89 protein-coding genes, 1 tRNA gene, 1 other RNA gene and 3 pseudogenes (2 of these 94 cut by a window edge) are annotated in these 115,343 nt (G+C 62.0%); 58 read left to right on the top strand and 36 right to left on the bottom strand.

Annotated features, from left to right (window positions below; genetic code table 11):
* A protein-coding gene (locus tag KY495_RS13570; RefSeq protein ID WP_219879948.1) for a tubulin-like doman-containing protein crosses the window boundary here: on the top strand, window positions 1-1,736 show its final stretch. The gene continues 1,912 nt to the left of window position 1, outside the view; 1,736 of the gene's 3,648 nt are visible here — the last part of the coding sequence; its start codon lies beyond the left edge, outside the window; the stop codon is at window positions 1,734-1,736.
* A gap of 3 nt (window positions 1,737-1,739) precedes the next feature.
* On the top strand, window positions 1,740-2,840 hold the full coding sequence (locus KY495_RS13575; protein WP_219879949.1) for a hypothetical protein: 1,101 nt from the start codon (window positions 1,740-1,742) through the stop codon (window positions 2,838-2,840).
* A 4-nt stretch (window positions 2,841-2,844) separates the two neighbouring features.
* On the opposite strand, the gene KY495_RS13580 is transcribed toward KY495_RS13575, so the two are convergent.
* Complete coding sequence (locus KY495_RS13580; protein ID WP_219879950.1) at window positions 2,845-5,052, bottom strand: molybdopterin-dependent oxidoreductase; 2,208 nt, start codon at window positions 5,050-5,052, stop codon at window positions 2,845-2,847.
* 164 nt (window positions 5,053-5,216) lie between these two features.
* Between KY495_RS13580 and KY495_RS13585 the strand changes: the two genes are divergently transcribed.
* Window positions 5,217-5,546, top strand: coding sequence for a hypothetical protein (locus KY495_RS13585; RefSeq protein ID WP_219879951.1), 330 nt, complete (start codon window positions 5,217-5,219; stop codon window positions 5,544-5,546).
* A 153-nt stretch (window positions 5,547-5,699) separates the two neighbouring features.
* Here the strand turns inward: KY495_RS13585 and KY495_RS13590 are convergent, their stop codons facing one another.
* A complete protein-coding gene (locus tag KY495_RS13590; RefSeq protein WP_219879952.1) occupies window positions 5,700-7,802 on the bottom strand; it encodes a tetratricopeptide repeat-containing diguanylate cyclase in 2,103 nt (700 codons plus the stop codon).
* Between the two features lie 295 nt (window positions 7,803-8,097).
* Here KY495_RS13590 and KY495_RS13595 point away from each other — a divergent pair, with 295 nt between their 5' ends.
* Both KY495_RS13595 and KY495_RS13600 read left to right on the top strand, forming a co-directional pair.
* Entirely contained in the window at window positions 8,098-8,967 is an 870-nt protein-coding gene (locus KY495_RS13595; RefSeq protein ID WP_219879953.1) for an ABC transporter ATP-binding protein, read from the top strand.
* Window positions 8,964-10,523, top strand: a complete 1,560-nt coding sequence (locus KY495_RS13600; protein ID WP_219879954.1) for a hypothetical protein — start codon at window positions 8,964-8,966, stop codon at window positions 10,521-10,523. The genes KY495_RS13595 and KY495_RS13600 overlap by 4 nt, the downstream gene beginning before the upstream one ends.
* Window positions 10,524-11,792: 1,269 nt before the next feature.
* Here KY495_RS13600 and KY495_RS13605 read toward each other — a convergent pair.
* The 3 genes and pseudogenes from KY495_RS13605 to KY495_RS13620 form a co-directional block, all read right to left on the bottom strand.
* A pseudogene (locus tag KY495_RS13605) lies at window positions 11,793-12,935 on the bottom strand (IS1182 family transposase); the annotation flags it as partial.
* A gap of 63 nt (window positions 12,936-12,998) precedes the next feature.
* Window positions 12,999-14,476, bottom strand: a protein-coding gene (locus tag KY495_RS13610; protein WP_374040956.1) for an IS3 family transposase whose coding sequence is annotated in 2 segments (ribosomal slippage) — window positions 12,999-14,048 and window positions 14,051-14,476 — 1,476 coding nt in all. Because the reading frame shifts where the segments join, the coding sequence is not laid out codon by codon here.
* Between the two features lie 67 nt (window positions 14,477-14,543).
* Window positions 14,544-14,828, bottom strand: a pseudogene (locus KY495_RS13620) (transposase); the annotation flags it as partial.
* Between the two features lie 198 nt (window positions 14,829-15,026).
* On the opposite strand from KY495_RS13620, the gene KY495_RS13625 reads away from it, so the two are divergent.
* Window positions 15,027-15,191, top strand: coding sequence for a hypothetical protein (locus KY495_RS13625; protein ID WP_219879956.1), 165 nt, complete (start codon window positions 15,027-15,029; stop codon window positions 15,189-15,191).
* A gap of 201 nt (window positions 15,192-15,392) precedes the next feature.
* Here the strand turns inward: KY495_RS13625 and KY495_RS13630 are convergent.
* A pseudogene (locus tag KY495_RS13630) lies at window positions 15,393-16,814 on the bottom strand (IS1182 family transposase); the annotation flags it as partial.
* A gap of 57 nt (window positions 16,815-16,871) precedes the next feature.
* Between KY495_RS13630 and istA the strand changes: the two are divergent.
* The 8 genes from istA (at window position 16,872) to KY495_RS13670 (ending at window position 24,963) form a co-directional block, all read left to right on the top strand.
* A complete protein-coding gene (istA, locus tag KY495_RS13635) occupies window positions 16,872-17,948 on the top strand; it encodes an IS21 family transposase (RefSeq protein ID WP_219879957.1) in 1,077 nt (358 codons plus the stop codon).
* The gene (gene istB / locus KY495_RS13640) at window positions 17,945-18,730 is read left to right on the top strand and encodes an IS21-like element helper ATPase IstB (protein WP_219879958.1); all 786 of its coding nucleotides are present in this window, start codon (window positions 17,945-17,947) and stop codon (window positions 18,728-18,730) included. The genes istA and istB overlap by 4 nt, the downstream gene beginning before the upstream one ends.
* 9 nt (window positions 18,731-18,739) lie before the next feature.
* Window positions 18,740-19,447, top strand: coding sequence for a hypothetical protein (locus tag KY495_RS13645; RefSeq protein ID WP_219879959.1), 708 nt, complete (start codon window positions 18,740-18,742; stop codon window positions 19,445-19,447).
* A 321-nt stretch (window positions 19,448-19,768) separates the two neighbouring features.
* On the top strand, window positions 19,769-20,134 hold the full coding sequence (locus KY495_RS13650) for a hypothetical protein (protein ID WP_219879960.1): 366 nt from the start codon (window positions 19,769-19,771) through the stop codon (window positions 20,132-20,134).
* Between the two features lie 276 nt (window positions 20,135-20,410).
* Window positions 20,411-21,951 (top strand): IS3 family transposase gene (locus tag KY495_RS13655; protein ID WP_374040953.1). Its coding sequence is split into 2 segments (ribosomal slippage): window positions 20,411-20,867 and window positions 20,867-21,951, totalling 1,542 coding nucleotides; the frame shifts between segments, so codons are not numbered across the junction.
* A 971-nt stretch (window positions 21,952-22,922) separates the two neighbouring features.
* Complete coding sequence (locus tag KY495_RS13660) at window positions 22,923-23,387, top strand: hypothetical protein (RefSeq protein WP_219879961.1); 465 nt, start codon at window positions 22,923-22,925, stop codon at window positions 23,385-23,387.
* A 224-nt stretch (window positions 23,388-23,611) separates the two neighbouring features.
* On the top strand, window positions 23,612-24,400 hold the full coding sequence (locus tag KY495_RS13665; RefSeq protein WP_219879962.1) for a hypothetical protein: 789 nt from the start codon (window positions 23,612-23,614) through the stop codon (window positions 24,398-24,400).
* Window positions 24,401-24,633: 233 nt separating this feature from the next.
* Window positions 24,634-24,963 carry a hypothetical protein gene (locus KY495_RS13670; RefSeq protein WP_219879963.1) on the top strand — a complete coding sequence of 110 codons (330 nt, stop codon included), beginning with the start codon at window positions 24,634-24,636 and terminating at the stop codon, window positions 24,961-24,963.
* A 507-nt stretch (window positions 24,964-25,470) separates the two neighbouring features.
* On the opposite strand, the gene KY495_RS13675 is transcribed toward KY495_RS13670, so the two are convergent.
* The 3 genes from KY495_RS13675 to KY495_RS13685 form a co-directional block, all read right to left on the bottom strand.
* The gene (locus KY495_RS13675) at window positions 25,471-27,255 is read right to left on the bottom strand and encodes an ABC transporter ATP-binding protein (protein WP_219879964.1); all 1,785 of its coding nucleotides are present in this window, start codon (window positions 27,253-27,255) and stop codon (window positions 25,471-25,473) included.
* Window positions 27,245-28,996, bottom strand: a complete 1,752-nt coding sequence (locus KY495_RS13680; RefSeq protein WP_219879965.1) for an ABC transporter ATP-binding protein — start codon at window positions 28,994-28,996, stop codon at window positions 27,245-27,247. Before KY495_RS13680 ends, KY495_RS13675 begins: the two co-directional genes overlap by 11 nt.
* A 97-nt stretch (window positions 28,997-29,093) precedes the next feature.
* Entirely contained in the window at window positions 29,094-29,834 is a 741-nt protein-coding gene (locus tag KY495_RS13685; RefSeq protein ID WP_219879966.1) for a phasin family protein, read from the bottom strand.
* Between the two features lie 201 nt (window positions 29,835-30,035).
* On the opposite strand from KY495_RS13685, the gene KY495_RS13690 reads away from it, so the two are divergent.
* The 8 genes from KY495_RS13690 to KY495_RS13725 all read left to right on the top strand — a co-directional run bounded on the left by KY495_RS13690 (window position 30,036) and on the right by KY495_RS13725 (window position 37,555).
* Window positions 30,036-31,310, top strand: a complete 1,275-nt coding sequence (locus tag KY495_RS13690) for an amidohydrolase family protein (RefSeq protein WP_219884244.1) — start codon at window positions 30,036-30,038, stop codon at window positions 31,308-31,310.
* A 2-nt stretch (window positions 31,311-31,312) separates the two neighbouring features.
* Window positions 31,313-31,822, top strand: coding sequence for a GNAT family N-acetyltransferase (locus KY495_RS13695; protein ID WP_219879967.1), 510 nt, complete (start codon window positions 31,313-31,315; stop codon window positions 31,820-31,822).
* Window positions 31,823-31,956: 134 nt separating this feature from the next.
* The gene (locus tag KY495_RS13700) at window positions 31,957-32,826 is read left to right on the top strand and encodes an STAS domain-containing protein (RefSeq protein ID WP_219879968.1); all 870 of its coding nucleotides are present in this window, start codon (window positions 31,957-31,959) and stop codon (window positions 32,824-32,826) included.
* Window positions 32,827-32,829: 3 nt separating this feature from the next.
* Window positions 32,830-33,186, top strand: coding sequence for an STAS domain-containing protein (locus tag KY495_RS13705; RefSeq protein WP_219879969.1), 357 nt, complete (start codon window positions 32,830-32,832; stop codon window positions 33,184-33,186).
* A 28-nt stretch (window positions 33,187-33,214) separates the two neighbouring features.
* Entirely contained in the window at window positions 33,215-33,628 is a 414-nt protein-coding gene (locus tag KY495_RS13710) for an anti-sigma regulatory factor (RefSeq protein ID WP_219879970.1), read from the top strand.
* Window positions 33,625-34,644, top strand: a complete 1,020-nt coding sequence (locus KY495_RS13715; protein ID WP_229518296.1) for an ATP-binding SpoIIE family protein phosphatase — start codon at window positions 33,625-33,627, stop codon at window positions 34,642-34,644. The genes KY495_RS13710 and KY495_RS13715 overlap by 4 nt, the downstream gene beginning before the upstream one ends.
* A complete protein-coding gene (locus tag KY495_RS13720; protein ID WP_219879972.1) occupies window positions 34,641-35,993 on the top strand; it encodes an ATP-binding protein in 1,353 nt (450 codons plus the stop codon). The genes KY495_RS13715 and KY495_RS13720 overlap by 4 nt, the downstream gene beginning before the upstream one ends.
* A gap of 38 nt (window positions 35,994-36,031) precedes the next feature.
* Complete coding sequence (locus tag KY495_RS13725) at window positions 36,032-37,555, top strand: response regulator (protein ID WP_219879973.1); 1,524 nt, start codon at window positions 36,032-36,034, stop codon at window positions 37,553-37,555.
* Between the two features lie 7 nt (window positions 37,556-37,562).
* Here KY495_RS13725 and KY495_RS13730 read toward each other — a convergent pair whose 3' ends face one another.
* Entirely contained in the window at window positions 37,563-38,624 is a 1,062-nt protein-coding gene (locus KY495_RS13730; protein WP_219879974.1) for an alpha/beta hydrolase, read from the bottom strand.
* Window positions 38,625-38,671: 47 nt separating this feature from the next.
* A complete protein-coding gene (locus tag KY495_RS13735; protein ID WP_219879975.1) occupies window positions 38,672-40,519 on the bottom strand; it encodes a glycoside hydrolase family 13 protein in 1,848 nt (615 codons plus the stop codon).
* Window positions 40,520-41,048: 529 nt separating this feature from the next.
* Between KY495_RS13735 and KY495_RS13740 the strand changes: the two genes are divergently transcribed.
* The 3 genes from KY495_RS13740 (at window position 41,049) to KY495_RS13750 (ending at window position 46,569) form a co-directional block, all read left to right on the top strand.
* The gene (locus KY495_RS13740) at window positions 41,049-43,811 is read left to right on the top strand and encodes a TonB-dependent receptor (protein WP_219879976.1); all 2,763 of its coding nucleotides are present in this window, start codon (window positions 41,049-41,051) and stop codon (window positions 43,809-43,811) included.
* A gap of 359 nt (window positions 43,812-44,170) precedes the next feature.
* On the top strand, window positions 44,171-44,590 hold the full coding sequence (locus KY495_RS13745; RefSeq protein WP_219879977.1) for a hypothetical protein: 420 nt from the start codon (window positions 44,171-44,173) through the stop codon (window positions 44,588-44,590).
* A gap of 128 nt (window positions 44,591-44,718) precedes the next feature.
* Window positions 44,719-46,569, top strand: coding sequence for a DEAD/DEAH box helicase (locus KY495_RS13750; protein WP_219879978.1), 1,851 nt, complete (start codon window positions 44,719-44,721; stop codon window positions 46,567-46,569).
* 63 nt (window positions 46,570-46,632) lie between these two features.
* Here the strand turns inward: KY495_RS13750 and KY495_RS13755 are convergent.
* A tRNA-OTHER gene (locus tag KY495_RS13755) sits at window positions 46,633-46,723 on the bottom strand.
* A 693-nt stretch (window positions 46,724-47,416) separates the two neighbouring features.
* Here KY495_RS13755 and KY495_RS13760 point away from each other — a divergent pair.
* Window positions 47,417-47,719, top strand: coding sequence for a helix-turn-helix transcriptional regulator (locus KY495_RS13760; protein ID WP_219879979.1), 303 nt, complete (start codon window positions 47,417-47,419; stop codon window positions 47,717-47,719).
* Between the two features lie 198 nt (window positions 47,720-47,917).
* On the opposite strand, the gene KY495_RS13765 is transcribed toward KY495_RS13760, so the two are convergent.
* Entirely contained in the window at window positions 47,918-50,305 is a 2,388-nt protein-coding gene (locus KY495_RS13765) for a TIM-barrel domain-containing protein (RefSeq protein ID WP_219879980.1), read from the bottom strand.
* 428 nt (window positions 50,306-50,733) lie between these two features.
* On the opposite strand from KY495_RS13765, the gene KY495_RS13770 reads away from it, so the two are divergent.
* The 3 genes from KY495_RS13770 to KY495_RS13780 all read left to right on the top strand — a co-directional run bounded on the left by KY495_RS13770 (window position 50,734) and on the right by KY495_RS13780 (window position 56,027).
* Entirely contained in the window at window positions 50,734-52,365 is a 1,632-nt protein-coding gene (locus KY495_RS13770) for an alpha-D-glucose phosphate-specific phosphoglucomutase (RefSeq protein WP_219879981.1), read from the top strand.
* A gap of 28 nt (window positions 52,366-52,393) precedes the next feature.
* A complete protein-coding gene (locus KY495_RS13775) occupies window positions 52,394-54,055 on the top strand; it encodes an alpha-amylase family glycosyl hydrolase (RefSeq protein ID WP_219879982.1) in 1,662 nt (553 codons plus the stop codon).
* Window positions 54,056-54,176: 121 nt separating this feature from the next.
* Window positions 54,177-56,027, top strand: coding sequence for a glucokinase (locus KY495_RS13780; protein ID WP_219879983.1), 1,851 nt, complete (start codon window positions 54,177-54,179; stop codon window positions 56,025-56,027).
* 6 nt (window positions 56,028-56,033) lie between these two features.
* On the opposite strand, the gene KY495_RS13785 is transcribed toward KY495_RS13780, so the two are convergent.
* Together KY495_RS13785 and KY495_RS13790 are read right to left on the bottom strand one after the other, a co-directional pair.
* Complete coding sequence (locus KY495_RS13785) at window positions 56,034-58,754, bottom strand: alpha-1,6-glucosidase domain-containing protein (protein ID WP_219879984.1); 2,721 nt, start codon at window positions 58,752-58,754, stop codon at window positions 56,034-56,036.
* A 109-nt stretch (window positions 58,755-58,863) separates the two neighbouring features.
* Window positions 58,864-60,417 (bottom strand): oligopeptide:H+ symporter, encoded by a 1,554-nt coding sequence (locus tag KY495_RS13790; protein ID WP_219879985.1) that lies wholly within the window; start codon window positions 60,415-60,417, stop codon window positions 58,864-58,866.
* Between the two features lie 269 nt (window positions 60,418-60,686).
* On the opposite strand from KY495_RS13790, the gene KY495_RS13795 reads away from it, so the two are divergent.
* Both KY495_RS13795 and KY495_RS13800 read left to right on the top strand, forming a co-directional pair.
* Window positions 60,687-62,306: an alpha-glucosidase gene (locus KY495_RS13795; protein WP_219879986.1), complete on the top strand. Its 1,620-nt coding sequence runs from the start codon at window positions 60,687-60,689 to the stop codon at window positions 62,304-62,306.
* Window positions 62,307-62,312: 6 nt separating this feature from the next.
* Window positions 62,313-64,175, top strand: coding sequence for a glucokinase (locus KY495_RS13800; RefSeq protein WP_219879987.1), 1,863 nt, complete (start codon window positions 62,313-62,315; stop codon window positions 64,173-64,175).
* A gap of 2 nt (window positions 64,176-64,177) precedes the next feature.
* Here KY495_RS13800 and KY495_RS13805 read toward each other — a convergent pair whose 3' ends face one another.
* The 6 genes from KY495_RS13805 to KY495_RS13830 all read right to left on the bottom strand — a co-directional run bounded on the left by KY495_RS13805 (window position 64,178) and on the right by KY495_RS13830 (window position 70,689).
* The gene (locus KY495_RS13805; RefSeq protein WP_229518298.1) at window positions 64,178-64,654 is read right to left on the bottom strand and encodes a hypothetical protein; all 477 of its coding nucleotides are present in this window, start codon (window positions 64,652-64,654) and stop codon (window positions 64,178-64,180) included.
* 109 nt (window positions 64,655-64,763) lie between these two features.
* Entirely contained in the window at window positions 64,764-66,809 is a 2,046-nt protein-coding gene (locus KY495_RS13810) for a prolyl oligopeptidase family serine peptidase (RefSeq protein WP_219879988.1), read from the bottom strand.
* Between the two features lie 28 nt (window positions 66,810-66,837).
* Window positions 66,838-68,685 carry a hypothetical protein gene (locus KY495_RS13815; RefSeq protein WP_219879989.1) on the bottom strand — a complete coding sequence of 616 codons (1,848 nt, stop codon included), beginning with the start codon at window positions 68,683-68,685 and terminating at the stop codon, window positions 66,838-66,840.
* An 8-nt stretch (window positions 68,686-68,693) separates the two neighbouring features.
* Window positions 68,694-69,614: an ABC transporter ATP-binding protein gene (locus tag KY495_RS13820; protein ID WP_219879990.1), complete on the bottom strand. Its 921-nt coding sequence runs from the start codon at window positions 69,612-69,614 to the stop codon at window positions 68,694-68,696.
* Window positions 69,615-69,622: 8 nt separating this feature from the next.
* Complete coding sequence (locus tag KY495_RS13825; protein WP_219879991.1) at window positions 69,623-70,033, bottom strand: GntR family transcriptional regulator; 411 nt, start codon at window positions 70,031-70,033, stop codon at window positions 69,623-69,625.
* 119 nt (window positions 70,034-70,152) lie between these two features.
* Entirely contained in the window at window positions 70,153-70,689 is a 537-nt protein-coding gene (locus KY495_RS13830) for an ankyrin repeat domain-containing protein (RefSeq protein WP_219879992.1), read from the bottom strand.
* A gap of 168 nt (window positions 70,690-70,857) precedes the next feature.
* Here KY495_RS13830 and KY495_RS13835 point away from each other — a divergent pair, with 168 nt between their 5' ends.
* The gene (locus tag KY495_RS13835; RefSeq protein WP_219879993.1) at window positions 70,858-71,262 is read left to right on the top strand and encodes a DUF2061 domain-containing protein; all 405 of its coding nucleotides are present in this window, start codon (window positions 70,858-70,860) and stop codon (window positions 71,260-71,262) included.
* 85 nt (window positions 71,263-71,347) lie between these two features.
* On the opposite strand, the gene groL is transcribed toward KY495_RS13835, so the two are convergent.
* Complete coding sequence (groL, locus tag KY495_RS13840) at window positions 71,348-72,997, bottom strand: chaperonin GroEL (protein ID WP_219879994.1); 1,650 nt, start codon at window positions 72,995-72,997, stop codon at window positions 71,348-71,350.
* A gap of 27 nt (window positions 72,998-73,024) precedes the next feature.
* Window positions 73,025-73,315: a co-chaperone GroES gene (gene groES, locus KY495_RS13845; protein WP_054264305.1), complete on the bottom strand. Its 291-nt coding sequence runs from the start codon at window positions 73,313-73,315 to the stop codon at window positions 73,025-73,027.
* Window positions 73,316-73,598: 283 nt separating this feature from the next.
* On the opposite strand from groES, the gene KY495_RS13850 reads away from it, so the two are divergent.
* From KY495_RS13850 to KY495_RS13870, 5 genes are all read left to right on the top strand, one after another.
* The gene (locus KY495_RS13850; protein WP_219879995.1) at window positions 73,599-73,853 is read left to right on the top strand and encodes a DUF904 domain-containing protein; all 255 of its coding nucleotides are present in this window, start codon (window positions 73,599-73,601) and stop codon (window positions 73,851-73,853) included.
* Window positions 73,850-74,161: a cell division protein ZapA gene (locus KY495_RS13855; RefSeq protein WP_219879996.1), complete on the top strand. Its 312-nt coding sequence runs from the start codon at window positions 73,850-73,852 to the stop codon at window positions 74,159-74,161. The genes KY495_RS13850 and KY495_RS13855 overlap by 4 nt, the downstream gene beginning before the upstream one ends.
* A gap of 46 nt (window positions 74,162-74,207) precedes the next feature.
* Window positions 74,208-74,388: non-coding RNA, 6S RNA (ssrS, locus tag KY495_RS13860), on the top strand.
* A gap of 59 nt (window positions 74,389-74,447) precedes the next feature.
* Window positions 74,448-74,912 (top strand): EVE domain-containing protein, encoded by a 465-nt coding sequence (locus KY495_RS13865; RefSeq protein ID WP_219879997.1) that lies wholly within the window; start codon window positions 74,448-74,450, stop codon window positions 74,910-74,912.
* A gap of 89 nt (window positions 74,913-75,001) precedes the next feature.
* Window positions 75,002-75,826 (top strand): sulfite exporter TauE/SafE family protein, encoded by an 825-nt coding sequence (locus tag KY495_RS13870; RefSeq protein WP_219879998.1) that lies wholly within the window; start codon window positions 75,002-75,004, stop codon window positions 75,824-75,826.
* Window positions 75,827-75,832: 6 nt separating this feature from the next.
* Here KY495_RS13870 and lgt read toward each other — a convergent pair whose 3' ends face one another.
* Entirely contained in the window at window positions 75,833-76,639 is an 807-nt protein-coding gene (gene lgt, locus KY495_RS13875; RefSeq protein WP_219879999.1) for a prolipoprotein diacylglyceryl transferase, read from the bottom strand.
* A complete protein-coding gene (locus KY495_RS13880; RefSeq protein WP_219880000.1) occupies window positions 76,617-77,525 on the bottom strand; it encodes a LysR family transcriptional regulator in 909 nt (302 codons plus the stop codon). The genes lgt and KY495_RS13880 overlap by 23 nt, the downstream gene beginning before the upstream one ends.
* Window positions 77,526-77,658: 133 nt before the next feature.
* Between KY495_RS13880 and ilvD the strand changes: the two genes are divergently transcribed.
* Together ilvD and KY495_RS13890 are read left to right on the top strand one after the other, a co-directional pair.
* The gene (gene ilvD, locus KY495_RS13885) at window positions 77,659-79,344 is read left to right on the top strand and encodes a dihydroxy-acid dehydratase (protein ID WP_219880001.1); all 1,686 of its coding nucleotides are present in this window, start codon (window positions 77,659-77,661) and stop codon (window positions 79,342-79,344) included.
* Between the two features lie 126 nt (window positions 79,345-79,470).
* The gene (locus tag KY495_RS13890) at window positions 79,471-80,238 is read left to right on the top strand and encodes a tetratricopeptide repeat protein (protein WP_219880002.1); all 768 of its coding nucleotides are present in this window, start codon (window positions 79,471-79,473) and stop codon (window positions 80,236-80,238) included.
* Between the two features lie 45 nt (window positions 80,239-80,283).
* On the opposite strand, the gene KY495_RS13895 is transcribed toward KY495_RS13890, so the two are convergent.
* Entirely contained in the window at window positions 80,284-80,517 is a 234-nt protein-coding gene (locus KY495_RS13895; RefSeq protein WP_219880003.1) for a TIGR04438 family Trp-rich protein, read from the bottom strand.
* A 177-nt stretch (window positions 80,518-80,694) separates the two neighbouring features.
* Here KY495_RS13895 and KY495_RS13900 point away from each other — a divergent pair, with 177 nt between their 5' ends.
* Entirely contained in the window at window positions 80,695-81,003 is a 309-nt protein-coding gene (locus KY495_RS13900; protein WP_219880004.1) for a c-type cytochrome, read from the top strand.
* Window positions 81,004-81,099: 96 nt separating this feature from the next.
* On the opposite strand, the gene KY495_RS13905 is transcribed toward KY495_RS13900, so the two are convergent.
* The 5 genes from KY495_RS13905 to KY495_RS13925 form a co-directional block, all read right to left on the bottom strand.
* Complete coding sequence (locus KY495_RS13905; protein WP_219880005.1) at window positions 81,100-82,236, bottom strand: branched-chain amino acid ABC transporter substrate-binding protein; 1,137 nt, start codon at window positions 82,234-82,236, stop codon at window positions 81,100-81,102.
* 231 nt (window positions 82,237-82,467) lie between these two features.
* A complete protein-coding gene (locus KY495_RS13910) occupies window positions 82,468-82,878 on the bottom strand; it encodes a hypothetical protein (protein ID WP_219880006.1) in 411 nt (136 codons plus the stop codon).
* A gap of 2 nt (window positions 82,879-82,880) precedes the next feature.
* On the bottom strand, window positions 82,881-83,300 hold the full coding sequence (locus tag KY495_RS13915) for a DNA polymerase III subunit chi (RefSeq protein WP_219880007.1): 420 nt from the start codon (window positions 83,298-83,300) through the stop codon (window positions 82,881-82,883).
* A gap of 4 nt (window positions 83,301-83,304) precedes the next feature.
* Window positions 83,305-83,958 (bottom strand): glutaredoxin family protein, encoded by a 654-nt coding sequence (locus tag KY495_RS13920; protein WP_219880008.1) that lies wholly within the window; start codon window positions 83,956-83,958, stop codon window positions 83,305-83,307.
* Window positions 83,959-83,986: 28 nt separating this feature from the next.
* A complete protein-coding gene (locus KY495_RS13925; RefSeq protein WP_219880009.1) occupies window positions 83,987-86,071 on the bottom strand; it encodes a M3 family metallopeptidase in 2,085 nt (694 codons plus the stop codon).
* A 367-nt stretch (window positions 86,072-86,438) separates the two neighbouring features.
* Here KY495_RS13925 and KY495_RS13930 point away from each other — a divergent pair, with 367 nt between their 5' ends.
* The gene (locus KY495_RS13930) at window positions 86,439-88,112 is read left to right on the top strand and encodes an ATP-dependent endonuclease (RefSeq protein ID WP_219880010.1); all 1,674 of its coding nucleotides are present in this window, start codon (window positions 86,439-86,441) and stop codon (window positions 88,110-88,112) included.
* Window positions 88,113-88,258: 146 nt separating this feature from the next.
* On the opposite strand, the gene folD is transcribed toward KY495_RS13930, so the two are convergent.
* Window positions 88,259-89,104, bottom strand: coding sequence for a bifunctional methylenetetrahydrofolate dehydrogenase/methenyltetrahydrofolate cyclohydrolase FolD (gene folD, locus KY495_RS13935; RefSeq protein ID WP_219880011.1), 846 nt, complete (start codon window positions 89,102-89,104; stop codon window positions 88,259-88,261).
* Window positions 89,105-89,333: 229 nt separating this feature from the next.
* On the opposite strand from folD, the gene aceE reads away from it, so the two are divergent.
* The 4 genes from aceE (at window position 89,334) to KY495_RS13955 (ending at window position 95,809) form a co-directional block, all read left to right on the top strand.
* A complete protein-coding gene (gene aceE / locus KY495_RS13940; protein ID WP_219880012.1) occupies window positions 89,334-92,030 on the top strand; it encodes a pyruvate dehydrogenase (acetyl-transferring), homodimeric type in 2,697 nt (898 codons plus the stop codon).
* 82 nt (window positions 92,031-92,112) lie between these two features.
* Window positions 92,113-93,459 carry a dihydrolipoyllysine-residue acetyltransferase gene (gene aceF, locus KY495_RS13945; protein WP_219880013.1) on the top strand — a complete coding sequence of 449 codons (1,347 nt, stop codon included), beginning with the start codon at window positions 92,113-92,115 and terminating at the stop codon, window positions 93,457-93,459.
* Window positions 93,460-93,471: 12 nt separating this feature from the next.
* Window positions 93,472-95,295 (top strand): dihydrolipoyl dehydrogenase, encoded by a 1,824-nt coding sequence (gene lpdA / locus KY495_RS13950; protein WP_219880014.1) that lies wholly within the window; start codon window positions 93,472-93,474, stop codon window positions 95,293-95,295.
* A gap of 121 nt (window positions 95,296-95,416) precedes the next feature.
* Window positions 95,417-95,809 (top strand): Ig-like domain-containing protein, encoded by a 393-nt coding sequence (locus KY495_RS13955; RefSeq protein WP_219880015.1) that lies wholly within the window; start codon window positions 95,417-95,419, stop codon window positions 95,807-95,809.
* Window positions 95,810-95,927: 118 nt separating this feature from the next.
* Here the strand turns inward: KY495_RS13955 and KY495_RS13960 are convergent, their stop codons facing one another.
* Window positions 95,928-96,113, bottom strand: coding sequence for a hypothetical protein (locus KY495_RS13960; protein WP_219880016.1), 186 nt, complete (start codon window positions 96,111-96,113; stop codon window positions 95,928-95,930).
* A 77-nt stretch (window positions 96,114-96,190) separates the two neighbouring features.
* Window positions 96,191-96,820: a TetR/AcrR family transcriptional regulator gene (locus KY495_RS13965; protein WP_219880017.1), complete on the bottom strand. Its 630-nt coding sequence runs from the start codon at window positions 96,818-96,820 to the stop codon at window positions 96,191-96,193.
* A gap of 111 nt (window positions 96,821-96,931) precedes the next feature.
* Here KY495_RS13965 and KY495_RS13970 point away from each other — a divergent pair, with 111 nt between their 5' ends.
* The 8 genes from KY495_RS13970 to KY495_RS14005 all read left to right on the top strand — a co-directional run bounded on the left by KY495_RS13970 (window position 96,932) and on the right by KY495_RS14005 (window position 108,041).
* The gene (locus tag KY495_RS13970) at window positions 96,932-98,074 is read left to right on the top strand and encodes an HlyD family secretion protein (protein WP_219880018.1); all 1,143 of its coding nucleotides are present in this window, start codon (window positions 96,932-96,934) and stop codon (window positions 98,072-98,074) included.
* 7 nt (window positions 98,075-98,081) lie between these two features.
* A complete protein-coding gene (locus KY495_RS13975) occupies window positions 98,082-99,686 on the top strand; it encodes a DHA2 family efflux MFS transporter permease subunit (RefSeq protein WP_219880019.1) in 1,605 nt (534 codons plus the stop codon).
* Between the two features lie 19 nt (window positions 99,687-99,705).
* Entirely contained in the window at window positions 99,706-101,136 is a 1,431-nt protein-coding gene (locus KY495_RS13980) for an efflux transporter outer membrane subunit (protein WP_219880020.1), read from the top strand.
* Between the two features lie 102 nt (window positions 101,137-101,238).
* Window positions 101,239-102,972: a hypothetical protein gene (locus tag KY495_RS13985; RefSeq protein WP_219880021.1), complete on the top strand. Its 1,734-nt coding sequence runs from the start codon at window positions 101,239-101,241 to the stop codon at window positions 102,970-102,972.
* 192 nt (window positions 102,973-103,164) lie between these two features.
* Window positions 103,165-104,868, top strand: coding sequence for a methyl-accepting chemotaxis protein (locus KY495_RS13990; protein ID WP_219880022.1), 1,704 nt, complete (start codon window positions 103,165-103,167; stop codon window positions 104,866-104,868).
* Between the two features lie 132 nt (window positions 104,869-105,000).
* Window positions 105,001-105,705, top strand: a complete 705-nt coding sequence (locus KY495_RS13995; protein WP_229518299.1) for a hypothetical protein — start codon at window positions 105,001-105,003, stop codon at window positions 105,703-105,705.
* 190 nt (window positions 105,706-105,895) lie between these two features.
* Window positions 105,896-107,074: a BON domain-containing protein gene (locus tag KY495_RS14000; RefSeq protein ID WP_219880023.1), complete on the top strand. Its 1,179-nt coding sequence runs from the start codon at window positions 105,896-105,898 to the stop codon at window positions 107,072-107,074.
* Between the two features lie 130 nt (window positions 107,075-107,204).
* Window positions 107,205-108,041, top strand: a complete 837-nt coding sequence (locus tag KY495_RS14005; protein ID WP_219880024.1) for an HDOD domain-containing protein — start codon at window positions 107,205-107,207, stop codon at window positions 108,039-108,041.
* A gap of 14 nt (window positions 108,042-108,055) precedes the next feature.
* Here the strand turns inward: KY495_RS14005 and KY495_RS14010 are convergent, their stop codons facing one another.
* On the bottom strand, window positions 108,056-108,853 hold the full coding sequence (locus KY495_RS14010) for a YdcF family protein (RefSeq protein ID WP_229518300.1): 798 nt from the start codon (window positions 108,851-108,853) through the stop codon (window positions 108,056-108,058).
* A gap of 92 nt (window positions 108,854-108,945) precedes the next feature.
* Here KY495_RS14010 and KY495_RS14015 point away from each other — a divergent pair, with 92 nt between their 5' ends.
* The 5 genes from KY495_RS14015 to KY495_RS14035 all read left to right on the top strand — a co-directional run bounded on the left by KY495_RS14015 (window position 108,946) and on the right by KY495_RS14035 (window position 114,703).
* Window positions 108,946-109,827 carry a neutral zinc metallopeptidase gene (locus tag KY495_RS14015; protein WP_219880025.1) on the top strand — a complete coding sequence of 294 codons (882 nt, stop codon included), beginning with the start codon at window positions 108,946-108,948 and terminating at the stop codon, window positions 109,825-109,827.
* An 87-nt stretch (window positions 109,828-109,914) separates the two neighbouring features.
* Window positions 109,915-110,361, top strand: coding sequence for an FKBP-type peptidyl-prolyl cis-trans isomerase (locus tag KY495_RS14020; RefSeq protein WP_219880026.1), 447 nt, complete (start codon window positions 109,915-109,917; stop codon window positions 110,359-110,361).
* Between the two features lie 412 nt (window positions 110,362-110,773).
* Entirely contained in the window at window positions 110,774-111,877 is a 1,104-nt protein-coding gene (locus KY495_RS14025; RefSeq protein ID WP_219884248.1) for a trypsin-like serine protease, read from the top strand.
* 279 nt (window positions 111,878-112,156) lie between these two features.
* Complete coding sequence (locus tag KY495_RS14030) at window positions 112,157-113,650, top strand: sodium:alanine symporter family protein (protein WP_219880027.1); 1,494 nt, start codon at window positions 112,157-112,159, stop codon at window positions 113,648-113,650.
* Window positions 113,651-113,725: 75 nt separating this feature from the next.
* The gene (locus tag KY495_RS14035; protein ID WP_219880028.1) at window positions 113,726-114,703 is read left to right on the top strand and encodes a calcium/sodium antiporter; all 978 of its coding nucleotides are present in this window, start codon (window positions 113,726-113,728) and stop codon (window positions 114,701-114,703) included.
* 35 nt (window positions 114,704-114,738) lie between these two features.
* On the opposite strand, the gene KY495_RS14040 is transcribed toward KY495_RS14035, so the two are convergent.
* Window positions 114,739-115,343 carry the 3' end of a hypothetical protein gene (locus tag KY495_RS14040; RefSeq protein WP_219880029.1) on the bottom strand. Its footprint extends 679 nt past the window's final position, so the window shows 605 of its 1,284 coding nt (coding positions 680-1,284); its start codon lies beyond the right edge, outside the window; the stop codon is at window positions 114,739-114,741.

A 115,343-nucleotide genomic window follows, 5' to 3' on the forward strand; every position in this document is an offset into this window, starting at 1 on the left:
GCCAGTCGATTGAAGTCATGCGCGGCATGTCGGCCTGGCTGGGCGATCCGCAGTCCCTGGACGACGCCGGCCAGGCCGAGTGGAGCGGCATCGCCGGTGAATTCCAGGAGGGCCGGCGCTGCGTGCAGGCCATGCTGGGCGCGGTGGACCAGCGCATTGCGCAGCTGCGCGCCGATGCGCGCCATGAACACGCCACCTACATCAAGCTGGCCGGCGACGAGCTGCCGGCGCCGGTGCGCCTGACCGGCGACATCAGCGCCTGGAGCGAAGAAGTGCTGCTCGAGTTTGGCGGCTCCTCGCGCCTGTTCCCGCAGCTGGGTGACGACCGCCTGCGCGCCACGCTGCTGCTCAAACTGTTCCGGCGCGCCCAGACCCAGCTCTCGGCACTGCAGCTGGACGAGGAGCCGGCCGACCCGCTGCTGGTACGACTGGGCGCCATGTCGCCGCAGGAGCGCCAGCGCATCTTCAATGAGTGGATCAAGAGCGCCATGCCGTGGGTGAACGCCCGTTTTTCGGCCGAGTTCACCCCCAAGGCCGACCAGTTCAAGTGCTTTATCGGCGTGGGCGACGTCAACGCCTGGCGCAAGCTGGAAGACGAGATCAAGGCGGCAGTGCCCACCGGCTCCTTCCATGGCGATCTGGTTTCCATCGTCAACACCGGCATCAGCGGCAAGGCCGTTTGCTACATCGAGCTGTCGGGCTTTCCCATGACGGTGCTGCGCGGCCTGCCGACCTGGCGTACCTCGTACCAGATCGAGAACCCCAAGATCCCGACCCACCTGCATTTTGATGCGACGCGCTTCCGTCATCCGATCTCACCGTCGATGGATGAACTGAACCGTCTGGCCGACGACTACGAATGGTTCCTGCAGGCGGTGGCACTGGGTGTCATCAAGCGCAAGGCCGATCTGGCCGACCGCGAAGCGTCGTTCCAGCCACGCGGCCAGTACCTGTTTGAAGTGGAGCCGGGATCGGGCGAGTGGCTGCAGATTGGTAACGAGTTTGCGATCCGCTCCAATGGCCTGCCGCCGTACTACCGCGAACAGGTGATCGGCGCGGTCCAGCAGCGCCTGGCGAACATGGGTCCGCACCAGCTCACGCTGCTGGCCGCGCTGATGCGTCACTACCAGCAGCGTGTGTACGAACCCAAACTGGAAATGGACGAAACCGGCGCCCAGCTGCCATCGCCATCGCTGCCCAACATCACGGCCAGGCGATTGTATGATGCCTGGCTGCGCCGCGCACAGTCGATGCAGCCCGAGCTCACCACGCGCGCCGTCGACCTGGCCACGGCAAGTCTGGCGCAGTGGTCCGACCTGGTCCCCAATTCGGCCAGCGATGCCTATGCATGGGAAGTCGAACGCGCCATCGACAAGCGCGTGATCCGCGCCGACTACCTGGCCAGCGACGAGGAGGCGGCCCAGGTGCTGCAGCAGCGTGTGCAGTCGCAGGCGGCCGCCGCGTCCTCCGTTGCCTACATGGCGCCGGTAGCGGGCGTAGCGCCATCAACGCGCTTCAAGGTATTCCTCCATGGAGCCCAGCAAGGACCCTACATGGTCGAGGAACTGGCCGTGCGCGTGGCGCGCGGCGAAGTGGGGCCGGAGACCAAGGTGTGGAACATGCAATGGAACCCGAAGGCAGATAAATGGAAGCTGGCTGGTGACCAGCCGGAACTGGCGGGGCTGTTCGACAATGCCATCCCCGACCCCGATGACGACATACCCGATCCGGACTAAGGCATGAACCTGCAAGACCAAGTTGTTTTCCGTTGTATCCACGCGGCCTGTGCGCGGCAAATGCCGCGCAGGGTCAATTTCTGCCCATGGTGCGGCACGGGCCAGCATGATGGCGTGGTCAATCCCGCCCATGTGGCGCGGCCGGCGCAGGCCGAGTACCAGGCGGCGATGCCATACGTCCCGCCGGCGCCACCTGCGCCACCTGCGCCACCTCCCGCACCATCTGCCGGCGAACCTGCTGCGCCCGTGACGCCGGCATGGGTTCCGCCCGCTCCGGCGCCGGCTGCGAAGGCCGCTCCGGAGCCCGTGGTGCGGGCTGCGCCCCCGCCACCGCCCCCGCCGCCGCCCGTGCCGCCGGGCGCGCGCGGGCCGGTGCCGGCGACGCCGCCGCGGCGCGAACCGGTGCGCCTGCGCTACTGGCTCATGGCCCTGGCTGCGCTGCTGCTGATCTGGCTGTACGCCAAGCCGGACGGCAAGAAGATCGAGAACCGCATTGAAAGCGCCATCGCGGCCAGCAAGGAATGCCGTTTCAATGACGCCCAGTCCGAACTGATCGCCCTGCGCATGACCAAGGCCACACCGGAACAGCTGGAGCGACTGCAGTCGGCCATCAACGCGGCAGTCCCCGGTTGCAACAAGAAAAAGGCGCGTGAAAAAGCGTGGGGCGAGGCGCGCGAGGCGGTTGAAAACCTGCTCGGCTCCGGGGAGTTTGCCAAGGCACAGGCGCGCCTGAGCAAATTCATCGAGAAATACCGCGAAGATGAAGACACCCGCAAGCTCAAGGCACGCATCAGCCAGCAGAGGGCAGATGCGGCGCCGATCGCGCTGCCGGTGCCGGTGGGGGAAGAGCTGCCGCCGCCGCGCCCGGCGCGCAATGCGGCGGCGATCGCGCAATCGGTGCGCAACCTGATCGATGAAGCCGACCGTGCCCTGCGCGCCGGCGACTACATCAGCGCTTCGGAAAAGCTGGAGATCTGCATCACCATGGTCGATGAAGGCAACCGCGAATGTGCAGCCTTCAAGGTCCATGCCGACCGCATGCAGCGCGACAAGGAGCGCTGCCTGTCAGCGGGCCGCCAGTGGCTGGAAGACCGCTGCCGCTGAGCGGCTAGAGCGCGCACATCGTCACGGGCACGCCGGACAGCACGGCGTTGCCCGACAGCGGGTCGCGCAGGTTTTCGTCGAGCAGGGCGTTGAGGTTGACGCCCGGCCGCTGCGCCGCCACGTGCATCTGCGTACCAGGCAGGTTGTGGCCCCAGCCGTGCGGCAGGCTGACCACGCCCTGCATCATGTCGCCGCTCACCTCTACCTGGACTTCGATGCTGCGCTCACCCTTGCTGATGCGGGCCGCGCCGCCATCGGCCAGCTGCAGGCGCGCAGCGTCAGCCGGGTGCACCAGGGCCGTGCAGCGGTAGGCGCCCTTGGCCAGCACCGGCAGGTTGTGCATCCAGCTGTTGTTGGAGCGCAGCTGGCGCCGCCCAATGATGACCAGATCGGGCGCCGGCGCCTGCAGGTCGGCGCGCACCCGCGCCAGGTCGTCGATGAGCATGGCCGGAGCCAGCTCGATTTTGCCCGACGTCGTGCGCAGCGCTTCAGGAATGCGCTGGCCCATGGGCCCAAGGTCAATGCCCGATGGCGCCGCCTTCAGTGCCGCCAGCGTGAGTCCGCCGGGGCGAGCGCCGAACTGGTCGCCATAGGGGCCGCTGCGCAAGCCCAGCTCCAGCAGGCGTTCAGCCCCGGACAGCCCAGCCAGCTGCTCGACGATGGCGGGTGCACTGTCGCCCGCGGCGCGCCGCAGTTCCTGTTCCAGCGCCTGGCCGTCCAGTGCCGCGACATCGGCTTGCGCCCCCAGTCCCTTGGCGATGGCGACGATGCGCATCATGCTTTCCCATTCCTCCGGATGGCCGGGAGGGCGCGGCAGCACCGGCGCGCTGTAACGGGCGTGATTGTGATGCGAAAACTGGGTGAAGCTGATGTCGTAATGCCCTTCCTGCAGCGGTGACAGGCCGGGCAGGATCACATCGGCGTGGCGTGACGTTTCGTTGAGGTAGATATCCATGCTGACCATGAAGTCCAGCTGGTCGAGCGCGGCGGCCAGGCGCTCTCCGTTGGGCGCGGACAGCACCGGGTTGCAGGCAATGGCAATCAGGGCGCGGATCTGGCCGGGGCCTGGCGTGTCGATTTCCTCGGCCAGGCAGGTGAGGGGAATTTCGCCCGATATCTCGGGCACGTTCGACACGCGTGAGCGGTAGCGGCCACTGGTCACGCCACGTCCGGCCCCGGGCGCGCCGCGCGTATTGGCCTGGAAGGCGGGCGCTTTCGGGAACATGGCGCCACCTTCCGCGTCCAGTTTCCCGGTCAGCACGTTGAGCATGTCGATCAGCCAGGAACACAGGGTTCCATACTCCTGGGTACAGGTGCCGATGCGGCCATACACGCATCCGCGCGCGCTTGCCGCCAGCTCGCGTGCCAGCTCCCGGATGACGCCAGCGTCGATGCCGCAGCGCTGTGCGACCAGTTCCGGCGCAAAGCCCGCCACAGCGGCGCGCGCCTGGTCCAGGCCAGCGAGGTGCTCTGCCAGCCGGCCGGGCCGCACCAGGCCTTCGTCGAACAGCGTGTGCGCCATGCCAAGCAAGAAGAACACGTCGGCTCCGGGCCGGATGAAATGGTGGGCGTCGGCCGCCTGCGCCGTTTCGGTATGGCGCGGATCGACAGTGACGATGCGCCCGCCGCGCGCGCGCATGGCCTTGGCCTTGCCCCGGTAGTCCGGAATGGTCCACAGGCTGCCGTTGGAGACCATGGGGTTGGCGCCGATGACGAGCAAGAAGTCGCTGCGCTCAATGTCCGGCACCGGCACCGACAGCCAGGCGCCAAACATCAGCCCCACCGACAGCATCTTCGGTATCTGGTCCACGCTGGACGCAGAAAACATGTTGCGGGTCCCGAGAGCGCGCGCCAGGCGCGGGAAATACAGCGACAGTCCCATTTTGTGGGCCACCGGATTACCGAGCACCGTGCCGACCGCGTTCGGGCCACCGGCGCCAATGATGGGCGGCAGGCGGCGCTCGATTTCTGCGTAAGCTTCTTCCCAGCTTGCTTCGACGAAGACGCCGTCGCGCTTGATGAGCGGGGTGCGCAGGCGGTCCGGATCCTCGTGCAGGTCTTTCAGTCCAATGGCCTTGGGGCACAGGAAGCCCTTGGAAAATACATCGTCATCGTCGCCGCGGATGCGCACGATCTGCTGGTCTTCAAGTTCCAGCGCGAGGCCGCAGCAGGCTTCGCAAAAAGGGCAGATCCGGTGCGCGGTAGCGGTCATGGCAGGCACTCTCCAAAAAATCGAACGGTCGTTCTATTGTCAGGATCGCAGCACGAACTGTCAACCTGAAAATGTAGGGGAGGTGTATGCTTAGGGGCAACACCCGGGCGCCGGCCGGGGTGTCCCATGCGTGACAGGAAATACTTCAACCGTCGGAGAACATCATGAAAATTCAATCCATCATCCCGCTGGCCGTGCTCGTAGCCGCCATGGCCGGCAGCACCGGCTGCACCCGCAGCGACGAACAGGTAGGCCCCGCGCAAAAAGCTGGCGCGGCCATCGATAATGCGGGAGAACAGGTTGCCGAAGAGCTGCACGAAAGCCTGGACAAGGCGCGCCAGGCCGGCCAGCAGGTGACCGATGGCGCCAGGCGCGCCGAGGAGCGCATGCAGGAAGCGACCGAAGACGCCAGCGAGGGGGCGCGCAAGACAACCGAAAAGGTTGGCGAAAAGGTGGAGCAAGCGGGCGAGCGGATTCAGGAAGCGGCGCGCTGAGATTTTCCGGCCTATCCAGCAGGTGCCTGCAGCCAGGGCCGGGCCATGAGCCTGGTCTGGATCAGGCGGCGCGCCGATGAGGGAAAAAAACGAGCAAAAATGAGTGCAGCGCGGCGCGGCTGCGTGTCACGACCCTGCCCGTGTGCGGGGGTGCTAGCGGCGCTGGTCGTTGACCGCGCGCGGTGTTGACTGTTCTGCCCAGGGGCCACCGAGCACGATCGACAGGTCCACGAAACCGGCGCGCCAGGCGCGTTCCAGGTCCTGCTCGATGGCTTCCATCGAGGTCTGCTCGAAATTGGAAAAGCCGCGCACGCCGTAAGCGCGGTTGCGGCCGTGGGCCTTGGCCAAATACAGCGCCATGTCGACCAGGTTGACTGCACGTTCCCATGACAGGGCGGTCGTGCCAGGCACCAGCGGGAAAGGCGCAAAGCCGATCGAGACATCGACCGAAATCTTGATGTTCTGGTATTCGATGACGGTCGAGGAAATCCCCGTCAGCAGGCGGCGCGCGATTTCGTCCACGCCACTGCGGGGGATGGCCGGCAGGAAGGCCAGGAATTCTTCGCCGCCCCAGCGCACGATCATGTCAGTCTCGCGCAGGATCTCGCGCAGGTTATCGGCAATCATGCGCAGCACGGCATCACCGGCGGCGTGGCCGTAGGTGTCGTTGACATGCTTGAAGTGGTCCACGTCCAGCAGGAACAGGGCGCCCACGATTTCTTCGCCCGAGGTACCGGCGCCGCGCTTTTCCACCTGGTTGTGGGTGCGCATGAACTCCTGGAAGTGGCGGCGGTTGTACAGCGCTGTGAGCGGGTCGCGCGAGCTTTGCTGCTTCAGTTCCAGGTTCTTGACCTTGAGCTGGGCATTTGCATGACGCACCTTGCGGTACAAAATGCCGACGATGGACGCGGTCAGCGCCATGACGATGGCGAGCAGCCACCATACGCGCTGCTGCAGCCGGCGGTTATCGATTTCGGTCGTCTTGAGCTGGTTCTCGCGCGAGAGAAGCTCGATCTGGCGCTGCTTCTTTTCTGCTTCGTACTTTTCCTGCAGTTCCAGCGTCGCCTTCTGGCGCCGCTTTTCAAACAGCTCGTTTGAAATCGCGCGCTCGCGGTGATAGGCCTTGACTGCGCCGGCCATGTCGCCGGCGCGTTCGAGCACGTCGCCGTATTCGATCAATACTTCCTGCAGTTCCGGCTTGTCACCGGATTTTTCATACCAGGCCAGGCCGGCCTCGAAATGACGCTTGCCTTCGGCGAGCTTGCCCATGCCGAGCATGGCCTGGCCGATATTGATGCGCGCCGTCGCCTCGGTGGCGTCGTCCTTCAGGCGCAGGGCAACGGCCAGCGCTTCGTTGGAATAGGCCAGGGCGCGCGGGTAGTCATGCTGTTTGAGGTAGCTGTCGGCGAGGTTGACATACGATGTCGCCATCATGCTGTCCGCGCCGATCTTTTTTTCGTATTCGAGGCCTTCCAGCAGGGCGCGCAAGCCGCGCTGCGGCTGGTTGGTCTGGATGGCCAGCGCGTACTCGGTGGACTTCAGGACCGACATGCGGCCCGGCGAATTGAGTGTCTGGGTGATTGCCACCGCCTCGTCGAGTGCCTCGAAACCCTTGTCGAATTCCTTCATCTGGGCATACAGATTGGCCAGCACGTCGAGCGTGGTGGCCAGCATGGCCGGCTTGCCCTCGGCGCGTGCCATGCGCACGGCGGTCTGGATCTTATTGAGCGCCGCCGGGAAGTTGCCTTCCTCCGCATACGATTCGCCCGACGTGATCGTGGCGAGGACGCGCAGTTGCATGTCGTCGGTCAGGTTGGCGATACGCTCCGCTTCCCAGGCCAGCTTGTGCGAGGCCGCCAGTTCATTGTTGATGAAAACGCAGTAGGCCTTGGTCAGCAAGCCTTGCGCGATCAGGACATTGTCCTGCAGCCGATGGCCCATGGCCAGCAACTCGTCTGCCAGGACCATGGCCTTTTGATTGTCGCCACTGACGCGATAGGCCCAGCTGAGCATCTCCAGAAAACTGGCAGCCGTCTTGCGGTCGGCGGCGCGCGCTTCCTTTTCAATGGCCAGCAGCGATACCAGCGCCTTGTCCGGCAGGAAGCGCTCGCTCTCCCGGATTTCCGTCAGGCGCGCGGCAACCGGACTGGCAGGAGCTGCAGCCTGGCCCCAGGCAAGCGACGACGCCAGGCACAGCGCCGCGACGATGACGCGGCCCTTGCGAGCGTGCAAAATGTCCAGAGGGCCTGCCGGCATCATCATCCTTGGCTGTTAAAAAAAAATGCTCCCGGGTAGGGATTCCAGCCGTAATTATATTCTTGTTGCGCAATGGAAATCTCAAACACGGCCCAACTTTTTCGGATATTTGCACATTTAACTGGCAGCAAAGCCACATTCCAATACCGAATTGATAAGGAAAAACCAAGAATGTTAATGCGAGGTTAATTTTTGTATTCTATGCCACGAATCTGTCACTCCATCGCTCAACCGTATTGCGTGATCCTCAGTTGTCTTATATTGCATGCATCGCAATCAACAACAGGACACAGCCATGCTTGAGCTCCACAAGGTAGTCAAACAGTTTGGCAAGAACGCCCCGGCGGTCGATGATATTTCGCTGTCGTTCGGGCGCGGGGTGATCGGGCTGATCGGGCATAACGGCGCCGGCAAGACCACGCTGATGCAAATGATCGCCACGCTCACCCGGCCAACGTCCGGCCGTATCCTGTTCAATGGCGTCGACATCGTCAAGAAGCCCGACGACATCCGCCGCCGCCTCGGATTTTTGCCACAGGATTTCGGCGTCTATCCCAACCTATCGGCGCTTGAATTCATGCAGTACTTCGCGGCCCTGAAAGGAGTGCGCGACCCTGCCCGCATTCGCCATTTGCTCGAGCTGGTCAACCTGCACGACAAGGCTGACAGGCCGGCGGCATCGTTCTCTGGCGGCATGCGGCGCCGTCTCGGCATCGCCCAGGCGCTCCTGAACGACCCGGATATCCTGATTGTCGACGAGCCGACGGCGGGCCTGGACCCGGAAGAGCGTCTGCGCTTTCGCAACCTGCTCGGTGAGCTGGGCGAGGACAAGCTGGTGATCATGTCCACCCATATCGTGTCCGATGTGGAGAGCATTGCCAGCGAACTTGCCATCATCAAGTCGGGCAGGCTCATTGCGTGCGACACGCCGGAACGCATTCTCGACCAGGCGCGCGGCAAAGTGTGGGCGGCCAATGTCGACAGTGCCACCTACGACCAGCTGCGCACCAGCGTCCACGTGCTGGGCGCCCAGCGCCAGGGACAGCAGGTTGCGCTGCGTATTGCCCATGCCCAGTCGCCATGGCCCGGTGCCCAGGCGGTCGAGCCGAGCCTGGAAGAAGCACTGATGGCGCAGCGTTACGCGGTGCAGGAGCTGGCAGCGTGAACCCGGTCCTGTTCAAGGCCCTGGCGGCTAACGAAGTGCGCCTGCGCCTGCGCCGCACCTCCACCCTGGTGGCGCTACTGGCCGTGGCCATCATCAGCTGGCTCATGATGGCCGATCCCTCCACCGGTTCGGCCGTGCTGGTGGTGGCCGAAGCGCGTGTCCACTACACCAGTTCCGTGATTGCCATCGGCGCGGCGTCGCTGGCCTGCATCATGTTTGGCCTTGGCGGCTTCTATCTGGTGCGCGGCCGTATCGCAGAAGACGTCCGCAGTGGCACCGGCAGCGTCATTGGCGCCACTCCCGTGGGCACGGTCACGTTCCTCCTGAGCCGCTGGGCCGGCGGCCTGGCCTACCTTGGCCTGTTGCTGATGGTGTTCATGCTCACCATGATGGCCCTGCACCTGGTGCGCGGCGTGGGGCCGATTGAAGTCATCATCTACCTGCAGACCTTCCTTCTGCTCCTGCTGCCCATGCTGATTTTTGCGGTCAGCTTCGCCGTGCTGTTCGACAGCTACGCGCCCCTGATGGGCAAGGCCGGCGACGTGCTGTATTTTTTCATCTGGTGCGCGCAGCTGGCAGTGGCCATCTCCCTGACCAATGTGATTGACGGTTCGGTGCCGCCAGCGGCCATGTTCGACTTTTCAGGCATCGGCACCTGCCTGCTGCTGGTACGGCAGTCCTTTACCACCACGAATGTCGCACTGGGAGGGGCGCCGTTTGACGCCGCGCTGGCACCGGTCTACATGAAAGCCGTCGTCTGGTCCGGCCAGCTGGTTGGCTACCGCGCGGTGGCGGCCACGCTGGCCCTGCTGCCGCTGCTGCCATCGTTCTTAGTGTTCCACCGCTTTTCGCCGGACCGGATCAAGGTGTCGGCAGCGAGCGTGCGGCGCTCGCCGCTGCAAGTGCTGGACCAGTGGGCGCGGCCCCTGGCACGTGCCGTGCAGCCGCTGTTCAGGCTGGCCGCCACTACCCCCGGCATGGCCGGGCAGGTGATGGCCGACGTGGCACTTACGCTGGCTGGGTCGCCAGCGGCCATTGCGGCCATGGGCGCGAGCATCATCGCGACAATGCTGCTGCCGCTGCCTAGTGTCGGTGGGGCGCTTACGGCGGCAGTGGCATTCTGGGGCATCTTGATCAGCGACCTCAGTACCCGCGACGGCGCGGCCGACATCGCAGGCATGACTGCCGCCACGCCGGGCGGGGCGGTGCGGCGCTACATGCGCCAGTTCCTCGCCACCCTCGTCCTGGGCCTGTTGTTTACTGGTGGGGCGGCGCTGCGCTTTGCCATGGAGTCGCCGGTGCGTGCGTTCGCGGTGATCGCGGGCGTCGTGTGCCTGTCGGCCCTGGCCAGCATGTTTGGCCGTCTGGCCGGGACTGCCAGGCTGTTCCTGTGCCTGTTCCTTTTCGGATTGTTCGTGGCCGTCAACAGCACTGGCGAAGCAGTCCTGGACATGGTGGGCTTTAACGGCGTGGCTACCGCGGCCAGCGCTTCCATGTATGCGCTGGTGGGGATGGCGGCCGTGGGCTGCGGTTACCTGTGGAACCGGCGCGGTTAGGCAGGTCCGCTGTGCATTGCGTCGAATACCGGACTACACTATCGAAGAATCCTTCGCGATGGGCCAAGGACGGCTGAATCGAATCACGCGTTTCAAAAGATAATCCGGAATAATGTCTAGATGAATCAAGAAATGTTCTCCCTTATGAAGTCTGATCTATGGAATTGTCCATGCGGGTGTGCCGGACGCTTCCATAGGGAAACCGGGCTGCTCCACTATTCGCCAACAGGAAAAGTAGTATTCCGGGTCCACCTTCTCAAAAAATCCGCGGGCGAGCCTCACCTATGGGTATTATTGGGGACGGGATCATGGATTCCCTCTGAGACACGGGGAAGCTGGATTACGTTCGCTCGTGGGTTTCCAATGATGAGCTCATCTCGCGCATTCAGGACCCGGAGGACTCGCCGTTTGTCAACGCGGACGTTTTTGACGAACGTCGGCTGCGCCGTGATGAGGTATTTGAGCAAGCAGGTGGTGCAGAATGGGTATTCAAGTGCCACGACCTAATCGTTGAACACCGCCCTGCGGTACGACACTTCCTCAAGTTGCAGTCCTAGTTCCGATCGCCCTGGAAAGATCGGCGTCGGGGCGCCAGCAGCTCTGCATTCGGCAACGCCGCACGAGTTGAACTTGCAAAGAGAAGCGATTGCTGAAATCTGCTTCGGGGCGGTAGCTGCCTGTCGTGACACTCACTGCTGTTCCACCTCCGCAAGCTGGTATCCTCTGCTGAACGGCCGAAATCGGCCAGAACCAGCCGTTCACGCGCAGCCAAGATTCGGCTAGAAGCCGGTGTCGCTGGAACGACTATATGGCAAAAGAGAGCAAGGCGAACGACAGATTATGAGCAACGCAAAGTGGCGTTTTAAGCTGAAGGTATGCGGGTTTAACTTCGCCCTGTTCAACATTCTGTTTGGAATGATGTACGGTCTGGCGTGGCTGTTTTACAGCTCAGTAATGCCGCTCCATGTTTGGTTCCTCATATGTAACGTCGTCTTCGTCTGCGTCATTTTTCCATACTTGCTGTGGAGCACGAAGACTTAGCTGCCGTCTTTAAACAACAGCGGCGGTTGTCTCTCGAACTAGGTCTGCTTTGGGGCCAGGCCGTGTAAAAACAGACGCACTAACTCCAGTACCCACATTTTACCTTTAAGGGTTCACCGGAAGGCCGCCGCAGGCCCTTAAGGCCAGCGGAGTTTTTCCCGGACCTAGCGGGATCATCAGCATCGCAAAGGCCCATACGACGCGTAGCAGAGTCATAAATAGGGCTTGCGCCCTTATTGCTTCGATGATCCTGGTCATGCCCAATAACGCGAGCAATCGTTTGAAGTTATAGGCGAGCACATGCAGGCTCATCTCGGTCCTCACGCGCTCTAACCCCTTGGTCAGGAAGTGTGTTGCCCCCATCCATGACTTAATGGTTCCGAACGGGTGCTCGACTGTGCAGCGACGAATGCGCATGGTCTCGGGCTGCTGCTCAAGACGAACCTGCATGTCATCGAGCACGCCCTGGTGTTCCCAGCGCGTCACGCGTCGCGCCTGGCTCGGCGTGCACTTGTCCTTGAGCGGGCAGCCCTTGCAATTCGAGCTCCAGTAACGGTTGAGCGTCATACCCTTTTCGACGCAGGCAAAGCGCCAGATCAGCGATTGACCCGCCGGGCACCGGTATTCATTCTTCTGCTGATCGTAGATGAAATCAGCTTTGTCGAAGCGGCCCTCCGCCTTGGCGTTGGAGGTCTTGGTCGCAGGGACCAACGGTTCAATACCGGCCTCGCGGCATGCCAGGATTTCTTCGCCTTTGAAGTAGCCGCGGTCGGCGATTGCCGTCAAATTGTCAGTGCCAATTGCAGCGCGTGCTTTCTCAGCCATGACGGAGAGTTGATCGCGGTCGTTGCCGACGTTGGTGACTTCATGCTCAACGATGAGGTGATGCTTGGCATCGACGGCAGTTTGCACGTTGTAGCCAACGATGCCAGCACCGCGCGTGATCATTGAACGAGCATCGGGATCGGTCAGCGAGATTTGCGTTTCGCCAGAGGCTTGCAGCTGTGCTTCGACTTTCTTAAGCTCGGCCATCTGTCCCTTCATCGCCGCGATTTTCTCACTCAAACGTACCGCTCGTGCTTGTGCCGTCGCCGGTGCCTGCCGATCGGCGGTGTCCAGTTCTGCCAAGTAGCGGCCAATGTTGGCTTCGATCTCTTCCATCCTACGCTTGAGTTTCCCGTGCGTGAAATTGCGGTCACTGGTGTTGACGCCCTTGAACTTGCTGCCGTCGATAGCCACTACCGCGTCTTGAAACAGATCGAGTCGCTGGCACAGCACGATAAACTGCCGGCAAACACTGCGGATGGCCTTGCCATTGTCTTTCCGGAAGTTCGCGATAGTTTTGAAGTCGGGAGCTAGGCGGCCGGTCAGCCCGGAGCGTGTCAATGATTTTGAAACACCTGGTTGAATTGGTGAGAGTCTAAATCTCGGATCTCAGGCAGCTTTCGTCTCCATCGCCGGTGGGTTAATCCATGCTGCCGTTGGTAGCTTCTGCGGCTGCGGCATGCGGTGTTTGAAACGGTTCGGCGTGCGCTGGAATGCATCTGCCAGAGTGGCTTGTCGTTGCTTGCGTACTTCGATCGCGCGACCGGTGTGGACGCTCTCGGGCGTCATCATTCCGATGCCGGAATGGCGATGCTGCTGGTTGTACCAAGTGAAGAACGTGGCGCAGTGAGCGCGCGCGTCAGCCAGCGAGCCAAAACGTGCTGGGAATCCGGGCTGGTACTTCATGGTCTTGAACTGCGCCTCCGAGTACGGGTTGTCGTCGGAGACGTAGGGCCTGCTGTGCGACTTGGCGATGCCTAGATCGGACAGCAGCGTGGCCACTGGCTTAGAGCGCATGCTGCTGCCTCGGTCGGCATGCAACGTCAGCGCGCCCGGCGAGATGCATTCCTTAGCGGCGGTGTTGGCGATGAGTTGCTCGGCCAATTCGGCGGTTTCCTGCTCGGCCACCATCCAGCCGACGACGTAGCGGCTGAAGATGTCGAGTATGACGTACAGATGGAAACAGGTTCCTCTGACCGGCCCCTTCAGTTTCGTGATGTCCCAGCTCCAGACTTGATTGGGCACCACGGCCAGCAGCTCGGGCTTGGCGTACTCTGGATGGCGTAGTTGGTTGCGCCGCTCGCGCACGGCGGCGCAGCCCTGCAGCAAGCGATACATGGTGCGTACCGAGGCCACATAGCGCCCTTCGTCGAGCAACTGGGCGTGGATGGCTGCAGGCGCGCAATTGGCGAAGCGCGGGCTGTTGAGCACGTCAAGTACGACGCGGCGCTCCAGTTCCGACAGCGCCAGCGGAGGCCGCCTCGCTGGTGCTGTCGCGACAGGGGGCGGCAACAGGCAGATGTGGCGCGCGGCGCGGTCGCGATACAGGGCGCTGCGTGGCAGACGCAAGGCGCGACACGCAGCGGCCAGGCCGACCTGCTCACCCAGGCTGTTGGCGGCATTAATCACTTCGGCTCGCTCGGTGTGTCGCTGGTGCTCAGACCCAGCAGAGTGGAAAGTTTTTTTTGGACGTCGATAATCAAGTCGGCCTTGACCAGCTTCGCGCGCAGGCGTTCTACTTCTTTTTCCAGCTCCAGCACGCGCCGCGTCTGGGCGGCAGCGGGATCAGCTTTTGGGCCGCGCTTGCGCTCCAGAGCGGCGACCTCGCCTGCAGCTTGACGCTGCTTGCGCCACGTCGCCAGGTGGGACGAGTAGATGCCTTCCCGACGCAGCAACGCGCCGATGTCGCCGGGCGCCACGCAGGCGTCAGCGGCGGCCAGAATGCGCAGTTTCTCGGCCTTGGAGAAAGCGCGCCGCTTGGCAGTTGGGACGACCTCGGGGTCTGGCCGTTGCGCTTCGGAAGGCGACACGTCGGTGGTGTCCGGGGGAGCTACTGGAGTGCTAATTTGATGCTTTCGGTTGTGCATTTGGGGACCTACCGCTGTACTCTAAATTAATCGGGTAGGTGTCTCAAGTTATATTGGCACAGGGGGGCCACATCAGTTCCACGTTGCGCTGCGCTTCGCGCTCGAGCCGGCGGCTCGACTGGATGCGGTTGAGGTAGCCATAGATGTAGAGCTTCAGGAGCACAGCGGGGTGATAGGCAGGCCGCCCTGTCTTTGCTGGGAGAACTCGTGCAAAGCCCAGCGCGGCCAGGTCAAGTTCTTCAACGAAGATATCGACTACGCGGACAGGGTTGTCCTCGGTTACGTAGTCGTCCAAAAGCTCGGGGAGTAGCGTGCCTTGTCCACGGTCCTCGCCTTCAATAAAACGTTTCATACAGCACCAGTATTGATGAGATACTGGCTCAACGTTTACCGTGGAAAATCCGTTTACATGGGATCACGTTTTTACACAGCCTGGGGCGGAAGCTGCCTGTCGAGACCGTCTGATACTTTACCTTTCGACAACTGCTATCATGTGACGAACGGCCGAGATCGGCCCAGAAGCGGACCCACACTCACGCAAGGAACTGCAATGCCTCAGCTCTTTGAGCAAGACCGTTTGGACGCTTGGTACGACGGCTCTGCCATTTGTGTTATCGCGGTAGGCTCGCATGGCGATCCATTAGATCTCTCCGAAAACGAAGTCGAAGCCCTCATTGCGAAGTTGCAGGAGTCGTTGAAGAAAGCGCGTTCGTAAGCATGCTAACTGGAGGTCCGCTTTGGGGCCAGGCCGTGTAAAAACAGACGCACTAACTCCAGTACCCACATTTTACCTTTAAGGGTTCACCTGGAGGCCGCCGCAGGCCCTTAAGGCCAGCGGAGTTTTTCCCGGACCTAGCGGGATCATCAGCATCGCAAAGGCCCATACGACGCGTAGCAGAGTCATAAATAGGGCTTGCGCCCTTATTGCTTCGATGATCCTGGTCATGCCCAATACCGCGAGCAATCGTTTGAAGTTATAGGCGAGCACATGCAGGCTCATCTCGGTCCTCACGCGCTCTAACCCCTTGGTCAGGAAGTGCGTTGCCCCCATCCATGACTTAATGGTTCCGAACGGGTGCTCGACTGTGCAGCGACGAATGCGCATGGTCTCGGGCTGCTGCTCAAGACGAACCTGCATGTCATCGAGCACGCCCTGGTGTTCCCAGCGCGTCACGCGTCGCGCCTGGCTCGGCGTGCACTTGTCCTTGAGCGGGCAGCCCTTGCAATTCGAGCTCCAGTAACGGTTGAGCGTCATACCCTTTTCGACGCAGGCAAAGCGCCAGATCAGCGATTGACCCGCCGGGCACCGGTATTCATTCTTCTGCTGATCGTAGATGAAATCAGCCTTGTCGAAGCGGCCCTCCGCCTTGGCGTTGGAGGTCTTGGTCGCAGGGACCAACGGTTCAATACCGGCCTCGCGGCATGCCAGGATTTCTTCGCCTTTGAAGTAGCCGCGGTCGGCGATTGCCGTCAACTTGGCGGTACCAATCGCAGCGCGAGCTTTCTTAGCCATGACAGAGAGTTGATCGCGGTCGTTGCCGATGTTCGTAACTTCGTGTTCAACGATGAGATGATGCTTGGCGTCGACGGCAGTTTGCACGTTGTACCCAACGATGCCGTCACCGCGCGTGATCATTGACCGTGCATCGGGATCGGTCAGCGAGATTTGCGTTTCGCCAGAGGCTTGCAGCTGTGCTTCGACTTTCTTAAGCTCGGCCATCTGTCCCTTCATCGCCGCGATTTTCTCGTTTAAACGCACCGATCGTGCTTGTGCCGTCGCCGGTGCCTGCCGATCGGCGGTGTCCAGTTCTGCTAAGTAGCGGCCAATGTTTGCTTCGATCTCTTCCATCCTACGCTTGAGTTTCCCGTGCGTGAAATTGCGGTCACTGGTGTTGACGCCCTTGAACTTGCTGCCGTCGATAGCCACTACCGCATCTTGAAACAGATCGAGTCGCTGGCACAGCACGATAAACTGCCGGCAAACACTGCGGATGGCCTTGCCATTGTCTTTCCGGAAGTTCGCGATAGTTTTGAAGTCGGGAGCTAGGCGGCCGGTCAGCCACATCAGTTCCACGTTGCGCTGCGCTTCGCGCTCGAGCCGGCGGCTCGACTGGATGCGGTTGAGGTAGCCATAGATGTAGAGCTTCAGGAGCACAGCGGGGTGATAGGCAGGCCGCCCTGTCTTTGCTGGGAGAACTCGTGCAAAGCCCAGCGCGGCCAGGTCAAGTTCTTCAACGAAGATATCGACTACGCGGACAGGGTTGTCCTCGGTTACGTAGTCGTCCAAAAGCTCGGGGAGTAGCGTGCCTTTGTCAGCAGCGATTGTAAACTGACACAGGCAGCGATTGAAAACTGATACACCAGTTTGAGAAGATGGTCGCTTTGCGGAGCGGCCTTGAAACCCAAAGAGGTGTACGTGGAAATCCAACTATTGAAGAAGCATGGGTTAAGCCTGCGGCAGATCGCCGCCGAAGTGGGCTGCGCGGTGAATACGGTGCGTCGGCACCTAGCCCTGGAAGCTGTGCCGAAGTACGAACGCAAAGTGGCGCGTCCGACGAAGCTGGGGCAATTTGAGCAGTACCTGCGGGATCGGCACCAGGCCGCCCAGCCAGACGTGATCCCCGCGACGGTGCTGTACCGCGAGATCGCGGCACGCGGCTACCAGGGCGGTATGAGCCAGCTGCGCGCCTTCATGCGCAGGCTGCGGCCAGAACCGCCGGCAGACCCAGTGGTGCGCTTCGAGACGGCGATGGGCGAGCAGCTGCAGGTCGACTGGGTCGAGTTCCGCAAGGGTAGCGCCCCACTGCACGCTTTCTGCGCGACCCTGGGATATAGCCGGGCCAGTTACGTGGAGTTCGTCAGCAACATGAAGGTGGAAACCCTGATCGGCTGCCACGAGCGCGCCTTCGCTGCATTTGGCGGTGTCACCAGGCGGGTCCTGTACGACAACATGAAGACCGTTGTGCTGGAGCGCGACGCGTACGGCGACGGCGAGCACCGATTCCATTCTGGCTTTCTGGACTACGCCAAGCATAGCGGCTTCGTCATCAAGCTGTGCCAGCCGTACCGGGCCAAGACCAAGGGCAAAGTCGAGCGCTTCAACGGCTACCTGCGCCGCTCGTTCTATGTTCCGCTGGCGAGCCGCCTGGCGCAAAGCGGGCAGAAGCTCGATGTCGTGACCGCCAACGTGGAGGTGGCGCACTGGTTGCGGGACGTGGCCAACGTGCGGGTCCACGGCACGACGAGGGAGGTGCCAGCCGAGGCGCTCAAGCGCGAGGTGGTGCACTTGCAAGCGCTGCCAGCGCCATGGCGCGCGGACATCGCTGCGGCTCGGCCGCAGCCCGCAGCGCCGCCTGTGGTGCCACGACCACCGGTGGTGGTTAACCGGATCGCGCAGCCATCGCCGCTGCAGCATCCGTTGCACGTGTACGACGCGCTGTTGGCCCGGGTGACTGATGGAGTGGCGGCATGAATCTGCAGCATGAGCGCATCGCGGCGTTATGCGAGAGCCTGAACTTGCCGTTCGTGGCGCAGGGCTACGGCGCCGCCACCCAGAAGGCGGCCAAGCAGGAGATGGGCTACAGCGACTTCCTTGAGGGGCTGCTGAAGGAAGAAGCTGCAGGGCGCAACGTACGGAAGCAAAGCACGATGACCCGGCTGGCGGGCTTCCCGGTGGTGAAAACGCTGGACGAGTTTAACTACGACTTTGCCAAGGGCGTAAAGCGCAGCCAGATCGAGGAGCTTGCCGGCTTGGGCTTCGTGGAGCGGCACGAGAACGTGGTGCTGGTCGGGCCCAGCGGCGTGGGCAAGACACACCTCGCCATGGCATTGGGCTACAAGGCAACGCAAGCAGGCATCAAGACGCGCTTCACCACGGCTGCCGATCTGCTGCTGGCCTTAACGACGGCGCATACGCAAAACAACCTTAAGGCGGTGATGCACAGGGCCATCAGGTCGTATCGGCTGCTGATCATCGACGAGATTGGGTACCTGCCGATGAACCGGGAACAAGCCAACCTGTTCTTCCAGGTGATCGCAGCGCTGTACGAACGCAGCAGTCTGATCGTGACCAGCAACCTGCCGTTCGGCCAGTGGGACACGACGTTTGCGCAGGATACGACACTGACTGCCGCACTACTGGACCGGCTGCTCCATCATGCGCACATCGTGCCGATCGCCGGTGAAAGCTACCGGCTGAAGCACCAGCGCCAGGCCGGGATGGTGAGAGGGAATGAGGTGGCGGAAATTGCCTGAGCACGGACTGTGTTCAGCGACGGCGGTGTATCAGTTTTAAATCGCTGGCACTACGAAAACTGTATCAATTTTAAATCGCCGTTGACAGCCTTGTCCACGGTCCTCGCCTTCAATAAAACGTTTCATACAGCACCAGTATTGATGAGATACTGGCTCAACGTTTACCGTGGAAAATCCGTTTACATGGGATCACGTTTTTACACAGCCTGGGGCGACAGCAGCCGTACTGCTGGCTCCCATTTGCAGTCGAGTTCAATCGGCAGTAGCCGGCCTGCAGCGGAGCATCGGAAATACTACCAACGAATCATAGAAAATGACGAACTCTTCAGCCGATCCAAGGCTTTACGAAGCGCACAGAAGGGCTGCGTCTCTTACGCGCTGTTGAAGGATGCCGCAATGCATTCTGCGCGAACCGCCTCTGATCTGCTCGATGAGCTCTCCTATGTCGTGGCGTCGCGATACTTTGCCAATGAAATAGAATTTGAGGAAGCGGACGCGGTGATAAATGCCCTCTGGACCGTCTGCGTTTCAAAAGAGTTTTGGGCAGAATACGACCGGACTATTCCGCCTGTAACGAATGCCGTCTACTTGGCGTTTGACGCTGGGGAATACCACCGAGAGAGCGATCCGCCAGGTACCGATCCAGAGGTCAAGTACACACGGCCGATGATTGACGCATTTCTTGCTGAGCACGTCCCAACAAGATCACGGCTGTAGCTACCTACACGCCGATTTCAGTCAACGATGGGCGATGACCGCAGTGGGGCGGAACCTGCCTGTCGAGACCGTCTGGTGATTTACGTTGCGGCAACTGCTATCATGTAACGAACGGCCGAGATCGGCCCAGGCTGTGTAAAAACGTAAAAACACGAAATTTTCATGGGTAGGGTGACCATTCCCAGCACCGAGAAAATCGCGTAGGGGCCGTTCTGAGAGGTCGCTTTTTTCTCGCGGCGAATTTTTCTGCGTTTTTACACAGCCTCGGCCAAAAGCGGTCGGTCGTGCTGTCGCACTTTTTCATTCTTTTCTCAGGCCGGCATGTTTTCTTGCGATTTGTATTTGAAGGTTTTTGAGCATCATGTGTACGGGCGCAACATCGCGAACGGCAGGTCTGTCGAACTTCGCCCGCGAAGTCCGTATGTCCATCCACGCGCACTGGTGGGAACCTTCAGCGAAGCTGATGCGGTCGTCACTGCAGTCGTGAAGCAAATTAAGGGTCCGACTTTTTTCAAGACGATTCGGATTCTGATTCAGCCAATGGCGATGTGCGAGGGTGGCTGCACCCAGGTTGAAAGCCGTGTTCTTAGAGAGCTGGCACTGGGTGCGGGAGCCGCTAAGGCTTTGGTTTGGACAGGTTCAGTTCTGGACGATCAAAGCGTTCGCGCTAAACTGGAAGAGCTATAACGGGTGTCGGCCGAGGCTGTGTAAAAACGCAGAAAAAATCGGCGTAACGAAAAATCGACCCATCAGAACGGCCGCTACGCGATTTTCTCGATGCGGGGAATGGGTAACCCTACCCATGAATATTTCGTGTTTTTGCGTTTTTACACAGCCTCGGACAAAAGCGGACTAAACGCACGAACAAGGAATCATGGACATAACGGAGCCCCCCTCTGTCAAAATAGTTGTCGCCTCCATTGATTTGGAGTTCTAATTCGCCAAGGGGCGACGGAATTGACGATGACACGATATACCCAAGAGAAAAAAGAGCATGCGCTGAGCCTGATGGCGGCGCCGCACAACAAACCTGTAGCAGACGTAGCGCAGCTGACTGGAATACCTGAGGGCACGCTGTATTTGTGGCGAAAACAGGCCCGTGAGCAAGGTCGTGCTGTGCCCGGCGACGGCCAGAATCCGGAACAGTGGAGTGCTGCTGACAAGTTCGCTGTCGTGTTGGAGGCGGCACCACTGAACGAAGCAGAATTAGGCGCGTACTGCCGTCGCAAGGGACTGCTGGTGGAGCAGCTGGAACGCTGGCGTGCCGAGGTGCACGCAGTGCTCGCGGGTGGCCAGGGCGGCGCGGCCACGACCGAGCGCGCTACAGACAAGAAGCGCATTCGCGAGCTGGAGAAGGACTTGCGGCGCAAGGAGAAGGCGTTGGCGGAGACGGCAGCGCTGCTCGTGCTGTCCCGAAAGTACGAAGCGCTGTGGACGGACGGCGAGGACGCATGATTGCGTTGCCACAGCGCGAAGAGATGGTCGCCGATATTGAGCAGGCCCGCCAGGCCGGGGCACGTTTGAAAACCGCCTGCGCCGAGCTTGGGCTGACTGCACGCACCTATGAACGGTGGCAGCGGGACGGTGCGGTACGTGCCGACGGCAGGCCCGGAGCGGTCCGGCCGGAGCCGGCGCACAAGCTGAGCGAGCAGGAACGCGAACAGGTACTGGCCATTTGCCACGAGCCGCGTTTCACAGACCTGCCGCCAGCGCAAATTGTGCCGCGCCTCGCAGACGAGGGCGTATACGTCGCCTCCGAGTCCTCGTTCTACCGGGTGCTGAGGGCGGCGCAAGAGCAGCATCACCGCGGCCGAGCCAAAGCAGCGTCGAAGACTGAACCGCAGCGCCACGTTGCCCATGGTCCCAATGAAGTGTGGAGCTGGGATGTGACGTATCTGCCCAGTCAGGTCCGCGGCATGTTCTTCTATCTGTACGCTGTCATCGACCTGTTTAGCCGAAAGCTGGTGGCCTGGGAGGTGCATGCATGTGAAGGTGGCGACGAGGCCGCTGCGTTGATTGAACGGGCCTGCTGGCGCGAACACCGGCGGGGTGATAAGCCGTTGGTGCTGCATGCCGACAACGGCTCGGCACAAAAGGCGCATACGCTTAAGTCCAAGCTGGAGACGCTGGGCATTACCCCATCGCATAGCCGCCCTGGCGTATCGGACGACAACGCCCATATCGAAGCCTGGTTTCGCACCTGCAAGTACAGCCCTGGCTATCCGCCGCATGGATTTGCTGACATTGAACTGGCGCGCCAGTGGGTGCTCAAATTCGTCACTTGGTACAACGGCGAGCATCTGCATAGCGGGCTGTCCTATGTCACGCCAGAGCAGCGGCACAGCGGTCTTGCGAATGCCATTCTGACGAAGCGGCAAGCTATCTACGCCGAAGCGTGCGCACGCCATCCTTTGCGTTGGAAACGACAGCCGAGGGCTTGGCTGGCGCCTGACAAAGTGTGGCTCAACCCGCCGTCTAAGCTTGACCAGCAGCGTGCTGCATAACCAAAGGAGGCACCAACTTTACGACTGCTTTATGCGACAACTACCTTGACACGCACCGGAGCTTGCGCAGGCCTTAAACAATCATGGTGTCTCGTCGCGCTACTATCGCTTCGGGCCATATGGACACGGATTTTCCGACGACTCGTTTTCGCTCGAGGAAGGCAATGGGGTATTCCGGGTGATGTACATCGAACGAGGGTTGCCTTTGTTGCTGGCATCGTTCTCAACTGAAAGCGAGGCGTGTGCGTACCTCTTGGAACAGTTGACGAACACTGATCAGTTTTTGATCCGCCCGACATGAGGCCCTAATCTCTCAGCAAAGGTACGTCCGGTATGGGGCGATAACAGGCGTTCAGGTGGTAAACTGGTTGCGGCCGAAAGCGGCTGCTCATCATTGAAGGCGACCGTGAATTTTAAGAAGCAATATGTGGTCCGGTTATCATGTATCTTGCAAAGTTGAGCCAATGCTGAATACACGCCTATTCATGTGGCCAATTCTCGCCGCTTCCTATGGGGCCTTGATCGCTGCCACTATTCATACTTTGTTGGGAAACTGGTCAGGTGCGGCGTCACTCGGTTTGCTGTTCGCCGTTTTCGTAGGCACACCGACTCTCGTGGGGTACGCTGGATACCTATGGCGGAAGAACATGCTTCGTGGTCTCGCTCGAATAGAAGCGGCGCTCTGCGTCATGCTGCCCCTTGCTATCTTTCTGTTGATCGTTCTCGCGATTAGGCTTGGCAGATAATTGACGGTTGAGGCAGGCGAATCAAAGAGTCGGGCCAACTAAATGTTGAACTCGACCGTTCAGAGGTCGCCAAGGTCCGCAAAGGGGCGGTTCCTGCCTTTCGCGTATGTTCGCCGGTGCCCACAAAAATTTCGGTTGCGGCAACTCATCCGGTAGACTGAGCGCTCGCGAACGGCCCAGAACGGCCAAGAGCAGCCCTTCCGCTAACCAGCTTCCCAATGACTTATGGATGACGCACAAATACATCATGCGCTGAAGATGTTTGATACAGCGAGCACGAGCGCGCACGAGGCTGCCTGGGCATCGCTCAAACTGCTAGGCCCCAGCGTTGTTCCTTTCCTGGCAGAGTATTTCCCTCATACGAAGAAGGCTCAAGGCCGAGTCGCCTTGATTTTCCACGCGATCCAATTCGCGCGCGAGTCGGAGGCCGCCTTTAAACTAGGACTTCTTGCCCTCAATGACAAGGCAACACTGGTTCGTTATCGAGCATGTGGTCTTTGTGCCTACTCTCTGAGAAAAGACGCGATTCCTCATCTGGAGCGCCTCTTAAAACACGCGGACGGGAAAACGGTGGACGATGCGCGAGCTGCGATTGATGCCATCGGCCGGAAAAATCACCATTACTTCATTGATCGCAGTCATTCGAACAGTACATTTTGGGAAGTCAATCCAGAGGATGTCCGTTACTGAGAGCGTCCGCTTCTGGGGCGGAAGCGGCCTGCCGTGACAGTCCGTGGCTTTTCCGATTCGGCAACACGCTAAGCTGAGGCGAACAACCGAGTTCGGCCAAACCGACACTGGAAGCCAATTCAAGAACGGAGGTTTCGTTAAGAATTAACCACTGGATGTGCATGATCCTTCTTACACGAGTGAGCGGCTTAGTTCACTCGACGCATCAGGAATCGGAAAAACTCATGACGATCTTTCGCTTTGACCTGCAACGCGCCATCACTCACCTGAGCCTCGCTGGAACGTTGATGTTCGCCGCCGCGCTGCTGATCTCTTATGTGCGTCCGCATCTCGTCGAAGCAGGGATGCGCGAAGTGATCCGCGTTGAAGTCGAGCACAGGACCGGCGAGCGTGTCGAGGCGCTGATAAATTCCCGGATCATCTCTCTGGCCGAGCGCGCCCTGGGCCACACCGACGATCAGCTTAGTGCAGCGCGCGAACGCATCCGCCGGGATGTTCCGGCACGCGTGGCGCACGTGGTGGCCGACATGACCCGCGCCGATTGCGAATGCCGGCGCCGTCTAGTGGCTGCGGCCGAGACATCGGAGGAGCGACAACTTCGGTCGCTTCTACAGGTGCGGGAGCGGCTGACAGGACTTATCGAATCGGCTTATGCTCATGTCTCGGCCAGCCTGCAGCGCGAATTCCGCGTGTTTGCCGCCTCCAACGCGGTGGCATTCGCCGTCATGGGGCTGGTTGCGGTGGCGAGGCGAGGCGCCACCTTGCAGCTGCTGCTGCCTGCCGTCGCGCTGACCGGGGCGATGGTCATCACCGCTAGTGTTTACCTCTTTCAGCAGAACTGGCTTCACACGATCGTGTTCAGCGATTACGTCGGGCTGGCTTATGGCGCGTGGCTGGCCGTGGTCGCCCTGCTACTTGCCGACGTGCTTCTGAATCGGGCGCGCCTTACCACACGCCTACTCAACGTGATGTTCAATGTTGCCGGAGCAGCGCTGAAAGCCGTTCCATGTTGAGGATCGATTATGGCTGCCTGCTGGGCCATCCGGATTTCCGCGCGTTCGAGTAAAGCAGCTTGTCCAAGCGTCCGGTATGGGGCGGTAGCTGCCCGTCGTGATCCCACCGACTGTTCAGTTCGGAAATTTGCTATCCTGTGCCGAACGGCCGAGATTGGCCACCGGCCGTTCAATTTGCATTCCCGGTCGAGATCCCTATGCAGGGCAAAAACCTTGCTGCCTGAACGACCTACATGATTTTATCGCGCTATCGAATTCCTTCCTTCGCATCGGCTGCATGTTGTCTGGCCTTTGCATTAATCGGCATTCGTCCAACTTCTGACCGTCAATTTTTCCTCATTGCCTCGTCTATCCTGGTGCTGTTCTGCCTCGTCTTTTACGCGGTGCGGTTGCTGTGGAAGTGGAGGTTCGAGTACAAGCAACGCATCGCCGCCATTGCGATTCTATTGCTCGGTCCAGCAGTTGGTGTGGCACTCGCGCCTCATCTTCGCTCTGCGCTGTTTGCATACGACTTGCCCCGCTACGACGCGGCGGTGCGCTGGCCGCAAGTCACGCTATCGTAGATCAGGAAGTGCGCCTGGTGCCGCTCGATCAATACCGGGATCTGGGATCGGTTATCTTTGTCCGCAAAAATACTCAGTGTGGACTGATCGTCGACTTTTTTTGGGGGGAGGGATTTCCGGTCAAACATTGGATACGCAGGTATGCGGCCCTACCTCAGCTGCAATTTAATGGAGAATGCCGCGAGACTTGGTACGGGGTGCGGCCTCGAACGCAAAACTGGTCAGAACTAAGGGGGTGAGCCCGCTTCTGGTCAACGACAACGGCCATCGCAGAGTCATGCAATGCCGGCGTCGGGGGATTACCCGGCCGCTTGGGGGGCCAAGCGGCCTGTCATAAGCAGACATGTGCTGCTGGCTGCGCATAGATATCTGCTCTTGGTTGACCGGTTTTTTTTGTAGGTCCCAAACCCGTTGCGCCATGACGGTTAGTCAGGCGCTGAACTTGGAGTGACTCGACCGTACGACTCTTGGTAGATCCCTCAATAGGATCGAATCGCCACCTGCCGCCTACACCGCCAGCTGCTGCAGCAGGTACAGGCGCTGGTACAGGCCCGAGTCGATCTGCATCAGCTCGTCGTGGGTGCCCGCTTCCTCGATGCGCCCATGGTTGAGTACCACGATGCGATCTGCTTCGCGTATGGTGGACAGACGGTGGGCGATGGCGATGATCGTCACGCGCTTGCGCAGTTCGTTGAGCGCGACCTGCACAATTTGTTCGGTCTGGCTGTCGATGTGCGAAGTCGCTTCGTCCAGCAGCAGGATGCGCGGGTTGCCCGCCAGCGCGCGCGCGATGGCAATGAGCTGCTTCTGGCCGGTGGACAGGCGCGAGCCGCCTTCTCCCAGCGAGGTCTGGTAGCCGGCTTCCAGCTGCATGATGAAGTCGTGCGCGTGGGCGGCGCGCGCCGCTGTTTCGATGGCCTGCTGCGACAGTCCCCGTCCCATGTCGATGTTTTCAAAGGCCGATGCGGCCAGCAGGAACGGGTCCTGCGGCACCAGTCCCACAGCATCGCGGAAGTGGGCGTTGTCGATGTCGTCCAGCGCCTCGCCGCCAATGCTGATGCTGCCGTGCGGCGCCGGGTAGTAGCGCAGCAGCAGCGAAAGCAAGGTCGATTTGCCGCTGCCGGTATGGCCGACGATGCCGATAAAGGCGCCGGCCGGCACCTCCAGCGACAGCTGGTGCAGCACATCCTGGCCCGGGTTGTAGGCAAACGTCAGGTTGCGGATCGAGACTGCAGCGGCGCCCTGTGGCCGCGCGTGGCTCGCAGCCAGCTTGCCGTTCGCATGCTCGGGCGCACCTGGCTCGTCAAGCAGGGCCGAGACACGGGCACTGGCCACCACGGCCTGCTGCAGGCCGCTGAACTGCATGGTGATCTGGATCAGCGGCTCCACCACACGCGCGATGTAGCTGATGAAGGCGTACAGCACGCCCACTTCCACTGCATTCATTTCGCGCTGGCCGAAACTGTAGATCACCACCGCCAGCAGCACCACGTTGAGGAAGTCGAGGGCGGGCCGCAGCAGCAAGGCATTGGCTCGCAGTTCCGCCAGGCGCGCCCTGTAGTGGCCGTGGTTGGTGTCGGCAAAGCGCTTGCCGAAGCGGGCCTGGGCGTTATTGGCCTGCAGTACGCTCATGCCGCCAATCGACTCGGCGATCTGGCCATTGATCTCGCTGCGCAGGGCGCGCGCTTTCGTCACCGCCGGTGCCGACAGGCGCTGGTACAGGAACACGATCGCGACCACGGCCGGCACCAGCGCCAGTACGATGAGCATCAGGCGCCATTCCAGCCAGGCCATGGCGATCATGGTGCCCACCAGGACGATCAGGCTGTCCAGGATGGCAAACAGCACCTGAATGTAAAGTGTCTTGACAGCCTCCGTGTCATTGGTCACGCGGCTGATCAGCTGCCCCGTAACGGCGCGGTCGAAAAATGCCATGGGCAGGCGCATGACATGGCCGAACACCCATTCGCGCAGGCGCTGCACCGAGCGCATGGCCAGCCCTGACAGGCGCACCAGCTGCAGATAGCGCAGCCACGATGTGATCCAGCCGCTGACCACCATGGCGCCCAGCAGCATCCCCATGCGCTGCCAGTCCAGCACGCGCGGCAGCAGGTGGTCGTCGATCAGCGCCTTGCCGAGAATGGGGCCGGCAACTTCGAGCGCGGCAGCGATGATCAGCCACAGCGTGGCCCAGCCCAGGTGGCGGCGGTCAGGCTGAGCGGCGCGCCGCAGTAGTTCCATGGCCTGCCTTGCCTGCACGCGCATGGCCTTCGGTGAGCTGTCAGTCTGCATCGAGACTTGCCTCCAGTTGCTGATAGCGCCACTGGCTTGCGTACCAGCGGCCCTGGGCGAGCAGCTCCTCGTGGGTGCCTGCTTCGGTGATGCGCCCGTCCTGCAGCACCACGATGTGGTCGGCGTCCACTACCGACGACAAACGATGGCTGGCGATGATGGCGCTGCGTTCCGGCTGCGCGCGCCGCAGTTCGGCCAAATGTTCGAGGATGCGTGTTTCGGTTCCTGTGTCCACTGCGGAGAGGGCGTCGTCAAGCAGCAGCAAGGTGCTCTCTGCCAGCAGCGAGCGGGCTATCGCCACGCGCTGGCGCTGGCCGCCCGACAGTGTGATGCCGCGCTCTCCCACCGGCGTGTCGTAGCCCTGCGGGAAGCGCAGGATGTCGTCGTGGATCGCTGCCATGTCGGCTGCGTGCTCGATCTCGGCGCGGGTGGCGCCGGGCCTGGCCAGCGCGATGTTCTCGGCGATGGTGGACGAGAACAGGAACGACTCCTGCGGCACCCATGCCAGCGCGCCGCGCAGGGTAGCGAGGGTATAGGCGTCCAGGCTCTTGCCGCCCCACGTCACGCTGCCCGTTTGGGGCAGGGCCTGGCGCATGATCACCTTGAGCAGCGTGGTCTTGCCTGACCCGGTGGGACCCACCAGCCCCAGCGTCTGGCCGGGCGCTAGCGACAGCGAAATGCCCGAGAGCGCCGGCGTATTGCCGCCCTGGTAGGTATAACTGACCTGGTCCAGCACCAGCGCGCCGGGTGCCAGTGCCGTTTCGGTGCCATGGTCATCCACCGACAGCGGCGCATCGAGCAAAGGCTGCACCCGCGCCAGCGCCGAGCGGCCGCGTTCGATCAGCGAGAGTACCCAGCCGGCTGCGAACATTGGCCAGATCAGCTGACCCAAATACATGGTAAAGCTGGTCAGGGCGCCGATGGTGAGCTGGTCCTGCAATACGAGGTAGCCCCCCAGGCCCAGGGTCAGGCCGCTGGCGGCGGTCAAAGTCCAGCCAACCGCGGGCTCATAGGCCGCTTCCCATTTTTGCGTGACCAGGCTGGCCTGTGCCGCTTCGCCGGCCAGCACGCTGAACTGGGCGGCGCTGCGCTGTTCCAGTCCCAGCGCGCGCAGGGTGCGCACCCCGGTCAGCGCTTCCTGCACATGGTCGTTCAGGTTGGAAAAGCGTTTCAGCGAATCGGTGGAGGCCACGTGCATGTGGCGCGAGATGTGCCAGAACGACAGCGCCATCAGCGGAAACGGGAGCAGGGCGATGCAGGCCAGGCGCCAGTCCACACCAAGCACCATGATCGCCAGTACCATCAGCAGGGTAAGCGAGCCGTCAAAGCCTGCCAGCATGGCTTCGCCGGCCGCCATTTCAATGGCATCGATGTCGTTGGTGGCCAGGGCCATCAGGTCGCCGGTGCGCTGCTTCTGGTAGAAGGAGGGCCCCTGGCTGGACAGGCGTGCATAAAAGCGCGTGCGCAGTTCCACGCCCAGCTGGTAGGCCGCCGCGTACAGGCGCAGGCGCCAGCCGACCCGCAGCACGTAAATCGCCAGGCCCATGCCAAGCAGCTGGGCGATGCCGAGCATGAGGGCGGTGTGATCGAGACTGTTCGCGGCCAGGGCGTCGATCATGGCGCCCACCTTGCGCGGAATCAGGACGGTGAGGGCGGCGACGCCGGCGAGCATGAAGGCCGACGACACATACGAACCCCAGTGGCGCCGCACAAACCCCCAGATCAGCCGCGATAAACTCATTCCTGTCCCTTTAGACACGGCCAGAAATCATTAACGGGCCGAAGCCCGTTAATTTACTATGTTTGGACGGACCGCGCAGGCGGCCGCGCAGTGCGCCTTACTTCTTTTTCTTTCCCCGTGCAGCCGCCGGATCGTGCTGGGCCACTTCGGGCGTTCCGGCTGCGGGCGCCGCAGGCGGCGTTGCTTCCACCGGCTTGACGCTGGTGACCTTGACCTTGGCATTGGCAGGAACCGTCACTGCCGCCGCCTTTGGCACGGCGCCACCCATGGCATCGCCAAGGGCTTTGGCAATTGGCTTGGCTCTGACCTTCGGTGCCGCCTCCGCCTCGAAGGCGCTGGCTTGGGGGATTGCCGGCTCGGCCAGCGGGGCCACGATGGCTTCTGCTGCCTGCTCTGCTGCCTGCTCGATGATTTGCTCGGCGCTCGGCGCTGCCGCCTTTTGCTCCGCCTTTTGCTCCGCCCTTTGCTTCGCTTCCGGCTTCGCCGCCGGCTTCACTTCCAGCGCTGGCGCAGCTGGTGCAGCGGACACAGTCGGTGCCGGAGCCGTTCCTGTCGCGCCGGTGGCAAGCGACATCAGTTCGCGGCCATATGCCATCAGGCTGCCGAACGTTTCCGGGGTGCGCGTCGTGAGCGCCATGAAGTCTGCCGGCTCGCGGGCCGTCAATGCCTGGCACATGGCGGCGGTCGATTTTTCCACCGTCTGGCGGGTCAGGTCAAGGTTCAGGGCAAGCAGTTTCTCGGCGTTGGCGACGGCTTTGCTGGTAAAGCTATTGAAAAAGTTCAGCTGCGCTTCGAGCTGGGTCTTGCGTGCTGCGGACAACTGTTCTGGAATATTCATGGGGCCTCCTGGGCTGATTGTGACGCGGTGCAATATTGCCTAGTCTAGCCGCCCGCGTCTGTGTTGCAAAGCACTTTCGCCATCAATTCCCGCGAGGAATTATTGCAATGCAATATGCATGGCTTGCGCGCATCGCTTGCCCCGAATGGGCCGGCAGCCACTACAATCAGTGGGACCCGGTACAGGAGCTTTATGGACATCATGGACATCGTCATTCGCAACGCAAGCTTGCCTGACGGCAGGCAAAACATCGACATTGCCATCCAGGCTGGACGAATCCACGCCGTCGGCGAGCGCCTGGCGCTTGGCGCGGCGCAGGAGATCGACGCTGGCGGCGACCTGGTGACCCCGCCTTTCGTCGATGCGCACTTTCACATGGATGCTACCCTCAGCTACGGCCTGCCGCGCGTCAACGCCAGCGGTACCCTGCTCGAAGGCATCAGCCTGTGGGGCGAACTCAAGCCAACGCTGGTGCAGGAAGCCATCATCGAGCGCGCCATGCAGTACTGCGACTGGGCGGTGGCGCGCGGCCTGCTGGCGATCCGCTCGCATGTGGACATCTGCGATGACCGCCTGCTGGCCACCGAGGCGCTGCTGGAAGTAAAACGCCGGGTGGCACCCTATATCGACCTGCAGCTGGTGGCCTTTCCCCAGGATGGCATCCTGCGCTGCCGCACTGCCTTTGCCAATCTCAAGCGCGCCGTAGGCATGGGAGTCGATGTGGTGGGCGGCATCCCCCATTTCGAACGCACCATGGCCGAAGGCGCGGCCTCGGTCAAGCTGTTGTGTGAATACGCGGCCGAACAAGGCCTGCGCGTGGACATGCACTGCGACGAGTCGGACGACCCCATGTCGCGCCACATTGAAACGCTGGCCTGCGAAACCCAGCGCCTCGGGCTGCAGGGCAGGGTGGCAGGCTCGCACCTGACTTCCATGCACTCGATGGACAACTACTATGTCAGCAAGCTGCTGCCCCTGATTGCGGAATCGGGGGTGGCAGCGATTGCCAACCCGCTCATCAACATCACATTGCAGGGCCGTCACGACACCTATCCCAAGCGGCGCGGCATGACGCGGGTGCCGGAACTGATGGCCGCCGGGGTTGACGTCGCCTTTGGCCACGATTGCGTGATGGATCCCTGGTACGGCCTCGGTTCGGGCGACATGCTGGAGGTGGCGCACATGGGCCTGCACGTGGCACAGATGACGGGGCAGGCCGCCATGCAGCAGTGTTTCATGGCCATCACCGAGACCCCGGCCCGGATCCTGGGGCTGGAAGGCTATGGCATTGCGCCCGGCTGCCATGCCGACCTGGTGCTGCTCGATGCCGGCAGCGCGGTGGAAGCGATCCGGCTGCGCGCGGTGCGCAAGGTCGTGATCCGGCGCGGCCAGGTGCTCAGCACCGCGCCGGCCGCGCGTGCGACATTGCACTTGCCGGGCCGCCCGGCGCAAACGGATTTTCGGCTGGGTCGATAGGCATGCGTATCCTGGACACTGCACGGCTGGCGCTGCGCACGGTGGAACCGGACGACGCGCCGTTTTACCTCGAACTGGTCAATACGCCGGACTTCATCACCCACATCGGCGACCGCGGCATCCGGTCACTGCAGGCGGCGCGCGAGGCCATTGTCAGCGGTCCCATGGCCATGCAGGCCGCGCGCGGGCACGCGATCTATCTGGTCACGCTGCGCGGCAGCGGCACGCCGATCGGCATGGCGGGCCTGATCAAGCGCGACACGCTCGACGATGTGGACCTCGGCTACGCCTTCCTGCCGCGCTATTTTGGACAGGGCTATGCGTACGAAGCAGCAGCGGCCCTGTTGCCCTATGCGCGCCGGCTTGGCATAGCGCGCCTGGTGGCCATTACTTCGGCCGCCAACGCCGGCTCCAACGCCTTGCTGCGCAAGCTGGGCATGCGCTTTGAAAAGGTGATCTACCTGGCGCCGGACGACCAGGGTACCCGGCTCTACAGCATAATGTTGCCGTAGGAAAATTTTAGCTGTTGTTATGACGCCCATTCCGCGCACGGACCAGTATCGTGCTCAGATAATTGTCATACGGCTATATAATGTCCGACTCACCGCGTGCTGATCATCGTCGCGTTAACCAATTAAGGACCTTCATGTCAACTCATAAAAGTGTGCAGCTCGCGAACGTCATCGTCAAACATGAAAGCGAACTGCTGGAAGTGTGGCTGGCCGGCTTCATGTCCCGCGTCATCCGCCGCGACAAGAACGCCGAGGGCGAACTGCGCCAGCAGGCGGTGCGCTTTTTGCGCATGCTGGTCCAGGCCATTGAAAAGGGCGGCGGCACCACCGACATTGAAACGGCGGCCTGGGATGACACGCGCAGCATGCTGACCGAAATCTCGCAGGCGCGCGTGCGCCAGGGCTCGTCCTCGATCGAGACGGCCAGCTTCATCTTCTCGCTCAAGGATCCCCTGTTTTCCTATCTGCGCACGGAGCTGGCGGGCCAGCCCGAACTCCTGATCGAGGAAACGGCAGACACCAGCGCCCTGTTCGACCGTCTTGGCCTGTTCACCATCGAGGTGTACCAGAAGGCGCGCGAGCAGATCATTTTGCGCCAGCAGCAGGAACTGCTGGAACTGTCCACGCCCGTGGTGCAGCTGTGGGAAGGCGTCCTGGCCCTGCCGCTGATCGGTACCCTCGACAGCGCCCGCACCCAGGTGGTCATGGAAAGCCTGCTGCAGAAGATCGTCGACACGGGCGCCGCCATTGCCATCATCGACATCACCGGCGTGCCCACCGTGGACACCCTGGTGGCCCAGCATCTGCTCAAGACCATCGCCGCCGCGCGCCTGATGGGCGCCGACTGCATCATCAGCGGCATCCGCCCCCAGATCGCCCAGACCATCGTGCATCTTGGCGTGAACCTGGAAGACGTGGTAACCAAGGCCACGCTGGCCGACGCCTTCGTGGTGGCGCTCAAGCGCACCGGTTCCACCATCAGCCACGCGCAGCACGCGCGCTAAGCCATGGAACGCATCCCCATTCTCAAGATGGGCCGGCTCCTGCTGGTCACCATCCAGGTCGACATGCACGACCGCCTCGCCATGGCGCTGCAGGACGACCTGACCGCGCGCATCGTCAAGGATCGCGCCACTGGCGTACTGATCGACATTTCAGCGCTCGACATCGTCGACTCGTTCATTGGCCGCATGATCAGCCATACCGCCGCCATGGCCAAGATTCTCGACGCCCGCACGGTGCTGGTCGGCATGCAGCCGGCCGTCGCCATCACCCTGGTGGAACTGGGCCTGAGCCTGGAAGGCGTGCGCACGGCGCTCAATATCGAACGTGGCCTGGCCCTGCTGCAGCAGGACCAGGAATGACCGCCGCCGGCAAATCAGGAGGCCGGACATGAGCAACAGTGACAGCATCGTTCGGGCACCGCTGCACACCGACGAAGACGTGGTCCGCCTGCGCAAGATGGTGCGCGAGGATATGGTGGCGCTCAAGTTTTCCCTGACCGACCAGACCAAGATGGTGACGGCGGCCAGTGAACTGGCGCGCAATGTGCTGCGCTACGGCGGGGGCGGCCATGCCGAGCTGCAGCAGCTGATGGAAAACGGCGTGCGCGGCGTGCGCGCCAGCTTCATTGACGAAGGCCCCGGCATTCCGGACATCGAGATCGCCATGCGCGACGGCTACACCAGCGGCGGCGGCATGGGCCTGGGTCTGTCCGGCGCCAAGCGCCTGGCCGATGAATTCGAGATCGACAGCGCGCCGGGCAAGGGCACCACCGTCACCATCACGAAATGGAAGCCCTTTTGAACAATCTTGGCAAGCAGGTGTCCTTTCACATCAGTGAATCGAGCGAGATTGCTTCCGCCCGCCGGACCGGCAACGAGCTGGCGCGCCGCCTTGGTTTCGACGAGGTGCGCACCGGCCAGGTGGCGATCGTCATCACCGAAGCCGGTACCAATATTGTCAAGCACGCCCAGCATGGCGAAATCCTGCTGCGCCCAGTCGAAGCCGACGGCGTCATGGGAATTGAGATCATGTCCCTGGACAAAGGGCCCGGCATGGCCAACCTGCCATTGCTGATGCAGGACGGTCACTCCACAGCCGGCAGCTATGGCGTGGGCATGGGTGCCATCGGCCGCCTGACCCAGGAGTTCGACATTTATTCGGTTCCCGGCCAGGGCACGGTGATGATGATGGTCTTGTGGGCCGACGGCATTGGCCCGCTGAACAGCGAATGGCAGGTGGGCGCCGTGTGCGTGCCGATCGCCGGCGAGGATGCATGCGGCGACGCGTTTCGGATTGGCGTGGGGCGCCAGTGCATCACGGTATGCGCGGCCGATGGCCTCGGTCACGGTCCCGATGCCGCACGCGCTTCCGATCCCGCAGTGGCACTGGCCGCCAGCCATCCTGACCTGCCGGCGGCGGAGCTGATGGCACATGCCCACCGCGCCCTGCACGGCACGCGCGGCGCGGCAATGGCCATCGCGATCATTGATCCTGGTGCCGGGCGGCTCGATTTTGCCGGCGTCGGCAACCTGGCCGGCTGCATTTTTTACCAGGACACGCGGCGCCACCTGATGTCGCACAATGGCATCGTGGGCAGCAATATGCGCAAGGTGCAGGCATTCGAGCATGAATGGGGCGCCGGCGCCACGCTCGTCATCCATTCCGACGGCATCGCCACGCGCTGGGATGTGAATGCCTACCAGGGGCTCATGTTCCGTCATCCCGCCCTCATCGCAGCCGTGTTGTACCGCGACTTCGCGCGCCAGCGCGACGACGCCATGGTGCTGGTGCTGCGCCAGCTGGACCGAGGGCCATGACACTGCGCATCCTCAAGCTGGCCATCGCCACCGAACTCGATGTGGTGGCGGCGCGCCAGCGCGCGCGCGAGATCGCGGTCAGCTGCCAGTTTGCGATGCAGGACCAGGTGCGCATCGCCACTTCGGTCTCTGAGCTGGCGCGCAATGTCTTCAACTATGCCGGCAGCGGCCAGGTCGAATTCCTCATGGGGCAGTTCGAAGGCAAACAGGCGCTTGAGATCAAGCTGGAAGACAATGGGCCGGGCATCGGCCACCTCGATGAAGTCCTGGGGGGCAATTACAAGTCCAGCACCGGCATGGGCGTGGGCCTGATCGGCGCGCGCCGCATGATGGATGGCTTCGACATCGACACGGGCCGCGGCGCCGGCACCCGCATCGTGATGCACAAGCTGCTGCCGTCGGAGGTCAACCGCATCACGGCGCCGATGGTGGGGGAAATGAGCGCCCGCCTGCGGGCGCAGATGCCCGACTCGGTGCTGGCCGAAGTGCAGCATCAGAACCAGGAGCTGCTGAGCACCCTGGCCGAACTGAAGGCGCGCCAGGAAGAGCTGCTGCAGCTCACGCGCCAGCTGGAAGAGACCAACCGCGGCATGGCCGTGCTGTACGAGGAGCTGGACGAAAAGGCGGGCAACCTGCGCCGCGCCGACGAAATGAAGTCGCGCTTCCTGTCGAACATGAGCCATGAATTCCGCACCCCGCTCAGCTCCATCCGCGCCCTGTCGCGCCTGTTGCTGTCCGGCGCCGATGGCGAATTGTCCGAAGAGCAGCATCGCCAGGTGAGCTTCATCCTGCAGGGGACCGTGGCGCTTAACGAAATGGTCGACGACCTGCTTGACCTGGCCAAGATCGAGGCGGGCAAGGTCGATGTACGGGCCGCCAATGTCGACGTGGGCGAAGTGTTCAGCGCCCTGCGCGGCATGCTGCGCCCCCTGTTGGTCGATTCGCCCCTGGCGCTGGTGTTTGACGCGCCCGATGGCATGGCGCTGCACACCGACCATGGCAAGCTGGCCCAGATCCTGCGCAATTTTGTCTCCAACGCGATCAAGTTCACCGAAGTGGGCGCGGTGGTGGTACGCGCGCGGGCGCGTGGCGAGCAGATTGATTTCACCGTCACCGACACGGGCCTGGGCATCGAGGCGCGCTATCTCGACATGATTTTCGAGGAATTCAACCAGGTGGAAAACCGCCTGCAGGCGCGGGTGAAAGGTACCGGCCTGGGACTGCCCCTGTGCCGCAAGCTGGCCACGCTGCTCGGTGGCAGCGTGCATGCGGCCAGCACCCCCGGCAGCGGCTCGGTATTCACCCTGACGCTGCCGCGGGTGTTCACCGAGCCCGCGCATCACGAATAATTACACGCAATCAGCAACCAGAAGATTCAAGGCCTATCATGACGCTCATGTCCTATACCGATTCTGTCATTTTGAATGTGGATGACAACGAAGCTGCCCGCTACGCCAAGTCGCGTGTTCTCAAGCATGCAGGCTTCAAGGTCATTGAGGCGAGCAGCGGCGCCGAGGCACTGACCATGGCGCTCGAACACAATCCCGACCTGGTCCTGCTCGACACCAAGCTGCCCGATATCCATGGCATGGAAGTGTGCCGCCGCCTCAAGGCCGAGCAGGAAACCCGCGCCGTGCTGGTACTGCAGACGTCAGCGTCCTATGTGGGCACGTCGGACAAGATCCGGGCCCTGGAAGGCGGCGCCGATAACTACCTGTTCGAGCCGATTGAGCCGGAAGAGCTGGTGGCCAACGTCAAGGCCCTGCTGCGGCTGGGGCGAGTGGAGCGCGAGCTGCGTGATGTCGACCGCCGCAAGGACGACTTCCTGGCCACCCTGGCGCATGAGCTGCGCAATCCGCTGGGGCCGATCCGTACCGCCGTGGAGCTGTTGTGCCGCCTTGATCCGGAAGTGCCGCCAGTGCAGGAGCAGGCGCGCATGACGATCCTGCGCCACACCGGACACCTGGTGCGCCTGGTGGAAGACCTGCTTGACGTAGCCCGTATTTCCAAGGGCAAGATCACGCTGCACAAGGAGCGGGTCGAGCTCAAGACGTTTATCGACAGTGCGCGGGAGTCGGTGGCGCACATTGCCGACGCGCGCCATCACACGCTCAATGTATCGCTGCCGCAGGCCGAAGTGTGGGTGGAGGGCGATCACGTGCGCCTGGCCCAGATTGTCGGCAACCTGCTGCATAACGCGGTCAAGTTCACGCCGGCCGACGGCACCATTGGCCTGGAAGCGAAGGTCGACGGCAAGGAGCTGGTCATCCGCGTGAGCGACAACGGCATCGGCATCGGTCCGGAAAAGCTGGACGTCATCTTCGACATGTTCGCCCAGGACGGCTTCACCACCGACCGGGTACAGGACGGCCTGGGTATCGGCCTGTCGCTGGTGCGCACGCTGGTTGAGATGCATAACGGCAGCGTCAAGGCGTCCAGCGACGGCCCCGGCAAGGGCAGCACGTTTGAAGTGCGCCTGCCGGTGGACGCGGTGGTCCACCCCGAGGTGGTGCAGCAGGCGCAGGCGGACCAGGGCACCGGCGTGTCGCGCATCCTGGTGGTGGACGACAACATGGATGCGGCCGACATGCTGGCCGCGCTGCTGTCGATCGACGGGCATGAAGTGGAAGTGGCATACAGCGGCCAGGATGCACTGGACCGCGCCGCCACCTACCAGCCTTATTGCGTCTTCCTTGATATCGGCCTGCCCGACATGACCGGCTACGAAGTGGCGCGCCGCATGCGTGAAGTGCCGGGCATGGAGCAGGCTTTCATGATCGCACTGACCGGGTATGGCCAGGAACGCGACCGTGAGCTGGCGGTGGACGCCGGTTTTAACGAGCACGTGGTCAAGCCGATCGATTTCGAGCGCATCCGCTCGCTCAACCTGAGCACCCGCCAGAAGCGTTGATCAGCGGTTAGCGCTTGCCCTGCTGCCTGGTACTTCCCCACGGGAAGAACCAGGCCAGGGGGCGATGCACGCGCGCTGCCCACGATGCTTCATTGTGGCGGCCCGCTGGGTCGGCGTGGTACAGCAGATCGTGCCCATCGCGGTAGCCCAGGCCGAGCATCGCATCGCGCATGGCGGCAGTCTGCTCAAGGCCATCACTGATGGCGCCCGAATCCAGGTAGACTTTCAGCGCCGCCCTGGGATAGGGCTGGCGCACCAGCGCCATCTCGTTCCACCACAATGATGACGACACGCCGCCAGCCATGGAAAACACATCCGGCCTGCCGTGCGCGATCACCAGCGAAGCAATCCCGCCCAGCGACGAACCCATGATGGCGGTGTGCTCCCTGCCGGGCAGGGTACGCAGGGTAGCGTCGACATGCGGCTTGACCGTATCGGTGATGAATGCCTGGTATTGCGCCACCTGGCCGCCGCCTGCCTTCGGGTCGCAGCAGGGCGTGTATTCGGCAATGCGCTCCGGCGTATTATCAATGCCGACCACGATGATCTCGTCCATGACGCCGGCGCCCACGAGGCGGTCCACTGTCTCGTCAATTCCCCACTCCACGCCGTAGGCCGCGCTGGCCGCATCGAACAGGTTCTGCCCGTCGTGCATGTACAGTACCGGGTAGCGCTTGGCCGTATTCTCCGCGTAGCTGGGCGGCAGGTAGATGCGTAGCCTGCGGCTGTTTCCGAGCTGTGGCGAAGCCAGTGGCGCCTGCAGCGTAACGCGCCCGGTGGCGGCGCCAAAGAAAGGGTAGATGTTGGATGTTGTTCCGGCGCTGATGCGATAGCGCCCGCCGGTGGACAGTCCCTTGCCGGCCAGTGCCGGCTGCAGGTCGATGTCACCGGCGCTGTCCGGCCAGGTGTACGACCAGACCTTGCCGGGACCCGGGCGGGCGGCCACCATCGCCCGGGCAGTGTGGATCAGCATGGGCTGCTGGCCGCTGTCGTAATGGATGCGCACGGTGGTGGCGCGGGCCGGCACGGTCACGGCCGCGATCAGTGCTGCCAGGAGCAGGAGCCGCATGGGTCAGCCCTCCAATTTAGAAGTTGCGGAAAATGGCGCGGCGCGGGTCACTGGATTTCCAGGATCACGCTGCTGCGTGGCGGCAGGGTCAGCGCGGTATCGAGTGCGTAGCGCTGGCCGGTGAGGACGTCCACACCGCTGCCCGCCTTGCCCAGGATTTCGGCGAAGCGCCCTGCAGGCAGCACGGCACTGGTACTGTTCTTGTTAAAGGCGACCATGACCTTTTGCCCGTCAAGGTAGCGGAAATAGACGTAGGTGCCATCCTGGGCGCCGAAATGCATGGTTCGCCCGTGGTGAATGACGGCGGCACCCTTGCGCCAGTTGGCCAGCTTGCGTACGAAATCCTGGGCCTGGCGCTGCGCGGCAGACAGTCCCTGGCCTGAAAAAGCGTTGACAGCGTCGCCGCGCCAGCCGCCGGGAAAGTCGTGCCGGTAGCTGGCATCGTCGCGCGGCCCGGTCGTGCTGGTCATCAGCAGCTCGGTGCCGTAATAGAACTGCGGGATGCGCGGCATCGTCATCAGGAATACCAGGTTCATCTTGTACAGGTCCAGGTCTTCGCCCACCACGCTGTACAGGCGTGACACATCGTGATTGCCCTCAAACAGGACCAGTGCCAAGGGATTGGGGTACAGGTAGTCCTGGGACAGCGTTTCATAGACCTCGGTGAATGCAGCGGGGTCCTTGCTTGCCAGCGCCCCGCGCATGGCTTCGGCCAGCGGGAAATCCATGAGGCTGGGCAGGTGGCTCACGTAGCCGTCCGGATTTTGCTTGCCGCGCTGCCAGCGCGAGACCACGGCCGGCGACTTGTGCCATTCCTCACCCACCATGTTCAAGCCCGGGTATTCCGCCATCAGGCGCCGCGTGTATTCGGTGAGGAAGGCGCCGTCCGAGTAGCTGTAGGTATCGATGCGCAGGCCTGACAGGCCGGCGTATTCGATCCACCAGATATTATTCTGGATAAGGTAAGTGGCCACCAGGGGATTGGACTGGTTCATGTCCGGCATGGTGGCGCTGAACCAGCCGCTGATGAAGTTTTCCTTGTCGGCTGTGGCCCCGTACGGGTCCTGGACCGATACGCGGTGGTGGCGCGTCGGTACAAACTTGCCGCCGTAGGCAATCCAGTCCGGCGTGGGCAGGTCGGCCATCCACCAATGGCTGCTGCCGATATGCGACAGCACCACATCCTGGATGATGCCGATACCCCGTTTCTTCGCTTCGCGCGCGAGGCGCACGTAGTCTTCATTGCTGCCGTAGCGTGGGTCGATCCGGTAGTGATCGGTCGCCGCGTAACCGTGATAAGACCATGCAGGCATATTGTTTTCCACCAGCGGGGTTGGCCACAGCTGGGTAAAGCCCATGGCGGCGATGTAGTCCAGGCCATGGATGATGCCCTCGATGTCACCCCCATGGCGCCCGCCGCCACTGCTGCGGTTTGCCAGTTCGCGCATGCCGGGCATGTTGTCGTTGGCCGGATTGGCGTTGGCGAAGCGGTCCGGCATGATCTGGTAGATCGCATCGCGGCCGGAAAAGCCGGCGCGCGCCGCCGAGCCCTGCTCGCGCTCGCGCAGCTCGTAGCGATAGGTGGTGCGCTTGCCGGCGCCGCTAAAGGCGATGTCAAACGCGCCGCTTCTTGCGTTTGCCGCGACGGTGAGATTGATGAACAGGTAGTTGGGGTTCGCGACCCGGGTCACGCTGTCGATCCGCACGCCGGGATAGGACAGCGCTGGCGTCAGCGCGCCGATGCCGGGCCCATGCACCATCAGCTGCAGATGCGGATGGGCCATGCCTGTCCACCAGAAGGGCGGTTCCAGATGCTCGATGAGCTTGTTTTTGCCTAGTGCCGCACCGGGAAGAATGAGGAGGATTGCGCAGAGTGCTGAAATCAAACGGGGCATGATGTGTCTCGGATTGGTGACAGTTATAGAGGGCAACGCAACTGTAGTTGTAATACACAAGTAGTGGGTGCCTAGCATACAGTAGAGGCAATGGTGCCTCAACGACTGCCTGCCAAAATCTGTGATTTATCTAGTTCGGCTACAGGCGCTGACGCCTTTATGGGGTACGCATAGTCTTTACTTTATGTAGTCAACGTTAGCTGTTAATGTGGAGAAACACCATTACGCACGCATCGAAATGGTGCAGCGCTGCAATAAAATAGTGAAATTGGGCGGTAATGTAGTCGTACTACAGGTGCTGACGAAGATAAATGTACCCGAAATACAACGAGAATATTGAGGCTTTCCCTTGAAATGTTGAATTTGTGCCCTTTTTCGTAGTCATACGCAACTCTCGTTGACAGTGCATCTAGTTTTAGTACAAAATCTTCTCCAGAACGTCTTAGAACGTTTCGCTAAAGGATCCCGCGTAGGAGCTGCCAAGCTGGTTTTCCGGGAATTATGTAGTACTGATGAGATGAGGGGACTTATGAACATTTTCTCGAGCAAGCGCTCCCAGAGCGCCGCTTTCCAACTGAACCCGGTGGCTGCAGGCTGCGCCGTGTTCCTCGCCCTGATGGCAGGTTCCTCGTTTGCGCAAGATGCGACGGCGACCGCGGCTGAACCTGTGAAGGTCGAAGACGGCATCCAGACAGTGACCGTTTCTGGTATCCGTCGCGGTATCGAGGGTGCCATTTCTGTAAAAAAGGATTCGAGTTCGATCGTTGAGGCCATCTCGGCCGAAGACATCGGCAAGCTGCCGGACGTCTCGATTGCCGAATCGATCTCGCGCCTTCCAGGTCTGGCGGCCCAGCGTGTAGGCGGCCGTGCCCAGGTCATCAGCGTGCGCGGCCTGTCCCCGGACTTCTCGACCACCCTGCTCAACGGACGCGAACAGGTCAGCACCGGCGACAACCGCAGTGTGGAGTTTGACCAGTACCCGTCCGAACTGCTGTCCGGCGTCACTATCTACAAGACCCCCGACGCCGGCCTGATCGGCCAGGGTCTGTCGGGCACCATCGACATGCAAAGCGTGCGTCCGCTGGCGTTCCAGAGCCGCACCATTGCCCTGAACGCGCGCGGCGAGCGCAATTCGCTCGGTTCCATCGCCAATGCCAAGGCGACGGGCAATCGTGTCAGCGCAAGCTACATTAATCAATTCGCCAACCGGACCATCGGTCTGGCCATCGGCTACGCGCATCTGGAATCGCCAGTGCTGTCGCATGAGACGGGCCTGTATGAGCCTTGGAAGCGCGACGGTCGACCAGGCGTACCGGCCGGCACCTTCATCACTGACGGTATCAAGTCGGTTGCCCGCAGCGGACGCAATGAGCGCGATGGCGTGATGGCCGTGCTCCAGTATCGCCCATCGAAGACCTGGAACAGCGTCCTTGATCTGTACGCATCGCGTTTCACCCGCGAAGATACGGCCAACCAGATGGAAGTCAACCTCAGTGGCTACAACGGTCGTCCTGGCGTGCCTGAAGGCTCTCCGGATGTCGACGCACCGTTCTACGACCCTGTCGTAGTCAGAAATGGTGTCCTGGTGGGCGGTACCATGAACAAGGTCTATCCCCTGGTGCGTGGCATGTACACCGACCGCAAGGACGATATCAAGGCAGCTGGATGGAGCAATAACTTCAAGTTCCAGAACTGGTCGCTGTTCGCCGACCTGAACTTTTCGAAGGCAAAGCGCGATGAGCTGAGCCTGGAGAACAATCTGCAAATGGCAGGCCCTGGCGACAGCCCTGTCTATGACTCGGTAGCACTGTCCCTGGGAAATGGCAGCTTTTCGCAGCTCAACCCCGGCCTTGATTACAGCAACCCGGCTAACTTGTACGTTCGCAATTCGATCTATGGCTCTGGCTACGGCAAGACCCCCAAGGTAGAAGATGAATTGCGCGGCTTCAAACTTGTCGCCTCGCTGCCGGTTCCCGGCGTGTTTGACAATTACCTCGGTGGCGTGGATATCGGCTTCAATATCACCGACCGTTCCAAGAAAAAGCGTCAGCCTGAAGGATCGATCAATCTGGTAGGTGCCCCCCAGGTGCTGCCAGGCGACGTGCAGTACTCCCCTGTCGACCTGGGCTTTGCAGGCAGCGGTGTCATTCCTTCCTGGAACGTACCTGCCGTGGTGTCGCGCTACATGAGCTTTAATCCGGTTGACGATCTGGGTTACCTGATCTCGAAGGCGTGGGACGTCAACGAGAAAATCACGACGACTTACATCAAAGCCAATATCGACCACGACATGGGCGATATCAGCATCAAGGGTAACTTCGGTATCCAGGCGCAGCACACTGACCAGTCTTCACAGGCCAATTACTTCGATGGCACCGCGCCGGCAGGCAGCCAGGTCAAGCCGGTCGACGAAGGCATGAAGTACACCGACTACCTGCCAAGCATGAACCTGGCATTTGGCTTGTCGAACCAGCAGACGATTCGTATCGCGGCGGCCAAGCAGATTGCCCGCCCACGTATCGATCAACTGCGCGCAGCGCTGGACTTCGGCGTCTCCGATACCGACTTCAAACCGGGTGGCAGCGGCGGTAATGCCAAGCTGGAACCATGGCGCGCCAAGGCCTTCGACATCTCTTATGAGAAGTACTTCGGCACGAAGGCATACGTAGCTGTTGCAGCATTCCACAAGAAGCTTGACACCTACATCTTCACTCAGACGCAGAGCTACGATTTTTCAAAGTTCACGCCAGGGACCAAGGCCACGACCAACATCGGTAACTACACGGCACCGTACAATGGCAAGGGCGGTACGCTCAAGGGTCTGGAACTGTCAGCATCGTTGCCATTGAATATGGTGGCAGACGCGCTTGATGGCTTCGGTGTCTCGGCCAGCGCCACGTTCAGCGACAGCAACATCAAGATCGATGACGGCAGCATTGGCACCAACATCACCTTGCCTGGCCTGTCCAAGCGTGTGAGCAATCTGACCGTGTACTACGAGAAGGATGGTTTCGAAACGCGCGTCAGCCAGCGCAAGCGTTCTGACTTTATCGGTGAAATCGGTAACTTCGCAAACGACCGCGCGCTGCGTTATGTAGTTGGTGAAAACGTCGTCGATTTCCAGATCGGCTACAACTTCAACCAGGGTCCGCTCAAGGGTGTTGGACTGGTCCTGCAGGTGAATAACGTGGGCGATGCCGCCTACGAAACCTACGGCGAGACCCGCGACAAGCAGCTCGAGTATCAGAAGTATGGTCGCACTGTTCTTGCAGGCATCAACTACAAGTTCTAAGGCTTAGCCCCAGAGGCAAGTTCCTGCACGAAAGTGCAGGGCGCTTCAAAAGGCCATGCACCCCGTCGGCGTCGAGCCGGCGGGGTGTTTTACATTGGAAGCCAGCATCCGGGCCTGCTCGCGATGGCAAGGATGCGGAAGTTGCTGTGCCTCAGGACTTTGGTCGCACCAGTTGTCCGCTTTGTTGGTCCGACCTCTGCCTTGTTTTTGCAAAGCAATGTAAAATGGTCAACTTTTAGTTGGTCATTTTTTGCGGAGTCGGCGTGATACCAGTCAGGTTCAGGGAATATGCGGTGGCGGGTACCGCCTTTGTAGTCAGCATCTGCAGTCTCTTCATTTATATCTACCAAAGCAAGATCATGTCGGAGCAGCAGCAGGTGGCGGCCTGGCCTTACGTGGAGTGGTACACCAATAACGTCAACGGCTACAAGCTGGCGGTGCAAAACAAGGGTATTGGTCCGGCCATCGTGCGCAACGTCAGCATGAAAGTCGATGGCAAGGCACTGGGCAGCAACCGCGAACTGATGGACGCCGTCATGGGCCGCGACAACCAGATAGCCTGGGTCAATGCCGAGGTGCGGGATCGCGTCATGTCGGCCGGCGAAACCACCGAGATCCTGGCCATTGCCGATCCGGCGCAAGCGCGCCAGTTTCAAGCCCGGCTGGCGCAGCGCAAGTTCGAGCTGCTCATTACCTACTGCTCCATTTACGGCCGCTGCTGGACCAGCAGCGGCTTCAAGATCACCCGCGCCAGCGACGACAGCTCCACCATGTACTAGGGGATTTCTACTAGCGGCGCACGTAAACGCGGGTTTTAGCCCGGGAAGTGCGCCAAGAGAGTAAACTAGAGGATGCCTGCCCCTTTGGGCCGGCGCCGATAATGTACCGTTCCCGTGTGAGTGTCTAAATGTCTTCTTCCCCAGTCCTGCTGTTTTCCGAACTTAACCTCTCCGCCGCTGTGCTCAAGGTGATGAAAGAGGTGGGTTACGAAACCCCGTCGCCGATCCAGGCAGCCACCATTCCGCTGCTGCTGTCCAATCGCGATGTGCTGGGCCAGGCCCAGACAGGTACCGGCAAGACGGCCGCCTTTGCGCTGCCCATCCTGTCGCGCATCGATATCAAGCAGCAGTCGCCGCAGGCACTGGTGCTGGCGCCCACGCGCGAACTGGCGATCCAGGTAGCAGAGGCATTCCAGAAGTACGCCACCCATATCAAGGACTTCCATGTCCTTCCCATTTACGGTGGCCAGAGCTATGGCCCGCAGCTGCAGGCGCTGCGCCGCGGTGTGCATGTCATTGTCGGCACGCCGGGCCGCGTGATCGACCATCTCGAAAAAGGCTCGCTCGACCTTTCGCGCCTCAAGACGCTGGTGCTGGACGAAGCCGACGAAATGCTGCGCATGGGCTTTATCGACGACGTCGAGCAGATCCTGCAAAAGACGCCTGAAACACGCCAGACCGCGCTGTTCTCGGCCACCATGCCACCGGCCATCAAGCGCATCGCCAAGACCTACCTGCGCGACCCGGCGGAAGTGACCGTGGCGGCCAAGACCGGCACTGCCGACAACATCACCCAGCGTTACTGGATGGTGAGCGGCATGCAAAAGCTGGAAGCGCTGACCCGCATCCTGGAGGCGGAGCCGTTCGACGGCATGATCATCTTTGCCCGTACCAAGCTCGGTACCGAGGAACTGGCCACCAAGCTGCAGGCGCGCGGCTTTGCCGCCACTGCCATCAATGGCGACATGCAGCAGGCGCAGCGCGAGCGCACCATCGAGCAGCTCAAGAACGGCAAGATCGACATTTTGGTCGCCACCGACGTAGCCGCCCGCGGCCTGGACGTGGAACGCATCAGCCATGTGATCAACTACGATGTACCGTCTGACCCGGAAAGCTACACCCACCGCATTGGCCGCACGGGCCGTGCGGGCCGCAGCGGCCAGGCCATCTTGTTCATCACCCCGCGCGAGCAGGGCCTGCTCAAGGCCATCGAACGTGCCACACGCCAGCCGGTCGCGCCGCTCACGCTGCCGACGGTCAAGGCAGTCAATGACGTGCGCATCTCCAAATTCAAGGACCAGATCACCGAGATGCTGGCAGCCAGTGGCCTGGACGTATTCCGCTCCCTGATCGAAGAGTACGAGCGCGAACAGAATGTGCCGGCGATCGAGATCGCGGCCGCGCTGGCACGCCTGGCACGGGGCGACGTGCCGCTGCTGCTGGAAAAACCCAACCGCGACGCCAAGGCCGCACCGTCATGGAAAGAAGAAGCACCCATGGCCCGCGCGCCGCGTAGCGAGCGTCCCGAGCGTGCCGACTTTGCCGGTGGCCGCGAAGCCTTTGCTCCTGCGCCGGAACGCAAGCGCACGCCGCGTCCGCAGGAAGACGGCATGGGTACCTTCCGCATCGAAGTGGGCCACGCGCATGGCGTCAAGCCGGGCAACATCGTCGGCGCCATCGCCAACGAGGCGGGCATCGAGTCCAAGTTCATCGGCCGGATCGAAATCTATGATGACTACAGCATGCTCGACCTGCCGGTGGACATGCCGGCAGATGTCGTCAGCCACCTCAAGACGGTGTGGGTAGCCGGCCAGCAGCTCAACATCACGCGCGATGGCGAGGCACCGGCTGTCAAGAAGCCGGGCGCGCCAAAGAAGTCGGGCGGCGATCGCCGCTTCGAGGAAAAAGCTGCAGGACCGAAAAAGAAGTCTTACGACTCAAAGAAGAAAGAGCACCGCAAGGGGCCGAAGGCTGAATAAGCAGAGGTTGTCCTGTTGCGAAAAGGCGCCATCTCCGCGGATGCGGGTGGCGCCTTTTTATATTGGGGTGACGTACGGGGTTCGAACCCGTGACCTTCGGACTCACAACCGCAGCGGCGGACCGCCGAAGCTCTACCAGCTGAGCTAACGCCACCATTGAAACGGTACAAAAAATCCTGGCAGTGGATGCAGGGCTCGAACCTGCGACACCTTGAGTCAAAGTCAAGTGCTCTACCAACTGAGCTAATCCACAATTGAAACTGTCTGTCGCCGGTGGCTGGAAGCCACAGGCGGGTCATGCAAAAGAACGTTGCGCCATGCCCCGGGTTGTCCGGACGGCGGCCTCCAAAGAGGGCTTCCTTGCTGCTCCCACGCCGTCCTTCTCTGCAGCTGGTGCGGGAGGTGCTGCTTGAAAATGTGATCCAAAACGAAAAAGCCCGGATGCTCTGATCAGAAGCATCCGGGCTTTCGCCAGCGGCCTGGTGGCCTGCTGCGACGGCTTATCTGTCGCAGCCAGGGGAGCGATCCCCTCGGATGAATTGGTTCAGTTGGTGTTGATGCAGGCGAGCATGGCTCTGCTGATGAGCAGGCTGCTGGGACACAGTAACCACCGAGACGAGCGTCGACACGGCAAGTGGCTTGCCTTCTGATGTCATGCGCTTGTTCGGCGAGGTGTTCACGATATGTCCTGGTAGATGAATTACGATGGATCGGATTCTGACATGCATTTTCACCAAATACAAGAAAAATCTTCCATTAAATGATAGATTATCTTGTTTGGTAGTGTTTTCTGACGTTGTAAGAATGCGCCGAGGTACAATGCGGTAATCGAATTTTGTCTCGTTAAATGAAGCCAAGCACCGATTTTCCAGCGACAACCGCGCGCCGAAGGGTTGTCCTGCATGTGCGCACCTTGATGGCCAGCCGCGGCGTGCGCTCGGTCGCCGCGCTGCAGCGCATGTTAATTAGCGCAGGCGTCGACATTTCGAATCAGCAGCTGATCCGTATCATCGACAATACTAGCACCCGCCTGAACATGGATGTGATTAACGGTCTGCTTAACATCTTCAAGTGTTCGGTTTACGATCTGATAGGTGAGGAAGCCATTCCCGATGCCAATGGCGCCGGGCATGAGCCCGACGGGCACTAGGCTGAACGCTTATCCACGAGCGCATGGAGATCGCTTGGACGAGAACATTCCGCCTTCCGCGCAAAGCATCATGTCGATGCGCCCGGACTGTCAAGCTTTTTGGAAATCGAAAGGCGACTTGCTATCCGCAGTGACGGTAAGGTGAAGCTTGTCGCGGGTTGAGGCCGCGCGAGGGCGGCCTTCCCGGGTGAAATGAAGTTACAAGCGAATGCGCAGTTCGCGCCGGCCAGCGGTTGAAGACGGCGCCTGAATCGTGAGCGACTTGCTTGCAGCGTCGTAGTTCGATGCGATGTCGTTGCCATCCAGTTTCACGGTACCAGGCTTAGCGTCCACGTTATGTACCACGACGCTGAAGCTGCGCGCCGTTGCCGGGTAATCCTTGCCCGTCTGCCGCGCCAGCGTCAGACGCAGCTCATTGCCGGACAAGGCGCTGGTAAAGTTGAGCAGCTCGTACTTGCTCTTCTCAAACGCGCCTGCCGTCTTGCCATCGTCGTCGTACAGCTTGCCGCTGCTGCGCTTGATGGAGCGGTCGTGGTAGTAGTGCAGGTCGATATGGCTGGTCGAGTAATCGCGCGTGGTCTGCACCAGCGGCGCCAGTGGGATGAAGGCGCCTGCCCGTACGAATACGGGAATATGTTCTGGCACCAGCTTTACCATGGTATTGCTGCCGCCTGGATGCCGGCTGCCATCGTAGAAATCAAACCAGGCGCTGCCCGCCGGGAAACGCACCAGCTTGCTCTCCTGGCCCTTGGTCACAATCGGCGTGACCAACAGATCATTACCCCACAGGTAACTCTCCGCATAGTGCTGCATGAGCTTGCTGGTAGGCTCCTGGAACAGCAGTGGCCGCATCAGCGGCAAGCCTTGCTGGTTGTTTTCGAACGCCAGCGTGTAGTTATACGGCAGCATGCGGTAGCGCAGTTCGATCGCGGTGCGCGCCAGTGCCTTGGCCGCTTCTGCGCGATGGATTGGTTCCGAGGCCACTTCTTCCTGGCCGTGCGGGCGGAAAATCGGCTGGAACACGCCGTACTGCAGCCAGCGCACATACAGTTCGTCGTCAAGGTAAGGGAAGGCGAAGCCGCCCAGGTCCGAATGCATGTAGGCCAGGCCCTGCATGCCCATCTGCAGCGCGATTTCCGGCTGCGACTGCAGGCCGCCCCAGCTGCGCTCGACGTCGCCCGACCACGGCATCATGCCAAAGCGCTGCGACCCGGACGAGCCGGCGCGCATGAGAATGAACGGACGCTCATTGGGGAAATCCTTCTGGTAGCCTTCGGCGATGATGCGTGCCCACTCGTGGCCGTAGATGTTGTGGACCTGGTCGGCCGAGCCGTTCACATGCTGCAGGTCGGACGGGTGGACTTCGGGCTCGCCCAGGTCGCCCCACCAGCCTTCCACGCCCATCTCGTGCAAGCCTTTGTAGATGTTCCAGAACCAGGTCTTCGCTTCCGGCTTGAAGACATCGATCAGGCCCGTATTGCCGAAGTAGATATCGTAGGTGTACGGCGCGCCCGCCTTGGTAGTGGCGAGAATCTTGCTGTCCACCGCCTCCTGCCACTTGGTTGACGTGGTGAGGATGAAGGGTTCGGTAATCAGCACGGTCTTGACGCCCCGGGCCTTGAAGTCCGAGATCATCTTGACGGGATTGGGGAAATTGTCCTTGTCAAAGGTGAGGTTGCCGAGCGTGCCCTTGATGTCCTTGCCGAACCAGTACAGGTCGAAAATGATGGCGTCGACCGGGATCTTGTCGGCCGCGTACTTGTCCAGCGTGGCACGCGCTTCCGCCTCGCTGTGATAGCCGAAGCGGCTGGCCAGGTTGCCCAGGGCCCAGCGCGGCGGCATGGGCTGGCGTCCGGTCAGTTCCGTGTAATTGCCCACCAGCTCATTCCAGTTGTTGCCGGCCACCACCTGGTAAGTCTTGCGTCCGCCGATGGTGTCATAGCGCAGGGCGTTGGGGTCCTTGCTGCCAAAGTCGAGCTCGCCAATCTGGGGATTGTCGAAGTGAATGGCATACAGCTTCGATGACAGCACCATGGGGATGGAATAGTTCAGCTGCATTGAACTTTCCTTGTACCCGTAGTGCGGCTTGTTATAGAGGGTGAAGGTCTTGCCGCGGCGGTTCATGCCGGCAGCGCGGGCGCCGGCGCCGTACAGCGCCTCGCCGGGGGCAAGCGTGAAGTCAAGCGACTCCATCTTGCCGTTGCGAGCGTACCCGTGTTTTTCCGCCGTCAGCGTTTTTCCCTGGTAGACGTAGGCGATCTGGAAGGGGGACTTGGTCACGACCACGCTCATGCCGGGGGTGGCGTACACAATACGCTGGGCGCTGGTGCTCAAGCTGGCCTTGACGCGCGGCGCCATGACCACCGCGTGCGAAACCGGGTCATACGTTTCGCCGCGCGGCACGAACGACGTTTCCATGATCTGCTGCGAGTAGGGGCGGATCAGATACGTGCCGTCGCTGGTGACAATCTCCAGATGGCCGGCGTGGGCCCGCGCGGTCTCGAACTTGCGCTCCGCATTCTGGGCAAAAGCGGCCTGGCTTGCCAGTAGTCCGAGAGACAGCAAACAGATAGTATGGTTTTTCATGATAGTGCCGTAGGCGTGTGTGATGGTTTCATGGTCGTGCCGCTGCAATTATGCGTGCTGTACTCGTCCGGTCGCTCCGCTATTTTGGCATGGAATGCTTGACGGATGCCGATCTCTGTTATTTGACTACAAAAGATAGAGTTTGGGAAATGATTTTTCCATTTTCCCATACTGGGAGGTTTAGTTTGATTTGGTTTGCGGAACATGTTATTTTCTTACAAACGGTGTATCTATTCCTGCTGTCGCACGCATGCGCAGCATGGGTGCTCCGTCAGACCAGGAAACGTCAAATGCTTTTGCCCGTTCACGCCACATCATTGCAGGCGCCCGCCCGGAAGGCAGGGTGCGTGCCGCCGATGGCATGCGGCGAACGTGGCGTCAATATTTCCGCACTTGTCGTATCTTTGTGATAACTGACAGGAGCATTAATGACAATCCACACCGTACCTACCACACCCTTTGCCGGCCAAAAGCCGGGCACCTCCGGCCTGCGCAAGAAAGTCACTGAATTCCAGCAGCCCGGCTACCTGCACAACTTCGTACAAGCCATCTTCGACACCATCGGCGACTGCAGCGGCCAGACCCTGGTGCTCGGTGGCGACGGCCGCTATTTCAACCGCCAGGCCATTGACGTCATCCTGCGCATGGCCGCCGCCCATGGCGTGGGCCGCATGCTGGTAGGGCGCAGCGGCATCCTCTCCACACCGGCCTTGTCCTGCGTCGTGCGCAAGCATGGCGCCATGGGGGGCATCGTTCTGTCGGCCAGCCATAATCCCGGCGGCCCGGACGGCGACTTCGGCATCAAATACAACACCAGCAACGGTGGGCCTGCGCCCGAGCGCATCACCGATGCCATCTACGCGCAAAGCCAGGTCTTGTCGCACTACCGTATCAGCGACATCAACTGCCTGAACCTTGACCAGGATGGCACCTTCGTCATCGAGGAAATGACCGTGCAGGTGATCGACCCGGTGGCCGACTATGCCGAGCTGATGGCTGGCCTCTTTGATTTTCGCGCCATCCGCGCGCTGTTTGCGGGCGGCTTTCGCATGTGCTTTGACGGCATGAGCGCCGTGGGCGGGCCGTACGCCACCACCATCATCGAAGGCATGCTGGGTGCACCGGCCGGCACGGTCATCAATGGCGTGCCGCTGGAAGACTTCGGCGGCCACCACCCCGATCCCAATCCGGTCAACGCGGCCGAACTCATCGCCCGCATGGCCGCGCCGGACGCTCCCGATTTTGGCGCGGCGTCCGACGGCGACGGCGACCGCAACATGATCGTGGGCCGCGCCTTTGCCGTGACGCCTTCCGACAGCCTGGCCGTCATTGCCACCAATGCCACCGTGGCGCCCGGCTACCGTGCCGGTATCAAGGGTATCGCCCGTTCCATGCCCACCTCCACCGCGCCTGACCGCGTGGCGCGCGAGCTCGGTGTGCCGTGTTACGAAACCCCCACCGGCTGGAAGTACTTCGGCAACCTCATGGACGCTGGCCTTGTCACGCTGTGCGGCGAAGAGAGCTACGGGACGGGTTCGGACCATATCCGCGAAAAGGATGGTCTGTGGGCGGTGCTGTTCTGGCTTAACCTGCTGGCCGTGCAAAAGAAGCCTGTGGAAACGATTGTGCGTGAACACTGGGCGCGCTTTGGCCGCAACTACTACTCGCGTCACGACTACGAGGCGGTGGACGCCATCGCCGCCCAGGAGCTGATGGCCCGGCTGCGCGCCATGGCGCCCTCGCTGGCCGGCCAGGTGCTCAACCAGTACACCGTGGCACTCGCGGACGACTATCACTACACCGACCCGGTAGACGGCTCGGTCTCGACGCAGCAGGGCATACGCATCATCATGACCGATGGCTCGCGCATTGTATTTCGCCTCTCCGGCACAGGTACCGAAGGCGCGACCATCCGCCTGTACCTGGAACGCTACGAGGCCGATCCCGCCATGCATGGCATGGATGCGGCAAGCGCTCTGGCGCCACTGGCCGACATTGCCGATGCGCTGGCCGAGCTCAAAATCCGTACCGGCCGTTCCGGCCCGACGGTGACCACATGACCAACCACCACCAACCAACAGGGACTACATGAAATTCGTCACACTCGCCGCTTCCATTGCACTGGCCTTCAGCGCCGCAGCCACTGCCAACGCGCATACACCGGCCAGGCCGTTCGCCTGGGACAGCGCGACTGTGTACTTCCTGTTGACGGACCGCTTCAACAACGCCAATCCGGCCAACGACCTGGCCTACGGCCGCAAGGCGGATGCTGCGATCATGCGCGGCTACATGGGCGGCGACCTGGCCGGCGTCACCGCCAAGATCAAGCAGGGTTATTTCACCAACCTGGGCGTGGACGCCATCTGGATCACGCCGCCGGTCGAGCAGATCCACGACAGCACCGACGAAGGCACCGGCAAGTCGTACGGCTACCATGGCTACTGGGCCAAGGACTTCACCAGTGTGGACGCCAACCTGGGTACCGAGGCCGACATGCGCGAACTGGTGGACACTGCACACGCCCACGGCATCCGCGTGCTGCTCGACGTGGTGATGAATCACACCGGGCCAGTGACGGCGCGCGACCCGGCGTGGCCGGCCGAGTGGGTGCGGCTCGATCCTGCCTGTACCTACAAGGACGCGGCCACCACGATCGATTGCGTGCTGGTCAAGAACCTGCCCGACATCCGCACCGACAACATGAAGAACGTGAAGCTGCCGCCGTCGCTGGTGGCCAAGTGGAAACGTGAAGGGCGCTACGAGCGCGAGGTCAAGGAGCTCGATGCCTTTTTCAAGCGCACCGGCTACCCGCGCGCGCCGCGCTACTACCTGATCAAGTGGCACGCCGACTGGGTACGCAAATACGGTTTTGATGGCTTTCGTGGCGACACCGTCAAACACACCGAGCCGGAAGTGTGGAAGGACCTGAAAAAAGTCGCCAGCGAAGCGTATGAAGACTGGAAGCGCGCTAATCCGTCCAAGAAGCTGGGCGACGACAAGTTCTACATGACGGCCGAAGTCTATAACTACTCGCTTAACCATGGCCGCAAGTTCGACATGGGTGGGCAAAAGTTCGTGGACTTTTACGACAACGGCTTTGACAGTCTGATTAACTTCAGCATGGCCAGCGACGCGAAGAAAAGCTACGAGCAGATCTTCAGCAATTACTCGGCCACGCTGGCCGGGCCGCTCAAGGGCTATTCGGTCATCAATTATCTCAGTTCGCATGACGACAGCAATCCCTTCGACCCGCTGCGCACCCGCGCCTTTGAAAGCGCGACCAAGCTGATGCTGGCGCCCGGGGCGGTCCAGATTTACTACGGCGACGAAACGGCGCGCCTGCTCAAGGTGGAAGGGGCCAAGGGCGACGCCACGCTGCGCTCCTTCATGAACTGGCAAGACCTGGCCGACAACGCCCAGCGCGACGGCTATCGTATCGCCGACCTGCACCTGCACTGGAGCCGGCTGGGCCAGTTCCGCCGCGCGCATCCGGCCGTGGGCGCCGGCGTGCACCAGCAAATGAGCACCAGCCCGTACACATTCTCGCGCGTGCTCGAACGCGGCGAACTGCGCGACCGCGTGGTGGTGGCGCTCGACCTGCCAACCGACAAGCCGGCGCCCGTTGCCGTGAACGGGGTCTTCATGGACGGCCAGACGGTGCGCGACTACTACTCGGGCAAGACCGCCGTTGTCGCCGACGGCAAGGTGCAATTTGACTCGGGCAAGTCGATGGTCCTGATCGGGTACTGAGTCTTGTAAAGGGAACCGCGCCGCCCCCGAGCCGGGGCGGCGATGGCCAGTTCCCTGTGCCACTTTTTGGTGCATTTCGTACAATAGGGTATGCTACGCGCGAACCAGCCTATTTAACGCGATGACCAAAGAATCCGACACCGAACAAAAATACAGCCGTACGGCCTACGCCGACGGCCCGCGCCTGCTCGCCGACATCGGCGCCACCCATGCCCGCCTGGCCCTTGAAACGGCGCCCGGCGTGCTGCGCTCCGTGCGCGTGCTGATGTGCGATGACTTCCCCGGCATCGTGCCGCTCCTGCAGTCCTACCTGGCCGACCACAAGTCCACCCGCATCAATCATGCCGCCTTTGCGCTGGCCAATCCGATCAGCGGCGACATGATCCGGATGACCAACCGCGACTGGACATTTTCAACCGACGAAGTGCGCCGCATCCTGGGCCTCAATACCCTGTTGATCGTGAATGACTTCACGGCGCTGGCCATGGCGCTGCCGGCACTGCCGCAGGAAGCGCTGCTGCAGGTCGGCGGCGGCACGGCAGCGTCGAATGCGGTAATCGGCGTGCTGGGGCCTGGCACGGGCCTGGGCGTGTCCGGCGTGATTCCTACCGCAGACGGCTTCGTCACGCTGGGCAGTGAAGGTGGCCACGTCAACTTCGCACCGGCCGACGACCGCGAGTTTGCCATCCTGCAGTCCGCCTGGAAGGAGTGGCCGCACGTGTCCAACGAGCGCCTCATCTCCGGTCCCGGCATGGAAATCATTTACCGCGCCCTGGCCGAGCGCAACGGCGTGCAGGCCGCGCCGCGCACGTCGCCCGAGATCATCAGCGGCGCGCTGGAAGAAAACGATCCACTGTGCCTGGAAGTGCTCGAGTGCTTCTGCCTGATGCTGGGCGGCGCTGCCGCCAACCTGGCCGTGACCCTGGGCGCCTTTGGCGGTATCTTCATTGGCGGCGGCATTGTGCCGCGCATGTCGGAGCTGTTTGCCAAATCGGGCTTTCGCACCCGCTTTGAAGCCAAGGGCCGCTTTACCGACTACCTGGCCCAGATTCCGACCTACGTCATCATGACTCCCAATCCGGCCTTCTACGGCGTGGCGACGATCCTGTCCGAGCACCTGCGCGGCCGCAGCGGCGCCAACACGCTGATGGAGCGCGTGCAGCATCTGCAGCACGAGCTGTCGCCGGCCGAGCAGCGCGTGGCCACCCTGGTCATCGAACATCCGCGCAAGGTGCTGGGCGAACCAATCGCCGAGATCGCGCGCCTGGCCGACGTGAGCCAGCCGACCGTGATCCGCTTCTGCCGCTCGCTGGGTTTTCTCGGCCTGGCCGACTTCAAGCTCAAATTCGCCAGCAGCCTGACCGGCACCATCCCGGTTCGCCACAGCCAGGTGCGCACCTCCGACAGCACCCACGACCTGTCGGCCAAGGTGATCGACAATACCGTCTCGGCGATCCTGAAGTTCCGCGACCAGCTCGATGTGGTGGCAATCGACCGCGCCATCGAACTGCTGCGCAATGCGCGCCGCGTCGAGTTTTACGCCATGGGCAATTCGCGCGTGGTGGCGCTCGATGGACAGCACAAGTTCTTCCGCTTCCGCATTCCGAGTTCGTCATACGGTGATTCGCACCTGTTCAAGATGGCGGCGGAACTGCTCAACCCCGGCGACGTGGTCATTGCCATCTCCACCTCGGGCCAGCTGCCGGAGCTGCTGGGCGCCGTCGATGCGGCATGCGCGGCAGGTGCCGACGTCATCGCCATCACCAGCAGCAAGTCGGCGCTGGCGAAAAAGGCCACGGTCTGCCTGGCGGTGGATCACACCGAAGACAGCACGCATTTCCTGTCGATGATCTCGCGCATCCTGCAGCTGCTCCTGATCGACATCATGTCGGTGGGGATCTCGCTGGGATCGCAGGACGACGAGGGCGATTCAGCCAAAAAACGTCTGCTGATCTCGCACCTCGATATCTGACCGGCTTTACTCCACAAACACGACGGCGGTGCGCGGCGGGATGATCATCTCGCCGCTGCCGCTGTCATAGGCAGCAGCCCTGGCGCGCTGGTCCCCGGCCTTGGGAGCCAGGTGGACCGGGTGCAGGCGCAATCGCGCTGCGTCCTCGCGCGGCATGGCCACGCCGTGCTTGACCTTGTCCACGTTAATGAAATAGTGCACGGCCTTGAAGTTGGCACCGCCGTAGCCGGCGCCATCAATGCGCGCACCAATCACGGTCGGCGTGGCGGTGGGGTAGAAGCGCAGACGCTCGTTGATGTCGGCCGCCGTGCGCAGGCGGAACAGCGTGGAACTGGCGCGGATGGCCAGCAGGTCGCGGAAGGCATCGCGCGTGAACGCGATGTCGGCCGGCGCCGGCTTGATGCCGCGCTTTTCCAGCAATGGCTTGATGAGCGCGTAATCCTTTTCGTTATCGGGCGCGGGCGGCAGGCCGGTAGCAAAATAATTGTCGCGGTAGGTCCAGTCCATGCGGTTGAACCAGTCGCCGGAATTGAAGCTGTTGCGGTCCAGTGACTTGGAACGCAGGGTATCCATCCCTGCGTGGAAGTAGGCCACGCCCTGGCTGAAGGCATTGATGGCAGCGCCCAGCACTTGCACGCGCGCGCGCTCGGCAGATGGTGTATCGAGCGGCAGCTTGAACACGTTAATGTCAAACAGCGTCTGGTTGTCGTGGTTTTCCACGTAGTTGACCACTTCCGACGGTTCGCTGGCGTAGCCGGCCGGCTGGCCGTTGTAGTCGATTGCATCAAGGCGCATCTCGCCGCCGCTGTGCACCGGCAGGCGGTAGCTGCGGATGGAGCCGGCCAGGCCGACCTTGACCATGTCCGCCGCCTTCTTCAGGTCGAGCAGGGTTTGCTTGCCGCCCAGCGCATTCGGATCGTAGTACAGGCCATTGATGTAACCCTGGCGCGCGATCAGGTTTTCGCCGCTGTCGGCCGCCGAGCCACCGCGCACGGCATCGCGCGCGCGGTCGCTGAAGGTGCCGATGCCCGAACCGTTGAGCGAGAGCTGCGAGGCCTGCACGAAGCGCTTGCCATTCTCCACTTCACCGAAATTCCAGCCTTCGCCAATGAGGTGCACATGGCGTCCGGCGGCCTTGTTCACGCGCTGCTGCAGCACTTCCATGACCGCGCGTGGCTGGTGGCCCATCAGGTCAAAGCGGAACGAATCGATCTTGTACTCGCGCGTCCACAGTTCGGCCGAATCGATCATCAGGCGCGCCATCATCGTGTTTTCGGTCGCGGTGTTGTCGCAGCAGGTGGACTGCTCCACGCCGCCTTCGGCGTTGAGGCGGTGGTAGTAGCCGGGAACCACGCGGTCGAGGACTGATTTTTCCTTCTGGCCCGAGGCAAAAGTATGGTTGTAGACCACGTCCATGCCGACGCGCAGGCCGGCCTTGTGCAGGTCCATCACCATCTGGCGCATCTCGATGATGCGCCGCGCGCCATCGGCCGGATCGCTGGCGTAGACGCCTTCGGGCGCGCTGTAGTGCAGGGGATCGTAGCCCCAGTTGAAGCAGTCGGTGTGGGCCGTCTTCATCACCAGCGCCTGCTGGCGCGGGCTGGCGGGCGCGCCGGTGGGCGCCGGCACTGCGCAGTTTTGCTCGGGAACGCTGCCAATATCATAGACCGGCAGCAGGTGGATATCGGTCAACCCGGCGCGGCTGAGCGCTGCCAGGTGGCGCATGCCCTTGGACTGGGTGACGCCGAAGGCGCTGTATTTGCCCCGCTTTTCGCGCGGCACGCTTGGATCGTTAATGGAGAAGTCGCGCACATGCAGCTCGTACACCACCATGTCGGTCTGGGCCTGCACCTTGGCTGGCGGCGCACTGGCATCCCAGCCACGCGGCTTGAATCGTGGCGACGCCAGGTCGGCAATGTAACTGCGCTTTGAATCGGGCCCCACGCTGACCGAGTACGGGTCCGTCACCAGGTTGCGCACCAGGCCCTTTTCACCGGCCATCACTGTCACGGCGTAAGCATAGTACGTACCGGTCAGGTCGGCCTTGTGGGCAGCGCTCCAAATGCCGGTGGCGGCGTCCATGGTCATCGGCGTTACCTGCCCCTGGTCGCCGCTTGAGCTGTCGTACAGGCATAGCTGGACTTGCTGCGCCGTCGGGGCCCACAGGGCAAAGGAGGTCTGCTGTTTGACCGGCGTGGCGCCAAGCGGGCCAGCCGTAGCGGCCGCGCTGTACAAATCGTCGAGCGCGCCCGCCGCCTGCAGGCGCGTGGCTGCGGCCACTGTGCCGTCGGCGTTTTCGCGCACCAATACCAGCTGCTGCTGATGCAGTTGGCGCAGGCGCGCGGGGTCGTTGGGTGCCAGCGAAAACACCGGGCCATCGGCCAGGTACTTGAAGCGAGTTGCGGTGGCGGCGGCCATGGTGCCGTCGAAGGCACGCAGCGCCACTTCACCGGCAGCGCCGGCCACCTTGGCGCCAACACGGGCGTTGATTGCCCCTGTCGGGGAGTGGTACAGCTTGAAAACGCCATCGGCCTTTGCGCCAGGCCACTTGAGGGTGGAGCGGTCGAGCCACACGGCGCGCGCATCGAACGGCGCGGCGGCGGGATGAAGGACGGTTTCAAAGCCCGCCGCGCAAACGGCATTGGCGCCGGCGGCATGAACCGCCAGCGGGGACAGGACACCTCCCGCAATCAGGAAGGTGGTGGCGACAGCAGGAAAATAGCGCATGAGAGGTCTGGTCCTTGTACTGAAAGTACATCAAGATATCCCCGCCAATTGGCAGGCAGGCCCCTCATGGTAAAGCATTTTATGTAGCTTTCCTACACAATTGACTTCCTTACTTGCTGTCGGTGGTCCGGTAGTTGTCCACCATCTTGTAGCGGGTGGCGTACCAGCCGAATATGACGGCCGCCACCAGCGCGAAGCCGGCATAGAAATACATCTGGAAGGCGATAGGGCCGAGGCCTGTCTGGGCAATCTCGCCAAGCACGGCTTCATTGCGTACCGTCTTGTTAAAGATGAGTACCCACAGGTTGCCGACCGTGATCGCCAGGAACCAGAGCGCCATGATCACGCCCTTCATGGTGCGCGGGGCCTGGCTGTAGGCAAACTCGAGTCCTGTGGCCGATACCAGTACTTCGGCAAAGGTCAGTAGCGCATACGGCAGGATCTGCCACGTCATCGACATGGGGGTGCCGCCATCCATGGCCACCTGGATGGCGCCGATCACGATCCACGACAGGCCGGAGAAGGCGATACCGGCCGTCATGCGGCGCAGCGGTGTGGGTTCAATGCCCATCTTGCGCAGAGCGGGGTAGAGCACCAGGTTATTAAATGGGATCAGGATCATCACCAGCAGCGGGTTAAGCGCTTGCATCTGGGCCGGGGCGAAAGTGAAGGGGCTGCCAAACAGCGAGATGGTCGGCGCCACCATGTCGTTGGCCTGCACGATCCAGGTTGACGCCTTCTGGTCGAACAGCGAGTGGAAAGGCGTCGACAGGGCGAACACGATCAGGATGCGCAACACGGCGCGCACGCCGTCCACCGCTTCATCCGGGTGGATGCCGCGGGCCCGTTCCAGCTGCATGGAGGTGCCGATGCCGCCAAACGCGATCAAGAGCACAATGGCCCAGCAGATCGCAATGACCACGCCCAGCTGCGACCAGAACGCCAGCGACACAACGGCGCCCAACACGCCAATGCAGGCCACATAAAAACCTGGGCGGCCCTGGCCGGGGCGCTGCGCCAGCAGTGCGGTGCGCGCCACGCGCATGAAGGAGTTGGGATCGGTTGGTGCAGGTGGCACGTGCACGTATTTCTTGCGGCCGGACCAGAAGATCAGGGTCGCGATGAACATCAGGATGCCCGGGATGCCGAACGCGATCGACGGGCCATAGCTGCGCAAGAACACCGGCATGAGCAGCGACGCGAAGAATGAGCCGAAGTTGATCATCCAGTAGAAGGCGTCATACACGACTTTCGCCTTGTTCTTGTTGGTCTGGTCAAACTGGTCGCCAACGAAGGAGGAAATCAAGGGCTTGATGCCGCCAGAGCCGAGCGCAATGAGGAACAGTCCGAAATAGAATCCCTTGATGTTGTCATCCCAGATGGCCAGGCACGCGTGTCCTGCGCAGTAAACAAGACTGAGCCAGAAGATCGTGTCGTATTTGCCGAAGAAGCGGTCTGCGAGCCAGCCGCCAAGCAGCGGGAAAAAGTACACGCCAATGACGAAGGTGTGAAAGATATCCTTGGCTTCGCCGGCCCGCTGCTCGGGCGCCATGAACAGCAGGAGGGTGCTGATCAGGAATGGCGTAAGGATGTTGCGCATGCCGTAAAAGCTGAATCGCTCGCATCCTTCAGTGCCGACGATGTACGGAATCTGCCTGGGCATTGGCCCGTTTCCGTCGTGTTTCTCTACCTGCGACATTGCTACTCCCAGTATTTTAATCAGACGCGATCCTAAGCTTATGCAACAGGACTGGCAACAGCTAAAATTTTCCGATGTAGTTTGACTACCGCTGTGTCAGCTCAGTCAGCCAGGGATGTGATATAAGCTGTTGATTATTAAAGGTATTGCGCAATTTCTTGTCGATGTTGATGTGGTTGTGAAAAGCTGTCATGTACTGTATATTATCTACAAAACATAACGAGACCCGCCTTATGACCACTCCAGACACTCCTTGGTGGCGCGAAGCCATCATCTATCAGGTATACCCGCGCAGCTTTCTCGACACCAATGGCGACGGCGTGGGCGACCTTCCGGGCATCACCGCCAAGCTTGACTACATCGCCTCCCTCGGTGTCGACATTGTTTGGATCTCGCCCTTCTTCAAGTCGCCGATGAAGGACTTCGGCTATGACGTCTCGGATTACTGCGACGTCGACCCGCTGTTTGGCACGCTCGCCGACTTCGACGCCCTGATCGCCAGGGCGCACAGCCTGGGCCTGAAAATCATGATCGACCAGGTCATGTCGCACACCGCCGAAGAGCATCCCTGGTTTGCCGAAAGCCGCAAGAGCCGCGACAATCCCAAGGCCGACTGGTATGTGTGGGCCGACCCGCGCCCGGACGGGAATCCGCCCAATAACTGGATGTCGGTCTTTGGTGGCTCGTCGTGGCAATGGGACAGCCGCCGCAAGCAGTACTTCATGCACAACTTCCTGGCCAGCCAGCCTGACATGAACTTCCACAATCCGGAAGTGCAGCAGGCGCACCTGGACAGCCTGCGCTTCTGGCTCGAGCGCGGCGTCGACGGCGTGCGCATGGATGCCTGCAATTTCCACTTTCATGATCTCGAACTGCGCAGCAATCCGCCGGCCACCAACCGCGACACCGCCACGGTGACCGACGTGAACCCGTACGGCATGCAGGCGCACATCTATGACAAGACGCGCCCGGAAAACCTCGCCTTCCTGCAGAAGATCCGCAGCCTGCTCAATGAATACGGTGCCATCGCAATTGGCGAAGTGGGCGCCGACGATTCGCTCGCCGTCATGGCAGACTACACGGCCGGTGGCGACAAGCTGCACATGGCTTACAGCTTCAACCTGCTGACCTCCACCTTTACCGCTGCCTACATCCGGTCGCAGGTGGAGCAGTTTGAAGCGCGCGTCAAGGGCGGCTGGGCATCCTGGTCGGTCGGTAACCACGACGTCATGCGCGTGGCCTCGCGCTGGGCCAAGGGCGCGCCGACGCCGGCGCTGTCCAGGCTCGTGCTGGCCATGCAGCTCTCGCTCAAGGGCACGCCATGCCTGTACCAGGGCGACGAACTGGCGCTGCTCGAGGCGGACGTGCCGTTTGAATTGCTGCAGGACCCCTATGGCATCACTTTTTGGCCTGAGTTCAAAGGCCGGGATGGCTGCCGCACGCCCATGCCATGGGAAGCAGGGAAGCCGCACGCCGGCTTCACCAGCGGCAAACCGTGGCTGCCCGTGGCCGAGCAGCATATCGGCGCGGCGGCGTCGGTGCAGGAGGGCGACCAGGCATCCACACTCAATTTTGCTCGCCGCCTGATTGCCTGGCGCCGCGAACAGCCGCAGCTCACACGCGGCGACATCGTCTTCTTTGACGCGCCGGAGCCGGTGCTGGCGCTGCGCCGCGACCTGGCCGGTTTTCCCGGCATGCTCGCCATCTTCAACCTGGGGCCGGAGCCGGTCAGCTTCACCCTGCCGCAGGCCGAAGGCGTGGCGGCGGTGGGAGGGCATGGCTTTGATGGCACCGTGAGCGGCACCACCGTTGCGCTGCCTGCCTATGGCGCCTGGTTCGGCACAGCTGCCTGAGGTCATATGAACGACCATACCGAAGCAGACAGGTTTGCCCGTACCGCGTTTGCGGACGGACCGCGGCTGCTCGCCGACATTGGCGCCACCCATGCGCGGCTGGCGCTGCAGACTGCACCGGGCGTATTCCGCTCGGTGCGGGTGCTGCAATGCGACGATTTTGAAGGCATTGTTCCCCTGCTTCGGTTTTACCTGTCCGACCACGAAGACACGCTGCACCATGCCGCGCTGGCGGTTGCAAACCCCATCAACGGCGACCAGGTCCGCATGACCAACCGCGCGTGGGAGTTCTCCACCGACGCGGTACGGCGCGAATTGGGCTTGCAGACGCTCCTGATCGTCAATGACTTTACCGCCCTGGCCATGGCCATTCCCGGCCTGACCCAGGAAGACCTGATGAAGGTCGGCGGCGGCACGCCGGCCTCCAACGCGGTTGTGGGCGTGCTGGGACCGGGCACCGGCCTGGGTGTGTCGGGCGTGATCCCCACCATGGATGGTTTCGTCACGCTGGGCAGCGAAGGGGGGCACGTCAACTTCGCGCCCGCCGACGAGCGTGAGTTTGCGATCCTGCAGTTTGCCTGGAAGGAGTGGCCGCACGTATCGAACGAGCGCCTCATCTCAGGCCCCGGCATGGAAATCATTTATCGGGCCCTGGCACAGCGTAACGGCGTCAAGGCGCCGCCGCGCACCTCGCCCGAAATCCTCGTGTGCGCGCTCGACGAGCAGGACCCGCTGTGCATCGAAGTGCTCGACTGCTTTTGCGGCATGCTGGGCGGCGCGGCGGCCAACCTGGCTGTCACCCTGGGCGCTTTTGGCGGTGTCTTCATTGGCGGCGGGATCGTCCCGCGCATGGGCGAATGGTTCGCGCGCTCGCAGTTTCGCGCCCGCTTTGAAGCCAAGGGGCGCTTTTCGAGCTACCTCGCAGAGATCCCCACTTACGTCATCACCACCCCCAACCCCGCCTTCCACGGCGTGGCTACCATCCTTTCCGAACACCTGCGCGGACGCAGTGGCGCCAACACGCTGATGGAGCGCATCGGCCACCTTCAGCACGAACTGACGCCCGCCGAGCAGCGCGTGGCCACGCTGGTGCTCGAGCATCCGCGCCTGGTGCTCAATGAGCCGATTGCCGGTATCGCCAGGCTGGCGGAAGTGAGCCAGCCGACCGTGATCCGCTTTTGCCGCTCGCTGGGGTTTCTGGGCCTGGCCGACTTCAAGCTCAAGTTTGCCAGCAGCCTGACCGGTGCCATCCCCGTGCGCCACAGCCAGGTGCGCACCGGCGACAGCACGCATGACGTCTCGGCCAAGGTGATCGACAATACCGTGTCGGCCATCCTCAAGTTCCGCGACCAGCTCGACGTGCGCTCGATCGACCGCGCCATCGAACTGCTCACGCATGCGCGCCGGGTCGAGTTCTACGCCATGGGCAATTCGCGCGTGGTGGCGCTGGACGCCCAGCACAAGTTTTTCCGCTTCCGCATCCCGAGCGCGTCCTATGGCGACTCGCACCTGTTCACGCTTGCCGCCGAACTGCTCAAGCCCGGTGACGTGGTGGTGGCGATTTCAAACTCCGGCCGCCTGCCCGAACTGCTGACGGCAGTGGAGGCGGCCCGCATGGCTGGCGCCGACGTCATTGCCATTACCAGCAGCGGCTCGCCGCTGGCGCGCAAGGCGAGTGTCTGCCTGGCGGTGGACCATACCGAGGACAGCACCACCTTTTTGTCGATGATTTCGCGCATTCTCCAGCTGCTGCTGGTCGATATTGTCTCGGTCGGCATCTCGCTCGATGCGCGCCATGCGGGCGATGGCGACAATGGCACGGCCGATGCCGACCATGGCCGCATGCTGATCTCCCACCTGGGGAGCTGAGACTAGTTGGCGCTGGTGCGCGCGATGGGATTCTTGGTGGCGCGCCACTGGTCCAGGGTCAGGTTGTCGCCCGACTCCAGGTCTTCCACCAGGATTTCGCCGGTGTCCTGGCCAACCAGGAAGCTCTCCCAGCGATGGGCCGCATCGGGCGTGTTCTCGACAAAGCTGAACTGCCAGTAGTGCTTGCCGCCGATTTCCTTGGGCGTGGGACCGTACTCGATCAGTGCGCCGCGGATGCTGCCGCCTGATGATTTTTCCAGGTGCTCGAACCATGCACGCAGTTCCGGCAGGGCCGCCAGGTCGGTGCGCGCCTTCTCCTTGTCGCGCGGGCCGACGAAGGGAGCTTCCTTGACCACGATGGGCATGGGGACCGGCTCGGTCACGGTGCCACTGGTGGGCGAGGTTCCCATTGCATAGGCCAGCGCCAGTCCCACGACAAACGTAGTGATGCCGGCGGCAAGGGCTTTAGTATTGTGCATGTCAGGGAACCGGTTGCTGTAACTGCGGCCATACTAAACCAAAGAAAACGCAACGGCAACCGGCGCACGGGCAGGCTGCGCTTGCGCCTGCCCATCGCGCCGGCAGCTTTTACTTGAGGACCGTATTGACTTTCAGGGTCTGCTCAAGGTACTTGGCCAGTTCCGGCGACGGCTCTGCCGGGGCGGCCGTACCGAGGTGCTGGTGCATCATGCGCTGGAGCAGATGGCTGTATGCCTGGCGCACGATGGGCTTGCGCGGGTTGTGGCCTTCGTCCGGATCGAGCAGCAGGCCCACCGGCTTGTCCTTGCCCTGCAGGCGCGCCACGTAGTCGGTCACGCCTGCCACGTCAACGATGTGGTCCTTGCCGCCGGCAAGAATGAGCAGTGGCCGGGTGATCTTGTCGGCATTGAATGCCGGTGCGGCGTCATTGATCTTCTTCATCGCGGCGCCGTCGCCCAGGTCGATGCCCATTTCGGCCAGCGTCACGGCGAACGGTGCTTCGTCGCCGTAAGCCGGTCCTTTCGCCGCCGCTGTCATGGTGCGCACAAAGTCAGTGGGTGGCACCGTGGCCATGCCAAACTTGAACAGGTCCGGCGTGTGCGACAAGGCCAGCAGCGTGGAGTAGCCACCGAAGGAGTCGCCCATGATGGCGACGCGGTTCTTGTCGCCGACACCGTTGGCAAGCAGGTAGCGCACGCCGTCGATGATGTCGGCCTGCACCCGGCCATTGCCAAAGTCGGCCCCCGGCGCGAGCATGTATTTGTCGCCATGACCGGTCGAGGCGCGGAAGTTGGGCTGGAATACGGCAGCGCCGCGGTTGACGGCCAGCTGCACCAGGGTGGTGTAGTCATTGTCGAAGCGGCCCCAGGGTCCGCCATGGACCATGGTCAGCAGCGGCACGGTGGCCGGGTCCTTCCCCGGCGGCAGGCTCAGGTAGCCATGCAGCCGGGCGCCATCGGAGCCGCGGTACTGGACCGGAATCTTGGCTGCCAGGTGCTGTTCGGCCAGCGGTTCAGCGCGTGCCCGTTCAGCGGCCAGGACCGGCGTGATGCGGCGCGTGGCCGCTTCGTACAGCCAGTGCCGGTCCTGCTGCAGGCGCGCGCCGCGCTCCGTCAGCAGCCAGCGGGCCGCGCCAGCACTCGGGCTCATGATCACATTCGAGTCAGGGAAGCGCTTGGCGATATCGGCGGCGGCGCGGGTCGCGGCCGGCGTCAGGCCAATATTGCGCCGCTGCGGTGCGTCATACACCGCCAGCAGCGGGGTGGGCGACGCAGGTGCCAGGACCGTGCGACCCAGGTCGGCAATACGCAGCGGGTCGCTGTGGACCAGGCGCTGGGCGCCGCTGCGGGTATCGACGCTCACCAGTGCCTTGCGGTCGTCCTGGTAGTTGACGATCATGGAAAGCTGGCGCTGGTCCGGGGTCGCGCTCACGAGCTGGCAGGCACGCAGTTTCTTGCAGCGCGCGGCCTCGGTCCATTTTCCGTCTGCGCGGCGCAATACCAGTTGCGAGAAGTCCGCTTCCAGCGTGCGGATGAAGCTCACCTGGCCGGCCGGATCGACGAGGAACTCGTGTACCTTGCGCTCGCCCTCGTAAATCACCTGGGACTTGCCGTCGGCGCCCACACGGCTGATGCGAAATACCTTGGCGGCTCGGTCGAAGCTCTCGGTCAGCACGGCCTGCGGCTGGCTGGGATCGACGCTGACGAATTGCTGTTCCAGTTTGCGGTCGAATGCGGCGATCTTGCTGCTTGCGCCATCGGCCAGCGCTACCTGGGCTACGCCGTCGCCGCTGCTCATGAAGATGATCTTGCTGTCGGAGGACCAGTGCAGCTCCTGGCGCCCGCTCACGGGCAGCAGCTGCTTGCGGGCCGAGGTTGTCAGGTCCATCACGTACAGCGCGTTGTCCTTGCCGTCCGATTCAAGGAAAGCGAGCGTGGCGCCATCCGGCGACAGCTTGACCTGCGCCAGGCGCGAGCGGCGCGCGAAATCCTCGTCCTTGAGCTGGGGGGCAGGCGGCAGGGCTGCGCTGCGCGTCAGCTGTTCGGCCAGGCTCGGCGCCCGTGTCTGGGCAGCCTGCAGGGGCAGGGCAGCGAAGGCCAGTGCCAGGAACAGGGCGTGGGCCGGGATGCGCGATGGTGTTGTTGTGCTGTTCATACAGTCTCCTTCGGTTGATGTTGTCAGGTCAGGCGGCAAGCGGCCTGACGGCCGGCTGCGCGATGGTTGCCACGGCGCGGCGTTGCAGCACCGCCAGGCAGGCCAGGGCGGGCAGCCCCACCAGCAGGCAGTTGAGGATCCAGATCGTCTTGCGGCGCGCCGTGATGGCGCTGCCACGCAGCCACCACCAGGCGCCGAGGGCAGCCAGCAGGCAAGCAGCCAGCGCCGCTGCCCATACCTCCGGCGGGCGCACTTCTTCCAGTTCGTTGGTGCGGCGGGCCTGGCCTTGGTCGAGGATGTAGCCTTTGTCCAGCAGCGCATCGGGCAGCGCAAGTACGGTATGCAGGACCGGCGACACCCACCAGTTGTGATGCTCGAACAGCGGGGAAAAGTCGTGCGCGAGCGCGCGCTGCGCTACCAGGCGGCTCGCACCCTGCGCGTCCACCAGCACGATGAACTGGCTGGCGTGGCCGGAACCGCGCGTCATGCCGCGTCCAAAGCTCATGGACACGAGCCGCGCGTCGAGCAGGGTGGCGATGTCGATGCGGTCCAGGTCACTGAGGGGCGCGGGCAGGTCCACGCTGAAGCGCTGTTCCAGCATCGCCGGCGCGGCTTGCTCGTCCGGCCTGGCAAAGGCGATCAGGCGCTGGTTGGTTATCACGTACAGCAGGCCGTCCACCTGTTTCGGCTGGCGCGCCAGCGTTTCCGGGGCCTGCACGCGCAGCAGGGGGCGGGTGGTGCCGGACTCGGGATCGTGAAGGTGCAGCTCTTGCGGCGTCACGAAGTAGCCCCCTTCGGCCACCACCGGCACCGATGGGAAGGGCGTGCGCTGGTTGATGCCGCCCAGTCCCGCCACGCCGCGCTCCTGCAGGGTGTGCAGGTCGCGGCCGTGATACAGCATGTCGTCATGGCTGAAGGTCCATTCGATGTTGCGCTTGCTGTCCACGTAGCTCGGTGCGCTCAGGTTGCTGACCTGGTGGCGTACCGGATACTGGTCGCCGCTCGGTTCAAAATTGGCGATGTCGAGCAGCGGAATCTGGCGCTGCCATTGCGCGCTGCGCGGGTCGGTGCTGTGTGCCAGGCCCTTGAGCATCAGATCGGCGCTTTCCGCGCGTGTCGATTCCGTGTAACCGCCGGCCGGTGGTACCGGGCGGTTGAGTGGATGGACGCCGGAGAGGATCAGCAGGTTCTGGAAAACCAGCGACCCGCCCCACACCAGCGCAAAATAAAAGCCGATCTGCAGCGGCGCCGCGGTGGCCAGCAAGGCGCCCCCCGCTGGTGGCGCTGCGCGGTCCGGCTTGAAGGTGCCAAAGGCGATGATGGCCAGCAGCGCCAGGCATAGCAGCGCCGGTACCAGCATGACGAAGCCGGAGGCGAGGTGGCCGAGCAGCAGGAACGGCAGCACGGCAACCACGATCGCACTGCGGCGGCCGTACAGGATCACGTAGCTGCCGATCAGCCAGGCCATGGCGGTGAGCAGCACTACGTGCACCACCATCAGATAGTGGCGGGTGTCGACCACGCGTGTACTTAGCGCATCGGTCGCGCCAACGGCGAGCAGTGCCGGCAAGCCGACGGCGAACACGATCAGCGCAAAGGAGGCAAGGGTGATCGCGCCGAAGATCGCGGCGCGCGGCAGCGGCCGGTGCAGGAGCCATAGCCAGCGGCTGCCCTGCTTGTAGCTGCCGAACTGCACCAGCGCAAAGGCGAGGCCGGCCAGCATGTACACGGCCAGGATCACCATGTGCGGCTCCCACGGCAGCTGCAGCAGGTTGAACATGCGGTTGACGAACAGCTGCAGAACCAGATGGACGGCGGCAAACACCAGGGCAGCGTTGCGAAAGCGTCTGCACTCGCTGTAGAAAAGGTCTTTCATGGCGTCTCCTAGGCTGCTGCCGCAATGGCGGGCGTGGATGATATGTGGCTGCTGGCGAGGAAGCCGTTGATGGCGCGGTCCAGGCTCACCGGCATGGCGTGGGCCGTGCGCGCGCCCATCAGGCGCAGGCGGGCGCCGAAGTCTTCCTGCTGGTCAAAGACGACAAAGTGGGTCAGGCCCTCGATACGCTGCACCTGGAGCACGCCCGGCAGGGTCGAAAAGTCCGGTTCGCGGAACGGGAATTCGGCCACCCACAGCTGCACCCGTTCGCAGAAGTCGCCCGGCGCCGACATGTGGCGCAGGCGGCCCCGTTCGAGGATGATCAGGTTGTCGGCCACGCGCTCGATTTCTTCCATCTGGTGCGAGCAGTAGATGATGGTCGATTCGTCGGCCAGGCTGGAGAACATGAGCGCCTCCAGAAAGGCGCGCTTGGCCACCACGTCCAGGCCGAGCGTGGGTTCATCGAGCACCAGCAGTTCCGGACTTTGCGCCAGCGCGAGTGCCAGATTGACGCCGGCCCGTTCGCCGCGCGAGAGTTCGCCGATCTTTTGCGCGGGCAGCACGTTGAAGTTGCGGATCACGTCGGCGTAGCGCTCTTCGTTCCACTGGCTGTACTGGCGGCGCTGCATGGCCGTCACTTCGGCCACGCCCATCCAGGCGGGCAGGGTATGCTCTTCGTTGACGAAGCCGATCCGTCCGCGCAGCTGCGGCGTGAGGGCCGCACTGTCGCAGCCCAGGATGCGCGCGCTGCCCGCGGTGGGAGTGTCAAAGCCGAGCAGGACCCGGAACAGGGTCGACTTGCCGGCGCCATTGGCACCGACGATGGCGTGAATGCCGCCGCGTGGCACGTGCAGGGTCAGTGCGTCGAGCGCGCGCTTGTTGTCGTACTGGACGGTCAGGCCGTCGGTCTGGATGATGAGCTGGTCCATGATGCTCCTTATGCCGTCTTGCGCGGCAGGCATTGATCGAGTTCGTCGGCCACGCGGTCCAGCACCTGGCCGCTGCTGTAGTCAAGCCCAATGACGTCGCCCACGAAGCGCTGCACCGCGTCATCGAGGCGGCGCGCGCGCTCGTCGTCCGACAGGCGCTGGCGCGGCGTGGCGACGAACAGGCCAAGCCCGGCGCGCGCATCGAGCCAGCCTTCGCTTGTCAATTCGCTGTAGGCCTTGGCCACCGTGTTGGGATTGACGGTGAGCTGCTGCGCCAGCCCGCGCACGCTGGGCAGGGCCGCGCCCACCGGCAGTTCGCCGCTGGCGATCAGTCGCCGTACGCCGTCCACGATCTGGCGATTGATGGGGCGGGGGTCGCCGGTGGCGATGTGGAGCATGAGGGCTGCGCGTCGGGTCATTGTGTCACCTGTCTACTGTACTATTACGGTTAGTACAGTAACAGCGTGCAATGGCCGCGTCAACCAATTAGTGAAAAACGGTTGCAACGCCGCGCGCCTGGGGGGCGCGGCGGGAAGGATCAGGCCAGGCGGGCTTCTATCTGGGCCAGGGTGGCAGCCGCGCCCATCGTGCGGGCCAGTTCGAGCGCCGTCATGCCGCGGCTGTCGATGGCGTTGAGGTTGGCGCCGTGTGCGAGGAACAGGTCAACGATTTCGGTACGGTTGAACATGGCTGCCATCATCAGTGGCGTCTTGCCATCCGGGCTGGCGCCCTCCACGTCGGCACCGTGCTGCAGCAGCAGGCGCGCAATGTCCGTGTAGCCCTTGTAGGCGGCGCCGGCCAGCGGCGTCTGCCCCTGGTCATTGGCAATCTGGGGATTGGCGCCCGCTTCAAGCAGCAGGCGCACCGTGTCCAGGTGGCCGTGATAACTGGCCAGCATGATGAGGCTGTCGCCTTTTTCATTGCGGAAGTTAACCGGCATTCCTTTTTCGATCATCGGACGCAGCGACTCGGCGTCGCCCGCGCGCACCAGATTGAAGACATTGCGAATGAAGGCCAGCGTTTCCTGGTCCATGGCCGGCTTGCCCGACGATGGGTGTCCCTGTTGCTCGTGCATGATGCTCCCGTTTGGCGATTAGCTTGTCGAAAGAGCATTATGATCTTTCCTGCCAAGTCGCGCAGTTCGCTTGGAACAGGGAAGCTATTGGTGCGATCAAAATTTTTTTCTTTGCTTTTCAAATGAGAATGATTATTATTTGCATTCCTGAGAAAAGAAGGACGCCCCATGCTTACCGCCGCCAAAACCGCCAGCCAGATTGCCACCCACACCTTGATTGCTTTTGGCCTCATGTATGGCATGACGGGGTCGGCCGCCTTTGGCGGCGTGGCGGCGCTGGTGGAGCCGGTGATCAATGTCCTGTTGCTGCCCCGGCACGCCAGGTTCTGGCAGGCCCGGCGCCAGCGCATCAGGCGCATCGCGCTGGCGATCGCGGCCGAAAAGGTATCGCAAACGCTCATGCACATGGGCGTTGCCTTCCTGACGGGCTTCGGGCTGACCGGTTCGCTTGCCTTTGGCGGGGCGATGGCGCTCATTGAACCCGTATGCAATGTCATCATTTTGCCGCTGCACGATGGCCTGTGGGAGCGTATGCGCCTGCGATGGGCGCGAGCGCTGTGGCTGCCAGCATAGAAAGCTGGCGCCCATGAAAAAAGCCTGCAGGGCGAACCGCTGCAGGCTTTTTTTTGTTGACGCAGGGCAGGCCAGCTGCCCAGGCTTACATCATGCCGTCCATGCCGCCCATGCCACCCATGCCACCCATGCCGCCCATGCCACCGGCAGCTGGCTTGTCTTCGGCCAGCTCGCATACCATGGCGTCGGTGGTCAGCATCAGGCCGGCGATCGAGGCGGCGTTCTGCAGTGCCGAACGGGTCACCTTGGCTGGATCCAGAACACCCATTTCAACCATGTCGCCGTAGGTGCCGTTGGCAGCGTTGTAGCCATAGTTGCCATTGCCGGCCAGGACCGCTGCCACCACCACCGATGCTTCTTCACCGGCGTTTTGCACGATCATGCGCAGTGGCTCTTCCATGGCGCGCAGGACGATCTTGATGCCAGCTTCCTGGTCAGGATTGTCGCCCTTGACGGTGATGTTGGCACGTGCGCGCAGCAGGGCTACGCCACCGCCAGGCACAATGCCTTCTTCCACGGCAGCGCGGGTTGCGTGCAGCGCGTCTTCCACGCGGGCTTTCTTTTCCTTCATCTCGACTTCGGTGGCAGCGCCAACCTTGATCACGGCAACACCGCCGGCCAGCTTGGCCACGCGCTCTTGCAGCTTTTCACGGTCGTAGTCGGAAGTGGCTTCTTCGATCTGGACGCGCACTTGCTTGACGCGCGCTTCGATCGCTTCGTTCTGGCCGGCACCGTCGATGATGATGGTGTTTTCCTTGCCCACTTCGATACGCTTGGCCTGGCCGAGTTCTGCCAGCGTGACCTTTTCCAGGGTCAGGCCAACTTCTTCAGCGATGACCTGGCCGCCGGTGAGGACAGCGATGTCTTCCAGCATGGCCTTGCGGCGGTCGCCAAAGCCTGGTGCCTTGACGGCGCAGGTCTTGAGGATGCCACGGATGTTGTTCACCACCAGGGTTGCCAGTGCTTCGCCTTCGATGTCTTCGGCGATGATCAGCAGTGGACGACCGGCCTTGGCAACTTGCTCCAGGATTGGCAGCAGGTCACGGATGTTCGAGATCTTCTTGTCGCACAGCAGGACGAATGGGCTGTCCTGGATGGCAACCTGCTTGTCCGGATTGTTGATGAAGTAAGGCGACAGGTAGCCACGGTCGAACTGCATGCCTTCCACGATGTCGAGCTCGTCGTTGAGCGACTTGCCGTCTTCGACGGTGATGACGCCTTCCTTGCCGACTTTTTCCATCGCTTCAGCGATGCGCTCGCCGATCGAGTAGTCGGAGTTGGCCGAAATGGCGCCAACCTGGGCGATTTCCTTGGTGGTGGTGCATGGCTTGGCGATCTTGGCCAGCTCTTCGACGGTGGCAGCAACTGCCTTGTCGATGCCGCGCTTGAGATCCATTGGGTTCATGCCGGCGGCAACGAACTTCATGCCTTCGCGTACGATGGCCTGGGCCAGCACGGTAGCGGTGGTGGTGCCGTCGCCGGCGTTGTCGCTGGTGCGGGAAGCGACTTCCTTGACCATCTGCGCGCCCATGTTCATGAGCTTGTCTTTGAGTTCGATTTCTTTTGCAACCGATACACCGTCCTTGGTGACGGTGGGGGCGCCGAAGGAGCGCTCCAGTACCACGTTGCGGCCTTTAGGACCCAGGGTGACCTTGACGGCGTTGGCCAGAATGTTGACGCCTTCAACCATCTTGGCGCGCGCTGCGTCGCCGAATACTACATCTTTAGCTGCCATGTTTTTTTCTCCGTTGAATTTTGGGAATTACTTGACCAGGACGGCCATGATGTCTTCTTCGCGCATCACCAGCAGCTCTTCGCCGTCAACCTTGACGGTCTGGCCGGAGTATTTGCCGAACAGGACGCGGTCGCCAACCTTGACTTCGAGCGCGCGTACTTTGCCGTCATCCTGGACCTTGCCGTTACCGACGGCCAGGATTTCGCCCTGGTCTGGTTTTTCTGCGGCTGCGTCAGGGATGATCAGGCCGGATGCAGTTTTGGTTTCCTGGTCGAGACGCTTGACGATAACGCGATCGTGCAATGGGCGAAGGTTCATGCAAAACTCCTTAGTTTTCAATGGTTTGACTTGCTGTTCGTAGCCACGGCCACAAGCCGGGGCTGGAAATCGTTGTTAGCACTCTCTGCTAACGAGTGCTAATTATAGGGACGGCCACCCCTATTTTCAAGGCATCATCCGTTTTATTTCTCTGATCAGCTTGATTTATCGCAAAGGTGCCGGCCTCGGCCGGGCGTACATCGAGATGATGCTCCAGATCAATAAGATGAGCTAACGTACTGAATCGGTTGAAATAAATCCTGCAGCCCCCTATAGTAGCGGGATGATTTCTGAATTCACCGACCTTTCCGACAAGATCAACCGGCTCGCCGAGATGACTGTGTCGCTCCGCCGCGAGAATGCCACCTTGCGCCAGTCCAATGCCATGCTGGCAGCGGAAAATGAAGCGTTCATGACGCGCCTGTCCGAAGCCCAGCAGCGGGTCGAAGCGCTGCTCGCCGCCATGCCGCCGGAAGCCGACGCCGCGCAGGAACTGCCGCAGGGCGACGCTCCCTATCACAACGAGGCTACCCAATGACCGAAATCAACGTCACCATCATGGGCAACCCGTACCGCCTGACCTGCAAGGAAGGGGAAGAGCGCGTGCTCAAGGAAGCCGTGAGCCACCTGGACAGCAAGATGTGCGCACTGCGCGACTCGGGCAAGGTCAAGGGCAACGACCGCATTGCCGTCATGGCGGCGCTCAGCGTCACGGCGGAATTCTTGTCCGTCAAGGCGCCTCAAGGGCCGCTGTCGGACCTGTCGATTTTGGAAGTCAAGGAAAAACTCGCGTCCATGCACGAGGTGTTGGACACAGCACTGACGCCGCAAGAAAATCTTTTTTAAGCGGACAAAATCGTTTGACATGGCGACACATCGGAGTAAACTCCGTTCCACCCTGCGGTGTTCGCGATTGCCATATATTCCTTGAACCATTTATGTGCATCGGTTGCGGAAATTTGTTCGATGGGAGTGAGCGTCGCTCGTTCGACGAACCCGAAATTGAACTAACTGTGACCACCTTGAACCATTAGGTTCGGGATGCCGGCAAAAACGGCACAGGCGGGGCACTTATTACGTAAAGCGGTTGCGAGCATTCGGTGCGCAACCGTTTTTTTTATGGGCAAGGCATATGCGTTACTGGCTGATGAAATCCGAACCCGACGAGGTAAGCATCGACGATGTGCTGGCCGCGCCGCAGCGCACCGTGGCCTGGTTCGGCGTGCGCAACTACCAGGCGCGCAACTTCATGCGCGACGGCATGCAGCCAGGCGACCTGGCCTTCTTTTACCACTCCAGCTGCGCTGAGCCGGGCATTGCCGGCATCGTGGAAATTGCCGGCACGGCCTATCCGGATGCCACGCAATTCGATCCCGACAGTCATTATTACGATCCCAAGGCTACCCTTGAACAGCCGCGCTGGATCAGCGTGGACGTCAAGGCGCTGCGCAAGACGCGCCTCGTGAGCCTGAAAGAACTGCGCACCCATCCGGAGCTCGAACAGATGCGCCTGCTGGCCAAGGGCAGCCGCCTGTCGGTGATGCCGGTCGAAGCGTCTGAATGGGCCTTCATTGACAGCCTGCTGGGCCGCGCCTGATGCCAATTGCTAGCCGGATAAACAGTAGCGGCTGAAAGCGATAGAATGCTTCCCTCGCGGGCCAGGCCCGACTGCATGGGCGGAACACGATGGACTGGACGCTGGTATTAATACTGCTGTTGATGGGAACCGGCGGCGGCTTTGCGGCCGGCTTTCTCGGCGTGGGCGGGGGCATGGTGCTGGTGCCTTTCGTGACCATGATCTTTGCCGCGCGCGGCTTTCCGCCCGCAATCGTGGTCCACATGGCCATTGCCACCTCGCTGGCCACGATCCTGTTTACTTCCCTGTCCTCGGTGCGCGCCCACCACCTGCACGGCGCCGTGCGCTGGCCCATCGTGCTGCTGATCGCGCCCGGCATCGTGGTCGGTTCCTGGATAGGTCCTTACTTCGCCAAGCAGCTCGATACGTCCCTGCTGGCGCTGGTATTCGGCCTGTTCGTGGCGTTCTCGGCCACCCAGATGATCTTGAACCGCAAGCCCTCGCCGTCGCGCGAGCTGCCGGGACCGGCCGGCATGTTTGCCGCCGGCGCCACCATCGGCACGGTCTCGGGCCTGGTGGGCGCGGGCGGGGGCTTCCTGTCGGTGCCGTTCATGAGCTGGTGCAACGTCAAGATGCACAATGCGGTCGCCACCAGCGCGGCGATCGGCTTTCCCATTGCCCTGTCGGGCACGCTGTCCAATATTTACCATGGCTGGAACGAGCAGGGCTTGCCGGCCCATTCGCTCGGCTACATTTATGTGCCGGCGCTGCTGGTCATTGCCGCGGCCAGCGTCACCATGGCGCCGGTGGGCGCGCGCGCGGCGCACCGCATGCCGGTCGCCAAGCTCAAGCGCATCTTCGCCATGGTGCTGTACTGCCTGTCGGCCTACATGCTGTGGAAGGCGGCCAGCAGTGCCGGTCTGCTGAACGCTTGACGACGCTTAAGCCCGGGCCGGCTGCCGGCCGCCCTGGCGATACGCCCAGGCCAGCATCAGCAATGCGCCAATGATCATGGGCAGCGACAATACCTGGCCCGAGGTGATCGGCAAGCCTGCCACTTCGATCTGCCAGTCGGGCACGCGGAAGTATTCCGTGAAGAAGCGCGCGCAGCCATAGAGCAGGGCAAACATGGCGCCCACCGCCAGGCGCGGGCGGGCCTTGCGCGAAAACATCCACAGGATCACGAACACCATCAAGCCGTCAACGATCATCTGGTACAGCGGTGACGGATGACGCGGGCCTTCCACCCCCGGCCACAGCATGGCCCATGGCAGGCTGGGGTCGGCCAGGCGGCCCGGCAGTTCGGCATTGATGAAGTTGCCCAGGCGTCCGGCGGCATAACCGAGCGGCACCAAGGGGGCGATGAAATCCCATACGTCCAGCACATGGCGGCCGCTCTTGCGCGCCCACAGCGACATGGCGATCAGCACGCCAAGGAAACCGCCGTGGAACGACATGCCGCCCTCCCACAGCTTCAGGATGCGCAATGGTTCGAGCAGCAGGTGCGGCTGATAGAACAGCACTTCACCGAGGCGCCCGCCCACGACCACGCCGAGCATGCCGTAGAACAGCATGTCGTCCAGGTCCTCGTTCTTCCAGCCCTGGGCGGCAATGTGCGGCTGGCGCACCCGCACCCGGCCCAGCAGGATAAAGGTGGCAAAGGCGATGACGTACATGATGCCGTACCAGTGGACTGGCCACGAGAAGATCGTAAAGGCAACGGGATCAGGCTGCGGGTGAATCAGCATTGGTGTGGTTCCTCAATAATTCCAAAAAGCCTTGCAGGACGGGCGAGGTATTGTCGCGGCGCCACGCCAGTCCGGTTTCGACCAGCGGGGTGGTATCGCGCAGCGCCCGGTATTCTACGCCGGGGCGCATCAGGTTCGACACGGATTGTGGCACAAGTGCCATGCCCATGCCCGCAGAGACCAGCCCGACGATGGTTTGCATCTGGATTGCTTCCTGCCCGATGGCGGGCGTGACGCCGGCTGCGGCAAAGCAGGCCAGGATGGCATCGTGCAGGGCCGGCGCTATTGGGCGCGGGAAAATGATCAGCGGCAGCGGCGGCACATCGCGCAGCCATACCGCGCCTGCGGGCATGGTGCCGCCGGGGGCGGCCAGGATCAGCGGCTCGCTCAGCACCGGCAGGTAATCAAGCTGCGCGCGGGCCTTGTCGGGCAAGGGCGGGATCAGGAGGCCGGCATCGATGCGCGCGTGCAGCAGATCGTCGAGCTGGCGGTCCGATGTCGCTTCCTGCAAGATGATCTGCACCTGCGGGTACTGGCTGCGGTAAAGGCGCAGGAAGGGGGGCAGCACGCTGTAATCGGCGGAGGACACGAAGTTGAGCAGCAGGCGGCCCGCTTCCCCCGCGGCGGCGCGGCGCACCAGTTCCGGCAGCTCGCCGGCCTGCGCCAGCATGCGCCGCGCCTCGGGCAGCAGGGCGTCACCGGCTGGCGTGAGCGTGACGTTGCGGCGATTGCGCAGGAACAGCGCTGCGCCCAGCAAGTCTTCCAGGCCCTGGATGGCTTGCGACAAGGGCGGCTGGGTCATGTGCAGGCGCTCTGCCGCTTTCCCGAAATGCAGCTCCTCGGCGACGGCGACGAAGTAGCGCAGCTGGCGCAGTTCGACATTCATTGATACGTCTTTCGATTCATAGTGCTGCCTATGATATCTTAAACGTATCACAGGCACGTAAATCTTATATTTGACTTGCCCTTGCCGGCGCGGCATGCTTTCACCATCGTTACTTACCTTCACGGAGTCCACCATGGCAGACCAGCCGCGCTACAACCGCCGATCCCGCAACATTACCGAAGGCGTGTCGCGCAGCCCGAACCGCTCCATGTACTACGCCATGGGCTACCAGGAAGAAGACTTCAGCAAGCCCATGATCGGCGTGGCCAATGGCCATTCCACCATCACGCCATGCAATTCCGGCCTGCAAAAGCTGGCCGACATCGCGATTTCCACCATCAAGGGTGCGGGCGGCAATCCCCAGGTGTTCGGCACGCCCACCATTTCCGACGGCATGTCGATGGGCACGGAAGGCATGAAGTATTCGCTGATCTCGCGCGAAGTCATTGCCGACTGTATTGAAACGGCCGTCAACGGCCAGTGGATGGATGGCGTCGTGGTCATTGGCGGCTGCGACAAGAACATGCCGGGCGGGATGATCGCCCTGGCCCGCACCAATGTGCCCGGCATTTATATCTATGGCGGTACCATCAAGCCGGGCAACTGGAAGGGCAAGGACCTGACCATCGTCTCGGCCTTTGAAGCGGTGGGCGAATTCACGGCCGGGCGCATGTCCAAGGAAGACTTTGACGGCATCGAGCGCAATGCCTGCCCGTCGGCCGGTTCCTGCGGCGGCATGTACACGGCCAACACCATGTCCTCTTCCTTCGAGGCGCTCGGCATGGGTCTGCTGTATTCCTCCACCATGGCCAACCCGGACGATGAAAAGGTCGGCTCGGCTGCCGAATCGGCGCGCGTGCTGGTCGAAGCGGTCAAGCGCGACTTGAAGCCGCGCGACATCATCACCCGCAAGTCGATTGAAAATGCCGTGTCGCTCATCATGGCCACGGGCGGCTCCACCAACGCCGTGCTGCATTACCTGGCCATCGCCCACGCGGCCGAAGTGGAATGGACCATTGACGACTTCGAGCGCATCCGCCGCAAGGTGCCCGTGATCTGCAACCTCAAGCCATCGGGCCAGTATGTCGCCACCGATTTGCACAAGGCAGGCGGCGTGCCGCAGGTGCTGAAGATTTTGCTTGACGCCGGCCTGCTGCACGGCGACTGCATCACCATCACCGGCCGCACCATGGCCGAGGAACTGGCGCATGTGCCATCGGTGCCGCGCGCCGATCAGGATGTCATCCGCACCATCGACAAGGCGCTGTACGCCCAGGGTCACCTGGCGATCCTGAAAGGCAACCTGTCACCGGAAGGCTGCGTGGCCAAGATCACGGGCTTGAAAAATCCCGTCATCACCGGTCCGGCGCGCGTGTTCAATGATGAATACACGGCCATGGACGCGATCCTGGCCGACGCCATCAAACCGGGCGACGTGCTGGTGATGCGCTACCTGGGACCGAAGGGCGGCCCGGGCATGCCGGAAATGCTGGCACCCACCGCGGCCCTGATCGGCAAGGGCCTGGGCGAGTCGGTCGGCCTGATCACGGATGGCCGCTTCTCCGGCGGTACCTGGGGCATGGTGGTAGGCCACGTGGCGCCGGAAGCGTTCGACGGCGGCACCATCGCGCTGGTGGAAGAGGGCGACTCGGTCACCATCGACGCCCACCAGCAGCTGATCCAGCTCAATGTGCCGGACGAGGAAATCGCCCGCCGCCGCGCCCTGTGGACCCGTCCCGCACCCCGCTACACGCGCGGGGTGCTGGCCAAGTTCGCGGCCCTGGCGGCCAGCGCCAGCAAGGGCGCCGTCACGGGCTGACGACGCCACGCTCCGGCACACAACAGTCGGCATACTTACAACAAAAATTGATGCCTTTGTTCAATTTTCTTGCGTCTAAGTTGTCGATTGTTTAACCTGTCTGCTTATTCACGAGTTGGAGCAGGCATGCCATTTCTGGGCGTCGGGGTGCACATCCTCATTGCGTTGTTTTTCGCTGTTCACGCCGTGCGCACCGGCAAGCAGCTGTTCTGGCTGCTGATCCTGTTCTCGTTTCCCCTCATCGGCAGCGTGGTGTATTTCCTGGCCATCTACCTGCCGCAAAGCCGGCTGGAGCGGACCATCAGCCTGGCGGGCAGGGCGGTAGCCAAGCGGCTCGATCCGGGCCGCGACCTGCGCGAAGCCACCGACGCCTTTGCCTTGACGCCGACGGCGCACAACCAGACCCGGCTGGCCGCAGCCATGCTGGCAGCCGGGATGTCCGCGCAAGCGGTGGAGCAGTTTGACGCCTGCCTGCAGGGGCCGTTTGCGAACGATCCGGATATTCGCTTGGGAGCGGCGCGCGCGCGGCTGGCCAACGGCCAGGCCGAGCAGGCCGCCGCCATGCTGAAGGAGTTACGGCGCACCCATCCGGCTTTTCGTGCCGAGGCGGTCGGGCTGGCGCTGGCCCAGTGCTTCGCCGCGGCCGGCATGCGGGAACAGGCGGGCGCTGAATATGCTTACCTGGTCGAACACTTTCCCAGTGTGGAGTTCCGGGTGGAATATGCGATCTGGGCGCTATCGTGCAACGACCAGCTGGCCGCGAACGCCCAGCTGCAGCATGTGGAGCAATCGCGCAAACACATGACCAGGCATGCGCGCGAGCTGCATGCGCCGCTGTTCAAGCGGCTCGACGATGCGCGCAAGGAACACCGCGCTACCGGCGCGACGGCTTGAGATAAGAGGACGCTACCGCGGGCACCGCCGGCTACCCGGCAGTGCTTATTTGCGCTTGTTCTGCTGCTCAAAGGTATTCTTCAAGCGCGCCTGGCGCCGCTCTTCGTCGAGCTTGTGGTCCTTCTTCTTGTCAAGACCGAGCATTTTCTCGATGAATTCGAACCAGATGAAGGCCAGCACCATCAGGCCAATGATCCAGCCCCAGGACATGGTGCCGAACTTCCACACTTCAAAATACTTCAGCCCGACCAGGGCAACGATCAACAAAATCAACGGCATGGGACGCTCCTCACAGATCCTCCCATCTTACAAAGGATTTCCTTGCTCTTGGGTATTATTCGCTGACTTTCGCGTCAACCGTGGCGTAGCGGTAACCGTTGTAACAAAAAGGCCGGCTGCATGTGGCCTTGCAACAAACGCGGTAGAATCATCGCAGTTGTCACCCTGGAGAGAAACATGAAGCGTTCGTTGATGTTGTGTGTGGTGCTGTCGGCGCTGGCGTCGTCAAGCGCAATGGCAAGCCCTGACCTGGCCAAGGCCAAAAATTGCATGGCATGCCACGCCGTCGCAAGCAAGCTGGTCGGCCCTGCATTCAAGGACGTGGGCGCCAAGTACGCAGGCCAGAAGGATGCCGAAGCCAAGCTCGTTGGCAAGGTCCTCAAAGGCGGCGCCGGTGCCTGGGGTGCCGTACCGATGCCGGCCAACCCGCAGGTGAGCGATGCCGAAGCGCGCGCCCTGGTCAAGTGGATCCTGGCGCAAAAATAATCTTGCCCGCATAGTAAAACGCGCTGTTCAGGTCAACTGGACAGCGCGTTTTTTTTCGTCCCTGCCGCGGCGGCGGCAGGGCGTTTAGTTGACGACTTATTTGATCACGTCAAGCTTGGTCCGCTGGCCATTCTTGAACGTGTACAGGGTCAGCGCGCCATCCTTGATATCGCCCTTCGGGTCGAACTGGATCAGGCCGGTCACGCCCTGGTACTTGATCTTCTTCAGTTCCGGCAGGTACTTGGCAGGATCAGCCGACTTGGCATTCTGCATCGCGGTTGCCATGACCATCACCGAGTCGTACACATACGGCGCATACAGCTGCACGGGGACATTGAAGCGCTTCTTGAAACGCTCCGAGAAATCGGCCAGCACCTTTTCCTGTGGCCCCATCACGCCGCCAGCCTCGGCGCAGGTCACGGTACCGTCGCCCAGGGCCGCCCCGGCCAGGCGGATCATGGCCTGGGTGCACACGCCGTCGCCACCCATGAACCGGGCGTTGATGCCGAGCGCGCGCATCTGCTTGAGCATCGGGCCGCCCACTGCATCCATGCCGCCGAAGAAGACCAGGTCAGGCTTCTTGGCTTTCAGGGAAGTCAGGATGGCGGTGAAATCCGTGGCCTTGTCGGTGGTGAACTCCTTGGCAACGATCTTGACGCCCGGCGCGCGCACGTTGCGGGCAAATTCGCCGGCAACACCCTGGCCGTAGGCCGTGCGGTCATCGATCACGGCAATATTCTTGGCGCCCAGCTTGGTCACAGCATATTTGCCCAGTGTGCCGCCCAGCTTGTTGTCATTGGCCACCACCCGGAATGCGCCGGGGAAGCCTTGCTTGGTGTACATGGGCTGGGTGGACGATGGCGAAATCTGCGGGATGCCGTGGTCGTTGTAGATTTTCGATGCCGGCACCGTGGTGCCCGAGTTCAGGTGGCCGATCACGCCGTTGACCTTGGCATCGACCAGCTTCTGGGCGACCGAGGTGCCTTGCTTGGGATCGGCGCCGTCATCTTCGGTGACCAGCTGGAAGGTGACCTTTTTGCCATTGATCGTGAAGCCCTTGGCATTCAATTCCTCGATCGCCATCCTTGCGCCATTTTCATTATCCTTGCCGAGGTGGGCGCTGGCGCCGGAGATCGGGCCGACATGGCCAATCTTGACAACTTCCTGGGCGCTGGCCGAGCCGGTAAAGGCAAGGGCGATGGCGAGGGGGATCAGTTTGGTCGTGAACTGCATGGGCATTCTCCAATGTTTTAATAATCAACTACGTGAAACAGCGCTTGTGGCGCGGATAGACGAAATTTTTGTAGGGCAAAAGGTACAACAAATTGCCGGATTCGCAAAGCCGATTGTCCGCCGGCGTCAGCCGGACACGCGTCTTCCCTCCACAAACGTGTCAATCACGCTTCTGGTGGACGCCGTTGGCTGGCGCTACGGACAATATTGTAAGCAGTTGAAAGCGAAACGCTATTTCTTTAGCGCTTGCAGGTGGGCCACTTCCTGGGCCACGGCGCGCACCACGATCTTTTCAATCGTGGCCTGCAATCCCACCCGGATTTCGCTGGTGAGGCCGGCGATGGCGTGAGTGAGCACTTCCTCCATGCTGTCGCGCAGGCGCTGCTCGAGCACAAAATCGACCCGGCCCTGCAACTGCTGCAGGATGCGTTCGGACAGGCGCCGCTCCAGCAGGTTCCACTCCGGCTCGCTCCAGCTGTCGATGGCGCGCGCTTCCAGCGCCCCGGTCAGCACGTCCTGCACGGGCAGCTGCCGCGGGGCCTCGGCCTTGACCGGGGCAGGCGGCGGGGCCGGCTCCGGTTCGTCGGTAAATACTTCCGTCAATACCGGGATGCTGTTGTCGAACGCGTGGTTCTGGGTCATGGTCAGGAGGCGACGAAGTGGGTGAGGGGATAGTCCTGCTTTTTATAGGCGGCATAGCGGCGCCGGCCGGCGGCCGCGTCCTGCTCGTCGGTCGAGATGATCTCGAACACGCGCTGGAAGCGATCAAGAGCGCCCGGCGTGGTCTGGGTCAGGTTGACCAGCATGTCGTAATGGGGAAACTCGGCATCGAGCGTATCGGTGACGATGATGGGCGAATGGGGCGCCAGCGCGTCACCGGCCAGGGCGTGGGGCAGAAAATCGGTCTCGCCCACCGTCCACAGCCCGGCGTTCAGGGCCGCCGCCTGGGCCGCATCGGCCGCCAGCAGCACCAGCTTGCCGCGCGCGCCGTAAGCCTTGCGCGCGAGACGGCAGGTGTAGCTGACCTTGTCGCCAATATTGGTATGAAAGTCGATGCGCGTCATTGGCTCAGAACTTGAAACCGGGCGGCGCATTGCGTGGTGGCGGCACGCGCGGCGTCTTGTCGGTGTCTTCTATTTCGTCATTCGGCACCGGCTTGGGGGCCGTTGCCGGTGCCGCCTTTGGCTGCGCCGGGGCGGCCGGCTGCGGTGCCGGATACTGGTAGTTGGACGGCAGCGCCTTTTTGGCCGGATACTGGGCGTGGGTCAGTGCGCTGTCCCAGCTCCCTACCTGGTAACCGGCAATTTTGGTGCGGCCCACGAGCAGCAGGGGCAGGCTGCCGTCGCCGCCCACCTCCTTGAGCTTTTCTTCGTCGCTGCCGTTATTCACGGTTTTTTCGGAAAACGGAATGCCCCGGTTTTTCAAATAGGTGCGGCCCATGTCGCAGCCGGCGCACGGCGAGGTGGTGTACAAGACGACCGGATGGTTGCGCACCGCGGTGGCCAGGACATACGGCAGTTCCACCTCCACGCGCCCGCCGCTCATGGACTTGATCTGGGCCGGCTTGGCGTTGGCCGGCGGCGGCTGGTCGGTAAAGTGGGTCTTGCCGTTGGCGTCGACCCACTTGTACATTTGCGCGCTGGCGCCGCCGGCAGCTGCCAGCAATGCCAGGCCCATGGCCAGATTGAAAAGTGCGCCGCGGCGCGGTGTTGCTGCCTTCATATTTCTCTCTCCTGCGGGCCGGTCCTGGTCAGGACTTCATGCCACTGTGTCGCAACAGCGCATCGATGCTCGGTTCGCGGCCCCGGAAAGCCTTAAACGATTCGAGCGCCGAGCGCGAACCACCGACGGCCAGAATCTCCTTCTGGAAGCGCTTGCCGGTTTCCTCGGACAGGGTGCCGCCGCCGGCCTCCACCGCTTCCTCGAAAGCGGCGTAGGCATCGGCGGACAGCACTTCTGCCCACTTGTAGCTATAGTACCCGGCGGCATACCCGCCTGCAAAGATATGACCGAAAGAGTGTTGGAAACGGTTAAATGCCGGGGGCATCATGACCGAAAACTTTTCCCGCACTTCATTGATCAAGTCCTGCACCGCCTTGGAACTGCCCGGATCGTAGTCATAATGCAAATGCATGTCGATCAGGGAAAACTCCACCTGGCGCAGCGTCTGCAAGCCGGACTGGAAGTTTTTCGCGGCCAGCATCTTGTCGTACAAGGCGCGCGGCAGCGGTTCCCCTGTCTTAACGTGCGAGGTCATGTGTTGGAGGACATCCCACTCCCAACAAAAATTTTCCATGAACTGGCTTGGCAGTTCGACAGCATCCCACTCCACGCCGGCAATCCCGGACACCGACAGCTCGTCCACCTGCGTCAGCATGTGGTGCAGGCCGTGGCCAAATTCATGGAACAAGGTGGTCACTTCGTCATGCGTGAACAGGGAAGGCTGAAGCACGCCATCGACGGTTGCCGGCGGCGTGAAATTGCAGGTGAGGTAGGCGATCGGGGTCTGCACCGCGCCGCCCGTGGTCAGGCGGCGCCCGCGCGCATCATCCATCCAGGCGCCGCCGTTCTTGCCGCTGCGCGCATACAGGTCCAGGTAGAACTGGCCCACCAGTTCGCCATCGCGCTCGATGCGGAAAAAGCGCACGTCCGGATGCCAGACCGGGGCCGTGTCGGGCTTGATCTGGACCGAGAACAGGCTTTGCACCAGGCGGAACAGGCCGTCGACCACTTTCGGCTCGGGGAAGTATTCCTTCACTTCCTGGGCCGAAAAGGCGTAGCGGCGCTCGCGCAGCTTTTCCGAGGCGTAGGTCAGGTCCCACGATTCGAGCTTGTCGATGCCCAGTTCGTCGCGCGCAAAGGTTTTCAGTTCGGCCAGATCCTGCTCGGCGTAGGGACGGGCGCGGCGCGCCATGTCTTCCAAAAATTCAATGACGTGCTCGGGGCTTTGCGCCATTTTCGGCACCAGGGACACTTCGGCAAAGTTGCGGTAGTCCAGCAGCTTGGCTTCTTCGTCGCGCAGCTTGAGCAAGGTTGAAATATTGCTCGTGTTATCCCAGTTTTCCAGCTGGCTGAACACCGTGCCCATTTCGGAAGCCTTGGTGGAACTGGCGCGGTAAATGGTTTCGCGCAGTTCGCGCTTGTCGGCGTATTGCAAGATTGGGTAGTAGGAGGGGAAGTGCAGCGTGAACTGCCAGCCGTCCTTGCCATCCTTCTTAGCCGAGGCGCGCGCTGCCAGCTTGACGTCGTCGGGCAAGCCTTTCAGGTCCGCTTCATCGTGCACCAGCAATTTATAGTCGTTGGTTGCATCGAGCACGTTCTCGGAAAAACGGGTGGAGACGGCGGCATGCTGCTCCTGGATGGCGGCAAAGCGCTCCTTCTTGTCGGCAGGCAGCTCAGCGCCGCCCAGGCGGAAGTCGCGCAGGGCGTTTTCGACAATCTTCTGGCGCGCCGGCGAGAGCCGGGCGTAATCCGGCCCGGCCCGCAGTGCCTTGTACTTGGCAAACAAGGCTTCGTTCTGTGACAGCGACGTCCAGAATTCGGTCACCTTGGGCTGGTTTTCATTGTAGGCGGCGCGCAGTTCCGGCGTGTCGGCCACATTGTTCAGGTGATTGATGACGCCCCAGGCGCGGCCCAGGCGTTCGGTGGCGTTTTCCAGCGGGACGACAAAGTTGTCCCAGGTGACATTGTCGCTGGGTTCTTCGAGCCCCTTGACCACGCTGGCGGCGTCGGCAATGAGCTGCTCGATGGCCGGGCTCACGTGCTCCGGCGCGATCAGGTCAAAGCGCGGCAGGCCGCTAAAGTCGAGGAGGGGATTGGTGGTGTCGGTCGTCATGGTCTCTCCTGTTGGGTTAGCGCGGCCTGCTTGCCTTGAGCGGCACGACCTCGCTTGTCATCAATTGCTACATTTTAAACGCATGCGAGATTCACAGTGGATACTTGCGCATGTTGATCATCGCAATATCTCGTAGCAATAGGCGTGTGCCAGCGCGTTGAACCCTCTTGTTCTTAAATCCATACTCCGATCTGGCGAAAATCGCGGAAGTACGCGTGCATTGGAGGACCTTGGGCGCACTGGCCCCTACTATGTGATAGCATTTTCAGTTACTTCACAACGAGACTGAAAATGTATGATTGACTCACCCGAGGACGCTGCCAGTTTGGAGCCAACGCCCATAAAGCCTGCCATCTCATTCGAAAGCGTGACTTTCTCCGACGGTCAAACCTTGTCTTTTGAAGAAGACGAGATAGTGGTTTTCGTTGGCCCGAATAATGCAGGAAAAAGCGCGGCACTCCGGGAACTGCAACAATGGGTTTCAAAATCCCTGAAGCAGAAGGTAGTCATTAACGCCAAACTAAAGAAAACCGGCACTAGCGAGGATCTAAGGGGATATCTGGAGCGGTTCGCTCAGCGGTCGGGTGACCTCGCTAACCTTACATATGGCGGTATTGGGTACAATATTCATCACTCGCTTATGGCATACTTTGACGGAGCCGAAGATCGCCATCCTGTAGCGCCTTTCTTTAGCACGAGGCTAGCGACAGAGACGCGTATTAACGGTTCCGATCCTGCCGGTGGCATTGCGCTTTATCAGGCTCCACCATCACATCCAATTCATCTCCTGTTAATGGATCCGGAGCTTGAGAGCACGGTCAGTAAGCTTTTCCGAAAAGCATTTGGGCAAGATTTAATAGTCTTTAGGGCTGGTGGTTCGAATTATCCGATTTATGTGGGCAGCCGACCTGATCTTGCTCCTGGCGAAGACGCACTATCGAAATCTTTTATCGATCAACTTCTAGCCACAGCCGTACCATTGCAGAATCAAGGTGACGGGATGCGAAGTTTTGTGACAGTTCTGCTTCACGGGCTGGTTGCAGACAATCATTCGATCCAATTCCTTGACGAGCCAGAAGCGTTTCTTCATCCACCGCAAGCTAGATTGCTTGGGGAGTTTTTAGCGAATAATAGACGAGCCAAGTCTCAGATGTTCATCGCAACTCATAGTACCGATATTTTGGACGGACTTTTAGCCGCAGGAAATAATAAAATTAGGATTGTACGTGTTCAACGTGTTGGATCGATCAATAGAGTGAAGGAGCTCAGCAAGGAGCGGACCGCCGCCATTGCTAGTGATACCTTGACTCAATATTCAGGGGTTTTCAAGGGAATTTTTTACCGTCGGGTTATCATTACTGAATCCGATGGCGACTGCTTGTTTTATAGTTCCTTCTTGAATCTACCCTCAATTAGTGGTGAGGTCCGTCCAGATGTTCTATTTATACATGCCTCCGGAAAGCATCGTATGGCAAAACTGGTAGATACTCTTCGGGCCCTGGATGTGCCAGTGACCGTCATTACGGACGTTGATATCTTGAGCGAGGAAAATGCCTTTCGCGGACTTTATGAAAGTATTGGCGGAAATTGGGATGAGATACGCAGCGCTTGGGCCACGATTAAGAATAGCGTGCAAGCAATAAGTCCGCCGATTAATGCTAGCCAGATAAAGCAAATGATCTCCGCGGAATTGCAGGGTGTGAGTGACACAGGACAATTTCCAAAGGATGCCGAGCGCAACATTAAAGCGATTTTTCGCACAGTGTCCCCGTGGGATGCCCTGAAGCAGGCCGGTCGAAGCGCGTTACGTGGTTCTACGACCATTCAAATGTATGACCGATTGGTTGATGCTTGTGCTGTTCTAGGACTTTGGATCGTCCCCGTTGGCGAGCTCGAGGGCTTTTGTCGAAGTATCGAGGCCAAGCATGGTCCGAGTTTTGTAGAAAAGGTTATAGAAGAGCGAGACCTGGAACGTGACTCAGAGCTAGCCGATGCGAGAGCTTTCGTTACGAAGATTTGGCAACAAGCTAGCGTCGCATAAAAACTCCAGTCTTCTTCCGAGGGGCGTTTTTGCAGTAATGGAATGAAATGACTTAGTTGTGCCAGCGGAGCTGTGGCTTGTGGTTCAACGCGCTTTGATTGTGGCGATGCCTGCAAGGCAGGCTTCGAGTTAGCTGCCGTGGCATATCATCTACGTTCGGCCGCTTCGACCGTGTTCATTAACAGCATGGTAATCGTCATCGGTCCCACACCGCCTGGCACCGGCGTAATGTGCGCAGCCTTGTCGCGCACGCCCGCGGTATCGACGTCGCCGCACAGCTTGCCGTTCTCGTCGCGGTTCATGCCCACGTCAATCACGATGGCGCCCGGCTTGACCATGTCGGCGGTGAGGGTATTGCGGCGCCCGACGGCGGCTACCACCACGTCGGCCTGGCGCGTGTGGTAGCCCAGGTCCGGCGTCGCACTGTGGCATATGGTCACGGTGGCGTTCGCTTGCAAGAGCAACAGTGCCATGGGTTTGCCCACCGTGTTGCTGCGTCCAATGACGACCGCATGCTTGCCGCGCAGGTCGTAGCCCGTGCTTTCGATCAGCTTCATGCAGCCATACGGCGTGCATGGGCGAAATCCTTCCAGGCCCGTCATCAGTTCGCCCGCCGACAGCACGGAGTAGCCATCCACATCCTTGCTGGTGGAAATGGCTTCGATCACCTTGTGCGGGTTGATGTGTTTGGGCAAAGGCATCTGGACCAGGATGCCGTGGATGGCCGGGTCAGCGTTCAAGGCGGCAATGCGCTCGAGCAGGGCCGCTTCGCTCAGGTCGGCATCGTATTTTTCGAGCACGGAATGAAAGCCCACATCGCCGCAGGCCTTGACCTTGTTGCGCACGTACACCTGGCTGGCCGGGTCTTCCCCCACCAGGATCACTGCCAGGCCAGGCTGCCTGCCCTGGGCCGTCAGGGCCGCGGCACGCTGGCCGATCTCGGCGCGCAATTGTTGGGAAAGGAGGACGCCATCGATCAGTTGTGCGGACATGGTGGAAAGAAGTAAGTGGAAGGGAAAGCGGGATTATAAAACGGCGGGCGTCCCGCAGGTTGATGTCGGCACCGTCATTCCATAATATGAAATGATATATCGCAATTTGGAAAAGCATAAAAACACTGTTAGAATCTCTGCACTAATTTAATGTAATGGTAAATTGTCAGCAAAACGTCCGCGGCGATTCAGGGAATCGGGTAGGGCACACACACAAGGAGACGCATTAATGTCAGCTCAACTCGACCAGTTGACGGCCCAAGCCGCCAACGATCCAGATACACTAGAAACACAAGAATGGCTCGAAGCACTCGAAGCCGTCATTGAAAACGAAGGCCCGGAACGGGCTCACTACCTGATGGAGCGCCTGGTCGACCTGGCCCGCCGCCGCGGCGCCCACATCCCGTTTTCCAGCAATACCGCCTACGTCAACACCATCCCCGCCCACCTCGAAGCACACTGCCCCGGTAACCTCGAATACGAAGAGCGCCTGCGCTCGTGGATGCGCTGGAACGCCATGGCCATGGTGGTCAAGGCCAACCGCGCCGACGGCGACCTGGGAGGCCACATCTCCAGCTTCGCTTCACTGGCCAACATGCTCGGCATCGGCTTTAACCACTTCTGGCGCGCCCCGTCGGCCGACCACGGCGGCGACCTGTTGTACCTCCAGGGTCACTCATCGCCGGGCATCTATGCGCGCGCCTTCCTCGAAGGGCGCCTGTCGGAAGACCAGCTGCTCAACTTCCGCCGCGAAGTCGACGGCAAGGGCCTGTCTTCCTATCCGCACCCCAAGCTGATGCCGACCTTCTGGCAGTTCCCGACCGTGTCGATGGGCCTGGGCCCGCTCATGGCCATCTACCAGGCGCGCTTTCTCAAGTACCTGCATGCGCGCTCGATCGCCGACACCGAAAACCGCAAGGTCTGGGTCTTCTGCGGCGATGGCGAGATGGACGAGCCGGAATCGATGGGCGCCATCGGCATGGCCGCGCGCGAGCGCCTGGACAACCTGGTCATGGTCGTCAACTGCAACCTGCAGCGCCTGGACGGCCCGGTACGCGGCAACGGCAAGATCATCCAGGAACTGGAAGCGGACTTCCGCGGCGCCGGCTGGAACGTCGTCAAGGTCATCTGGGGCCCGGGCTGGGACGCCCTGCTGGCCAAGGACAAGGACGGCATTCTGCAGCGCGTGATGATGGAAACCGTGGACGGCGAATACCAGAACTACAAGGCCAAGGATGGCGCCTACGTGCGCAAGCACTTCTTCGGCAAGCATCCCAAGCTGCTGGAAATGGTCGCCAACATGACCGACGACGACATCTGGCGCCTGACCCGCGGCGGCCATGATCCGCACAAGATTTACGCCGCCTTCAAGGTCGCCCAGGAAAACAAGGGCACGCCGACGGTGCTGCTGGTGAAGACCGTCAAGGGCTTCGGCATGGGCAAGTCGGGCGAAGCGCGCAACACGGCGCACCAGACCAAGAAGCTCGATGATGAAGCCATCCGCGAGATGCGCGACCGTTTCGCCATCCCTATTCCCGACGACCAGCTGGCCGACATCCCGTTCTTCAAGCCGGCTGACGATGCGCCGGAAATGGTCTATCTGCACAAGCGCCGCGAAGCGCTGGGCGGCTACCTGCCGCAGCGCCGTCCGCAGGCTGCGGAAACGCTGCCGGTGCCGGCCCTGTCGGCATTCCAGAACGTGCTCGATGCTACCGCTGAAGGCCGCGAGATCTCGACCACGCAAAGTTTTGTCCGCATCATCTCGACCCTGCTGCGCGACCCCAACCTGGGCCAGCGCATCGTGCCGATCCTGGTGGACGAATCGCGTACCTTCGGCATGGAAGGCCTGTTCCGCCAGATCGGCATCTTCAACCAGCAGGGCCAGTTGTACGAGCCGGTCGACAAGGACCAGGTGAGCTACTACCGCGAAGACAAGGCCGGCCAGATCCTGCAGGAAGGTATCAACGAGGCGGGCGGCATGAGTTCGTGGATCGCCGCGGCGACGTCGTACTCGACCAACAACCGCATCATGATCCCGTTCTACACCTTCTACTCCATGTTCGGCATGCAGCGCATCGGCGACCTGGCATGGGCGGCAGGCGACATGCGCGCACGCGGCTTCCTGATGGGCGGCACGGCCGGGCGCACCACGCTCAATGGCGAAGGCTTGCAGCACGAAGATGGCCACAGCCACATCATGGCTGCCACCATCCCCAACTGCATGCCGTATGACCCGACCTTTGGCCACGAAGTGGCAGTCATCATCCAGGACGGCCTGCGCCGCATGGTGGCCGAGCAGGAGGACGTGTTCTATTACATCACGCTGATGAACGAGAACTATCCGATGCCGGGCATGAAGGCGGGCGACGAAGAGGGCATCCTGAAAGGCATGTACCTGTTCCAGCAAGGTAAAGCCGATGCCCAGCAGCGCGTGCAGCTGATCGGATCGGGCACCATCCTGCGCGAGTCGATCTTCGCCGCCCAGATCCTGGAGCAGGATTACGGCATCGCCGCCGATGTGTGGTCGGCACCGTCGCTGACCCTGATCGCCCGCGATGGCCAGGATGCCGAGCGCTGGAACATGGTCAACCCGACCGGCCCGCAGCGCCTGCCGTACGTGACCCAGCTGATGCAGGAAACGTCCGGCCCGATCATCGCCACCACCGACTACATGCGCCTGTTCGCCGAACAGATCCGCGCATTCATGCCCAAGGACCGCACTTACAAGGTGCTCGGTACCGACGGCTTCGGACGCTCCGACAGCCGCGTCAAGCTGCGCGAGTTCTTTGAAGTGAACCGCCACTATATCGTCGTGGCGACGCTCAAGGCACTGGCCGATGAAGGCAAGATCGACACCAATGCGGTGGCCCAGGCGGTCGCCAAATACGGTATCGATCCGAACAAGCCGAATCCGGTGACGCAATAATCAGGCACGTAGAAATACGCCGTCCCGCGCAGGGCGCCGTGAAAAGCGGCTGCGCGGGCAAAAAGAACATGGAGCCAACCCAATGAGTACAGTGGAAGTCAAAGTCCCGGACATCGGCGACTTCAAGGAAGTGGAAGTAATCGAACTGATGGTCAAGCCGGGCGACACCGTGAAGGTGGACCAATCGCTGATCACGGTCGAATCGGACAAGGCCAGCATGGAAATCCCGTGTTCGCACGCGGGCGTGGTCAAGGAACTGAAAATCAAGGTGGGAGACAAGGTCAAGGAAGGTTCGCTGGTCCTGATCCTGGAAGCGGCCGAGGGCGCGGCCGATGCCGCAGCACCTGCGCCGGCAGCTGCGCCGGCCGAGGCGCCTGCCGCTCCCGCGCCTGCTCCTGCGCCTGCGCCTGCTGCTCCCGCGCCTGCTGCTGCGCCGGCACCTGCTCCGGCAGCGGCACCTGCGGCAGCTGCGCCAGCGCCGGCTGCGTCAAATTCAAAAGCGCATGCCTCGCCATCGATCCGCAAGTTCGCGCGCGAACTGGGCGTGGACCTGTCGCGGGTGGCGGGCAGTGGTCCCAAGGGCCGCATCACCCAGGAAGACGTGCAGAATTTCGTCAAGGGCGTGCTGGCCAGCGCGTCACCGGGCAATGGCGCCGCCGCTCCCAAGGGTGGCAGTGGTGTGGGCCTGGACCTGCTGCCATGGCCGTCGCTCGACTTCAGCAAGTTCGGGCCGACCGAGCTGCAGCCGCTGTCGCGCATCAAGAAGATCAGCGGTCCGAACCTGCACCGCAACTGGGTCATGATCCCGCACGTCACGCAGTTCGACGAGTCCGACGTGACCGACCTGGAACAGTTCCGTGTCGATTCCAACGCCGCCCTGGCCAAGGCCAAGTCCACGGTCAAGCTCACCATGCTCGCCTTTGTCATCAAGGCGTCGGTAGCCGCGCTCAAGAAGTATCCGGCGTTTAACGCGTCCATCGACGAGACCGGCGCAAACCTGTTCCTCAAGCAGTACTACAACATCGGCTTTGCCGCCGACACGCCGAACGGCCTCATGGTCCCCGTGGTCAAGGATGCGGACAAGAAGTCCATCTCGCAGATCGCCACTGAAATGGCAGAACTGTCGGGCGCTGCGCGCGACGGCAAGCTTAGCCCCGCCAACATGCAGGGCGCGACCTTCACCATCTCGTCGCTGGGCGGCATTGGCGGCACCGCGTTCACACCGATTATCAATGCACCGGAAGTGGCCATTCTCGGCCTGTCCAAGTCGGCCATGAAGCCGGTGTGGGACGGCGCCGCATTCCAGCCGCGCCTGATGCTGCCGCTGTCGCTGTCGTACGACCACCGCGTGATCGATGGCGCCATGGCTGCCCGCTTCACCGCATATCTGGCAGAAGTCATGTCGGACCTGCGCAAGTCGCTGTTATAAGGAGCTGCATCGATGAGCACAATCGACGTCAAGGTCCCGAACATTGGTGACTTCAAGGAAGTGGAAGTAATTGAGCTGATGATCAAGGTGGGTGACACCATCAAGGTCGACCAGAGCCTGGTCACGGTGGAGTCGGACAAGGCCAGCATGGAAATTCCTTCCACCCACGCAGGCGTGGTCAAGGAGCTGAAAATCAAGGTAGGCGACAAGGTGGCCGAAGGGTCGATCCTGCTGACTGTGGAAGCGTCGGCCGGCGAGGCCGCCCCTGCCGCTGCACCCGCGTCGCCGGCACCGGCAGCGGCCACGCCACCATCGGCGCCGACAGAATCGCAGGCGCCTGCGCGTCCGGATGCGGCCCCGGTGGGCGCTGCTGCCGCGCCAGCGCCCCAGATGGCAAAGTATGACGGCAAGGTCGATGTTGAATGCGAGATGATGGTGCTGGGAGCAGGTCCCGGCGGCTACTCGGCCGCCTTCCGTTCTGCGGACCTTGGCATGAACACGGTGCTGGTGGAGCGCTATTCGTCGCTCGGCGGCGTATGCCTGAATGTTGGCTGCATTCCGTCCAAGGCGCTGCTGCACGTGGCGGCCGTCATTGACGAAACTGCCGGCATGTCCAAACATGGCGTGACCTTTGCCAAGCCTGAAATCAACCTCGATGAGCTGCGTGCCTACAAGGACAAGGTCATCACCAAGATGACCGGCGGCCTGGCCGGCATGGCCAAGGCACGCAAGGTCAACGTGGTGCAGGGCGTGGGCCAGTTTGTCAGCGCCAATCACATTGAAGTGACGGGCGAGGACGGCAGCAAGAAGGTAATCCAGTTCCAGAAAGCGATCATCGCCGCTGGTTCGTCGGTGGTGAAGCTGCCGTTCGTGCCGGAAGATCCGCGCATTGTGGACTCCACCGGCGCGCTTGAACTGCGCCAGATCCCCAAGCGCATGCTGGTCATCGGCGGCGGCATTATTGGCCTGGAAATGGCCACCGTGTACTCCACGCTGGGCGCGCGCATCGACGTGGTCGAAATGATGGATGGCCTGATGCAGGGCGCGGACCGCGACATGGTCAAGGTCTGGCAAAAGTTCAACGAGAAGCGCTTCGACAACATCATGACCAAGACCAAAACGGTCGCGGTGGAAGCGCTGGCCGAAGGCATCAAGGTCTCGTTCGAGGCTGCCGAAGCCGGCGGCCAGGCGCCCGAGCCGCAGGTCTACGACATGGTGCTGGTGGCGGTTGGCCGCAGCCCGAACGGCAAGAAGATCGCTGCCGACAAGGCTGGCGTGACGGTGTCCGAGCGTGGCTTCATCCCCGTTGATGGCCAGATGCGCACCAACGTGCCGCACATCTTCGCCATCGGCGACCTGGTGGGCCAGCCGATGCTGGCGCACAAGGCCGTGCACGAGGCGCATGTGGCGGCGGAGGCTGCGCACGGCGAGAAGGCATTTTTCGATGCCAAGGTCATTCCATCGGTGGCCTACACCGATCCGGAAGTGGCATGGGTCGGCATCACGGAAGATGAAGCCAAAGCGCAGGGCATCAAGCTTGAAAAGGGCCACTTCCCGTGGGCCGCAAGTGGCCGTGCCGTTGCCAACGGCCGCGAAGAAGGCTTCACCAAGCTGCTGTTCGACGCCGAGACGCACCGCATCGTCGGCGGCGGCATCGTGGGCACCCACGCCGGCGACATGATCGGCGAGATCGCGCTGGCCATCGAAATGGGGGCGGACGGTGTCGATATCGGCAAGACGATTCACCCGCACCCGACGCTGGGCGAGTCGATCGGCATGGCCGCCGAAGTGTACAAAGGCGTGTGCACCGACCTGCCGCCGCCGCGCAAGCGCTAACAGCAGGCATTCTAGAGAGCCGCCCCGGCCGCGAGACCGGGGCGGCTTTTTTACTGCATGTTCTGGCTACGCCCTGACGGGTGACTTATAATTTGAGCAATCGTACATAATTGGATACTACATGAATCGCTCAACATTCCTTTCCGCCCTTGCCATTTCCTGTGCGCTCGCACTGACTGCCTGCGGTGGCGGAGATGACGGCGTCCCGCTCGGTCCCTTCCCTGATATCACCAAGACCGAAGGCGACGAACCCTTTGCGTTGACTCTGCCCACATCGAAAAGCCCTGGTGTGTTTGTCGTCACGAGCAGCAATCCCGAAGTCGCCACCGTGTCGGCAGATTACAAGGTGACCGTTGTCGGTATCGGCCAGACCGTCCTCACCGCATCCCAGCCCGAAATCGGCAGCTACAATCCCACGCGCACCACGGCAACGCTCACCGTCAAGGAGCGGGTATGCGTGCTGCCGGCGGTGAAGCAGGGCCAGAAATGTGTGACACCCCCGGCTGCAACGTGATGCATGCGGGCAGCGGCGCGACCAAATGAAAAGGGAAGCTTGCGCTTCCCTTTTTTCCTCGTACTTCTTGCACCGTGATCGGTGCATCAGGCAGCTTCGCGGCTGCGTTTTTATTTGATTAGCTGTAACTGGTCCAACGGGTAGGAATTTCCATTTGACCGTTGCGCGCTGCATCTGCGTAGGCACGCATTTCAGCGACAACGGCTTCGAGTTGCTCACTATTGGGGTTTTGCAGGAACCCCTTCATACGTTCATTCAATGACGCGTGTTGATCGCGCCATTCATAACGAGCGGACTTGCTCATATAGACCTCCTGTTGATATGCCCTCAGGTTGACAGATTCAGAACAAATATTCCGTGCGTTGGCGCACATTCGTTTTTTCAGGGGTGGCGCAGGACGCTCTTGTAGAACAGGTCCAGGCGCTGGTGCAGGTGTCCCAGCACGGTGTCGCGCGGCTGGCTGGCGGGATCGAAGAGAAAGCGCGAAAACGGATCGCCCAGCACACAGTTGATCAGATAACTGGGCAATAGTTCAATCGCCAGATCTTCGCGCAACTGGGCGCGCACGTGCGGCTTTTCAAAAAAGCGCGACAGCGCTTCACGCGACTGGCGCGGTCCTGCCTCATAAAACGATTGCGCCAGTTCCGGGTTGGTGTTCGCTTCCGCAATCACCATGCGCTGCAGGGCCAGCGCCTGCGGCGTGGTGACCATGTCGAGAAAATGTTCGCTGAATTCGCCAATGACCTGCTTGAGCGGCCGCTCGTCGCTTTCCATCTTTTGCGGCGCGATGAAGCGGTCGCGGTTGGCAATCAGGACAGCCTGGAACAGCCCGGCCTTGCCGCCAAACTTGACGTAAATGGTGCGCACGGCCACATGGGCCTGGCGGGCGATCAGCTCCAGGCTGACCTTGCTGTAACCCATGCTCAAAAACAGCTCACCGGCCGTTTCAATCAGGTTTTGATTGCGCGCCTCGAGGTCGGCGGCGCGCGGGCGTCCTGCTGCTTTATTCATGGCCCGCACTGTAGACGAAACTAAAATGAAATGCAACCGTTTCATTTCTTGACTTGCTCTAGAGAATGATTAATAATGCTCTTGTCCCATTTCATTTCCCCCGGAGTCCGTATGTCCCAGCCTCAAACCAAGGTCGAGTTGACCCAGCTTGCCCCCGTCGCACCAGCTACCGAGCCGGCCACCACGCCGCCGAACTGGCGCGTGCGTGCTGTGCTTGGCCTGATCGTGCTGGGCGCGGCCGGCTTTGGCGCCAAGATGTGGTATCACAGCACGCATTATGTGGAAACGGAGAATGCCTATATCTCCGGTCATGTCACACCGGTCTCGTCGCGCATTGCCGGGGTCGTCACCAAGGTCATGGTGGAAGACAACCAGACCGTCAAGGCAGGGCAGGTGATCGCCCAGCTTGACCCGTCCGACCAGGGGGTGCGCGTGGAGCAGATTGAAGCGCAGATTGCCACCGCCCAGCAGCAGGTGCTGCAGGCCGAGGCGCAGGTGGCCCAGGTCCGCGCCCAGGCGGCAGCAGCGGCGGCCCAGGTGGCGCAGTCGCAGGCCAACCTGGTACGCGCCAATCAGGATGCCCAGCGTTACAGCCAGCTCTATACATCGACCATGAAAGCGGTATCGAAAGCGGAAGTGGACGCCGCCAATGCCGGCCGCGCCGGTGCCAGTGCCGACCTGGCCGCGCGCCGCGGCAATGTGGACGCCGCCCAGGCTCAGATCGTCGCCGCGGGCGCCGCGCGCGATGTGGTCAAGGCCCAGATCAAGGTGCTGCAGGCGCAGCTCAAGGATGCAAAGCAGCAGCTGGCCTACAACAGCATCCTGGCGCCGGTGGACGGGCGCCTGGGGCGGCGCAGCGTGGAAGTGGGCGCGCGCGTGCAGCCCGGCCAGCAGCTGGCCGCCATCGTGCAGGATGAAATGTGGGTGACCGCCAATTTCAAGGAAACCCAGCTTGCCGGCCTCAAACCCGGCCAGGCCGTCAAGGTGGTGATCGACGCCATGCCCAAGCAGCCTTTGACGGGTCGCCTGGACAGCTTCTCGCCCGCCTCGGGCAATCAGTTTGCGCTGCTGCCGGCAGATAACGCCACCGGCAACTTCACCAAGATCGTCCAGCGCGTGCCGGTCAAGATCGTGCTGCGTGCAGAAGACCAGAAGGCCCTGCGCGGTCGCCTGGTGCCGGGGATGTCGGCCATGGCCGAAATCGAATTGAACCAGGAAGTCGCGGCTGCGCCAGCGACGGTCGCCGCCCGCTAAGACTGCCATGTCCAGTTCGACCCCCACACCCCTGCGGGGCGGCTTTGCCGCGCCCGTGATATCCGAAACGGTGGACGCGCGCACCTGGGTTGCCGTCGCCGCCGGCATGCTCGGCGCGTTCATGGCGATCCTCGATATCCAGATCACCAATTCATCGCTGCGCGACATCCTCGGCACGCTCTCGGCCACGCAGGAAGAAGGCTCCTGGATTTCGACCGCCTACCTGTGCGCGGAAATCGTCGTCATTCCGCTGACCGCCTTGCTCACGCAGGTGTTCGGCATGCGCGGCTACATCATCGGCACCACCAGCCTGTTCCTCGTGTTTTCAACCCTGTGCGGGGCCGCCTGGAACCTCGAGAGCATGATCGTATTCCGCGTGCTGCAGGGCTTTACCGGCGGCGCCTTGATTCCGATGGCACTCACGCTCGTCATGGCCAAGCTGCCGCCCTCAAAGCGCGCGGCCGGCATGGCGATCTTTGGCCTGACCGCGACCCTGGCGCCGGCCATGGGACCGACCGTGGGCGGCTTCCTGGCCGAAATCTACGGCTGGCCCACCATTTTCTACATCAACTGGATCCCTGGCCTGCTGCTTATTTTCGGCATCTGGTGGGGCCTCGATCCCGACAAGCGCCAGCTGCATTTGCTGGCCAAGGCCGACTGGCTGGGCATTGCGCTGATGGCCATGGGCCTGGGCTGCCTGACCATCATGCTCGAAGAAGGCAACTCCAAGGACTGGTTTGAATCGGACTTTATCCGCCTGTTTGCCGCGCTGTCGCTGATTGGCCTGGTGGGCTGGGTCTACACCAGCATGAACAGCCGCGACCCGTTCGTGAACCTGCGCCTGTACGGGCAGCGCAACTTCCTGGTGGCCACCGCGCTGTCGGGCGTGATCGGGATGGGCCTGTATGGCTCGTCGTTCTTGCTGCCGCTGTACCTGGGCCAGATTGCCGGCTACAGCCCGATGCAGATTGGGCAGGTCATCATGTGGGCCGGCCTGCCGCAGCTGTTCATCATGCCGTTCGCGGCCATCCTGTCGTCGAAGGTGGACAACCGCATCCTGTGCGCCATCGGCCTGACCCTCTTTGGCATCTCATGCATGATGAATGCGTACATGGATGCCTCCACCGGTTACGACCAGCTTTTCTGGTCTCAGGTCGTGCGCGCCCTGGGCCAGCCTTTCATCATGCTCACGCTGTCGCAATTCGCCATGCACAAGATCGCAGCGCACGACACGGCGTCGGCATCGAGCCTGTTCAACATGACCCGCAACCTGGGCGGCTCGGTCGGCATCGCCATGCTGGCCACCACGCTGACCAACCGCGAGCACTTTCATTCGGCGGTCCTGGGCGAGTCGGTGTCGGCCCTGGCCCCGGCCACCCAGCTGCGCCTGGAGCAGCTCACGCAGGCATTCGTTTCCAGCGGTATTGATCCGGCCACCGCCGCCACCCAGGCACTGGCCATGATCGACCGCATCGTCCGGCGCGAAGCCTATGTAATGGCTTACAACGATGGCTTTGTGATCATGGCCTGCTTCCTGTTTGCCTGCGTTGGCGCGCTGCTGTTTGCAGACAAAGTCAAAGCACCTTCCGGCCCCGGCGCCGGCGCTCATTAATATGTACGGAGAATTGACCATGAAGCCATTGATCTTGTGCGCACTGCTGGCGCTGGCCGGCTGCGCTACTGTCGGCACCGATTTCAACCCGCCTGCCGCCGGCAGCGCTGCCACTTTCCGCCATGCCGCGGCCACTGACAGTGCGCGCCTGCCGGCCCAGTGGTGGACCGTGTTCGACGACGCCACCCTCAACGCGCTGCAGCAGCGCGCGCTGCGCGACAACCCGAGCGTGCGTGCCAGCGCCCAGCGCCTGCTGCAGGCCCAGGCGCAGCTGTCGACACTGCGCGCGGCCCAGGGGCCCACGGTCAACGTGGGCGCGTCGGTGGCCAATTCGCGTTCGTCCCAGCTGACCACCCAAAGCCTGGCGCTGGGCGGGCGCGAGATCGCGGGCAACAACTATGCCATTGGCGCGTCGCTGTCGTACGAACTCGATCTGTGGGGCCGCGTCAAGCGCGTGGTGGAAGCGGCCGACGCCCAGGCCATGGTCACCCAGCATGAGCGCGACGGCGTGATCCTGCTGCTCTCGTCGCAGGTCGCCGCCACTTACTGGCAGCTGCGCGGCATGGATGCCGAAATGGCGATCCTCAAGCAGGCTTTGGCCGCCCGCGGCGAAGCCCAGCAAGTGGTGGAAGCCCGCTTTGAAGGCGGCTTCACCAATGAACTCGACGTGGTGCGCGCGCGCGTGGAACGCGCCAATGCAGAAGCAGACCTGCATGAAGTGCAGCGCCAGCGCAATCTGCTGGAAAACAGCCTGGCGGTGCTGGTGGGCGTGGCCCCGACCGCGCCGCTCATTGCCAGCCTGGATAGCACTACCTTGCCCGAGCCGCCGGCGATCCCGGTTGGCCTGCCGGCCAGCCTGCTGGCGCAGCGTCCCGACCTGGCAGCGAGCGTGGCCGGCCTGCGCGCGGCTAACGCCAACGTGGCGATGGCCGAAGGCGCGTTCTACCCCTCGCTGTCCCTGACCAGCAATATCGGCTTCGCCTCCGAGAGCCTGTCGGACATTGCAAGGAGCGGCGCGCGCCAGTTTTCGGTCGGTCCCCTGGCGCTGTCGCTGCCGCTGTTCGACGGCGGCCGCAACAAGGCCAATCTGGCGCTGTCGAAGGCGCGCTACGCAGAAGCTGTCGCCAACCACGAAGGGCGCCTGCTGACGGCCCTGCGCGAAGTGGAAGATGCGCTGTCGGACCTGCAGCAGCGCCAGCGCCAGGGCGATGTGCAGGCCCAGTCGCAGCAGGCTGCCGCGCGCGCCGTGCTGGTGGCCGGCGCGCGCTATGAGCGCGGCCTGTCGACCTATCTCGATGTGACGGACGCCCAGCGCTCATCGCTGGCAGCGGACCGCGCGGCGGCCCAGATCCGCACCCAACGCCTGCTGGCGACGGTGGCGGTGGCCCGTTCGCTCGGCGCCGGCTGGACTGCGCAGGCGCCGCTGGCGACCATCGCCAGCGCCAGGTAAGCCGCGCGCGCGGGCGCTGTAAAAAGCGGGGAACGGAGCACACCGCAGGGCCCCTGGGAGGATTACAATGAGCATCCATTGCCCATTGACTTTCAAGGACCCATGAAGACGTTCCTCGTTCCCTTGCTCCTCCTTCTCGGCTGCGGCAGCGTGGCCGCCGCCACGCCCACCGCAGCAGCGCTGAGCGGTCCGCGCGTGGCCACCGCTTCCGAACTGGCAGCCATGGCGCAGCGCTACGCGCCGGTGTCGCTGACGGCCGACGTGTCGCACCTGTCGGCCGGTGACCGGGCCGCGATTACAAAGCTGATTGAAGCGGCCAGGATCATCGATGTGCTGCAGCTGCGCCAGCGCTGGGCCGGCAACGAGACACTGTGGAATGTGCTCAAGAAGGACAAGTCGGCACTGGGCAAGGCGCGCCTTGACTACTTCTGGCTCAACAAGGGGCCGTGGTCCATCCTCGATGGCCACCACTCCTTCATGCCGATCGATTTCAAGGGCATCAAGATCCCGGCCAAGAAGCCCGAGGGTGCCAATTTTTATCCTGCCGGCGCGACCAAGCCGGCGCTCGAACGCTGGATGAATGCTCTGCCGCCCAAGGACAAGCAGGACGCGCAGTGGTACTTCACCACCATCCGCAGCGGAAAAGATGGCAAGTTCAAGACCGTCAAGTACTCGGACGAGTACAGGCCGGAACTGGAAAAACTGGCCAGGCTGCTGCGCGAGGCGGCCGCCGCCACCGACAACGCGTCGCTGAAAAAATTCCTGACGCTGCGTGCCGATGCCTTCCTGTCCAATGACTACCTGGCGTCCGACTTTGCATGGATGGATCTCGATTCGCCGGTGGACGTCACCATCGGCCCGTACGAGACCTACAACGACGAGCTGTTTGGCTATAAGGCCGCGTTCGAGGCGTACGTCAGCATCCGCGACCAGAAGGAAACGCAAAAGCTCGAATTTTTCAGCAAGCATATGCAGGAACTGGAAGACAATCTGCCGCTGGAGCGCAAGTACCGCAACCCCAAGGTGGGTGCGCTGGCACCCATGGTGGTGGTGAACCAGGTGTATGGCGCCGGCGACGGCAACATGGGGGTGCAGACCGCCGCCTACAACCTGCCCAACGACGAGCGCATCATCAGCCAGCGCGGCTCCAAGCGGGTCATGCTCAAGAATGTGCAGGAAGCGAAGTTCAAGTCCACCCTCACGCCCATCGCCAGACTGGTGCTGCGGCCCGAGGCGCAGGCCGACCTGGATTTCGATTCCTTCTTCACCCACATCCTGGCGCACGAAATCACCCATGGACTCGGTCCCCACATCACGAACAACAATGGCAAGGAGTCGACACCGCGCCAGGACCTGAAGGACACCTATTCCACGATCGAGGAAGCCAAGGCCGACATGGCTGGGCTGTGGGCGCTGGCGTACATGATGGACAAGGGCCAGCTCAAGGATACGCTGGGGCAGGGGCCGGTGGCCGAGCGCAAGCTGTACAACACTTTCCTGGCGTCGGCCTTTCGCACGCTGCACTTTGGCCTGACCGATTCGCACGCACGCGGCATGGCCATCCAGCTCAACTACCTGCTCGACAAGGGCGCCTTCGTGTCCCACGGCGACGGCACCTTTTCCACCGACTTCAAGAAGATCAAGCAGGGTGTCATTGACCTTAACCGCGAGTTTCTCACCATTGAAGCGACCGGCGACTACGCCCGTGCCAAGGACATGATGAGCAGGTACGTGGTCATCCGTCCCGATGTGCAAAAAGCCCTGGACAAGATGAAAGCGGTACCCAACGATATCCGCCCCACCTTCACCACGGCAGCCACCCTGACGGCCAAGTAGGGCGGCCGGCTTGGCAAAAAGCCAAGGCCTGGCCCCGCAAGCAGTACCAAAAAACCACGGTTCACCGTGGTTTTTTTATTCTTCGACATCATCTGCCTAAAACGTTCAGCCTCAAATAGTTGATGCACGGCAAATCTCGCCAAAGCTGTGCTAAAGTTTCCGTTCGGAACTTAAAACTACTTCAAGGCATGCATGAACACTTCGGGCTTTACCATTGGCAAACGCCTGGCGCTGGGCTTTGGCGCCGTTTTTGCGCTCGTGATCGTGCTCTCGTCCATGGCCGTGTCGCGCGTCAATGACGTTGACACAGCCCTGCACCAGATTAATCAGGTCAACAATGTCAAGCAGCGTTACGCCATCAATTTCCGCGGCAGTGTGCATGACCGCGCCATTGCCCTGCGCGACGTGGTGCTGGCGACCGACGCCGCTGCCGCCGGGACCCACCTGGCATTGATCAAGCAGCTGGAAGAGAACTACACCCGCTCGGCCGGTCCCCTGGACGAGCTGTTCGCCAAGCGCGCCGACATCAGCGCCGAGGAAAAGGCGGCCCTGGCAGGCATCAAGGAGAGCGAGCGCAAGACGCTGCCCCTGATTGCGAAAGTGGTCGAACTGCGCCTGGCCGACAGCACGCCGGAGGCAAGCGCGCTGCTGGCGGCACAGGCGGCGCCGGCCTTTGTCGAGTGGCTGGCCAGCATCAACAAGCTGATTGACCTGGAAGAAAAAATGAACGCCGGCGAAGCGGCCAAGGCTTCCTCGCTCACCAGCAGCTTCCTGGCCTGGATGGCAGTGCTGTGCGCCATTGCCATTGCGGTCGGATCGCTGGCAGCGTGGTACATCAGCCGCGGCCTGCTGCGCCAGCTGGGCGGCCAGCCGGAATACGCCGCCGCCATTGTGCGCAGCATTGCCGACGGCAACCTGGCAGTGCAGATCGACACGGCCGCCAGGGACGACGCCAGCCTGCTGTTTGCCATGAAAGGCATGCGCGACAGCCTGACGGCGATCGTCGCCCAGGTGCGCACTGGAACCGTCACCATCGGCAATGCTTCCAGCGAAATTGCTGCCGGCAATATGGACCTGTCGGCGCGCACAGAAGCCCAGACCGGCACGCTCGAAGAAACGGCGTCGTCGATGGAGGAGCTGACGTCCACGGTGCGCCAGAATGCCGACAACGCGCGCCAGGCCAACCTGCTGGCAGTGTCGGCGTCGGAAGTGGCTGTCAAGGGAGGGGCGGTGGTGGCCCAGGTGGTCGACACCATGGCGGCCATCAATGATTCATCGAGGAAGATCGTCGACATCATCGGCGTGATCGACAGCATCGCCTTCCAGACCAATATCCTCGCGCTCAACGCTGCGGTGGAAGCGGCGCGCGCGGGCGAACAGGGCCGCGGCTTTGCCGTGGTGGCCGCCGAAGTGCGCAACCTGGCCCAGCGCTCGGCGGCGGCGGCGCATGAAATCAAGACCCTGATCGGCAATTCGGTGGAGCGGGTCGATGCCGGCGCCAGGCTGGTCAACGAGGCCGGCAGCACCATGGACGACATCGTCTCCAGTGTCAAGCGGGTGACCGACATCATGGCCGAGATCAGCCTGGCCAGCCAGGAGCAGACCGCCGGCATCGAGCAAGTCAACGTGGCGATCGGGCAAATGGATGCCGTGACCCAGCAAAACGCCGCCCTGGTCGAACAGGCTACTGCCGCTTCCGCCGCACTCAGTGAAGAAGCCGTGGCCCTGGCGCGGGTGGTGAGCGTGTTTACCCTTGGCGCGCCGGCGGCTGCCAGCGTCACGCCACTGCCGCGTCGCCGTGCCGCGCCAGGTCCGCAGCCAGGTCCGGCCCGCACGCCGGCACCGGCCCGCAAGCTGGCCAACGGCGCCGGTCCGGATCAATGGGAAAGCTTTTGAATCGTTGCGCTAGCGCAGCACGGCGGCGCGGCCTGCCTGTTAGATTTTCCGCATAGAAATATATTTTGTAAATAGGGTGAAGAGGTCTCAAGGATTGCCGATAGGCATTTATGGACCTTTGGAGGGATCGCCATGCTGAACAAATATGCCACTGCCGTCATCACGATGGCCCTGTCCCTGGCGCCTGGCCTGGCTTCGGCCAACGCCGCGCTGACGGAAATGGAGATCCGCTGGCTGAAAGCGGCCGGCCCGGTACTGGCCTATGCCAAGAACCTGGGGCTGCCGATTGACATCATTGTTCAGCCCGTGACCCGCAGCAACGACGTGCCGCTGGCCATGGGATTCATGGAGGGTCGCTGCAAGCTGGTACTGTCGATGCGCGGCAATCCCGATGCGGAAAAAGTGCTCGACAAGGTGCCGTCCGCACAGCATGCGGTGCTGATGGAAGCGATGGCAGCACATGAAGTGGGGCATTGCTGGCGCTACGCGCAGGGAGTCTGGCACCAGCTGCCAAGCGGCTTTGTGGAAAGCGGCGACGAGCATGCCCACGACCCGTCGCTGCTGGCGGCGGCGCGCACCATGCGCGAAAACCGGCGCGAGGAAGGGTATGCCGACATGGTCGCGCTGGCCTGGACCAAGCGTCATCATCCCGGCAGTTACGCCCAGGTGTACCACTGGTTGCACGGCCTGCGCGAGGAGGTGGCCGTGCCCGGCAGCGGCCACGACACGCGCGCCTGGGTGCGCCTGGCCAGCAATCCTGAGGTGTTTCCCGTCACCGCCACCCCGTTCCAGGATGCCAGCGAGCCCTGGAGCCAGGGATTGTTGCGCGGGCACTAACCACCCTGCCTGCCTGTTTCCTAGCAAGATTTACTGGGAACAATGGCGTGCGGAATTGTTTCGCGCCTGGGGCCGGCCGATTGTCGCGATAGCCCCCGCAATTCGGTCAATATGTACGGTGTCGCACAGAATGGGACCGGGTTCGGTTGTTAAATGTTATACCAACAACCATACTCAAAGGGACCACACCATGAAACCATTTACCGCTACCCTTCTCGCTACTGCGCTGGCTGCTGCATTCTCGACCGGCGCCATGGCGCAGAACAACGACGGCAAGCCTGATACCGCTACCTACAACACCATGACCCAGAAGGCTGCTGCCGACTACAAAGTCGCCGCCGCCAAGTGCACGGGCATGACTGGCAATGAGCGCGTGCTGTGCGTGGAAGAAGCGAAAGTGGCCCGCGCACGTGGCGATCTCGATGCCGTTGGCCAGTACAACAACACGGCCAAGGCGCGCCTGGCAGCGCGCACCGCGCTGGCCAAGGCTGAGAACGCCCTGGCGCGCGCCAAGTGCACGATGATGACCGGCACCGAAAAAGACAGCTGCATGGCCAGTGCCAAGAGCGCCCACACTGCCGCCCTGGCTGACGTCAAGGCCGACCGCGACATTCGCGTTGCCGGCGTCGCTGGCGTCGACAGCACCGGCCTGATTGCCAACACGGCCACGACCGACCCCAAGAAGGCGCGCGCGGTCGACCGCTGCGCCACCATCGGCGGTTCGCCCGATACTGGCTGCCTGATCAGCAGCAAGGACCGCAAGGAAGTCATGCAGGATACGCGCCAGGCTGGCGCCGTGGTGGCCAACAAGACGGAAAACCTGGCCGAACGTGCCGTGCGCAACACCAAGGAAGCTGCCGCCACCATCGCCAACAAGACCGAGAACGCCGTCGAGCGAATTGCCGAGCGTACTGACCGCGCCACCGACCGCGTTGCCGAGCGTACCGATAACGCTGCCGAGCGCGCCGACCGTGCCACCGACCGCATTGCCGAGCGTACCGAACGCGCTGTCGATCCGATCAACAGCAAGGCTGAGCTGGCCGCCGAGCGGGCCGAGAACCGGGCCGAGCGTGCCAGCGAGCGTGCCGAAAACCGCACCGACGTCACCGATCGCATCGGCAACAAGACCGAAGCTGTCGCCAACCGCGCCGGCAAGGCCATCTCCGATGCCGTGATCACCACCAAGATCAAGGCCGACCTGTTCAAGGAGCCGGAACTGTCGGCCATGGCCATCGACGTGGACACCGACAAGGGCGTCGTCATGCTCAGTGGTTTCGTTGCCAGCAAGGCTGACGCCGACAAGGCTGTCCGCCTGGCCAAGAGCGTGGAAGGCGTGACCCAGGTCAAGAGCAACATCAAGGTCAAGTAAGCCCCTGCCGGCTGACGGACCTGCGGCCCCGCAAGCGTGACTGCCATGCCCACTGTGGCACGGCGGTCACGCGGGCGGGGCCGCTTTTATTTTTTCTTGCCGCTCCCCCGTTCAACGGTATAATTTTCTGGTGAACAGACTAGAAGCCTTCGGATATATTGCCGCCCAAGCCGCGCGCGGGGAAATCAGCCTCCCGACCAGCGTCAACGCCGCCTTGCGCCTGCAACTGGCCCTTGACAACCCCGATTGTCACATTGAAGACGCCATCAAACTGGTGTTGGGCGAACCCCAGCTGGCCGCGCGCACGGTGGCGCTGGCCAATTCTGCCGCGTTCAACCGCAATGGCGATTCCACCATTACCAATGTGCGCGCAGCCGTCATGCGCGTCGGCTACCGCAGCCTGCAGACGCTGGTGGCCAGCCTGGTGGTGCGCCAGTTCGGCGCCCGCATTGTCGATCCCGCGCTGCGCGCCAAGGCCGGACAATTGTGGGAGCACACGGCGCACGTGGCGGCGCTGGCACAGGTCATTGCGCGCCGGGTCACCTTCATCAATCCCGACACCGCCATGTTTGCCGCCATCGTGCATGAGGTGGGCGGCTTTTACCTGCTCTCGCGCGCCGATGAATTCCCCGGCCTGCTCGATGACGATCCTGAAAAATGGGCCGAGCTGTGCGAAGAAGTGGTCAGCCGCGAAGTGCTCAAGAAGCTGGCCGTGCCCGAACTGGTGGCCAATTCCATCCTGGCGCTGCGCGACGGCTGGCTGACCATGCCGCCCAGTACCCTGCTCGACACGCTGCTGCTGGCCAACCAGTTCGCCCCGGTGGCGTCGCCGCTCGGCACGCCCGCCACCATGCCCGACCATGCCGACTCGGTACTGGACTTCGTGATCGACGACGCCACGCTCAAGAGCGTGCTGGCCGAATCGGAAGCGGAAGTGCGGTCAATGAGCGCAGCGCTGCTGGTCTGAACCACGCCGCTTAACTACGCGGCGCGCAGCCGGTACCACGCCAGCCCCACCCATTCGTGGGTGGCATAGAACGAGCGGTACAACGCACTGGCACTGGGCACCAGCATCATGGGCGAGAACGGACCGCGCGAATAAAACGCGGTCGGCGCCTCCACCACTTCCATTCCTTCCCTGGCAAAGGCGGCGCGCGAGCGCGGCATGTGCATGGCGTGCGTCACCAGCAGCACGCGGCGCACGCCTGCTGCCTTGAGCATGCGCGCGCTGAAAGCGGCGTTTTGCGCCGTGTCGCGCGAACGCCCTTCGATCCATGTCACCGGCGTGCGGAAGTCCTCACGCAGCACGCGCGCCATCGTCACGCCCACCGGCACCGCGCCCGGGGCCGACGATTGCAGGCCGCCGCTCACCAGCAGGGGCAGGCCGGTGGCATGCTGCAGCCGGGCGCCGTATTGCAGGCGCACCAGGGCGACCGGATCAGGCACGTCGGCGCCGTCGTATTCGGGCGCCCGCTCCACGCTTGCCGCCCCCAACACCACGATGGCCTGGGCGCCGGCCGCGCGCGGATCGTACAGCGGCGTGGTCATGTTTTCCAGCGGCCGCGCCAGCAGGCGGGCGCCGGCCCCGGTCGAGAGCACCAGCAGCGTGAGCGCGCCCGCGGCGATGGTGCTGCGCCCCGTGCGCGGCCAGCGCCGGCGCAGCAGGTAACCGGCCAGCATGAGCAGCAGCAGGCTGGTGGGAGGCATGAGCACGATGTTGGCGGCAAGGCTGGGCAGGCGGCTGAAATCCATGGTGGCAAGTAAGGAAATGGTGCGCAATTATCGCAGAGTCGGGTCCGCCTTACGGGCGCCCCGCTTTTTCCGTTCAGCGTACGATGTTTGCAAGTTGATAAAATTTGCAGGAGAGCACAATGAAATGGGAAGGCAATCGCGAGAGCGACAATGTGGTGGACCACCGCGGCAGTGGCGGGCGCCGGGGCGGCTTTGGGATCGGGGGCAAGTCGATCGGTATCGGCACCATTGTGCTGGCGCTGATCGGCTCGGCCGTGTTTGGCGTCAATCCCATGGAAATCCTCGATGCCATGGGCGGCGGCGGGGCAGGCGGCGGCGCGCCGGGTCAGCAGCTGCCGGCCCAGTCGGCGCCGGGTACCGACCGCCAGACCCGCTTCGTCAAGACGGTGCTGGCCGATACCGAAGACGTATGGGGCAAGCTGTTCGCGCAAAAAGGGGCGGTCTATCAAAAGCCGCAGCTGCATGTCTACACGGGCGCGGTCAGCACTGCCTGCGGCACCGGGCAAAGTGCCGCCGGGCCGTTTTACTGTCCGGCCGATTCGGACGTGTACATTGACCTCAGTTTCTACCAGCTCATGCAGCAGAAATTCGGCGTTACCGGCGAATTCGCCCAGGCTTATGTAATTGCCCACGAAATCGGTCACCACGTGCAGAACCAGCTTGGCATTTCGGGCCAGGTGCAGGCTGCGCGAGGGCGCACCTCCGAGCGCGAGGCCAATGAGATGTCAGTGCGCCTGGAACTGCAGGCCGACTGCTTCGCCGGCGTGTGGGCATTCCACGGCAACCAGGCCCGCGGCATCCTGGAACAGGGGGACGTGGAATCGGCCCTCAAGGCAGCGGCGGCGATCGGCGACGACGCGCTGCAGCAGCAGTCGCGCGGCCGCGTGATTCCTGACTCGTTTACCCACGGCACTTCGGCCCAGCGCTCGCGCTGGTTCAGCAAGGGCTTGCAAACGGGCGATGTGGAGCAGTGCAACACCTTCGACACGCGCCAGCTGTAACCGAGGGGTTTCTTGCGTGCAAAATGCTTGTGCCTTGGACGCGCTTGCGTAATACTCCGCGACAGTGTTCATTCAAGGGAGTCCAGCATGAAATCAGCGATCGCCAGCATTGTTGTGGTACTTGCAGCAGCCCAGTCCCTCGGGGCCAGCGCGGCCCCGGGCCAGGCCAGCGTGGCGGCCGGCCCGGCCAAACTGACCGAGCTCGTCAAGCTTGACCGCAGCAAAGGCAGCGGCCGGCTCGCAGTCACCGGCGATACCGTCACCATTCACTACAGTGGCTGGCTGTATGCGCCAAAGGCAAAAGACCAGCGCGGCCCGCAGCTCGACACCTCGCGCCAGGGCGAACCGCATACCTTCAAGCTCGGCGCCGGCGCCGTCATCAAGGGCTGGGACGAGGGCGTGCGCGGGATGCGGGTAGGCGGCAAGCGCACCTTGCTGGTGCCGGCAAGTATGGGTTTCGGCCAGGCTGGCCTGGGTCCCGTGCCGGGCGGGGCCAACCTGGTATTCGATATCGAATTGCTGTCCGTGAAGTGATGTCGGGATTTCTTACACTGTCATTTTGCTAGCACTGCAGTATTGACGGTTGCTTGATCGGCCGCATACCGACTAAGAGTTGCCGTCGGAAACTTTGCCCAATTGCTGCTCAAAATCAATTTTCACCTCTTAATTACCGGCAATTCTCACAAAATCTCTCCGGTGCCGTGGCGCGCAGGACGCAAGCGTCCTGTAGCAAAATTGCGTTGTGGAAAACATAATTTGTACCCTGAATGTTTTTGAGGCCTCGATCTGTCGGGAAAGCTGACACCTCCCTGACAATTCGCTGACGAATTTCTCTAAGTAACTGATCTTCAAAGAATTTTCCTCCTGGCACATTTCCTGCTCATCCATTGGCATGCACTTGGAGGTGCTGTAATTTTGGATGACTCACAATAATTAAGGGAATGACATGTTAGAGCGGAAATTTTCAGTAAAAAAACTGGTAGGCGGCACCGTTGCTGCTGTGGCACTGATGAGCACCTTTGCCTCGGCCCAGGCCGGCATCCTGACCGACCAGGTCATGACGCCAATGGTGGTCTCCGGCGCCCCACCTGATTCGCCGGGCGCGCGTGTCGATCCTAACACTGCCGATTCCAAGTTCTCGGGCGTGGTCAGCATCCAGATCCTCTCCGGCGGCTCGGGCTACATCTGCTCGGGCGCCCTGGTTGGCGCCCGTTCCGTCATTTCGGCCGGCCACTGCGTCGATATCGAAGGCAACGGCGTCAAGCTTGACCTCAATGCCCCAGGCAACGCCGTTAACGTGGTATTTAACGCCAGCACCGTGGTTGGCGATCCAGGCCGCGCCGTGATTGCTGCCAGCGCCGTATCGATCCACCAGGACTACCAGGGTTTCGGCAACTGCCCAACCGGCGTGTCGGGTTTCTGCGTCAACGATGACGTGGCCGTGATCACCCTGTCGAAGGATGCACCGGCCGCTGCCAAGATCTACAAGGTTTCGACCGCACCCGTCACCCCAGGCACGCGCATCATGATCGCCGGCTATGGCACCTCGGGCAATGGCCACGATGGCCACAATGTGAGCCCTTCCTACCGCATCAAGCGTACTGGCCAGAACTACATGGACACCTACGCTGGTGACGATGAAAACGGCTGGGGCGGCAAGCCAGAGATTTACTACGCCGACTTTGACGGTGTTGACGCCAACGGCGTTCTGCGCGACACCTTCTGCGAATGGGAAATCCTGTGCTCGCCAATTCTGCCTAACCACATCGAAGCGAACATTGGCGGCGGCGATTCGGGCGGCCCATCGTTCATCGAAATGTACGGCGAGATGGTCCTGGTTGCCAACAATACCTTCGGCAACCGCGCCGGCTACACCTCCGGCGCCTTCGGCAGCTACTTCGGCGGCATGATCCTCGGTTCGTACGCTGATTACCTGGTCCAGGCGACCAACGGCCGCATCGCCCTGGTTCCTGAGCCAACCGGCATCGCCCTGTTCGGCCTGGGCGCACTGGCCCTGTTCGGCGCCCGTCGCCGTTCGATCAAGAAGTAATATCGGCTGTCGGCCGCTTGGCGGCCGCCGCCATGACCCCCACGAGCTGGCGACAGCTTTTGGGGGTTTTTTCATGGTCCGACCGGCTTTGCGCCGCCAGGCGAGGGTGAAACCGCCGGGCCAGCCAAAAAAAAAAGTATTTCCCGGAACGATCACATAGAATGCCAACTCGCCCGCGCAGGCGTACAGGCACGGCCACGGCGGCGCCCATCGGCGTACCGGTTCCAGATCAATGCTCCCACCAGGGTGAAGACCCTGCATCTAGCGAAGAGGTTTTACATGGAAAGTTTCATCAGCAGTCTTAACGGCATCATCTGGAGCCAGGGCTTGATTTACCTGTGCCTCGGTGCCGGCTTGTTTTATTCGATCCAGACACGATTCGTCCAGGTCAGGCTGTTCAAGGAAATGCTGCGCCTGCTGTTCAAGCGCAAGGAGTCGACGGCCGGCATCTCCTCCTTCCAGGCGCTGGCGGTCTCCCTCTCCGGCCGTGTGGGGGTGGGTAATATTGCCGGCGTGGCGGCAGCGATCGGCTTTGGCGGTCCGGGCGCAGTGTTCTGGATGTGGGTCGTGGCCTTCCTCGGCGCCAGCACCGCGTATGCAGAATCCACGCTGGGCCAGCTGTACAAAGTGGAAGAGAATGGCCAGTACCGCGGTGGATCAGCCTATTTCTTCGAGCGCTGCCTCGGCTGGCAATGGCTGGGGATTGTGTTTGCCATTGCAGCGGTGATTGCCTGCGGCATCTTCCTGCCCGGCGTACAAGCCAACGCGGTCGGCAATGCAGTGACCCAGGTCTTTGGCGACGGCGTCATGGTCGACACTTTCCTGGGCCCTGCCGGTACCTACAAGCTGATCGGCCTGGGCGCCATTCTCACACTACTGGCGATCATCATTTTTGGCGGCATCAAGCGCATCGCCCAGTTTGCCGAATTCGTCGTTCCCTTCATGGCACTTGGCTACATCATATTGGCGCTGATCGTCATCGGCATGAATGTCGACAGGCTGCCTGCCGTGTTTGGCCTGATATTTTCGGACGCCTTCACCGCGCAGGCCGGCTTCGGCGCGGCCATCGGCTGGGGCGTCAAGCGCGGCGTGTATTCCAATGAGGCAGGGCAGGGCACCGGCACCCATGCCGCCGCCGCTGCGGAAACCGAGCACCCATCGCAGCAGGGATTGGTCCAGGCGTTTTCCATCTACGTCGACACGCTGCTGGTGTGCACCGCAACCGCGCTGATGATCCTCATCACCAACCAATACAATGTGCAGGGAACGCTGCCTGCAGGTCAATTCATTGTCCAGAACCTGCCTGCCGCCACGGAAATCGGTTCGGCTGCCTTTACCCAGATGGCGCTGCAGACCACGTTTGGCGGCTTCGGTCCCGTCTTTGTCGGCCTGGCCCTGTTCTTCTTTGCCTTTACCACCATCCTCGCCTATTACTACATTGCCGAAACCAACATCGCCTACCTGAACCGGTTCTTCAAGCGCGGCGTGCCGCTGGTGCTGGTCAAACTGGTGATCATGGCCATGGTTGCTTACGGTACCATCAACAGTGCCGGCTATATCTGGAACCTGGGCGATATCGGTGTTGGCCTCATGGCGTGGATCAATATCATCGGCATCCTGTTGATCTTTTTCGTTGCCAAGCCCACCATGCTGTGCCTGCGCGACTACGAGGCGCAGCTCAAGGCAGGCGGGCCGATCACGTTCGATCCCATCAAGCTCGGCATCAAGAATGCCAGCTTCTGGGAGCGCCGCGCGGCCGCGCGCAAGCAGTAAGCAATCATTGTGATGACAGATGCGCCAGCTGAGGGGCGCATCGCCTTCGCCTAATCTAGTCAGTCGGGAGCGTGCATGCTGGTCGATATCACCCTGGTCGTCGTTGGTCTTGTGGTGCTTGTGATCGGTGCCGAGGCACTGGTGCGGGGCGCCGCCTCGCTGGCGGCGCGGCTGAACATTCCGCCGCTCGTCATCGGCCTGACTGTTGTCTCGTTCGGCACCTCCGCGCCGGAACTGACCGTCAACCTGATTGCGGCATTCAACGGTTCACCCGACCTTGCGGTGGGCAACGTCGTTGGCAGCAATATCGGCAACATCCTGCTCATTCTCGGCGTGTGCGCCATGATTGTGCCGCTGGAAGTCAAGTCCTCGACGGTGTGGAAGGAAATCCCGTTTGCCCTCCTGGCCGTGGTGCTCGTGCTCATCATGGGCAATGACGCGTTCTTCGACGGTTTCGGCTACAACGCGCTGACACGGACCGATGGCATTGCGCTGCTCTCCCTCATGGGTATTTTCATGTACTACGTGTACGGCCTTGCCATGAGCGAACGCGGCACCGCGCAGGAAATCAGCGACGTGGGCGAAGAGATCAAGACTTTTTCGGTGCCGGTATCGGCCGGCCTGACCCTTGCCGGCCTTGGCGGCCTGGTCTTGGGCGGGCATCTGCTCGTCACCGGCGCCGTCAACATAGCCAAGGCCGCTGGCCTGTCTGAAGCCTTGATCGGGCTGACCATCGTTGCCATTGGCACATCGCTTCCGGAGCTGGCGACCTCGGTCGTGGCAGCATTGAAAAAGCAGGCGGACATCGCCATCGGCAATATCGTCGGCTCCAATATTTTCAATGTATTTTTTGTGCTTGGCGCCACCAGCACCATCACCGCCTTGCCCATTAACGCTACCCTGACAATCGATATCCTGGTGTCGGTGGGCGCTACCGCCTTGCTGCTGCTGTTCATGTTCACCGGCGGTCGCCATCGGCTGGTGCGCTGGGAGGGGGCGCTGTTTCTGGCGCTGTACGCCGGCTACCTCGGCTACCTGATCAATCGCGGCTGACCCTGGCCGCCGCCGCGCGAGGTGCCAACATATGCTTAGCGCAAGCCGCTGGCCAGGCGCGGCGAGGACAGCAGCTGCTTGAATGCGGCCCAGCGCTGCGCGCGTGCTGTTTCCGGGTCCTTTGACGTGCTGTGGCGCTCGATATACGCCTTTACCAGATCGGCACCCAGGTTGTAGTTAATGACATAGCTGCGGTTGGCATCGTAAAACGAGACCCGCTGCGCCGCTTTCTCGGGCGGGTACAGCTGCACATTCACCAGCCACTCGATGGTTTGCTCCTTGTTCCACTTGCCTTCGAGGTAATGCATGGCGGCGTCATTGTCGGCATAACTGAGTTTGGCCGTCAGTTTGCGCAGCTGGGCGTATTGATCGGCCAGCGCAGGGTCAATGCCGGCCATCGGGAACAGCACTGTTTTTTCAAAAGCCAGGCGTTCTGCATCGGTGAAGGCCATGTCGATACCGTAGTTGGCGCTGCCTTCGGCAATCAGGGACATCGGCGAATACAGCGGATAGACGCGGAACTCGGTCCACTTCCTGTCATTGACCAGCGTTTTTTCCAGCAGCGCGTTGTAGGCATGGTGGCCGGGGTAGCCTTCGTGGCAGCCCAGGTCGACGGCGCGGTCGACGTAAATGGGGAACT

The organism is Massilia sp. PAMC28688, assembly GCF_019443445.1.
Lineage (GTDB): Bacteria > Pseudomonadota > Gammaproteobacteria > Burkholderiales > Burkholderiaceae_D > Telluria_A.

Coding starts and splice junctions, on each gene's coding strand:
- KY495_RS13575 (WP_219879949.1), top strand. CDS start 1,740: ATGAACCTGCAAGACCAAGTTGTTTTCCGTTGTATCCACGCGGCCTGT.
- KY495_RS13580 (WP_219879950.1), bottom strand. CDS start 5,052: ATGACCGCTACCGCGCACCGGATCTGCCCTTTTTGCGAAGCCTGCTGC.
- KY495_RS13585 (WP_219879951.1), top strand. CDS start 5,217: ATGAAAATTCAATCCATCATCCCGCTGGCCGTGCTCGTAGCCGCCATG.
- KY495_RS13590 (WP_219879952.1), bottom strand. CDS start 7,802: ATGCCGGCAGGCCCTCTGGACATTTTGCACGCTCGCAAGGGCCGCGTC.
- KY495_RS13595 (WP_219879953.1), top strand. CDS start 8,098: ATGCTTGAGCTCCACAAGGTAGTCAAACAGTTTGGCAAGAACGCCCCG.
- KY495_RS13625 (WP_219879956.1), top strand. CDS start 15,027: ATGCCTCAGCTCTTTGAGCAAGACCGTTTGGACGCTTGGTACGACGGC.
- istB (WP_219879958.1), top strand. CDS start 17,945: ATGAATCTGCAGCATGAGCGCATCGCGGCGTTATGCGAGAGCCTGAAC.
- KY495_RS13650 (WP_219879960.1), top strand. CDS start 19,769: ATGTTTTCTTGCGATTTGTATTTGAAGGTTTTTGAGCATCATGTGTAC.
- KY495_RS13660 (WP_219879961.1), top strand. CDS start 22,923: ATGGATGACGCACAAATACATCATGCGCTGAAGATGTTTGATACAGCG.
- KY495_RS13665 (WP_219879962.1), top strand. CDS start 23,612: ATGACGATCTTTCGCTTTGACCTGCAACGCGCCATCACTCACCTGAGC.
- KY495_RS13670 (WP_219879963.1), top strand. CDS start 24,634: ATGATTTTATCGCGCTATCGAATTCCTTCCTTCGCATCGGCTGCATGT.
- KY495_RS13675 (WP_219879964.1), bottom strand. CDS start 27,255: ATGCAGACTGACAGCTCACCGAAGGCCATGCGCGTGCAGGCAAGGCAG.
- KY495_RS13680 (WP_219879965.1), bottom strand. CDS start 28,996: ATGAGTTTATCGCGGCTGATCTGGGGGTTTGTGCGGCGCCACTGGGGT.
- KY495_RS13685 (WP_219879966.1), bottom strand. CDS start 29,834: ATGAATATTCCAGAACAGTTGTCCGCAGCACGCAAGACCCAGCTCGAA.
- KY495_RS13690 (WP_219884244.1), top strand. CDS start 30,036: ATGGACATCGTCATTCGCAACGCAAGCTTGCCTGACGGCAGGCAAAAC.
- KY495_RS13695 (WP_219879967.1), top strand. CDS start 31,313: ATGCGTATCCTGGACACTGCACGGCTGGCGCTGCGCACGGTGGAACCG.
- KY495_RS13700 (WP_219879968.1), top strand. CDS start 31,957: ATGTCAACTCATAAAAGTGTGCAGCTCGCGAACGTCATCGTCAAACAT.
- KY495_RS13705 (WP_219879969.1), top strand. CDS start 32,830: ATGGAACGCATCCCCATTCTCAAGATGGGCCGGCTCCTGCTGGTCACC.
- KY495_RS13710 (WP_219879970.1), top strand. CDS start 33,215: ATGAGCAACAGTGACAGCATCGTTCGGGCACCGCTGCACACCGACGAA.
- KY495_RS13720 (WP_219879972.1), top strand. CDS start 34,641: ATGACACTGCGCATCCTCAAGCTGGCCATCGCCACCGAACTCGATGTG.
- KY495_RS13725 (WP_219879973.1), top strand. CDS start 36,032: ATGACGCTCATGTCCTATACCGATTCTGTCATTTTGAATGTGGATGAC.
- KY495_RS13730 (WP_219879974.1), bottom strand. CDS start 38,624: ATGCGGCTCCTGCTCCTGGCAGCACTGATCGCGGCCGTGACCGTGCCG.
- KY495_RS13735 (WP_219879975.1), bottom strand. CDS start 40,519: ATGCCCCGTTTGATTTCAGCACTCTGCGCAATCCTCCTCATTCTTCCC.
- KY495_RS13740 (WP_219879976.1), top strand. CDS start 41,049: ATGAACATTTTCTCGAGCAAGCGCTCCCAGAGCGCCGCTTTCCAACTG.
- KY495_RS13745 (WP_219879977.1), top strand. CDS start 44,171: ATGTCGGAGCAGCAGCAGGTGGCGGCCTGGCCTTACGTGGAGTGGTAC.
- KY495_RS13750 (WP_219879978.1), top strand. CDS start 44,719: ATGTCTTCTTCCCCAGTCCTGCTGTTTTCCGAACTTAACCTCTCCGCC.
- KY495_RS13760 (WP_219879979.1), top strand. CDS start 47,417: ATGAAGCCAAGCACCGATTTTCCAGCGACAACCGCGCGCCGAAGGGTT.
- KY495_RS13765 (WP_219879980.1), bottom strand. CDS start 50,305: ATGAAAAACCATACTATCTGTTTGCTGTCTCTCGGACTACTGGCAAGC.
- KY495_RS13770 (WP_219879981.1), top strand. CDS start 50,734: ATGACAATCCACACCGTACCTACCACACCCTTTGCCGGCCAAAAGCCG.
- KY495_RS13775 (WP_219879982.1), top strand. CDS start 52,394: ATGAAATTCGTCACACTCGCCGCTTCCATTGCACTGGCCTTCAGCGCC.
- KY495_RS13780 (WP_219879983.1), top strand. CDS start 54,177: ATGACCAAAGAATCCGACACCGAACAAAAATACAGCCGTACGGCCTAC.
- KY495_RS13785 (WP_219879984.1), bottom strand. CDS start 58,754: ATGCGCTATTTTCCTGCTGTCGCCACCACCTTCCTGATTGCGGGAGGT.
- KY495_RS13790 (WP_219879985.1), bottom strand. CDS start 60,417: ATGCCCAGGCAGATTCCGTACATCGTCGGCACTGAAGGATGCGAGCGA.
- KY495_RS13795 (WP_219879986.1), top strand. CDS start 60,687: ATGACCACTCCAGACACTCCTTGGTGGCGCGAAGCCATCATCTATCAG.
- KY495_RS13800 (WP_219879987.1), top strand. CDS start 62,313: ATGAACGACCATACCGAAGCAGACAGGTTTGCCCGTACCGCGTTTGCG.
- KY495_RS13805 (WP_229518298.1), bottom strand. CDS start 64,654: ATGCACAATACTAAAGCCCTTGCCGCCGGCATCACTACGTTTGTCGTG.
- KY495_RS13810 (WP_219879988.1), bottom strand. CDS start 66,809: ATGAACAGCACAACAACACCATCGCGCATCCCGGCCCACGCCCTGTTC.
- KY495_RS13815 (WP_219879989.1), bottom strand. CDS start 68,685: ATGAAAGACCTTTTCTACAGCGAGTGCAGACGCTTTCGCAACGCTGCC.
- KY495_RS13820 (WP_219879990.1), bottom strand. CDS start 69,614: ATGGACCAGCTCATCATCCAGACCGACGGCCTGACCGTCCAGTACGAC.
- KY495_RS13825 (WP_219879991.1), bottom strand. CDS start 70,033: ATGACCCGACGCGCAGCCCTCATGCTCCACATCGCCACCGGCGACCCC.
- KY495_RS13830 (WP_219879992.1), bottom strand. CDS start 70,689: ATGCACGAGCAACAGGGACACCCATCGTCGGGCAAGCCGGCCATGGAC.
- KY495_RS13835 (WP_219879993.1), top strand. CDS start 70,858: ATGCTTACCGCCGCCAAAACCGCCAGCCAGATTGCCACCCACACCTTG.
- groL (WP_219879994.1), bottom strand. CDS start 72,997: ATGGCAGCTAAAGATGTAGTATTCGGCGACGCAGCGCGCGCCAAGATG.
- groES (WP_054264305.1), bottom strand. CDS start 73,315: ATGAACCTTCGCCCATTGCACGATCGCGTTATCGTCAAGCGTCTCGAC.
- KY495_RS13850 (WP_219879995.1), top strand. CDS start 73,599: ATGATTTCTGAATTCACCGACCTTTCCGACAAGATCAACCGGCTCGCC.
- KY495_RS13855 (WP_219879996.1), top strand. CDS start 73,850: ATGACCGAAATCAACGTCACCATCATGGGCAACCCGTACCGCCTGACC.
- KY495_RS13865 (WP_219879997.1), top strand. CDS start 74,448: ATGCGTTACTGGCTGATGAAATCCGAACCCGACGAGGTAAGCATCGAC.
- KY495_RS13870 (WP_219879998.1), top strand. CDS start 75,002: ATGGACTGGACGCTGGTATTAATACTGCTGTTGATGGGAACCGGCGGC.
- lgt (WP_219879999.1), bottom strand. CDS start 76,639: ATGCTGATTCACCCGCAGCCTGATCCCGTTGCCTTTACGATCTTCTCG.
- KY495_RS13880 (WP_219880000.1), bottom strand. CDS start 77,525: ATGAATGTCGAACTGCGCCAGCTGCGCTACTTCGTCGCCGTCGCCGAG.
- ilvD (WP_219880001.1), top strand. CDS start 77,659: ATGGCAGACCAGCCGCGCTACAACCGCCGATCCCGCAACATTACCGAA.
- KY495_RS13890 (WP_219880002.1), top strand. CDS start 79,471: ATGCCATTTCTGGGCGTCGGGGTGCACATCCTCATTGCGTTGTTTTTC.
- KY495_RS13895 (WP_219880003.1), bottom strand. CDS start 80,517: ATGCCGTTGATTTTGTTGATCGTTGCCCTGGTCGGGCTGAAGTATTTT.
- KY495_RS13900 (WP_219880004.1), top strand. CDS start 80,695: ATGAAGCGTTCGTTGATGTTGTGTGTGGTGCTGTCGGCGCTGGCGTCG.
- KY495_RS13905 (WP_219880005.1), bottom strand. CDS start 82,236: ATGCAGTTCACGACCAAACTGATCCCCCTCGCCATCGCCCTTGCCTTT.
- KY495_RS13910 (WP_219880006.1), bottom strand. CDS start 82,878: ATGACCCAGAACCACGCGTTCGACAACAGCATCCCGGTATTGACGGAA.
- KY495_RS13915 (WP_219880007.1), bottom strand. CDS start 83,300: ATGACGCGCATCGACTTTCATACCAATATTGGCGACAAGGTCAGCTAC.
- KY495_RS13920 (WP_219880008.1), bottom strand. CDS start 83,958: ATGAAGGCAGCAACACCGCGCCGCGGCGCACTTTTCAATCTGGCCATG.
- KY495_RS13925 (WP_219880009.1), bottom strand. CDS start 86,071: ATGACGACCGACACCACCAATCCCCTCCTCGACTTTAGCGGCCTGCCG.
- folD (WP_219880011.1), bottom strand. CDS start 89,104: ATGTCCGCACAACTGATCGATGGCGTCCTCCTTTCCCAACAATTGCGC.
- aceE (WP_219880012.1), top strand. CDS start 89,334: ATGTCAGCTCAACTCGACCAGTTGACGGCCCAAGCCGCCAACGATCCA.
- aceF (WP_219880013.1), top strand. CDS start 92,113: ATGAGTACAGTGGAAGTCAAAGTCCCGGACATCGGCGACTTCAAGGAA.
- lpdA (WP_219880014.1), top strand. CDS start 93,472: ATGAGCACAATCGACGTCAAGGTCCCGAACATTGGTGACTTCAAGGAA.
- KY495_RS13955 (WP_219880015.1), top strand. CDS start 95,417: ATGAATCGCTCAACATTCCTTTCCGCCCTTGCCATTTCCTGTGCGCTC.
- KY495_RS13960 (WP_219880016.1), bottom strand. CDS start 96,113: ATGAGCAAGTCCGCTCGTTATGAATGGCGCGATCAACACGCGTCATTG.
- KY495_RS13965 (WP_219880017.1), bottom strand. CDS start 96,820: ATGAATAAAGCAGCAGGACGCCCGCGCGCCGCCGACCTCGAGGCGCGC.
- KY495_RS13970 (WP_219880018.1), top strand. CDS start 96,932: ATGTCCCAGCCTCAAACCAAGGTCGAGTTGACCCAGCTTGCCCCCGTC.
- KY495_RS13975 (WP_219880019.1), top strand. CDS start 98,082: ATGTCCAGTTCGACCCCCACACCCCTGCGGGGCGGCTTTGCCGCGCCC.
- KY495_RS13980 (WP_219880020.1), top strand. CDS start 99,706: ATGAAGCCATTGATCTTGTGCGCACTGCTGGCGCTGGCCGGCTGCGCT.
- KY495_RS13985 (WP_219880021.1), top strand. CDS start 101,239: ATGAAGACGTTCCTCGTTCCCTTGCTCCTCCTTCTCGGCTGCGGCAGC.
- KY495_RS13990 (WP_219880022.1), top strand. CDS start 103,165: ATGAACACTTCGGGCTTTACCATTGGCAAACGCCTGGCGCTGGGCTTT.
- KY495_RS13995 (WP_229518299.1), top strand. CDS start 105,001: ATGCTGAACAAATATGCCACTGCCGTCATCACGATGGCCCTGTCCCTG.
- KY495_RS14000 (WP_219880023.1), top strand. CDS start 105,896: ATGAAACCATTTACCGCTACCCTTCTCGCTACTGCGCTGGCTGCTGCA.
- KY495_RS14015 (WP_219880025.1), top strand. CDS start 108,946: ATGAAATGGGAAGGCAATCGCGAGAGCGACAATGTGGTGGACCACCGC.
- KY495_RS14020 (WP_219880026.1), top strand. CDS start 109,915: ATGAAATCAGCGATCGCCAGCATTGTTGTGGTACTTGCAGCAGCCCAG.
- KY495_RS14025 (WP_219884248.1), top strand. CDS start 110,774: ATGTTAGAGCGGAAATTTTCAGTAAAAAAACTGGTAGGCGGCACCGTT.
- KY495_RS14030 (WP_219880027.1), top strand. CDS start 112,157: ATGGAAAGTTTCATCAGCAGTCTTAACGGCATCATCTGGAGCCAGGGC.
- KY495_RS14035 (WP_219880028.1), top strand. CDS start 113,726: ATGCTGGTCGATATCACCCTGGTCGTCGTTGGTCTTGTGGTGCTTGTG.